The following is a 115343-nucleotide window of genomic DNA, read 5'->3' on the forward strand; positions in this document are numbered from 1 at the left end:
AATCGTACGGACCTATTCGAAGTAATCTATGATCGATATGCACTCAGGATTTATCAAAAATGTCTCAGTTTCACCAGGGATGATTATGAGGCCAAAGATGTAGCGCACGATGTGATCGTGAAGCTTTTTCTCCAGTTGACCAAATTCGGTGGCAAATCGAAGTTTTCAACATGGGTTTACAAGGTGGCATATAATCATTGTGTAGATTATCAGGCCATTAGGAAAAAGAAGCTATCTCTGTCTGAAGAACTGGCGTTGGAAGCAGGCAAATCGGAGCCTTCTGATGTCCCGGAGGATAGCGAATTGATGGAACTTAGTATTGATACGCTGACCGCATTGATGGAGCAGCTCACCCCGGCGGAGAAATCAATAATTTTAATGAAATATCAAGATGGGTTATCCATTAAGGAGATTGCTTCGTTAACACAAGCAGGAGAGAGTTCTGTGAAAATGAAACTCAAGCGAACAAAAGCAAAGCTGATAGCACTTTATGGCAGACGGTAACAAAGAAGAAAACCCCTTTGAAAACCTGAACCAGGTTGAGGAGGTCCCTTCGGAGCTGAAGGAAGAAGTCATGAGTACGATAGAGAACGAATTGACTGACGAAGAGGGGAATATCGTACCCGATGCCGATAAGAAAGTAAACGATAGTCAGCGCAAGCCATTGGATTCAAAATCTGAGGAATAACCAAAATTCCAACGCACAGTGATTTACTAAAACAACTAAGACTCCTTCGAACTGGCTTTCTGGTCATTCGACCTCAAGTCTCAAAAAAATCTTTTTACAAGTGTGACTTTTTGAGAAATCTCAGTCTAATAGAAACCTAAATCTATGTGAAAGAGAAATAGGTGCTGGAGGTAAATAAATTTAGTGGTAGCGGTGAGATTCCCAAATTAAGGCTCCAGCATAGACAAGGTCGCTGTGGTTTGCGGCCCTGTCTCTTTTCATTTTGAAGCCCAAATGACCCAACCTGATGGAAGCCTATTTTAATCAATGGAGTGATCAGCCGGTGGAGTACATCCAACTGCGGTCTAATCTTTTTGCCACTTATGAAGATGGAAAAAAGAAACTGGAATTGATGATTTCGCCATCTACTGGCCATCAACGAATGTATGAAATTGTGCTTTATCTGAACTAGTAATGCGATATGTGTTGTTGAGCATCGTTTTGCTGAACCTCATGGGGTTCAAGGCTAAGGAGCGGGGAATCCTTACGCTTCATCTGGAAAACATTCGTTCAACCAAAGGGAACATTCTTGTAGGGATTTATAAGGACCAGGAAAGTTGGTCCAAAAGAACACCATTTCTGGAGTATACCTTCAGCAAGACAAATATGATCGAAGGCAGACTTACACTGACTTTGACCAACATGGAGCCTGGGCTATATGGCCTGGCCTTGTTGGATGACGCGAATGGCAATGAAATTGTGGACATGGGAATGATCTTTCCGAAAGAAGGATTTGGTTTTTCTGATTACTATCATCGATCATTCCTCCCTCCACGTTTCCGGGATTTCACGTTCATTTATCCAGAGAAACAAAACGTCAACGTAAAGTTTCGCTATCTCAACAAGGACTCCTGAGTCCTATTCCTATCATCCATGGAATGCTCATCAACTATAGTGATCAAACCACACTTTTTAGACCTCTTAAACCTAAATCAATGAAAAAACTGTACCGGGGGTTCAGGCTGCCGAGTGCGGCCTACCCCGTGCCGAGAAAAGCGCTGAAAGGCTATATTGAAATCGACCGACCCCCTCAAATTGGAGACTTGCTCTATGGTCAGGTTGAGACCATTAGTCAGCATGATTCATTAGAAAACAGTTCGGGAAGGATTCACACCATTCATCCTGGAACTAAAGCCGTATTCATCTTTGGGAACAGATATGCACCGGATTTTTATGAAGGGGTGATCCCTACCGATACGGATTTTGAATCAGTGGATTTGTTGGCCAGGTCTGGCGTGGTGGGGCATGTGGTTTCCAAAAGTGGGAAGGCCATTTCTCCCACCGTAATTAAACCTCTGGGATACGTTTGCAATGCAGATGGAGAAGTGATCAATACGCGGCAATTCAACTTGATCAAACCAAAGAACGAAACTAAAAAATTCCCCAGGGCCAAGTTGATCCTTTGTGTAGGTACAGCGATGAATTCAGGGAAAAGCGCCGCAGCGACGGCCTGCGTTTTCGCTCTATCGGTAAATGAAAAAGAAGTAAGAGCTTCGAAAGTCACTGGGACGGCTAGCCTGAAGGATATCTTGTCTATGAATGACGCGGGAGCCACGCACTTTTCTGATTTTTCTTTCCTCGGTTACCCAAGCACCTATATGTTGGAGGAGCATGAGGTCGTTGATGTGTTCAATAAACTGGACTTGAAATATGCCAACAACAAAGACAACTATTGGATCGTGGAGTTTGCAGATGGGATCAACCAAAGAGAAACCGCTATGTTGCTGCAACATCCAGATATCCGGGATCGGATCCATAAGCTCATTTTTTGTGCAGCCGATTCTTTTGGAGCAATCGGGGGATTGGAGGTCTTGAAAAACAAGTTTGGCCTGGTGCCCGATGCTATTTCCGGAGTTTGTTCCAGCTCACCGCTTCATATCAAAGAATTGAGCGAATACACAGACATCCCCGTTTTCAACAGTCTGAATATCAAATCTGCAGAATTGTATAAGATTTTGAGCACTCCGCGAAAACGAAGATCTAAGTGAAGCCATTTGCGATTGCTATCCATGGGGGAGCTGGCACTGTTTCCAAAACGAAAATGACCAAGTGGAAAGCCGAGGCGTATGAACAGATTCTGAAGCGGGCCTATACCGTGGGATATAAAACCCTGGAAAAGAAAGGCTCTTCTCTTGATGCGGTTGTGGAGGCCATTATGATCATGGAGGATTCTTCACTTTTCAATGCTGGGAAGGGATCCGTCTTTGCCCACGATGGAGCCTTTGAAATGGACGCTTCTCTGATGGAAGGCCAGAAGTTAAATGCGGGTGCAGTTGCAAGCGTTTCTCACGTGAGGAACCCTATTCTGCTGGCAGCATGCGTCATGAAGAAATCAAGACATGTGCTGATAAGTGGGGAGCAAGCATTGACCTATGCCAAAGAAAATGATTTAAAGACCGAGCCGACGGAGTACTTCTACGACGAGTTTAGATACAAGCAATGGCAAAGGGCCTTGAAAAAGGATCAGGTGGAGCTGGATCACGATGACGAAAAGTTTGGCACTGTAGGTGCAGTGGCATTAGATAAGAAAGGAAATCTGGCCGCCGGGACCTCCACGGGTGGTATGGTAAACAAGAAATATGGCAGGATAGGTGACAGCCCTTTGATAGGGATCGGCACCTATGCCAACAATGAAAGCTGTGCAATTTCCTGTACCGGACACGGTGAATATTTCATCAGATCGGTAGTTGCTTATGACATCTCTGCGAGAATGTTGTATCGGGATCAAACCCTGGAGGAAGCGACACGCGAGGTGATCATGGAAAAGATGCCAGCCATGGGTGGTCGGGGCGGTCTGATCGGAGTGGATAAGCATGGGAATGTCGTGCTGCCATTCAACACCAAAGGCATGTACCGTGGCTTCAAGAGCTACAATGGAGATGAGTTTGTTGGGATTTTCGAGTGAACTGACCCGAAGAAGTAATGTGATTTATAAAATTGTTTGAATACGTACCATAGTTTAGAGAACTGGTTGTCCTGGGTGGATAAACTTTCTTCAGAAGATTATGTGGTTATTGACCACTTCCTAAGGCCGGACTTACACTTACAGGTTAGGGAATTCTTCCTCTCCAGGCTTGCATTATTTAAACAGGCGGGGATAGGTGCTCTCGACCAAAATTCCATTGACACGACCATTAGAGGTGACCAGACTTTTTGGCTTGACAATGTCAGAGATCAGGAGATCAATGGATTCTGGGATCTGGTGGATGAGATGATTCACGTGTTCAATAGATACTGCTTCCTTAGCCTGTCTGGTTACGAGTTTCACCTTGCGAACTACCCTCCGGGTGGTCATTATGCGAAACACCTGGATCAATTCAATGATCGCAACAATCGGATGATTTCAGTGGTCCTTTACCTGAATGAAGGTTGGCAACCCGGTGATGGTGGTGAGTTAAAACTCTTTCACGATAATGAACAAAGTTCAATTGTCACTCCAACTGCAGGTAAGTGTGTGCTTTTTAAAAGTGCCACCATGCCTCACCAGGTATTGCCTGCTCAAAAAGAACGAAACAGTCTGACTGGTTGGCTTTTGTATCAGCCCACAGCATTGGGTCAGTTTTTAGGGTGAAATGTGACTTCCAAGGCAATTTCAAGTCTCAAAGGAACGAAAATGTTTCAGAGAAGATGAATCGTTCATTAGTCACTACCCTCCTGATCTTGTCCACCTGGGGGTGGGCATTCGGGGCGCAATCTTCGGGATTGCCAAATGGTAAAGTAAAAAAGGCTTTCAAACAAATGTATCCGGTCGCCACCGAAGTGGATTGGAAAGAAAATGAAGAAGGAACTATCGTGGCTTACTTCGAAATGGAAGATGGAAATAAGGAGGCCTATTTTGACTCGCAAGGGAATTGGCTTCATACGGTGACCTACATCATCGACAAGGACCTTCCGAAGGGTGTCATTCGATATGTCAAGGAAAATTATGAAGAGGCTGCTATTTATGATACACGTAAATACCAGGACCCGGATACACCACTTGAGTTCAAGGTGATTTTGACCGTTGAAGACTGGGAGTACGATGAGGAGAAGGAAGAAGACCCGGAAGAGGAAGAAGTTGTGTATGACGAGTTCTCAGATTGGATAAGCTTTCTTGTTTTGTCCTTTTCTGAGGGAGGAAAGCTCTTGTCGGTAGAGAAATTCAAAGAATACTGAGTAGATCCATTTGACCTAAAGAGTCTCTATTCGAAAACTGGTTTAGCTTCCAGTTGTTTGGCCCTGGCGAAAAACGTCAGGGTTTTTTCATTACAATTATTTCATTTCACGTGTGACTTTTACTGATGTCGCCAGTCCAAATAAGACCACTATGAATTGAATGATGAGTGCCTACCTGGAATATGCCAAACTGATCTTATCGAAAGTAGCTTTCGATCAATATCTGTTTTGGAAGGAGTATTCCAAGTCTCAAAAGTATTTGAGTGGAGTAGAGCAAGAAGAATTAAGGACCTGGGTCACTGGCCGTGGTTTTGAGGCTAATTGTATGAAGAATCCATTTGTGAATGTCCGCTTAGACAAGGTCGTGACCATAGGTCCGGCCTTGGTTTATTCCAATGTCAAAAATACTTATTCAATGCCAGGTAACTCAGGGAAAAACAAGCATCTGCCAGTTGAGGAGGTCACCTTGAATACAGACCTTTTTTGTTTTGAACCAAATGGATGTCAACTTCTCTCTTCACAGAAGAAAGCTGAGCAAAGAAAGCGCGGTTATAAAATTTCACTCTGTTTGAATTGACAGGATATATAGCGACCGATATGAAGAATCGATGGGTAGTTTTTTGATCTAAGAGCTTCCACCGAAAACTGGTTTAGGTTCCAGTTGTCTATACCCTGACTCATGTGGTCAGGGTTTTGTTTTTGTATCGGGTGAATCGGGTTGTTGTCAGCTCCATTTAGCGGCGGATTTGTGACTTTTCGCCGGGTTTCAGGTCTTAATTGAAATTTTGAATGAGATGAAAAGGAGACCTCTATATGCTTCGATCCTGGTTGGATTAGTGTTCAGCATGATAATTGGTTGTACTGGCAATGATCAGAAAAGAAATGGCCGGTTATCAGATGCTTTCGGGAAGCTAGAAGAACTTGACTTGTTTTTTGAAAGCACAATAAAGCTCTCTTCTGAACGAAAGCTTTTGGAAGCCTCTAATCATATCGATCAAGCCATTTCATACATATATGGATTGAAAGTGCCAGGTGATACAATTCATAAGGAGCTGATAGAATATTTAACCGAAGACCTGAGGGATCTAAGCGATGGGTTGATCTCCGGAGGCGTTATTTCAGAGAACTCACTAAGGAGAACATTCGAGAGTATCAGCAGGTCCCTGGCGTCTTATCACTTGAGTATTGCAGAGGCCTATTATTTGGAAGGCGGAGAAAATCGTGAGGGATTGGATCACCTGATGTTGGCACTTACAAGGGCAAACAAATCGGCTTTCTATCATGGTTACACAATTCCTGAGGAAGATTTACAGGAAACCCGTGAGTTGTTCAAAGTCCTCAGGAAATCTGATAAGTCAAGCCCCCAGGTATGGAAAAGAACGAACGCAATCATCAAAAAACTGAACAAGTCATTGAAAGCTCATCGCAAGAAAAATACAGAAGCATATTTACTGCCTGTTCCTGGTGTTGATGAATGAGTCATGTTTGTAACTAATTGATAAACACTTACTATCTTCCATCAATGAGGGCGTTTCTGATATTAACTTTCATAGCTATTGGAGTTTCCTGTCAAGGTCAAACACTTAGCAGAAAGGATATAACAACCCTGGCTGATCAGCATCTTATCCCCGGAATTAATACGCTTAGGGACTTTTTGACTATTCCCAATTACGGACTCAATCAAGATCATATCAATCAGAATTTGGATTGGTGCAAAAGGGAATTCGAGCAGCTGGATTTTCAGACCGAAACACTCATTTCAGAGGGCGTCAAACATCTGTTTGCATTCAGGGAATTCAAAAAAGGAGCGCCAACCCTATTGTTTTATTTGCAAATTGATGGTCAACCTGTTGATACCTCCAAGTGGGATCAAGAAAGTCCCTTTCTTCCAGTGTTAAAGGAATGCCAGAAAGAGGGATGTCAGGAAATTAGCTGGGATAAACTAGATGACCGCTGGAATCCGGCCTGGAAAGTATTTGCTCGCTCAGCCTCTGATTCAAAAGAACCTTGCAGTAATCCTAATGCAGTCATTAAAGATCCTGAAGGAACGCAAGCTTGGGCGGCGGCTGTGGATAAGTGTGAGTTATCCGAAAAAGCCCAATAAAGATGCAGGGAAAAAGGGTGGCATCGAGTTGGAGAGGAAAAACGGGGATAAATCCCCTGAAAATCCAGCTCGGGCCGCCACTTCCTTTTACGCAGAAAGGCTTTGGAATCTGGCTAAGAACATGCTTTACAAGGATGTCTATCTCACCGAAAGGCAGGAATTGGCTACAAAAAGGTTACTTCGGCAGTGGTATGAACCTGTGAGTGAGAACCGCCTGACACGAGTCCATGAGATTTACACCGAGCGCATATTTCTGGTCAAGAAGTTTATCCAGAAAGACCCTGAGAATCGATTTGTACAACTACCTGACCGATATTTTGATCCAACGAACCGTCATGGCTTCACAGGAACCAAGAAGTGGTGGGAAGTACAGGAAAAGCGAAAACAAGAGGTGCAGCTCAAGCTGATTCTGAATGCTCAAATCCGGCGATACCTCAACAATGAGAAGAAAGATACGGCCAAAAGAAGACCCTCACTGGAAATGTATCGGGACTGTGAACAGCGAATTGGAAAACTTGGAGATCCGATGTTGTTGAAGCAATTCCATGCTTCGATACTCTCCAGTCATTCAAACCAAGGATAAGACTAATAATCCGACCTACCTACTTTTAAGTCTTGCCTTCATGTTCGTATACGTGTCGAAAAGCAGATTAGCCACTTCTCCTTGTAAGACAGGTATCTCAATAAATCCATTTTCCGACAAAATATTACTCTTCTTGAAAATTGAATCTGTTGTATTATTCGAAATGTTAATATGATAGAAAAAGCGACCAATAAAAAATACGTAATGTGCCCCTTTCGGATTTATTCCTTGTCTACAACGACAATTACCTTCCGAATGGATTGGGTCCGAAGTTCCGTTCGATCAACTTAAAATTGACCTACTGGTTTAATCCGTAAGTGATTGATAGCCTGACTGTTTGATTCTCGTAGGTTTTGGTTTGATTTTCGTTATTTCCATCTGATCTGAAGAATGATTTTTGCGGCGTAATGTCCTGAACTCTCTTTTTTAAATCCCTCTGGAGTCAGGAAGATGAATTTTTCAGCTTTTGTCACCCTGTCAGGACATTCCATTTTACCGACAAATACCTATTAACCTATCGTGATGATGACATTCGTTCAACGCTATCTGAGCATTGGTCAATCCAGCTCTGATATACCCGAATTGAAAGTTCGGAAGAGTTTTCTTGTTTTTCTAGCCACGTTCATGTCTTGTGGAGGCCTGATTTGGGGAAGCATCGCCTGGGTAAATGGCCTGGTCTGGCAATCAATGATCCCCTTTGGCTATGTGATTTTCTCGTTTGTGAATCTGATACTATTTGATGTAGTCAAGCATTTCAATTTTGCCAGGTTCTTTCAAATGCTTCTGAGTTTATTGTTGCCCCTTTCTTTTTCAGTGGTCTTTGGGTGGTTTTTTTGCTTCAGGCCTAATCATGCTTTGGGCCATTCTCGCAGTAACCTCGGCGCCTGCGTTAGGTGGATTCAAGTTTTCTTCCATCTGGATGGGATTGTTTATCGTGGGGGGAATAATCTCTTACTCCTATGATAATTTTTTCATTTCACATAAACCTGAAATTCTACTCGATCATTCCTTGTTGTTCCTGACACTCAATACACTGGTGATCTCCACCATCGTATTTGGATTAGTCATCTTCTATGTGAGCAGAAGTCAGGTTGCGCAAAAAGAAGCTCAACGTATCAATGATGAATTACAAAAGCTTTCGGCTCAATTGAAAAAGAAGAATCAACAGCTTGCTACTACCCAAAATGAATTGAGAGACAGTAATCTGAAACTAGAGGAAGCGAAAGCCAATCTGGAAAGAATCAATGAAAAGCAGCAACACATCAATCACTTACTGATGAAGGAGAAGGGATATTTAGGGCAAGGTGATAAAATGGATAGTGAATGAGGCAAGTATTAATGGTAAGTAGCTTAATCCTGATCGCGGCTTGTTCAGGTAATCCGGAAATAACAAAGTCTGAAAATGACTTGAAAGGGAAAGAAGAGGATGAGGATTTGATTGTACGATTTGCCAAATTGAAAATTGATTCTGCTCAGCTCGATGAATACCTGAATTATCTGAAAGAAGGGATTGAAACATCCATTGCTACAGAACCTGGAGTGCTGACGATGCATGCTGTCCAGGAAGAGAGAGATCCTTCGCAAGTTACTGTTCTGGAGATCTACGCTTCGGATTCAGCTTATCAATCACACCTGAAAACCCCTCATTTCCTGAGATACAAGGAAGGAACCATCAAGATGGTCAGGTCCCTGGAGTTAGTTGACCTGGATCCTATCGTGTTTGGTGTTAGATAGATTTTTGGTGATCGGTCCGTCAATGTGTGCTTTGTGTAAGCATCTGTTTGATTATCGTAAGGAATCCGCCCTCTGATCATTTAAATTGTATGTTCTTAAATTGAATGATATGGCTTCTTTTTCCTTGAAAATAAATGGCAAGAAACATCAAGTTGACGTGGATCCTTCCACGCCCATCTTGTGGGTGCTAAGAGATCACCTGGAATTGACTGGTACAAAGTACGGTTGTGGTATTGCGCAATGCGGTGCCTGTACGATCCATTTGAATGGCAATGCTACTCGCGCTTGTCAATTGCCTATCTCGGCCATTGGGACCAATGAAATCACCACCATTGAAGGCTTATCCGAAAATGCGGATCATCCCTTGCAAGAAGCCTGGATCGAGCATGACGTGCCACAGTGTGGTTACTGTCAGGCAGGCCAGATCATGAGCGCAGCTTCATTACTGAAGCAGAACCCTAACCCGTCAGAGGATGAAATTGCCTCAGCCATGCATGGTAACATTTGCAGATGTGGCACCTATACCAGAATTAAGAAAGCCATCCAAACCGCGGCTCAGGCCTAAATAGCACGTCATGACAGTATTGAAAACAAAGATCGGTCGTCGTTCATTTCTCAAGACCTCTGCTGCAGCTGGTGGTGGTTTGATGATTAGTTTCAGTTGGTTGGCCTCATGCTCAACAAAGCCAGAGAAAGAGGCCTTACAAATGCCCAAGGAATGGTTCGAAATGAACTCATACCTGAAAATTGGTGAAAATGGAATCGTTACAGTGCGGGTACCAAACCCTGAGTTTGGTCAAAACCTGAAGACCTCCATGCCGATGATCGTGGCGGATGAATTGGATACGGATTGGAAAAATGTCATTTCAGAACAAGCACCTTTCGATACCGATAAATACGTTCGACAACTCTCCGGAGGAAGTCAGTCGATCCGTCAGACCTGGAAGAGTTTGCGACTTGCCGGGGCTACAGCCCGACACGTATTAAAGCAAGCGGCAGCCAATGCCTGGCAAGTGCCTTTGAATGAGATCACGACGGCTAATGGACAATTGATGCACCAGGCTTCCGAGCGCTCAGCATCTTATGGAGAAATGGCTGCAGCTGCAGCACAAATCGAAGCACCGGAGGAAGTCACCTTAAAAACACCTCAGGAATACAACATCATTGGCACATCCAAAAAGAATGTGGATGCTGCAAAGATTGTCACCGGCCAACCGATGTTTGGGGTAGACATCAAAACAGAGGGCATGGCCTATGCGATGATCGTGCACCCGCCTGCCTTTGGTATGAAGTTGAAGTCTTTCGATCAATCATCTGTCCAGGATTTGCCTGGTATTCAAGACGTGTTTGCTTTTAAGACGTTTGAGGACGGCTATGAAAGAAACTACTTCGACACCAATACGCATAATGAAATGGTGGCCATCGTCGGGAATAGCACCTGGGAAGTCATGCAAGCCAAAAAGGCATTGAAAGTCGAATGGGAGGCGTTTGGAACACATTCTCATACGATGGACATGTTCGGGAGAAAAGTGGATATCACGATCCCTGGAGGCCTGGAAAGTTCTAATAGTCATCTGGCTGATATGCATGCCAAGGCTTCCAAGCCTGGAACGGAATTAAGAAAAGATGGTAATCCCGGTCAGGCTTTTGAGGAGGCCGAAACTATCATTGAACGTACTTACTCTGCTCCGTATTTGGCCCATAATACCATGGAGCCCATGAATTGCTATGCAGATGTCAAGTCAGACTTTGCGTTGATCAGAGGGCCGATCCAAGCCCCGGAATTCATTGAGAAGTCCATTGCTGCCCGTTTGAGATTACCGCTGGAAAAAGTAGACATTCAAATGGAGCGCATGGGTGGAGGCTTTGGCCGGCGTGCGTATGGCCACTACATGGTAGAGGCCGCAGTGATCTCGCAACAGATGAAAAAGCCAGTCAAGCTCATGTACACCCGTGAGGACGACATGACCTACGGTATTTACCGACCTACTTATACCGCTACCTATCGCGCTGCCCTGGACAAGGATAATAACCTGATCGGCTGGCATGTGAAAGGCGGAGGTATCCCGGAAAGTCCACTGGGAAGAGGAGCAGCCAATCGATTCCCTGCAGGAGCGATTGATAACTACCTGGCTGAAGAGTGGGCCTTGGATTCAAATATCACTATCGGAGCATTCCGAGCACCACGATCTAATTTCCTGGCAGGAGCTGAGCAGTCTTTCATGGATGAAATTGCGGAAGCTGCAGGAAAGGATCCCATTGCCTTTAGACTGGAGCTATTGAATAGAGCCAAGAATGACCCTGTGGGCAAAACCAATGATTATGAAGTAGATCGTTTGATTGATGTACTGGAGTTGGTCAGGGATAAATCAGATTGGGGGAATCCTAAGCCTGGTGTATCGCGTGGCGTCTCTGCTTATTTCTGTCACAATAGCTACGCTGCTCATGTGGTCGATGTGAAGGTAGAGCGTGGACGTCCTGTAGTTGAAAAGGTGACTTGTGCCATGGACTGTGGCATTGTGGTGAATCCTGACGCTGCAGCAAACATGGCCGAAGGTGCCATCATCGATGGGATTGGTAATGCTCTATTTGGAGAGATGAAATTCAATAATGGCGTACCTGAGAAAAGTAACTTTGATCAGTACCGTATGATTAGACATGCAGAAGCGCCCAAGGAAATCGATGTGCATTTTGTGCAGAATGAAATAGATCCGACAGGGATGGGTGAGCCTCCTTTCCCACCAGTCTTTGCGGCCCTGGCCAATGCGATCTACGGAGCTACAAACAAGCGTCTTTATCAACAGCCGTTTTTGGGTGAAGAGGTGAAATTGGGGTAGGCATTTAAAAATAATGAGAAGTCAATTGGGTTGGCTCCTCATTCAATTTCAACCTAGTTAAAAAAAAACTAGTATTTTAAGATACCAAGGCTTTTACAGAATCAATAGAAAAGACAAGGATTAGCCATTGGACCTTTAAGGAAATTGCTAATAGAAGAAACCCCAGGGAGTAGACTGATCTAACAACCAACTTTTATTTTTTTCTGTGTACGACTATAACCATTGAAATTGCTCCTTTTGATTCGGCGTTTAGATATTTTCTTACAGAAGTCGAAAAACTAATTCTTTATCATCGGTCACTTCCCACCTAATAGGGACCATGCATTTTACACCAACAGTTCCACTTCTTGCGGGCTGCCATTTTAACTCTTTAGAAATACGAATAAAGAAAAGTTGATATGAATCAGGCTTGTAGTGGTCCGATATTGAAGAAAGTAATAATTGGTTCTCTTCGGTTACCTCAAAGTTTTTGTCGGTCCTTGAAATAATATCCAAGACTTTTCCCTGATCACTTAATAAAATATTCAAGACACCTACAGGATACCCCTCGAGTTCATCAAAATTGCCTTTCTCTGCATTTATAATCTCTTCAATTTCGATAGGCTCAGCTTTGAATGGTGCGTCTAGCCGAGAATTATCTATCCAATAGTTCTGGAACCCAAATTCTTTCACAATTCGCAACAGGTTAATCTCTTCCGATGCTCGGCAATCATCAACCGCAATAAGACGAGAACAGATATTTATTATCCAAGTATTATCCTCTCGTAAGTTCAGGTAAATCAAATACTCATTTGATACCATTTTATCCATCCATTTCAATTTAAACTGATGATCGAAATATGCTGTAGGATGATCAAAAGTGAAAGTAAGGAGCTGACTTTCAACTCCTTTAATATTCTCTACCACTTCACTTTCTAGGATAAGCGTTTCATCGTCAAAATGATATGAATTGATCCGAACCCGAGCTACCCCGTCTGACATGATATAAGATTCTATTATAGCAGTGTCTTCGCATTCCCATAGGGCAGGTGAGTGATAACCAATTTTGATGCTTGAAGAAAATCCTGATATTGCAACTAGGAAATTGAACAACAGGAAAAAACAAATTCTAATTACACTCATAAGAACTGACTTCTAATCTCAAAAACTCTTGGGCATACCAGATATAATTGGTTTTTGTTGATGGAGGTAAGGAATCAAAACTATCTGTTTTGTCTAATCCTTGCCAAGCTAAAGCTTCATAAAATTCATCCCAATTCCATGAAGAGCCATTTGGAAGACTACTGCCAGTTAAATAGTTTTTTATCTGAGAGGACATTAATTCTGGAGCAAGCTCTTTTAAACCTCTTGCCATTTTATCCACGTAAAAATCAGACATATATTCATGTTGCCACGGTCCTTGAATTCCATAAGTCTCTATGTAACTCAATATAGCAGCAAATTCATTATTATGATTTACAGCATATTCAGCAAACTGATCAAATCCACCGGCTTCAACTACTTTGCTAAAAAGCTCCGCATGGATCATTTCATGCAACAAAGTTCGTGCTATATCGAGCTTTGAACGATTTAATTTTTGATCATTAAGACTAATAGTAATGTTCGCGCCTATCAAATCGTCACCTCGGTACGTGAACTCTGGAGCTGTATTGCCATTTGGGCTTCGGCCATCTTGATTTAAGTTTTTAATGTCCATACATAAATCAGCTATTGGTTGATCTCCCAAGAAGGCAGAAAGCGTTTCAAAGCCGGTATTATTGTTTTTCATAATCTCCCAGATTCCTTGGACACAATCATTATTCTTGAAAGCGGTCTTTTCACAAATATCCTGTTCCCACAAATCTGCAGGGCTTACGCATCGTTCTGAAACTGGATCATAAACAGTACCTCGACCACAACTAGGGAGTCTTGAAGGTGTTGGATCTGATGGAGGATTGCAATCATAGTTACTGTCGTAATTACATTCTCTTGCGTCTGGGTATTGATAAGGGTCAGTATCCGTACTGCCCGTTGACTCATTGATCACTGTAGTCGTACAAGTACTCTCGTATTCAATGTTTGTTACTTCACAAACATCCCCACTGCAGGCAATAGTAATCCACAGAGTAGTACGACAACTTATAATTACATCTTCAGCTCTACCGTTGATGGCCTGTGCTGTACAATCTTCATCGGTTGTGCCGTCTTTCATGCAAGAATAGCCAAATGGATTCCCTTCTAAATCGTAGTAGTAGATGTCACCAGTAAAGTAATTCCACTTTGCATGATCATATCCAATAGAATCATACCAGGCATGATCTGGCTTGTATTGCATTATATAAGCGTAAGATGAATCAGTAGATTCTGACATGATCAGGTTCGTGTATACATAGGGATCATCAGACTCAAATAATGCCGCATATCTGGTGGTTGAATCATTGCTGATTTTAGAGACTTCATCTGTGTTTAAAGATCCGAATTGATTCTCAACTCTTCCCCCGGAAGCACCATCGAAATAATTTGAAATGAGTGATTGAAGTTGTTTATCTTGATCTAAAGAAACAGTAGACCTTTCCCAGTCCTTTTGTTCTGGTAATTGCAGTTCAGGAACAGGTTCACAGCCTATGAATAGGAATGTGAGGACTAATAGATAGAATAAGTTTGAGGTTCTTAATGAGTACATAAAAAGTTGATTTAAAAAAGTTACATAAAATTGTTACGGTATTAGTGAAATAACTAGAGGAACTTCATGAACGTACTGAAATTCTTCATGTAGGTATCGAATTTTACAATGAACGTCATTATTAAGTCTTAGAAAAAACGGAATGAGGAGGGCTGAATACCATTCATCCTGGGAGGATAAATAACATTCGCCCATTTCCTCTGCTTCTGAAACATGCACCGCTTAACCAAGGCGCATTTCGTTTGAAATTCTATCTTTGAGTCGAAATAGTAACGCTTTATCGTAGAACTTAAAGAAAGTCGGGACACACGTCTCGACTTTGCCTTAGAACCAACGTCGGCCTAGTTGGCAACGCCTGACCGGCCGTGTTTACTCCGCCAAAAAGAACATACACCTTTCATTTAGTATAAAACAGTGGAGTGAACACTCCACTGTAAATACAACCAGCATAGACCTGTACCAATTCACAGGTTTATATTCATTCGCCACAGATCAAAAATGTCAGGTCTGAGATTCCCTCACTAAGAACCTGCCACCAGGCCTTTCATTTTTGTGAACAGCTATCGGCTGTAAAAGGATGGTAGTCCTATCTGAAAGCTTGGATTTTAATATTGTTAGTTATAAGGAGTAATAGGGGTAGGCCTAGTTTCCTACCCGCTATGGGTTCAGATAACAACACATGCTACATAGCCGTCACCTGTCTCAAATTAACCTTCTCCTTCATGCTTCAATTCTTCTCTGTCCATCTTGATTTCATAATACCTGTCTCATGAGAACATGTACCAGCTAGCCAAGGTGAATTTTCATTTGATATTCTATCTTCGAATCCAAACATTAACACTTCATTGTAGAACCTAAAGAAAGTCGGGACGTGTGCCCCGACTTTGCCATAGAACCAGCATCGGTATTACTCCGCCAAACAGAGCATACATCTTAATATTTTTCCAGGCGCAGCAGGGTTCTACATCTACTACAAATACAACCAGTATCGCTTCTGTTATGTAAACAGAAGTTTCGTTTGATATTTTATTCTCTGTAAGAAGTGGCGGGCTTACTCACTACAAACCCGCCTATTTTGAACCAGCTATAGGTACTGTCACATGGTTTGCCATCTGAAAACCAAGTCCTTACTGCTTCTATTTTCTAACGTTCCATTCAAGTTGCTTTTCTCAAAGCAATTCATGTCTAGGCACAAAGTTTTATCAACTCATTTCTCCGAATCATCTGGATATGAGTTAGTTTTATTTTCTTAGTACTTAGATGAGTCAAAGATGAATATTATTTATCAAAATAAAAAATATTCATTTAACGGATTCAGGTTTTTATTTTTGAAAGCACGATTTCATTGAACTACTTCCATAAGAACTTAAAAGAGTTACGAAAGTTGAAAGGGCTGAATCAAGAACAGTTTGCGCGGTTGTTCTTCTTGAATAAGGCTAATGTTCAATCCTATGAAATCTCTACCTTCCCTAAGATTGAGAAGTATCACGAGATTGTTGAATACTTCGATCTAGATGCTGTCAAGTTTGTGCAGTGCGATATGACCAAAGTCTCGGTCTTTAAGGAAGATAATACCAAACCAGATGAAGCAGCTACAGCAGATAAAATAGACCGGTGGACAGATCCTCACAATGCTAATAAAGATCAGTTTCAATACGTAAATGACCTTTCATTAGAAGAGTTGAAAAGCATGTATGTCCGTCACAGTATAACTATTAAGGAGTTGATGCACGAAAACCTAACACTGAAGGAGAAATATATCCAGTTGTTGGAGAAAACACAGGAGTCAAAAGAATAAAATCAGGATCGGGCTTGCTCTTCTTTCTCTACCTGGGCGATCATTTTGTCAACATCGATTGAGTATCGAAGCCCAATACGATTAAGTACTTTTACATGCCTTTTCAGATAGATGATGAGATCGTCATCCACTCGTCTTAAGCGTCGGTAGTGCTGCGCCAGCCAGATGATACCAATCAATAATATGAGCCCTGTAAGGCAGATAATAATGAGCCTTTGCCGTTCTATTGCTAATGAGGCTTGTAGCTCTTGATTCTCGTTCAATTGATATACTCTCTCCGCTTGATATTGGGAATGAAGGATTTTGAGGCGTTCGCTTAGCTCAATATAAGGCTTTGTGAAAACAATAATTTTTGATTTGATCTCTGCTATTTTTTCAAAATCTGACTGAGACTCATAATAAGATGAAAGACTTTCAAGTGCTTCAATTATCTTTTTAGTATCGGCATAAGCTGGATCGAGTTGAGAAGCAATCTCAAACATTGGAATGGCTTTTTCTAATTGATTTGAACGCTTGTAGACTTTACCTAAGTTCAAATAACTAGTGATCATAGTTCGTTTATCGTCTGTGGCTTTCTTATATGCAAGACCATTTAATAACAAATTGGTTGCCGTAGAAATATCTCCTTCCAGTAAATGAATATAACCTAGACTATTTAAACTTCGACCGATGAAAATGGAGTCCTTACTACTTTGAGACATATTCAAACTAGCATTGTAATATGTCTTAGAATCATTTAGCTTATTTTGATCGAGAAATAGAAGCCCCATTTCTAACACGGCATTTCTATGCTTCTTTTCAATTTCATGCCTCCTATAGTATTCCAGGCATATTCTCAATGACTCTTCAGCTTTTTGATATTCTTTATTGAGCCTGTAGGTGCTGCCAAGATTGTAGAAGGTCTTTATGATACTTAGGGAATCTAAGCCCTGAACAGACGTGACGATCTCATTAAAGTAATCAATAGCATATTCATAGTGATAAAGTGATTGATAAGATAACGCCAAATAGGTCAAAGAGGCATATTCTTTTTTTGAATCATTGATTTTCCTGAAGTGTTTTAGTGCATTGTAAAAGTTGATGATTGCATTCTCTTTATCGCCCAATTCCGAAAATTGAACTTTCCCTTGCCAATAGAACAATTCCGCTTTTTCTCTTGAAAGAAGGCCTTCATCGACAAGTTGACTTTTGGCCATTTCAAGTGCTAAGAACACATCGTTCTTTTTAGCACTATCTAAACGACTAATAAAATTAGAAGTGCCCCAACTCCAATGAATCAAAATAAGGCAGGGAATAAGAAATAAGAGTGTTCTTTTCTTGGCCATTAAGGTTCTTTTTAAGAATGGTCAGGATCGAGCAATTTCAATCTGAAATGAAAAAGTACAGCCTAATTCCCACTTTGCCAAATACTGGTTTCACAGTACAGGGGGCAGAGTGGTTCTCGGCCCCCAACGTATGTGTTATTCACCATCATCGGGCAACTCTGGATCACCACCATCCCCTCCATTCGATTTTGTGATAACATCTGGATTCAATACTTGAACCTCAGAAAGGTCTTCCTGCAACCCGCTGCAAGAAGCGAATAACAAAGTAGAGAATAGGCAAGCAATAAATGTTCTCGTCAAATTTTTCATGATTGTAATTATTAAATGAAACGTGGCGAGAAAGTTAATCGATGAAACCGTGAATAACGGATATATCAATTGATATTATCTTATGTTGTTTTATATCAACTGATATAATTAATGTCGATAGAAAAGGTTCGATGACAGATTATCCTTGAAGGAAGTCAATCTTTTCTTGATTCCTGTTGCTTGCTGTTCTTTCATTGTCGTTTTCATATTGTTTATGGTTTAAGGGTTTTGAAATATTTCTGTTTGATTTTAATTCAGTTGAAGATTGGAATGACTAGAGAGTATCGAAGCATGGAATTGCTTCAACAACATCGGATCTCCAAGTTTTCCAATTCGCTGCTCACAGTCCCGATACATTTCCAGTGATGGCTTTCTCTTGGCAGTATCTTTCTTTTCATTGTTGAGATATCGCCTAACTTGAGCATTCAGAATCAGTTTAAGCTGAACCTCCTTTTTGCGTTTTTCCTGTACTTCCCACCACTTCTTGGTTCCGGTGAAGCCATGACGGTTCGTCGGATCAAAATATCGGTCAGGTAGTTGTACAAATCGATTCTCAGGGTCTTTCAGGATAAACTTTTTGACCAGAAAGATGCGCTCGGTGTATATCTCATGGACTCGTGTCAGGCGGTCCTCACTCACCGGTTCATACCATTGCCGAAGTAACCTTTTTGCAGCCAATTCCTGCCTTTCGGTGAGATACACATCCTTGTAAAGCACGTTCTTAGCCAGATTCCAAAGCCTTTCTGCGTAAAAGGAAGTGGCGGCCCGAGCTGGATTTTCGGGGGATTTATCCCCGTTTTCCTCTCCAACTCGATGCCGCCCTTTTTCCCCTGCATCTTTGTGGGCTTTTTCGGATAACTCACAGTTATCCACAGCCGCCGCCCGGCCCGCCGCCTTTTCGCCTTGTTTTGCCACTTTTTCCCCTGTGTGTCCCGCAAGGGTGTTGCCAGTGTAGCCTGAAAAGGCTTGAGGACTTGTGAGCGCATGCTCACGCCTTTTTGAAGTGTTGCCAGTTGAGACGTTTCGGCTGTTGATGCCCTCATTCGAAGGTATTTTCATGGAGTTAACCACATCTATTATTATATTATTAGTGTTTCTAGTCCTTATGTTAGCAATGCATAAGTTTCCCCCCTAAGGAATACCTTAAGGGGAAAGCAAAAAAGAAACTTATGCAGAAACAAGGTAATGGATTGGATTTTAATGGTCAAACTATATACGTGGGTATCGATGCTCATTTAAAGAGCTGGAAGGTAAGCCTGATGACAGCAGGAATAATGGAGAAAACATTTTCCCAAGATGCGGATCCAGAGGCTCTGCATAATTACCTAACAAAACGGTATCCAGGCGCGAGTTATGAGTCAGCTTATGAAGCGGGATTTTGTGGTTTCAGTATTCATCGACGATTGTCTTCTTTAGGCATAAAGAATCTGGTGGTTAACCCTGCGGATATACCAGTTACAGACAAAGAGAAAAAGCAAAAGGAAGACCAACGTGATAGTAGAAGAATAGTAAGATCACTTGCCAATGGGACATTGAAAAGTATACACATTCCATCATTAGCTTTTGAGGAACTACGAACTTTTGTGAGGTATAGAAAAACTTTGATCAAAGAAATCAACCGACATAAGTTGAGGGTTAAGTCGCTGCTGTACTACTATGGTATTGCCATACCATTAGCTCATGCTCAAAGTTCAAAGCACTGGTCAAAAGCATTCACTACATGGCTAAAATCGCTTGATGGTCTATCAGAAGGTGTAAAAGCTGTTTTGGATCATCTCATAGATACCGTTACCTCATTAAGAACACAACTATTAGCAGTTAATAGAGATCTCAAAAAAATATCAAGATCGGATATGTTTTCAACTCAGGTGGCTTTGTTACAGAGTGTTCCAGGTATTGGTTTTATCGTGGCGATCACGCTGATTAGTGAATTGGAAGACATCAAACGTTTCGGTAATTTGGACCACTTATGTGCCTATGTTGGTTTGATTCCTACTACTCATTCATCAGGAGAACATGACCGAGTAGGTCATATTACCCCTAGAAGTAATCGTGGACTGAGAAGTATGCTCATCGAAAGTGCCTGGGTAGCTGTTCGCCATGATCCAGCATTGATGCTGTGCTATCAAAAACTTATAGGAAGAATGCCTCCATCAAAAGCCATTATTCGTATTGCCAAAAAGTTATTGAGTAGAATCAAATATGTATTGAAAAATAATGAAACCTACATCATTAGTGTGGTTAAATGAATGGACTATAAAATCCAACCTTTATGTAGTGAGACTGTGAAGGTAACACTGCGGCTTTATTCATACAAAGACCGCTTTTTCTAGTCTGCAGCTCACATCATTATAAAAATTAAAAAAGGAAATGCGGCTCAATAGATAGTCCGTTAATAGAAGGTTGTTTTTATAGTTACATGTTATTTTTGATCGTACCAGAGAATTCCGACGGTGACGATTTATACCGACGGTTATATTAAAACTGAAAGGGGGTATCGAACCCCCAATCAGTTTTACCAGAGAATTCCTCTGACTCTGAATTACCCGATCAGGGGATTAAGAGAAAAGGGAGAATTAGTTCTTATTAATCAATTTTTCACGGAAACTTTGCTTTACTACATAGAAGTGTTACCAGCATCTGTATGTAGACGTTTTGTCGTTTGTTCTTTTTCAAAATGGCCTTTCTGAGCTTCTACGGCCTCTTTTGCTGATTTAACATCTTGCGCCTTTTTTGCCTCATCTGGGCTTATTCTCTCCATTACCAACAGGATATCCGGGTTTATCCACAACTCATAACTAGCATTACTACCATGCCATACTTTCCTGGTGATCACACCTGCTTCCATTAACTTCTGGATATGACGTTGGACCGTACGTGTACTTGAATGACTCAATTTGGCCAGCTGCACATTGTTGGTTCTCAGTGATGGCAAATTGTCCTTATCTACTTTTTCTATTCCATTGGCTTTGATCAGCGCTGAACCATATAGTCTTATCAGTTCCTTAGCTGTTGCTGAAACACTTTGTCTTATCTGTAGCGATAGATCCTCAGTTTTACTGTTGTAGGTTTTGACATATCTATCAAGGGCTTTGAAGGCAGTATGGTAATGGAGAAAGATCATTGTTGCTTTAGTTATGGATTTAATTGTTTGAAAAGAGTTTGAATTGGATGTTGATCAGTTATTGTTCTTTGCTGTTGCTTCGTGATCAGGGTTCATGTTCAACCGGTGAGCCATTGACTGATAGCTTCTCTTCCTGACTGGCTTTGTAAACCTTACACTTTCGTTGATGTCCAAACTTGGAACTCATGTCTTTGAAGCTTTTGCCACAGATACAGATCAACTCCTTTTCAGCTTGCTCTTTGAAATTTCGGAGGTTTTCCAGTTCATCTTGTTGTTCCGTGTTTAGCTGTTCTTGTCGTGTTAGCTTCTCCTCACAACTAGAAAGCTTCTTGTTCAATTCATCATTGTTACCTGTTAATTCTAGTTCCTTTTCCTGATGAGATTTCAGTTGAGTCTGGTATTGGTTAAGTTCTGACCTGAGCTTGTTGATATAGATTCTCAGGTCATTGACCAACTTGTTGAACCTTGATCGCTTCATGATCTGAGCTTTGAACAGTTCACTAAAATGATGGACCGTGAAAGCGAATGTTCCTCCGTAGATTAACATCGTAACTGCTTTTGTGATCAGTTCGAGGTAATTCCTAGTATGAGGATCGATTTGCTGTTCAGGGTTAGAGAAGCGGTAGAAGAGTTCATAGAATACAACAACACCATCCCAGGCCAACTCATTTATGAAGAAGATGGAAATGGCGAAGATGACGGCTTTTGAATCTCCTATCCATATTAAGGCAAAGACAATGAGGTCAAATATGATGACCACTGAATAAGCGTGGTAGAGGCTGACTGAAGTGCTTATCTTCATATATAGATGTGCACTATGGTCAAGGTTATTGATCATTGCTCCACTCACAATCAACATCAGGAAGGTGCGGAAGTTGAAAACAGTCGCTATCCATTTTTCGCGGATTTCGATAGGATTACCAGAGGAGTCAGTTTCTTTATTACTATTCATGTTATTCGATGTTTGAAGCGTTGAAAGAATTGCAGTTTGTTATCAGAGAATCACAAGGAGGTGTGATACTTCGATAAGGAGTGACCTCTATTGAAGCTTCTCACAACCTTGAATTGACTTGATCAATTGTTCCGTTGATTTCTGATAGCTGCAACCAGATCATGGAAAGCCAGAATAGCTCCAGACAAGAATTGCAATACAAAACGGCCTGCTACAAGGCCAACGATCACCCAGACTCCAGTCTTGACAATTTTGATCTGACCCTGACTCAGGATCTGATTTTGATACTCGAATAAATGAGTGACTTTTTGTGATGTTGAATTTCTCATTTGAAATGGATTTTGATTGATATCACACCTCTCTAGCTCACATAGAGAAATTCAGAATAGCGCGGGTATCCGCACCTAGAAAATTCGAAATTGGGACCCTTGGGCCCACTTGAATACCAAGCACTTACGAAATCGTAAGTGCTTTTTTTATGCCTTCCGGCGTGCTTTCGGCGTTCTTTTGATTGGGGAAGGATACAATCATAGGTAAAGCACAAATACAATCAAAAACCTAATTTGCGCATACAATAGAGTTCATATTCTTCGATCAATGGCTGTGTTTTCATTAACTTAACACTTAACTTTTCTTAAAAATACGAATGGCGTGTCAGATTATACTGAAAAAGAAATCGAAGAAATTTGGAAAAAGGCAGAACCAGCAGGGAGCCCTGACCCGATTAATTTGAGAACCGACCCATGCGGTGCTTGGATAAAAAAAGATCAATATGGTGAAAAAACAGAATACGGATGGAGCGTCGATCATGCATTTCCTAAAAAAAACGGTGGCACGGATGACTTAGAAAACCTTCGACCAATGCAACACAAGAATAACTCAAGTAAAGGCTATGATTACCCTGCTTATGTTTGTGCAATCACCTCAAAAGGCAGTAAAAACATTGAGCGGGACAAAAGGCTGAGGATAAGCGATAGCCTACAAAAGACGCTGAAAGACTTAGGAATGAGCTGAAAACGCATGGAAGTCATTTGCTTAGAAGAAGATGCTTTTTTCGCGCTTGTCGAGCGTGTGGTTGATCGTTTGGAAGAAAAGAGAACATTTGCGCCAGATACTTGGATTGATGGTACAGAAGCCATGAGAATGCTTGGAATAAAGGCCCTCTCTACTCTCCAAGGGTTACGAGACGAAGGGAAAATCAGGTTTACAAAACCTAGTAAAAAAATCATTCTTTATGATCGTAATTCGATTAACGAATATTTAGACCAATATGCAAAAGATACATTTTAGAAATGGAGGAGGAATTAAACGTTTCAGCAGAGTATAAGCAATGGTTTAATCGGGGCTATAATCTTCGCAAGTCAATGCCAGAGATATTCAAAGGTATGGACAGGCCAAAGGAAGAACCTAGTAGTAAAATGAGAGCCTTCGACGCAGGGGTAAAAGAATTTGAGCGGGAACAAGCAAGAATAAGCCTCCATCAACATATTAATTCTTCTAGTCGAAATAAAGACATGGGGCGAGACATCTGAAAGGGACCAGTAAGGCACATTTAATTTTTAATAATAAAATAGATGCCTTTCAGGATAAATAATCAAAAAAATTGATCCCTTTAATTAAAGGTTATCACGGTTCAATTTGTATTGAAAAAAGAAGGCTTGTAATCCTTGAATTTTGGTAGAAAACAAGGACTCCTGAGAGATACTCGTATCTCTATAATAAATAGACCGTGATAATGTCTATTAAAGCGGGAAAATCAATTAATACTTTCTAGACAAATCGATTTGTAATATGATTTGCGTATCTGTATCTGGAATGGCCCACCATTTTCGTTCCGAAATACGAACCTCACTATTCTCTCCTTTTTTCATGTTAAGCATAATCTCGGCAAGTACGGGTTTAGATGCTTTGATTAGAATTTTATCTTGTTCAATTTCAATCTCACTTACAATTTCCTGCAGTCTCTGTTTTTTGAATTCCACTGGACCATTTCTTAGAGAGTCCTTAAATTTTCTTGTGAAACGATCAATTTGGGTATTTGAAAAATTATAAACTCGACTCTGCTGTTGTTGTTTAATTTTAATTTGCTGCCTTAAATCCTGAAAACGTAAGTTTTCCTTATCGATAAACTCATTGAAGGTTTCAAAATCCTTAACCTTACCTTCAGCAAGTGTCTCATAAAGGTTATTTAAACGTTTTTCGGTTTCTCGCATTTCTTTTCTTAGAAGTTGCAAATCTGTTTGAATAGAGGGGCAGTGATTTTTTTGAGCTTCAGATAGCTCCTTGATGATTGCTTTTATGAAATCAACATTCAGCATCTTATCAATAACTTGGTCCATAACTAAGTCATCCAAGTACTGCATAGGAATGTTACGACAATCACAGCTGTTATAGCCTGATCGGACCTTATGAGAGGGTTTATAATACCGGTACTGCTTCCCTTTACCAGATGTCATTAGCATATAATTGCATTGACACTTGGCACATTTGGCAATACCGCTCAATAATGTACACGCTGAATGGTTTCGAGTTGGGGTAACATTTGATTGCTTCTGTTTTAAAAGATTTTGGACCTTTTCAAATAGTTCCTTATCCACAATGGCAGGACACTTTATCGTAACCCAATCAGAGCGAGGTTTAAGATTTCCTGTTTTAGCACACTTAGTATTAAACAAATACGTGCCAGAATAAATGGGACTCGTAAGAATAGTATGAACGTTATTGGCGTAGAAAAGCTTTCCATTCTTTTTCCTATAGCCTCGCTCATTAAGCCAAGATGTGATGGCTCTTATTCCCATCGCACCGGAATCAGCTTCGCCCGTTAGGTAAAGTTTATAAATGGTTTTGACGACGTCGGCTTCTTTAGGATTAATTGCTAACTTTTTCTTTTTCGTATCACCTCGAACCTCAGCGACTATAGTTTTGAACCCAAAAGGAGGAACGGCACCGTTCCAAAACCCTTGCTTTGCGTTCTCTATCATGCGGCTAAGCACATTTTTTCCATTTTCCTTACTGGCGTGCTCATCAACTGCGGCAATAATTTGTTTAAGCAGTTCACCATCATGCCCATCACCAAAGTCCTGTGTAATAGAATCAACGCTTACATTATACTTTTCCAGCTTACGGCGATATACACCGGAATCAACTGCATCACGAAAAAACCTTGAATATGAGTAAACTAGAATAACATCAAAAGGGTGGTTATTACTGCACGCTTCTGAAATCATCTTTTGAAATATGGGACGCCTATCGTCCGTAGCGCTTTTACCTGGCTCGATAAATTCTCTTACAATATCCCAGCCTTTTGCATTACAATGGCTTCGTGCTTGATTTCGTTGATCTGGGATTGAAATATCCTGTTTTGCTTGTCTTGGTGTTGATACTCGTAGGTAAATGGCTACTCGTTTCTTCATACTCGCTCCCACCCTCCATTTCAGCTAGGAATTCAACAAATAATGGCTCTAATCCTTTGACAGTTGATTCTAACACAGGTAAGGATTCTGGCAAATCACTAATTACCTCCAAGTTCCATTCATGTTGATTTTGTGAAAAATTTCTTAGAATTTCGTTCATCTATATCTCTTCTTGATTTTTTATGTATCCCAATAGTCATGAGACTGTCTAAAAATCATTTGAGAGCATGGAGTGATACCCATCTCTGGTCATTATTATATGATCGATCATTTGGATACCCAGAAATCGTCCTGCAGATTGTAGGTCTCTTGTTAATCTCATATCCGCATCACTAGGCTTCAACTGACCGCTTGGATGATTGTGGGCTACAATTATTCCACTAGCTCGTCTTTTCAGAGCGATAGCAAATACAATTTTGGGATCAATAATCACACTGGAGGTTCCTCCTTTTGCAAGCTCTGCAATCGACATTAATCGCTTATCTCGGTCAAGGAGCAAGAGCTTCGCTTCCTCTACAAGTTCAATCTGAGATTCATCCCAATGTTGTCTTAATATGACCTGAGCTTCTTTAGGCTGACGAACCATGGGACGGTATTGGGCTTTGATTTTATTCTTATAAACAAGGCGGACTTCTTCGAATTCCTTAGTAAGGTCAAACATGAATATTCTTTCTTTTGGCGAGCAGGGATAGGAAAATTGGGGTTGTGAAGAGATTGAATTCTCCACACAACCCGCTCTAGAATGAGTTTACATAGTCGTCTGAATACTCCGGGAAGCCATTTCCACCATCTGAATTGGCTTTGGTACGTCCCCAACTAATAAATGATCAAGAATCTCGTTAGAGTATTCACCTACAGCATTGATAAGATTAATATCCTCGTCCTCTGCTAACCCCTCAACGTTATCGAATACGTATGCGGCCTCAGAAACAACAGTCCAGATAGTCCCCCCTGGGTCGTGACTATTACTAATTGAGCGATCAATTTGCATCATATGATCTGGGTTTTTACACAAATAGTCTGTGATTTTATCGGCGATTTCGCCGTAGAATAGGCTGTTGCGCATCGGCAAACTCCTTTTTAAGGTTAGGGTTATGATAAATTGAGAGAGGGCTCTCTCGATTTGAGTAAGGGCGAGGTCCTATCGGATCAAGATCCCGAAGTCAACAAAAAAGGATCTATATCGTGCGATAGTATGCATCTGGAATTCACTTACGTAGGACTTACGTGAATTTCCCAATAAATTCCAAAATCTGCTTTCCGAGGTCCGAGTCAAAAACAGCGGTCAATAAAAAAATCAAAGCTAAGAGTATAAAAAATGCTACCTGAGCAGCTAGGCTAGCACTAAATTGTGTGCCGAATGATTTTTTTTGATTTGACAAATCCCTTAATACGATTAAAAGATCCTTTTCATACGAATACAATTCACGTTCAGCAAGTGCGATGGACTTTTCAACAAGCCCGTATTTTTCAATTGCAAATTTTATAACCTCAACACTTGGCATCTCCTGTCGTTGTGAATAATAAACGACTTGAAATTTCTCAACGTGCTCCATGAGAAATTTATAACTTAAACCGGCTTTGTCTTTGTGGTTGGGGTATTTTTCTTTGAAGAACTCGTAATATTCCCCACCGTTGAATATTTGCGACACGGAAGGTGGAATTACAGGTTTTTGGTCAGAGTTTCTCTAAAATTTTGATGTTGTTCATCTGAGACTTTCGATTCTTCGTCCACCTCTTCTAAACCCAATTCAAATTTATCCCAGAATTCATCTTCATTGGGTATCTCATCACTTACACTAAATTGATCAGAAAGTTTAATATCAAAACCGCGTTTATTCAGTTTGTTGACCAGAGATTTTCCATTTGGTAAATCTGAAAAAGTCATATCACTTTTGGGCTTCCGTGTTCTTGTTGCTTGAATTAATCCCATCTCTACTGGAGTAAATCCTTTTTGAGGGTTTAGTAGAGTTTCGGGCCAATCTACAGGTATTGGTTCGAACCAATAACTCATAGAACCATTCTTAAAAACAAGCTCATGTAACTTGTTTCTCTGATTTATCGCATTAGACAACATACGTGTCTCTCCTACGGTATGAAGATTGTAATCCACACTCAGAGTTTTTGCAATATCATTTCTGGTGTAAATTTTAGACGCAACCGACACTGCTTTTTCTATATAGATTTCACTACCTTGTGGAGCATAGAAAATAGCTAAAATTCGAAGACTGTTACCTTCTCGTTTCGTGTAACAACACCATTTTCCACAATACAGACTAAAACCATATTCTTGGTTTTCGGCTAACGTAAAATTCTTGTCAAGAATTCGTTGTGCGTCTACGAAATAATATTGATGATATTTCATAACTCTATCTTAATATACGCTTAACATTGAAAAATAGTGTCATAAAATCGATGAAATGGTAGAAAGGCGTGATGAAATAGGCTTTTTTGCACTTTAATGCAGCATTCATGATATTCAAAATAATACTGTATACAGCGGAAAACAAATTATATGAGAAGATTTATTGAAATTATACCATAGAATATTGTAATAATTAAGAAATACTCATCTATTTCTTTAACTAACCTGACTTGTTTCAGCTCTATTTAATTTTTTCAACACCCAGTCTCATGTAACTTTATGTACTAAAATTCCCAAAATCTTCTAGCGATGTCCCGCTCTTCAACACCAACAATATCAAGATATATTTCAGTCGTTTCTAATCTACTATGGCCGAGCCATTTCTTTACAAGGGTTAATGGGACTGTTGAAACTGCATGAACGGCAAAACCATGTCGTAAGCCCTTGGCAGAACTCCGTACCCCTTTAATATTGGCGGCTTCCATGCAGTCTTTTATTCGTCTAGATGCTGTACGAAGAGAAAACCACCATAAGCTTTCTTCTGGCTTTAATCCATCAATAAAGCATTTCAAATCCTTTAGTAGGTAATCTGGAATTGGAATTTCTCGAAAGATACCTTTCTGGCGTTTTTTAAGGGTTTCAACAACTACAGTGCCATTTGACAGGTCAATACTATCTTTTTTCAAATTGTGAATCTCTGAAATGCGAGCCCCTGTATAAAAGATTAATTGACAGAAAAGTTTGACTTCAATCAATTGCTGTTTGGTAACTTCTAAGAACCTCAGGCGCTCTTTCTGATTGAGATATTTTCGTTGACCAGTCTTGTCGTGTAGTGATAGTGAGTATTTATACATAATTCCCCCTTTCACACTATAACTGTCCGAGTATTAGATATTCTCGGACAAAAAATCAAGAGTGAAATAAGGAATATCAAGAATTACGTTAATTATATATTTTGTTGCTAAACAACCAAAAATCAGCATGCAACGTTATAAATAGCTCTACAATACCTCGCAAAACAAAATTAGAAGTTGGCTTAGTCCAAATAGGAGAATTAAAAGAGTTTTACGCTAACTTTATCAGCTATCCACTACTCAATACAAATGCCCAAAAAGAAAAAAAATGTTCCGTATGGTATAAAAGTATCAAGAGATAAATACCATATGCTAAATGGGAAGCCGAAGGATAGAAAGAGAGCTTTTCATGAATTGAAAGGGACATTGGATTTCACCCAATTGTGCCACTCAATGGATTTTTTGGAGCGCAACTTACCAAAGGCAAATAACCAACTAATCCATGGAAATCCGTTGCCAAGTGATTACTCATTTCTTGGTAGTTTGAAAGAGACGCCGTATTTGGGTGACAATATTCATGCAGAGTTAAATCAATGCCTTATAGGTGTTCGAAAATATCGTAATGAAATAAACCTGTTTCTGTTTTATAAAGAACTTTACGACGAGAATTTAATAATTGGTAATTACACCGAAGCCGAAAAATATCTCTCGAAAATAGAGGAGAACATTTGTTGCTCTCTATGGACACTCGAGAATAGATTCGTACTATTTGAGCTTTCAGGTAAGGCTTCAGAAAATAAGAAGTATTTAAGTTCATTTAATACTGATAATCTAAGCAAAGGAATTACCAAGTCACTAGCGCATTATTTAAGCTTACGAGCTGAACACTCGCTTTCTGTAAATAGATATTTTAACGAATTAGAAATTGGGTTAAATAAACTGAAAAGCCACAAAACCAAAAACGCTTTCAGGAATTACTATCGATTCAAACTCACATTTCTCAGTCATTTAGATTTTTCTGACTATCCCGCAATTCTTTCTTTAGATTTCAAGCATAGTATAACCGACAGATATCTAAATCTCACGAGGGTTTTGACCAGCTTGCTTGCTGTTTCAAGTTATTTGAATGAAGACGACCCAAATCATGAAAGAACGAAGTACTATCTCAGAAACAGGATTAATTATTTACTTCGAAAGGTAAAAGACCCTATTTTATATAAGCTAAAACTATTCTCTGGGGATACAATTTTTCCCGCATTCGATGTAAAACAAAGTAAGGATGAAATACGGGCAATTGATAAATATACTACTGGGCTATACAACGAAGCTGAAAAGGATTTGGCAAAACTACTTTTAAAAAAACCAAACCAATTCGACCTATATCTTCTGTATGTAAAAACGTTGATTTATCAAAAGAAGGAATTCATACCAGTAGGTTCCGTAAAAAGTATCCAGAATGAAATATTGAACGCTTTATTTAAAAGCACTTCCGTAAAAGGAAATCCAGATCAAGCGAGATTAAACCTATTAAGAATAGCCAATAATTTATCCAGTAACTCTATAAGTTATGGAATTACCGATTACGTATTTAATCAAAGTCAAGGAAGTAAAGAACGAAATCTTATAGCAAAGTTTTCATACAATGTTGCGAACCCAATTATTCATGAAATATACACTTCGAAGGAGGAGAAGAAAGAATTTTTGAATTTACTTTCCAGTAGGTTTCCTGACTCAATTACAGTCCAGTTTTTTCTTGAAAAATTAAAAGGTGTAGAGTCTCTGATCAAGTTTGAGCAGAAAATTCCTGAAGGACAATACAAGATTGAAATAGCTCGAAAATTACAGGAGAGTAAAAATTTTATTGGAGCTATTAAGGAATGGGAATTCCTGATTCATCATTACAAAGATACAACGCCAATTTATGAAACAGCATTAATAAACCTATTCAAGTGTTACCTGACCCTTGACAAAGCAGATTCATGCATTGACTTATTTGTATCGAGTTTCTTTCAAAATAATTATATCATCGAAAAAGTTGAAACTAGAGAGTTGTTAGAGAAAATTAGTTCCAACAGATTTAGAAATGTATCAAGGTCAATTAATCTTCCAATATTTTATACTATTGTTAATGCTGACGATGTAGAAACACATATTGCCTACGAACTTTTTAATACTTCTTATGGTGTAGAAAAACCATCGCAACTATTAGAAAAGTTTGATCAGTTTGATAAAACGAAAATTCTTTACTTCCTTGAATTTTGCTGCAGCCCAAAAGTGCTAATGCACTCAACTTTTATAGAAAACTCTAAAGATAGACTTGAAGAAAGATTGGCAATAGCCAATTTCTTAAAAACAAAAGTCATTGAAAACAAGAGTATCGAAGATGAAATAAAAAGCATACAGAACATACTAGTAATACAACAAGGTTTAATAGACCTAGATGAGAGTAAAATTTACGTCAATGAGCAAGGAATCATAGATGAGGGTCTTCAGGATTTCGAAGCCGTTTATGATAGATTCAAAGTTATTTATGGTATAGCTGGAGACAGTAAACTTCTATATCTAAAGGGGGGTGAATTAACAACGTACGCTTCAGGTGAAGATACTGAAGTTGAAAAAATTGAATATTCTGGTAACCCTGTTTTTGATATTTATTCGGAGCTTTTCGAAGCAATAAAAGATAAATTTCTTAACAGCCAATATGGAATAGTCGCATACTTGAGCACAAGAATCAGACATGGCGTACTAATTGGGGAATTAAGGCCAATTTTTGAAACTCATAATCTGATTACTCTTAAGGAAGGAAGCTCGTCCAATTATAGAAGGAACTATCATTGGGACATGATATATGGGGGCTATTCTCACGACGAAAAAGAACAGTTACAAGTATTATTGGCAGACTTCTCAAGCAAAGTCGACGGACTTATTTTTGATCTAATCAAAAAACATCTTCAGGTGTTTAATAAAGATAGCAATAGCGAAGGTTGGTTTAACTACGACTTTGATCCAAATGACCTGTGGTATCACTCTGTTTTTGCCACAGTTGCAAATGATAATTTCGAGGATTTCATCAAAGGTATTTTCGCTGTTCTTTGGAGAAGAACCGATGAAAACTTAGAGATAATACGTACAAGAATTGAAAATGAAATACTCGGCCAGTTCAATTCATATTTTAACGAATTAGAAATTAGCCTCGTAGCTCAATTCGGAAAATCTGCTAATCACCAATTAATCAAATCAATAAAAGATTGCTCGACCGAGACCCAAACTGTAATGCAAAAAATAAGCAGGTGGTTCAAGCGTAGCGAAATTAAGGCTTCTGATTTTAAGCTTAGTGAACTAGCAAATATCATTGTTGAATACACCAATAAAAGTAGCCCATTCAAAAAGTTAATATTTGACTTGGAAAGTAAAAGTGATCCACCGATTAAAGGTGAGTATAAAACGCATTTTGCTGATTTACTTAGAATATTTCTAGAGAATATTATTAAGCACTCAAATGAAGAGGTTCTTGATATTCCTTGCAAGATTGTTACATCAACCCGAGAGAACGGTCTAACTATCCAAATTTCAAATGAAATAACCGATGACGAAAGTATTGAGGCATTGGAGACTGTGTGGAAAGGGAATATACTGGATTTTGATAAGCTACTTAACGAGGGTAAATCTGGCTATCATAAAGCTTACAAAATCATTACATATGACTTAAAAAATGAACATACTAATTGCTTGACTACAAGAATTTCAGATGAAAAAGACTGGTTTTTCGTAAACCTGAATATTGATGCTAGAGACATAGTGGTATGAAAATATTATTCATTGAAGATCATCCTTTAAAACAAGCTCAGATCCACAAGTTTTTGAATAATAAACCTGGTATAACAGCTATTGTCACAAAAAATTCCTACATCAGTGGATTAAAGGAATTGATTAATAATTCGGATGACTATGATGCCCTTCTTTTGGACATCAGTATGCCGAATTATGATATTTCCTCGGAAGATAATGGTGGTTCCTGGATGCCATTGGCCGGGAAAAAAATACTAAAAGAAATGTTCCTTAGAGATATTCCAACAAGGGCGATAGTTGTTACAATGCATGGAAGTTTTGACGACGGCACTAAAATAACCGAGCTTGACAATGAGCTTCGTACGCAATTTTCAGAGAACTATATTGGATATGTTTTTTATTCACAGATCGATGAAGAGTGGAAAGAGAAATTATCACAACTTTTAAATGTTGATTGATGATTAGGATTTTATTAGTTGATGATAACCCAAGTAAACAACAAAGTATTAAAGAAACGATACTAATTACCAATGATATTAACGAAACAGAGATTGATATAGTTAGTAGTACAAAGCAAGCAAGGAAACTTCTATATCATAATTACTTTGACTTGATGATACTGGATCTAGTATTGCCAATTGAAGAAAATGGAGATTGTAACGCTTCAAATGGCGTAAGTTTTTTGAAGGAAATCACCATGAATCCATCTATCAAACCTCCAATTCATATTGTAGGTATCTCGGGTTATCAGGATAAAGTGCACCAAAATCATGAGGAATTTAGAATGAAACTTTGGAATCTGATCACTTACGAAGAGGCCTCAACAGGCTGGAAGGATCAGTTGAATTCAATAATATTTCACTTAGTAAAAACGAGACAGAGGTTTCTTACAGCTTCATTGGATAAACAGATTTCCTTGTTGCTATCTAAATTGGATAGTGAGAACCTTCCTATTACCTTTCTCGGGAGTGACTGGAAGGCTGTTTGTTTTAGCCTTAGCAATATTATTGCGAGAATTTTTGATGTTCCAGAAAAATTCAGGAATGGCCTTAAAGCAAAAAACATTAATGTAGGAACACTAAAAATATCCAGTGAATATGACTTTCAAAACTTGATTCACTTGATTCTAAGACCTTGGATTCCTAGCACTGAGCCTGAAAACATTGCCGTAACTTTTGATGGAAATACCAAAAATGCTGACTTTTCGATAAAAGGAAATTCAATAATTATCGAAGCCAAGTATATTGATAGCACGGGCAAGAAAAACGACACTTTAAAAACACTAGAAGGTCTTAAGGACTTTTATCGAATGAATTCAAATGTGAAGTCCCTATTATTCTTGATTCTTGTTGAGGATACCGTCCAAATTGATTTTTCAAAGATTGAAGATAAATACAGCGACACTCTCTCACAATTCCCTATTCTGATTAAACTGTTCAGAAATTCTCTCAAATAGGATCTATATAGCTCTATAAGGCCGTTTTTTTCACTTTAGGGGCCTCAATTATGGCAGGAGGTCAATCACTCGCCAAATCCGTTTAGACTGGACAACTTCTATGGAAGTAGAATTTTCAATTCAAATTCAATAAACAAATAGGTTGGCACACTATATCTAATTTTCGGCCAGACAGGAACCAGAAAGCCATTTTCTTAGGTCCAATTTCAATAAACCCGAAAATTAAATTCAGAATATGCGATACCTATTTGCTCTCGCGTTGGGTGTTTTATTCTCATCACATCCTGCAGTGGCACAAAATCACGAAAAAGAAGAAACCATCTTCAGGCAAGCAGGTAACTATTCAGAGAAGCACGATGTGCTTACAATAGCTGTATTAAGAGGAACGAGTTTCAGGGATCAATACGATAAGTATCTAAAGTTTCTGGAACAGAAATTTGACTCTCTTGAAGTTCCATTTAAGTTCTTTATTGAGGAGGTTCCTGAAAATTTAGGTACCGCCTTTGTCTACTTCATTGAAAACGATTTGAATGGGCCTGTAGATGGGAATGAACTTTACGCGTTATTGCCTCATATCAAAAGACGTTATTATGCACAATATCCGACTTCTCAGAAGTAAATTTTGACACTTCTCATAGAAAGCTCATATATGAACGATTCCTAGCCCATTCCCGGAATAGATAAACCTGTACTTTCGTTCCTAAACATTTCTGATACATCATTCTTTACAACCTCATCAGCCAATTGACCAGCTTCCTGATCCTGGGTTTCTGTAGCACTGGCATGAAGTGTTTTTGCCCCTGTCTTCCTACGAAGCTGTTGAATTGCTGCGACTTTCTGGTCATCATTTAATTCAGAATTTTTGTTGATAGCCTCTAGTTCCGTTTTGGCATTTAAGACACGTTGCTCTCGTTGACGCTTTTGACCATGCATGTTTTCCATTCCTACAAATCGTTGATCTAAGACCTTATTACCCTCACGCGCTTCCTTGCGCACTTTCTCAAGTAGCAATAATAATTCTGCATCTGAGGTGTTTTCTGAAATTTCTGTTTCAAAGTGATCCGCCATAATCCTGTAAGCTTCGGACCTGTCTAACTTTCCACCATCCTCAACCCCAAGAAGAACATTATCAATATCGTTGAGCCTTTCAATATTCAAATCCCACTGATCCCGGTTTGCCTGCATTTTTGTTTCTAATTCCTGAATTTGAATGCTTAATTCGGTAAGTTCTTTATCAAAACGTTCTAACATCCGGTTGTAGGCTTCACTGACTACATCAACCACCCGCATAAACTCATCTTTTAAGCGTTGTTTCTGCTTAGCTTTTTCGCTGGTGGGGTGGGTTTCCGATTGATCATTGTAACGAACTGGGCCGCCGACATCAGGCAGTTCGCCACGTATCCCATGATTAAAAAGATGCTTCTCTCTTTCCTGTTCCTTTTGATGTACGTCTTCGACGGATGTATCTGTCATTTCCCACCTTCATATACCCCATCATTTTACCCTGGTAGGAGTTAATATTTTGCTAAGAGTGCTAAAGTTCTTTAGTTGTTTTGGAAAAAAAATTTTGACATAAGTACGTGAGAGTGCTAGAACCCTCAAATCAAAATATCAAAATTTATGGGAGACATGATATGTCAAAACTACAATACGATTTTTTAGAGGCTGAACGCCATCTTATAATGATGAAACATCTTGTACGCCATGCTTGGCAAATTGCCGAAGAAGTTGAGGGCAAAGAATTTTACTACGATGAAGCATATATTCGCGTTATTGAGAGCTTAGAGGATATAATGGACAGAGGAAAAACATTTGAAAACTTCCTTGAACTTGCAACTATGCCAGGGGCTTTCGCTCTTTCTGCTAAAGAGGATAAGACAAAGGACCCTGAAAAAGTCAGAAAAATGAAGGAAAAAGCTATAAGAGAATTAGAGGATTATAATACTAGATTATTTGAAGAAAGACGTCCTCTATCATGTTTCAGTTGGTAGTCAGGTAAAGCAGCTCAGGATCTAGGTTTAGAGAGAGAATATAAGCTTTCATCTCTTGGTAAACATTACGTTGGTTTTTCCATTTCTCTACGACTTTACTTGTGGTATGTCTATCTGGATTGTTGATTTTTGAAGTCATCTTTTCTACAAGCTTTTCCAGGTTGTCAAGAACGTTTATCAAATCAAACTTTGGCTTTTCCTTTCCTCTAAGTCTGACAAAATCATCTCTGTAAACCTTTATTCTTTGTTGATGGGCCTTTGAATTCGCTCCCACATGAAGAATATCAGGTTTACAAACTCCGTCAGAATCATAACTGTACTGCTCAAGAAGAAAGTGCTCTGTTCTGTTTAGTAAAGCATAATGGTATATCCTCGTTGGGTAATTGAGCATATAAAATCCATAATCTGTGTAGCTATACCCGATTTTCGGCGCTTGCTTAAAGCAGTTACAAATGTGTTGGAAAAGAGGTAAAGACAAGCAGCTCAATATCTCAAATTTGAGGCTTTCAACGTCTTTTTTACTTGGAATGAACTCATGCTTAAAAGGCAATGCCAAATATCGTTTGTATCGTGCTTTTGGCTCACCGGAAAGATCTAACGGGAAGATCTTTTTTTCAATCTCGTTGTAGCCCTTTTTATGAACTTTCATGTAAGCATCATTACTTATCTGCGAGTCAAAATAATCCTCCAATTCATATCTATGCCTCTCTAAGTAGTCATAAACATGTAATGAATCATCTAGTTTATCCAGATAATCTAAAATTGCCTGTTCATATTTCTGTTGTAAAGTTTCCTTATTCTCATTTCCAAAATCTCTGAGTGACAAGATGGTTGATGTACTTTTCTGACCTCTCACATTCTTCAGTTCAGACAGCAAAGGGTTATCCTCTTTGATGCCAAATTCCTCCGCTTTAATGCCGTATATGTATTCGAAAAATACAACCCATAGATTGTAAGGCTTTAGAGCAGCACTAGATTTTTCAAGAATATCTCCCTTATGCTCATTCTGCGAGCGATCTAACTCTTCCTCCAACTTGTATTTGTCAGAATATCCAGTGAATGGGAGTATCTTCTCAAGTTCTGATTCCAATTCCTTTACGTCACCATTATGTCGATCAAGAAGTTTTTGGAGTATACCGTTCTCCGTATTGATAACCATATATTCTGTATTCAAGTTTTTTAGCCAAATTCTCTTCTCAATTGAAAAGATGAAACCTTAACAATTCTTTAACAAATCCGGCATCTAAGAAATATCCGACGAAAGTAATAGCTCAATCTGGTTATTTCCCCTAACTCAGTAATTTATTTCCCTCAATTGAGAAATTGAACTGCTGGAGAGTTGCGGCTTTAGGAAAATTCAAAAGACCAGTTTCCTCATTTTGGAAGTTATTCTCCCTTATTCAAATCACTAAATAGTGCAATTTTTATTACCTGAGTGTATTAGGCAGATTTGGATTTTTAAGATTTAAAACATTTATATATGAAGAGAATTACACTGTTTGGTTTCACCCTCAAACGCTTATGGCCTAGCGCAGAAAACAGCCGGAAGTTTGTTCGTGCGGGAATGAAGCCCTTTTTAACGATAGTGTTATTAATCGCTATCGTGGCAAGCCTTCGGGCTCAGACGGTCTACGGAATAATTATCGGAGATGATCAGGACAAAAATATCGGCCAAGCAGTAAGGGTTGATATTAAGAACTGGACAGGTTGGGTATACAAAGTAGGTCAAGCAACTGGATACGACGTTGAGATCACAGTTTTCAAGCGTTCGGCTGGAAATGCTGTCTATACTCGAAAGTCCGTTATGGCGAAAATCAATAGTTTGCCATTGGATGATCAGTCGATCATCATTGTAATCTATAATGGTCATGGGCACGCATCACCTCGAAGTAAATTCCCAATGTTCTTGCTTGGAGGATGGAGCGATGCATTGGAACTTGAAGCCATCCAAAAAGCGATTTCAGCGCGCAAACATCACCTATCATTGGTTGTCAGCGATGCTTGTAATAGCTTTTTACCAGGTAGTGGAATGGCAAAAGCGGCTGTTTATCACACATCTCCGGGAAATTTGAACAGCGCTGCTAGTCAGAATCTCAAGGAGCTATTCTTAGGATATAAAGGTGAAATAACAGTAACGTCTTCTGAACGAGGCACAGTTTCGTATGCTTATCCAGTAGGTGCAGTATTTACCAATTCCTTTTTGAATGCCTGCTATTCCGAGGTTTTTAGTTCTAATCAGAATATCACATGGAAGAAGGTCTTGGATAAGACTTCCAAGATTTCGTATAACGCAAAAAGAACTACACCTTACTATGAGATAAAACTTCAAAAGGTAAACTCTGTGGTAACCTCCACTCCATTCGACGGACTAACAGCAATACAAAGATGGCGGGATAGACTATCAGATGATTATAAAAGGCCTGAGGTAAATCATAGTTCTATGTTCGCCAGAAATATTCATATTTCCATTCCCGAAGAAGTATTGACCTGTACGTTTAAAGTAATAATCAGATACCAGGTTAGTCCCAATGTGTGGGCTTTTAAGGAGCTTTATAACTCATGGACATATAGAGTTGGCTGGATAGGAAAGGAATTAAGTGCTTACGGAGATGAGATTTACATCTATTTCATGAATAAATCTGGTAAAACTATCAACATGAATCATAATCAAATCGAGCAACGCTTCTTCCACAAACCCAGTGGTCGGTTCCTGAAAATGTCGAAGATGAGAATCAGTGATATTACAAAATCAAACGGGCTGGTTTTCAATTGTGACGGTTTGGTTTTAAAAGAAGAACTCTAAGAACCTTTTGACTAGGACTTATCGAATGCTCAGCCAAGTCCTAGTCTCTCTTTTCTTCAATTCTAATTATTCTAACACCTTAATTGATTTTACAGATGAAACATTCACTGACGATACGAATGTTGAAAGTGGGATTGATGGCTTTGATCCCTGCATTTTTATGGCTTGGTGTTGCATTTCTAATTACTATGAATCAAGAGACATCAAGCGAGCAAATGGCTGTGGACGCAGTAATTTTAGCTTTTTGGAGTGTCTTATTCCTACATTGCTTACTCTTTCTGAAACAGTGGGCTTTTTCCAGTCGATGGTACCTAAGTGTCATATTATGGCTCATCATCGGCGTTATCGCTTACTCTTTCGCGAGAGAAATTGGCCAGCTGATTTACAATTTGGCTGAAACGCAATTCTGCTACGAGAATTTGACACATACATTAAAGACCTATGCCCTCAATGGGGGCATAGGTTTTTTTATTGCCGTTTTTCCGGTCGCCTACATCTTTCAAATTGATCGAATTAAAGAAAACAAGTTTTTCAGACAGTGGTTTGTTGATGGTAAAGGTGCTGGTGGCGATTATGCAGGTGTTCGCAGTTTTGATAAAAAAGAAATCAAACATCTTAATTGGCTCTCGAAAGAGGGTTTCAGGACAAAATCCATCCTTTTAGGGCGCAACCTTTGGCAAGACGATCCTGGAATGCGCTTAATTGGTGACAGAGAAAACTCTCATCATCTCGTTTGTGCAAGTGCCCGAAGCGGTAAAAGCGTGTCATTTCTCTACAACAATTTATTGATGGTGGACACACCCGCCATCGTTTTTGATTTGCGAGGTGAATTATCAAAGCAAACTTTCTATCGAAGAAGTTCAAAAAATTGGCTTAATCAGTGGGGATTGAAAGGAAAAGCAATAAAGCACTTCGAAAATGGCAGATGCTTTGTTTTCGACCCTTTTCATGAAACAGATTTGCCTTCCTGGAACTACAATTTGTTATCCGAAATCGATATAGAGAGCCCGAGAGTCCGGGAAATGCTTTCTGCAATATCTGAAGGGTGCGTTTTACCAGAAAAGGGTGAGAATGTTCATTTTCAGGAAATCGCGCAGTTTGTAATCGAGGGCGTTATTGCTTTTGTACTGGGTAACGTATCAAAGCAAAATCAAAACCTGGTTTATATAACAGAGTTGCTGAATGGTTTTGATAATGAAATAGGGGTAGCACGGATTGAGCGCTTCAATGAATTGCTGGTCAAGATGTTGATGGACACTGAAAGTGCGGGAGGACTTCCAGCTGAAGCAGCCATCAGGCTCCAAGGTATGGGGGATAAGGAAAAAGGCTCAGTATTAAGTACTGTTGCTCGGAGCTTAAAGTGGATTAGTGATCCTTCAATGAAAAAACACCTTGTAGGAGATAACAGCTTTAGATTTTCTGAAATTGGATCAAATGGCTTCATCGACACGCTCTATGTTGTGTTACCAGAAAATATGATGAGTGAAGCAGGGCAAATGCGGTGGTTCCGAACCATTACAAATTTAGGAATGGCTCTTTTAAGGAGTCGAGCCGTGGTTAAATCGGATACATTGTTTATTCTCGATGAATTCGCGAGGCTCCAAAATATTAAATCGATAAGCGATGGCATCAGTACCCTGATGGGGGATAAGATTAAGCTCATAATGGCTATTCAAAACTTGGGTCAGCTTATCCATAACTATCCGAAAAGATGGAATTCATTCATCGCGAATAGTACACTTGAATTCTTCGGGGTTCATGACTTGGAAACGGCAAATTATATTTCGTCATTACTTGGAAATCGCATTGAAAAAGTAAAAAATAACGGCAAGGATTTTGAGAAAAAATTACCACTTATGACCGCTCAGGAAGTAATGACATATCTGGCAAAAAACAGAAATAGAATGCTCGTTTTTCCTGTTGACGGACTACCGTTGAGACTTGAGCGTGTGGGTTATAAACGAGTGAGGGAACTAAACCCAATAACAGGTCTTATCGGGCATTACGAGTTTTAATTTTTTTCAAACCTAGTCTCTATCAAAGCCGTGATCCCTGTCACGGCTTTTGTCTTTTGAGGTGCTGTTAAATTCATTCAATGTCTTACTAAAGAATGCAGCTCGTTCTTGTTCTTTAGTCTGTTCTGCCGTTGGTTGAGCGCCATCGTTAAATTCGCCGGAAGCTTCACCTGAATTTATCTCATGAGCAGTTGAAAAATGTTTGATTCCGGCTTTATAACTACCGCCGTAATCTTCAAACATTTTGGCTTCTAATCTTTTGGCTTTGTCTTCAATGTTCTTCTCCTGTTTTTTTAGAAGATCCTGATACACTGAAGAGCGATCTTCTTCCAAGGTTGGAGAATCAACAAATTCCATTTTTTTAAAAGCCTCCTTACGTTGATGCTCTTCTCTCTTTCGTATTTTTTGAAGCTCTTCTTTAAACGCCGAATTCAAATCTTCAAGCGCTTCCTTACTTATCGCCATAAATGAAAAATCATGTTACAATGATCTTATTACTTATACGAAACGCAGGCCTAAAAGATGAATGACGATCAACTAAATGACGAACAATTGAAACAACTAAAGCTTTATTTTCAAACGCTTGACGAAATAAGAGGGATAGATCAATCGGGGTTTTGGACAGATGAGGAATTAAGAGAATTGACCAGTATTTATCGGCTTATTGGAAAGCTCGGTGATGGCAATCCGGTGAAGGCCGCTCATATGCATACCAGAACTATAAGAGGGGCAAATAGAGCCATTGAACTTACAAACGGTGATCAAAGCACCGCAATACATTAAAGCTCCAAATCTAAATCTTGGTCTTTATCTTTCTGTTGACCTTCCCGGTTCAGGTCATCCAAAGTTTTCTTATAAAAGTCTTTCCTCAACTTCTTCTTGGTCTCATCGGGTGAAGGCTTCTCTCCTAGCTTGTTTTCAGGTTGTGTTGCGGGTGTCTGTTGATCAAAGCTTGTCATCGGATCATTAGGACTCACTCCTTGTTCAAGCATTCGATTATCAATGTCTGCCAAGGTATTTTGAAGACTATTTAATTCGCTCTGGAGTCGCTGCCTCTCACCTTTTTCTAAAGAGTTTTCGAGTGCTTTTCGAAGTTCCGCAATTTTCGCAGCATATTCCTCGCGCTTGTAATGTTCTCGCAACTCACGTTCTTTCCTGAATTGAGTTTGTTGCGACTTATCCTCTTTTTCGCGTATAGCATCAAGTTCATCAGCGAAATTTTTTCTAGACTGTGAATTTTCCTTCTGTTCTAGTTTTTGCTTTAGTTTATCCAGTCGATTTTGAAAATCCTGATCTTTTTCAAGGCTTTCAATATTGCGATTGGTGACTTCCTTCTTCTTAGGTTCTGTCGTCTCCTGATTTTCCTCTCTCCTATTTACTTCTGCTTCTAACGCGCCATCAACAATCGCTTTTTGACGATCAGTTTCATACTGATCACGATCAAAAACCTGTCGTTGATCAGAGATGGTTTGACCGTTAGGCAAATCCTGCAAGTCTGCTAAACGCTCTTTGATATCTTTTGCGCGCTGCCCCTTCAACTGGCGTGAAAGGCTTGAAATCTTACCTTGTTCATCAACCAGTACAAAACCACGCCTGTCTCCTTTGCATAGAGTAAGTCCTTCTTGCAGCAATGCGGCCTGAAAAGCCTTGCTGCTATCTGCTTGATTATAGAGATTTTGTATAATGAGTGATTGGTCTATTCTGGTTTCGCGGTGCTTGGTTTTTTGACCTTGCTTGCGCTTCTCATTATTAATCACACGCTCTTCGCAGTAAATTTTACCATGACTCTTTTCATACTCCTCAGCCCAAGTGCTAAAGCGCAGTCGATCATTTTGTGGTCGCATTGTTTTACCAGTCTGGGGATGAACAAGATTAGTTATGACATGCACATGAGGATGAGCGGTGTCTTGATGTGCAACCATTACGGCTTCATGATCTTTTAGCCCTAATAAATCCAAGGCATCAAAAGCCAGTTCTTGCATATGATTTGGCTCCGGATTTTGTTCAGGTTGCCAAGCGATTGAAAATGAGTAAACAGGCTTGTTCATGCTTTTACGACCAGACATTGGAACGCCAGCTTGCTGCTTTAGCATATCACTGTTCATTGCCGTATAAGCCATCCATTTCATGGCAAGTTCAGGATCATCGGTCGGAACATTATGGGTTAATGTCCAAGCGACACGTTCATTTGTGTCTTGGCCTTTATCATGGAGGTAATATTGTCCAGCCCCTTTAAAGCTGGCTCCGCGCTGAGCAATCCTTGGTATCATAGGACTCCCATTACCTTTCTTAATAATTGATCATGAGCATCAAGTGCCTTGCGCAATTCCTGCGGTTCGACCCCATTTGTATGAAAGCGTTTGGTAAGCTGGTTTAGATTGTTCCCGCTATACCGAAGCTCTTCTAAAAGGCTAAAGTCAGCACTGCTTTTGCGCACGACAATTTGTCCCGCCAAAGCCATTTGGCGGACATACTCAGTAAGAGACAAACCAGCTTCTTCTGCTCGGGAAATTATGGATTCATAATCCGTTTCTGTGCAGCGAACTGGTGGTAAGCTCTTACTCAATTTTTCTGAAGTATGTTTTTTAGGGCGAGCCATAAATGCTATTTTCGGAAAAATTTTACGGCGTTTATTGCGCCTTTTCTGGGGGATCCAACGGGGGTTCAACCCCCTTGGCAAGATGTTTTCTGCATAGCAAAAACGTATCTTGCTACTCTGGTGTTTTTAACGGCCACTGTACTTAACGGGTTTCACTCTATGAACCGAATTTGACCCTCTCATTGCTAGCCAAAAAAAGATGACCATCAGCATGATCCGCAAGCGGCAGTTCATTCCAAAAGCCCATGACTTTTTTAAAGACCAAACCGTTCCGAAATCTCTGGCATCGATAAGGCTCGATGCATTTCATTTATGTCATTGAAGCCTTTATACTTATGATTTTGTGGCTTGATAGAAATTGAGGCCTTCTGGAACTCGCCGGTCAATTTATCAAGAGCCTGCCGTCCTCCAAGATCATTATCAAACCATGTTTGTACCTTTTGGTAATCGTTGGCTTTCATAAGACGTACGGCTTCGTTGATCATCGTTGCGCCGTTTAAAATAATTGCATCTGATTGGGGTTTTTCCTTTTGATAAATTGCCAGCAAAGACAGAAAATCATAATGGCCTTCAATCATTTGCAGATTGCCATTTGAATTGCTTCCCTTAACGAAGGTGATCCCGCGCTTGCCAATCAAGCCTTTGAAATATTTGTTTCGGATTTCATAGCCATCCTCATCGTTTCGCATGCCGAGTGCATAGCCAGTTGTGAAGGTTTCTTCATGTTTATAATGAACTTGTTTAAGATATTTCTGTGCCAGGCTAAATGGTATCTTTCTTTCATTCAAAAAGTTGTGAAGGGCAGGGAGCTCAATAGACTTTACAAGCTGTAACTTCATGGGGTTACCTTTCTTCTTGATAGATCGATTTCTTGATGACTCTTTTTGAGAGATATTACCTTGAAAAAGAGTTTTTAATTGTTCTAGTGCGCCACTAACATCAGTGTGGTAAAAGCGCATAACGTACGCGATTACATTTCCACCAGCACATTTCTGTTCGGCTCCACCAACCTCTCCAAAGTCACACCAAAGGTTTCGATTAAGGTCAACAGAAAATGAAGGCGTACGTTCCTGACGAAATGGAGAAATATACCAAAACTCCGTTCCACCTTTTTTCACGTCAAGTGGCTCGAATCCTTGCCTTGTAAGTACCTCATCTAATCGAATAGATTTTGCTTGCTCGATATTCACCGAACCCCCGTGAGTTTATTTTCAATTAATGGTTTGTTTGAAAAATTATATGTAACTTATTGATAGAATTAAAGATCTCTCAATTATGGCACGACCAAGACCCGAAAATGGCCCTTCAACAACAGGAAATGAGTCAGGAAAAGGCAGAGGAAACAATCCTACGAGACCTGGAAAAACACCCCCACCGTCGCCAAAGACGAAATAGGCTATTCAGAGATATTCATATTTTCTAAATCTCGGCTTTGATGCCAAAAACGCCTGATGACTATATGATTGTTGTCCGCAATGTCATAGTAAATTGAATAGCGCTTAAAGCTGTGTTTTCGTAAACCCTTTCTAAGAAAATCTTGAGGTCTACCAATCGTAGGCATGTTAGCAATTTTCTGACATACCTCGCTTAAGCTATCGATAAATTTATCCGCGACGTGATCACTGCTTTGCTCAGAAATATAATACCAAACTGAAGCAAGATCATTTCGGGCCTGAATACTTAATTCAACTTTTGGCATCTTGCCATCCTACGATTTGAGAGAACGGCCCATTTCTTTGATTTCTTGGGCACTAAATTCCACGGGTTCGCCTTTATAACCTTTGTCAATTTCTCGACGCAATTCTTGAACCTTCAATTCCTGTTCTTCCAATAATCGAAGACCTGCTCTGATAACCTCACTTGCGTTATTGTACCGACCACCTTCTAGTTGCTTAGAAACAAAGTCTTCAAAATGAGGGTTGAGTGACACATTCATGCTATTCTCCTTGTATTCTACTATTATACATGAAAATAACGATAAATAACAATAGTTGTTATAATTCTCGCCCTCCTGTTATCCATGCGTTCATCTCGTCAAGCAATTTAAATTGCATACTTTGCTCATAGTGTTTCTCAGTAACTTCCACGCGTGAGTGGCCGAGGCCTTTGGATATTTTACGAATATCAATACCCATGGATAAGCCAATGTTTGTCCAGGTGTCGCGTGCTGTATAAGTAGTAATATTCTTATCTATCTCTAACATCGTCGCAATATCCGTGAAGTGTTTATTGAAAAGTTTGGACTTATCCTTCTTCACAAGAAAAATGCGCTCTTCCGGTGTGTCTTCTGGTATTATTGGGAATAAGTAATCGCTACGCTTTTTACCTTGTTGGTAATAGTTGATAATTTCCAAATTCTCTTCATTTTGAAGTATTGAGAAATCATCGCCTTCTTCTTCAGTTTTCTTGCGCCTGTAATTGAAACGCTTGCCGTCGAACCAATCTACTCTAGCCAATGATAAATCCATAAAGTTCATACCCATATTATTGAACATGAACAGAAAATAGTTGATGGCATGAAACTTAAAGCTGTTCTCGTTAAACTCCGACTTTAAGCTGCGGATTTGATTGATTTCTTCAAATGTTAGTACTACTGGCTTATTTTCAACGCTTGTCTTCTTTATTCCCGCAAAAGGCTTATGTCCTTTAAGTTCATCAAAGGAATCCTCAGCGTCGCTTATGATTGATTGTAAAGACCGAAGATGAATATTCACGGAGTTCTTTGCCAGCTTCCCACTCAGATAAGCATGAAGCTTCTTCGCATAGTCTTTTGTCACGGCCTTAATTGGCATGTCGAAAGCTTTGTATTCATCCAATACCTGGTATCCATTTTTATCATCCCAGCTATAAAGAGATTTGATAATGACATTATCCGGCTTCCTGGCATTTTTCATGTTGAACTTAATCAGAACTTTTAAAGCACTCTCATAGGATGCAATTGTTGAATATTTTTTACGTAAGCGAAAGCGGTTGAATAAGTCTGCTCCATGCTCCAACACATGAAGAGCGGATTGTTTCTTAAAGAATTTACGCTCGATCTCATCCTTAAGCTTGCCAATATCCCAAAGCTTTATATCTGCCTTATTCTCATCAAGCCAAAGGTCAATTTCACTGAAAGACTTCTGAACCCGTTTTGAATGACGTACAGCATTTTCAATTCCTATTACTTTTCTAGTCAATGGATCAAAGTCTTTCTCAAAGACATACAAGTCATAAGGAATATCACGAACCTTCCTTTTGTGAGATATACGTAACACAATAGGACATCTTCCATCCTTATGTTTGTGGTCCTCACGTTTATCTAATGTGACTTTTACTTTAGCCATAGACTTCCTTTCAATGATTTTCGGCGTGCTTTCGGCGTGCTTTTTTGAGTTTTATTCAGTTCTATTCAGTCTAATTTAAGCAAGAATCCCCCTAAAAACGGCGTATAGGGCAGTTTAAATTTGAATGAAACTGATTAGGATTGACTGGCAGTCAAGAGGTCGTCGGTTCGAATCCGATCTTCTCCACAGAATCAGAAAGCACTTGCAGCAATGTGAGTGCTTTTTTTTGTTAACGCTTGACTATACCAGTCAAGAGGTTGTCGAACTGGCCGTCTGCGACTAGGCGCCCCCAACTAGGCGTCCCCGATCGAATCCGATCTTCTTCACATTAATAATGAAGCACTTACGAGCATTAACCTTGTAAGTGCTTTTTTATTTAAAAGCTATTTGCCAACAATCCGACTCCATTTCATAAATCAACTTATGAAAAAAGTAGTTTCAAAATAGAATAGTACGACAGTAAAAAATTCATTGTACTATTCTAATATAGATTCGAGAATCGCGTCATGTTCCGATTTCCACATTTTCAGTGACTTTTATGGCGATTATTAGCATGAAATGCGAAATGAGTGACATTTCGTATAGCAAACCATTCAGAAAAAACTAAATTACACTTTTTATCAATTAGTATTTTAAAGGGAAATAGCTATCAATTCACTTTGACTTATTGCTTATTTTGAAATAAGAAACTGATCTTAATTGACTTGGCCACTTGTAGAAAGGTTGATTTGAAACATGGCGAGGCAAGTACTTCTCGGAAACGAACAGCGAACCTGGGAATCAACTTTGAGAGAAGGCCATTATGTTTAAATGAAAAAACACGATTGTGATGAATCGTGTTTATGTGTAGCATCGAATAATCTAATTTCGATTTCTAAAAACAATCATTGGAAAAGGAACTAGCATCTCTCATCATGCCATAAGGCATTCTGACCACTTTGAGACCTGGTCTCTCTCTCAGCATACCAATGATGTCGACAACAGTAAGTCCATAACTTTCCTTGACCTTTCCGTTGAGACCAACAAGTTTATGAATCGTTTCTCATGATATGCAGTATATACCGCATCACCTTCATTCCTCAATAGATCCAGCAAATTCTTGTAGCCAAAATCATCCATTGTAGTACCGATGATCATTATTAAAGTCAAATTTTCCTTGACTAAATCGAATTGACACTCCGAGCACGCCAAAAAACTTAAACTATCCGAGCGGTGAATTGCCAAAAACCGACTGCCGTTCAAAAGAATCCACAAATACCAGGGGTCTTTTCAGGTCTTTCGGAGAGGCCATTTGCATATGTGAGGAGTATCTTACTAATTGATATCCGTCCAATTTCGCGATAATATTCCCAGACTCTGTGTTTAGCCCCTTTAATACCGATATTCGGTCAAATGACAAGTTGAAAGTATTCTTAGTCCTAAGCGGAATTTCTTCTCTCAACAAGGGCCTCAAGGCATCCGGATGAACCAATATCCCTTCACTGATTTCAGATAAGTCTATAAGTTCTTCTAATGATATCTCTAGCAAGGAACTGCTATAATCATACTGCGAGGGATTAGCATTCATGATACCATCCACGTCAGTCCATTTAATAATTTCTGAAGCCTGACACAAAATGCCAATTGTTGTAGCCGTAATGTCTGCAAAATATCTGTGTAGGATACTCTTAATTTATGGCTACCAAACTCTCTCTCCAGTCCCAGGTCTATTGACCCAAAATCCCCCACTTCTGCAATACCAAATATCATTCCCGACTGATACCATCCCGATACTTCAAAATTGATCTTCCAATGCAAATTGAAGCGCTGCGAACCGTTCAGATTAAAGGTGAATAAGGAAGTCTCGAATGTGCCTCAAGAAAATCTGCTTTTGTGACCGTATAGTTTGCTGTAGCACCAAATTGCACATTCCACCATTCCTGAATGGTAAGTGGGACACCATCGGAGAAACTAAAGTTGTCTCGTGAAGTAATGTTTTTAGCGATACACAAAAACTCTGGGGAGTTACTACAGCCTATATTCAAGGTACCAGTCACTTTCTGATGCAGGATGATCCAAGGACATGTGCGATAAGCATTAAGACCTATCTAGACTAGCTAAAATGCAATCACTTAAAGAACCGAATCTATCTATCTAACGGAATTCAGACTTATGTAGTCATCGATGAATTGCTTCACTGACTCGCGACTATTCTGATTGTTCCGTATGGTTTCAAATTCACTCCTTTTAATTAGCCTAAACACGCCAATAGAAGAAAAGAATGACTTTCTGTCTTCAGATATCTCACTCCCTTGGTCAGCAATTTCCTCCAAATATATTTTGTACCAAATTCGCCCAGTATTTTTTATGACGTCATGGATGCCGCTTTCCACTTGACTCCTTAAAGCTGGAAATTTGGCATCTGCATATACCAATAAACCGACTTGAAGCCGGTAGTAAAATTTATTTGTTTCACCCTTGATTTTATTGTAATAATTCTCTTTAAAGATGGTAAGCAGCTCGCCTATGATCCTTTTTTTCGTCTCGAGGGAAGATTTTTCAATTAAAACCTCGACAATGGGCCTCATTATTTCAAATTTATTTGCCTTCGTTTGTTCGCCCTTCCCTTGCAAGGGATCTAAATGAATCTTCACAAGAGATTTATAGGCTTCAAAAATCACCTCATCTTCCAACGAGTAGTCCTCAATCTTCGCAAGGAAATATTTTTTCACATAATTTTCAGCTCCATTCCCCTCGGAATCGAGGGCACGAGTAACCTCATGGAAAATGGTATTAAAATCCCGTAACTGAATCTTAGGTTTTAGCTCGGATGCAACTGTAATGACACTCCCGGAATCATTGATTGTGATGTCACTATGTTTTCCAGTGACATACGCTTTAACACTTTGCACAACAGAATAGTCCAAATCAGGGCGTTTAAAATCAATAGGTTTTAATTCGCTACCCCCTTCATGAATAACATCATAAGTCACATATGCAGGCTTTACGCGGTATTCACGCAGACCCAATTGCGTCAAAAAGTTGCTTTTTAAATTAGGGTTTGTCAGTGAACCAAAACTAAATGACAAGGTATCGATCTCCTTTACATCCAAATCCTTAAATGAAATTTTGACTTTATCCAGATCTGAATTTAGAATTTGAATTTTTTCACGTTGCTCTACAAGATGAAGGTCATCTTTCGTTTGGAAATAATACTGACAATGGCAGGAGTCAGGTAACTTCTCTAATTCATGTGGTGTAAAGTAAGCAGAAAGCAACCATACCGCTCCTGGTAAAACGACCATAAGAATATAGTTGGTCACCTTCTTATTCAATATCGTAAATACACTTGGGGTCAAATAAAGCTGGGGTATTTTCATGAAATTGACCATGTAAGAAGGCTTTGAAAAGATAAGCTTAACCAACGATGGTTGTAGTCCCAACCAGGACACAATCGCCCCAATGGCATAATTGATCTTTTCAGGGTCAATCAACATGAACTGAACGTTCCCAAGCCTCAAAGCCCAATTCGTCAATAAAGCTGCGAAAGTGATGAATAACATGAAGCTAAAGACAGCCTTTCTTCCATTCTGACTTACCGTCAGTGAATCGACGCTCAATAAATCACCCTCTTCATTGGTACTAAACTTGATTTCAAGGTCAACTTTAATTGATCCGGTCAGGTTGTTAAACCATAAAGTAAATCTGGTTGATAGTTGAGAATTTTCAACTGATTTTTGTTTGGTAATAACTGCCAGATAAAGAGGTTTAATCCCCTTTTTCAGTCGAATGCTCTCATTTTTTCCAATTGGAGTTTGCTTCTCATCACACAGGTAGATCTGGCCTTGTTTGTATTTGAAATCCTTATCTAATGTGAGGTTTTTATATTCCTGGAGTACGCACCCATCCAGTGAAATCTCATCCTTCGTCTGTAAATCGAATTTGATTGGAATTAAATAAACTAATTTATCTTCCTCTCTTTGCGTTGTTGCGAAAGTGAACGGTGCTGCACTGATGATCATAACTTTCTGAAATATATGAAAAAATCATCACAGCCATATGCTTTAAGTAACTGCCAAATACCTCTTCATCCCTGTTAACATGTTTCGACTATAATTCAATTGAATTCACTCCGGCACCCACCTCACCTTCTCCTGCGCATTGACTTCTACTTAACTCTCACGGCTGAAATGGACTGGAAGAATTCGTCAGCAGCCTATTTTTCGAAGAGGTTTTTGTAGAAAAGGCTAGTTGGTCTGATCCCTGTCCGGGTTCATTCCTTCACAAAAGCGTCAGTGTCATTTGAACTGAGGTTAAACTTGGAAACTTCATGCTTCAATGAACTAGCAATCGCAGAAAGCTTTTTGGATTTTTGTTTGTAATTATCCATGCCGGCTGCCAATTCTGATGCGGAGCTGGCTACCTCTTCCGTGCCGGCCGCAGTTTGCTCCGAAATAACAACTACACCCTCAGTTATTCCAATCACTTCCTGGATACTACCCAATTGCTTGCTCGTTGCGGCTACAATTTCTTCGCATAGCCCTAACGTATGGGACGAAGAAGACTTGATTTCCTTGAAAATGACGGAAGCTTCTTCAGAAACCGATGTGCCAGATATGACGCGTTCATTCATTTGATCCATGGTGCGAGCGGTTTCCTGCGTATCACTTTGAACATCGGCAATGAGTTGCTCAATCTTCACCGCCGATTTTCTGGAATCCTCCGCCAGCTTACGGATTTCGTCTGCTACTACTGCAAAGCCACGACCCGCATCACCTGCCTGAGCAGCTTCAATAGCTGCATTCAGCGCCAACAGATTGGTTTGGGCGGCAATCTCCGTAATCAAACCGAGCACCTGACTGATCTCACCAGACCTTGCTTGCAACACGTCTATCGATCGATGTGTTTTATCGGCATAAGTCCTGATCTCCAAAATATTATTCATGAGCTCCTGCGTCATTTCCTCACCTTTTTGCCCTTTTTCTGCACCAAGTACGGCGGACTCATTGATGATCTTCGCTTTCTCTTTCATGCTATCTGAGGATCCCAATATTTCTTCAATAAGATGGGACACATCGTCGATGTTACTCACCTGAGATTGAGCACCACTGCTTATCTGTCCAGTAGCTGAGGCAATCTCCGAAGTACTTCTGCTCATTTCATCTCCTGATACCATCATCTCGGTGGCAGATTCCTGTACAGAATCGGCATTGACAATAATCTCCGACAAGAGTACATTGAGCTGATCTAGCGCACTGTTGAAACTATCCATCAGCCCTCTGATATCTCCACGTTCATCACCATCAAATCGCTGAGAAAGATCCCCCGATTTCATCGAAATTACCATACTGTTTACCCGCACCAATGGGTCTGCAATGGACTGAAGCAAGTTATTAATGGATTCACTCAATTCTCGCCATACGCCAAATTTACCTTCCAGTTTAATCCGCGTATCAAGTTTTCCTTCGACACTGGCTTCTTGCAACGCGAAATCAGTTTCTTCCAGAATTAATTTAAGATTATTGCTGAGGGTAATGAATTCATTTCCTATTACATCTTCAGCACCAATGGCACTAAAATCGATATTTAAATTTCCCTGACTGATGTTTTGAGCAAAACGAACATAGTTTGCCGAGCTATCAACCAGAACATTCAATGAGCTGATCATATCCCCAAGTTCGTCCTTGCGTTTGACAGTTTCTTTACTGACAATTTTTCCTGCCGCCATTGACGTCAGTTTGACACCAACCTTATTGATTGCCAATACAATTTGATTACTGAAGTACCAACCCACATATAAACCGATCAGGAGCAATGCTAAAGCAATGCCCATGACTGTATAAAAAATTCCTAAAAGTTGTTCTTCTACTGCTTGTTGCTTTTTTAGTACAGACTCATCAATGGAGTCCGTGTAGATTCCAGAGGAAATTACCCAATCTAGCGGCTCAAATAATTTAGAGTAAGACAGTTTACTATATATTTTATCTTCCTCAGGTTTTACCATCAAGTAATCCACAAAAGCATCACCATGCTTCAATGACCGCTCAACCCGCTCCTGATATAGATTTTTTCCTTCCTTGTCTTTAACCACATTATACTTTTCATCGCTCATGACTTTGCCCTTATTTTCCGGCTTAGCCGCATGCATGATCATTGTAGGAAAAGGTAGTTGGGTATCAGTAATCCAGAAATAGCCTTCCGTTCCGTCAAATCGAATTTGGGAAAGTAAGCTGAGCGCCTCCTCAATTGCCTCCTCTGAGTTCGGCTGTTGATTTGCTTGTTCCACTATTCCATATGCCAAATCCACTACACTTTTTAGTCTGAGTCTCGCCTTTAAAACCTCTTCTTCCCGAAAGGACTTGATATCTTCAGTGCTCTTGGCCTGAATACTGAAGATAGCTACCAGACTAATGCTGAGTACCGCCACTACCAGCAGGCTACCAATTAACAGTGCGATTTTTAATCGTAGATTCATGAATTAGCTTCAAATAGGTTTTTGATACGCCTCCAAACATCGGAAAAATTTACGGAGGAATCAGCTGGATAATCTAAAGATAGAAATTAAGGCGTTTCCCCAATTGGTTATTCGGCTAGAACCGAATTTGTAAGGTCGAAACCAAATAAATTCCTGCTGAAAACCAAACAACAAGCCATTCATCATCGACATACTATTTTTGCGCGACTTGATTTTGAGAAATTCCCCAATCAATCCCTGAATTAACTCAATTACTATGCGCCGAAGCATTTTGCTATTCTCTGTACTTTTTCCACTATTCGCTGCGAAAGCCCAATTCCAAATGGACCTGGAATTCCGGCCCAGATCTGAGTATCGGGATGGTTACACAACATTAAGTGAACAAAATGAACAGGGCGTATTCTTAACCACCCAACGCACAAGACTCAACATATCCTTCAATGACCAGAAAATAACATCGTCTTTCATTTCCTTTCAGGATATCCGAACCTGGGGCCAACAAGGATTAAATACGCGGGAATCGACCATCAATTTGTATCAGGCATGGATAAAATTGAACCTTGCAGATCGACTCACCATTAAGATTGGAAGACAGGAGTTCGAATACGATGACTTAAAGATCCTGAGCAACAGCACCTGGAGATTGCCCGCTAGATCCCATGACGCAGGCCTATTGGAATGGAAAAGTACGGATTCAACCTTGACTGTCCATTTGGCCGGCGCGGTAAATAATGAAAGAGAAGTACTGTTTCAGGACCTTTATGAAGTAAATGGAACCTATAAAAATATGGGAATGCTTTGGTTGAATAAGCACTTTAAGTCCACAGAACTCTCGATGCTTTTTCTAGACCTTGGCCAACAGTTGGCCGACACGTCGATCAATCGCTTCAGGACTATTGGCATATATGGTGTTCAAAAAATTGGCAAAATGAAGCTCACAGGAAGTTACTATATCCAGCGAGGGCGAAACCAATCCGACCTCAAAGTTGCTGCTCACATGGCTTCATTGAATTTAAACATTCCCATTTCCACAGGTTTTAGTATCACCCCAGGCTTTGACCTTTTGTCCGGCACAAGCGCCGAAAACCTACAGGACCCTTCCTATCTTGAAACCAACACCTTCATACCTCTTTATGCCAGACGTCACCGGTACTTTGGCGTACAAGACATGTTTTATGCAGCAGGATTCAACGTACCCGGGGGATTGGAAGACTATTTTGTCAAGTTTTCTTATCAGGCATCAAAAAAGTGGCGCACCAGACTCCAATTACACTCTTTTTCCACACAAGAAAGTATTGGGGACTTAGAGAACGGAACGATTCTTAATGACAAACACTTAGGCTATGAAGCAGATTTTTTTCTTGATTACACACCCTACAAGTCTTTAAATATTGGCCTGGGGTACGCGCATTTCTTTGCTAGTGAGAGTATGCGAGCACTGAAACAACGAGGATCAGCGGATGAAATCGCTCATTTCGCTTATCTACAGCTCAACTACACACCGGTACTATTTAAAAACTAGGGAATCACTCCGGCACCAACCTCACCTTCTGTTGTGCATTGGCCTCTACTTTTTCCCGGCTAAAATGGACTGGGAAGAATTCGTCGGCGGCCCACTTTTTGTAGAGGTTTTTGTAGTAAGGACTATTTGGATCTCCGGACTGTCCAGGAGAATTCATTCCCACTGATGCATCCCAATCATTTACATCCACAATGATCCGGAAGGTAGCGCCATGGGTTTGGTTGAAGTTACTTCCGGTGGCACCAGGTGTGTATTGATTTCCGCCGCGCTCAATGATATCAGTATTTAGTTGCTTTTGCAATGCAGTATTTACTACGGTTCCCAGCGGGTGTCGGATGGTCACATGTTTGAAAGAAGCATCCCCGTATCGCCATTGACGCATATCTTCTCCTTGCTGCTGCATCAACCAGTTTACTGCATGCTCGAAGGTATTGGCTAAATATTCATCTCTCCTGTCAGCGATGAAACTGTTAGGATCAAAAATCCAACTCAGTATCCGTGAAAACTGTATGGCAGGTATGTGCTGTTGAACCTCATCATTGGGAAAATAGTGATAGAAATTCTCTCTCAATTCATTTTCCCAGGCTACATAAATGGCTGCTTCGGCTGATGCAGGATCTAAGCGAAAATCCCAATCGGACAACATTAATTGCGCGTCTTCTACTTCGCCAGGCGCTACTTCCAGATCAAACAAGAGTGGCAGCAACTGACGAGCCGGAAGGGACAAATAATCGGTTTGTAAAGCCTTCATGTCTTCCATGGTGAGTTTTTTCCCGCCTTCCAACACTTCCGCAATACGATCCCCGCGAAAAGGGTCAGCCCATTGGAACCCGATTGCATCCCACTCGTCATAGCTCTCTGGAGTTACATTTTCATTGGCTGTAGCGAAATAGCCGGAAGGAGGATTGTAGACATTGGGTTTCTGAACAATTGGCAAATAGTCGTCCCATTCGTAGCGACCATCACCTGGCACAGGCACCATGCCACTGAAATTTCTTCGGATCGGAGCGATTCCTACGGCTTGCCAGCCAATATTTCCAGACTGATCCGCCCAGATCATGTTCTCACCCGGAATGTGCGAGTAGTTGCAGGCAGTTCGGAATTCTTCCCAGGTTTTCGCCTGATCCATTCGCAAAGAGGCAAGATACGGAGAACCTCCAGGCTCCATCCATGCACACTTCACTGCATAAGCTTTAAAATTGGCAGAATCAATATAGGTCACCGGGCCATGATGGGTGTACCAGAGGTCAACTTCATGATCCCCATCGCCTTTGACTGGAATCCTTTCTGTGATCACAGTCATTTCCTTCCAGGCATCTTGAAACCTGTATTGCTGAAGGTTCTCAGGGTTCAAATCATAAACATAAAGGTCTTCTCCGTCCGTACGGAATACCGTCAACCCCCAGGCGCCATGATCATTGTGCCCGATCGAAATACCGGGAATTTCCGGCTCACCCCCACCAATCACATTCCAACCCGGAGCATTCAAATGTGCCCAATACCTCAAAGAAGGAACAGCTAATCTTCGATGTGGGTCATTCGCCATATAAGCATGCCCATTAGCAGCAAGTTCGGGACGGGTCACCCAATTGTTGCTTCCTATCCAGAGATCCTGTGATTCAAACTCCTGTGGGAAATTCATGCCAATTGATTGCTCGGTTAATTCTGTTCTGTAATCCGGCAAAATATCTTCTGGCTGAAAGTTTACACTGGTTCGATAAGCATTGTACAGTTCCAATATCTCTGGCTTCAGCAGACTACCATCTATCGCTGGATCAAGAGCTAGTTTTGGATCTTTCGGATGGAACCAACTGTATTTTTTTACCTGCTCTGCTCCGAGATTCGCTACAGCAATTCCAGTTGCTAGCTCTGTGCCAATATTCCCTAGAAGTCCCTGATGTCTGGAGATCACCACTTCTGGTGTCCACTTTTGTGGAAGGATGCCTAATGCCTTAAAAGTGACGGGCAGCAATTCCAGGTTTTGTAATACCTCGTCGATGTAGGCATTTACTCCGGCTGTGTATTGGGTAATGATCTCTACGCCATCTTCATGGTAGTAGTTCATTTCTTCGGTCATGTCCCCTCGAAACTTAAACAGTCGAGTACCGATATCTCTTTTCAATTCGCTTTCCCCTAATATTTCTGCTACGGTCCCGGTCGCTTGTCTTCTCCATATCTCAAATTGAAACAAACGATCCTTCGCGGCCAGGTAGCCTTGAGCAAAAAACAGGTCATTCTGGTTTTGCGCATAAATGTGATTGATCCCGGATTCATCACGGATCACTTCCACAGATTCGGTTAAGCCTTGAATCTTAATTTCGACTGCCTGTTCTTTTTGCTGAATACAGGATATCAAAAAGAGCAAAAGAAACACTTGAAATAAATACTTCATGGTTTAGAGCTTTTCAGTTAGAATGGCGATCATGGTTTTAATGCCTTCTCGATAATTCCCCAACCTTAGGTTTTCATTTGGGCTATGTTGATTGTTATCCCTGTTCACCGTCGGAACAGTAACCGCAGGAATATCTAAAGTGGTCACGAAAGGCGAAATCGGAATAGAACCCCCACTCATGCGTATCATGATCGGTTCCTGACCAAATGCATTGTTGAGTGCACTCCTCAGCCATAAACCGACCTCCGAATCAAAGTCAGTACGAAAGGATTGATAAGACACCTCCGACGTAAAGGTCGCGATTTTGGGATACGACATTCGTTCTTGTTTGACCGGCAATCGATCAATGACATGATATCCCTGATCCTCAATATGCTCACGAATTAACCGAATCAATCGATCGGGATCTGATTCCAGCACCAGCCTTACATCAATTTCTGCTCGGGCTGAACCTGGAATGATGGTCCTCACTTTTTCATTGATCCAGCCAGATTGCATGCCTCTGATATTAAGTGATGGGTACTGAATGGACTCCTGATAGTATCCCCCAACCTGATCTGTTTGTGCAATCTGTAACCGCAACTTGATACCACGCTCATCGTCAGGGACTCGTTTCAAGATCCGTTCTACCTCCGGCGTTATTTCGATCCCATCATAAAATCCTGGAATGGTCACCCGACCCTCGTCATCTTTCATTGAAGCCAACAATTTGCTTAAGCGCAAAGCAGGGTTAGGGGCATAATTCCCAAAATGTCCACTATGCTGAGGTACAATCGGACCATAGGTTGTCAGCTGAATCGTGGCAATTCCTCTTGCTCCGAATGTGAGTGTAGGTTGGTTGGTAATGTGTCTGGGCCCATCAAAAATGATCAACATGTCTGCACTCAGTAGATCTGAATTATCGATGACCGCTTGTGGCAACCGAGGCGAACCAAGCTCTTCCTCAAAGTCCATGATCACTTTGATGTTGAAATTCGGTTCTTTTTCAAGATCGCGAACCGCATCTAAAGCCGCTAAAAACATGGCAACTGGTCCCTTGGCATCACTCGCAGACCGAGCAAAAATCCGCCAATCATCATCATACAGGCTGATTGATTGAATGGGTAAGGTCTCCCAATTGCCATCGTCATCTTTGCGTTTCAGCGTGGGTTCATATGGGTTAGACTGATTCCACCATCGCCCATCTACAGGCTGACCGTCAATTTGGAGGTAGATCAATACCGTTTTCTCTGCACCTACATGCCTGCGTTCCGCCAGCAATAATGGAACTGTTTCTGTGTCTATTCTTGTCGTTCCAAAATTCCGCTTACGAAATTCATTTTCACACCAGATCACATTCTTCTCGATGTGTTCGGGATAATTCGCATCGTTGGGAATGCTCAGCAACTCCAGCAAAATAGGAAAGGATCGTCTCGCATAACTCGCACTGATTGAATCCAGTTCAGCATTTTGGCCTTGAACGTCGAATAATAATGCGGTGAAAAGCAGGCAAGACAGGGCGTAAGGTCGCTTCATTAGATCTAGGTTAAGCCGGGGAGTTATAAAGCTAATGATTTATTTCCCGACCTTTGAGAAAAGGACCTGGAATGAAAAAGCTAGAAGGTGATCTGATCAAACTGGGAAAAGCTGGCACATTTGACGTAATTGTGCATGGATGCAATTGTTTTTGCACAATGGGCGCTGGAATTGCCAAAGGAATCAAGGCTGAATTCCCCGAGGCATTTGAAGCAGACAAACAAACCAAATCGGGAGACCATAGCAAACTAGGCACGATCAGCTATGCTAAATCCAACCACCTGATCGTCGTGAATGCATACACACAATTTCACTGGAGGGGAAATGGCCCACTTGCGGATTACGAAGCCATTCGTCGGGCATTTCGCAGCGTCAAAGCTTCCTTCTCAGGAAAGCTCATCGGCTACCCGGCCATTGGAGCAGGGCTGGCCGGAGGTGATTGGGCAGTGATCTCAGCAATAATTGAGGAAGAACTTCAAGGTGAAGATCACACTTACGTTGTTTTTAAACCTTAGCTAATTCCGACTTTTCCAAATGAAGTAGACAATCGGACCGAATATGCTGATGAGAAAAACGGGCAAGAAATAAGCTCCTAAATCTCCTTGTCCCTGCATGGATGAATCAATCACGCGCCACTCCATAAAGGCAAACGAAAGTGTCATGACCATATTCATCCAACGCATGAGCGAAGTACCATTTCGGTATTGCTTTTCTGCATTTTCCTCAGTGATCTCTACCGGGTAATTAAATATATGTGGTGCACGATTAAGCGCGTACAACCCGATGAACATGACCGTCCCTATAATTGGCAACATCAACAAAGTACCCTTGGATCCGTATCCATCTGCCACACCTTTGGCATTGAAATGAATGGGGATTGTATCTGGCAGAGAGGTGTAATGCAAAATGGGCAGTCCGATCAACAACAATACGCCAACAAATGTGGCTATTTCAATTGCCCAATCCTGAGGTCTTTTTTCTAATTGAATTTTAGGTCGTTCCGGATATAGCATACTTATAAATACGAAAGGAATGAACGCTCAGTTTCAGCGTCAGAGGCTTTCGAATTAGTTTTGGCCCAGCGACATGAAAGATCTGAAAATTACTGCACAATCGGTGCTGGAACAAAATTGGCGCGAAGGATATACCGTACCTAGCGCAAAGCTCTACCCTTTTCAATGGAACTGGGATTCTGGCTTCATCGCCTTAGGCTGGATGCATCTTGAAGAGGAAAAAGCCATGCAGGAAATGGAGTCCTTGTTTTCCGGTCAGTGGAGCAATGGCTTCCTCCCTCACATCGTATTCCATCATGCCGATAAGTTTGGTGACCAATATTTCCCTTCCGCAAAATACTGGGATAGCCGAACCTCCGAATTTGCACCGAAAAATGTGGCTACCTCCGGTATTTCACAACCTCCTGTCCACGGATATGTACTGGAGCGTATGGTCGAGAAATTCGGCATGAAAGACCGGCTTAAAGCACTCATTGGAAAAACTCTAAAACTGCACCAATACTATTACGACTACCGTGACACGCTCAAAAACGGGTTGATAAACATCACCCACAATTGGGAAACAGGACTGGATAATGCACCATGGTGGGATGAAGCGCTACAGCGAATCTCACGAGATGAATTAGCCCATGTATTCATAGATCGCAGAGATAAAAAAGTCGTGGAAAACAGTGCCGACACGCGCCCTAGTGATGAAGAATACAAACGGTACATTTGGCAGCTCAACGCGTTGAAAGATGTGCATTACGAATCAATCCCCGCTAACTACCCATATCAGATGGTGGAACTTACCACCAATGCCATTTTCCTCGCTTCTGGAGATTCACTGATCCGACTGGGGCGTCAATGCCGATTGGATGTGTCCTTACTAGAAAAGAAAGTCAAACAAGGAAAGGAAAGTTTTTCAAAAGTACTTTGGAATGAGGAAGGTTACTTTTCGCCCATGGACATTGTAAACGGTCAGTTAATCCCCGGCTGGGGAGCAGCTAGCTTTACGCCGCTCTTTGCACAATTGTTGAATGAGGAGCAACAGTCTATTGTATTTAAACATCTGAAAAACATCTTGAAATATCCGGCTGTTCCTTCATTCGATCCCAAACATAGCCTTTATCATCCCATGAAATATTGGCGTGGACCAATATGGATCAACATGAATTATCTGATCTGGCAAGGACTCAAGGCCTATGGAAAAACCGAATTGGCTAATCAACTCAAAGGTCAGGTCTTAGCACTTGTAGAAAAGTATGGTTTCATGGAATACTTCCCGGTAGATCCAAATGCTCCAACCGCGTATGGCGGTGAAAACTTCTCGTGGACTGCAAGTCTGGTGTTGGATATGCTGGAATCCGATTGATAGTCAGAAACCAACTAACAACCCAAATCGATAGCCAACATAATGGGTCAATGATTTGAATTTACCTGCGTCTAAAGGTGCTGGTGTATCCACCGCATCCATGTCTCGATAGACTGCATTGGAACCGGAGTGGACATTTACACCTGCATCGAAATTGAACTCATTGCGTTCCCCTGTAAATATTTTGCCGATATTCAAAGTAACTCCGCCGCCCAGTCCAGTATTGAAGGCGGTTCCATGAAATTCAAATTCATCTCCGAATTCTGAATTTTCTGTCAATGCGATGGTCGAACTGAAAAAGGTGGTCATTCCGATGCGTCCTTCTCCATAAGTTCTGATGGCTTCATTTTGAAATAAGGTATACTGCACCAGTCCGTGCACCGTCCAAAAGCAATCTTCTTCGTCTACCTCAATCTGGGTGCCTGAAGGTAAGGTTACATCATATTGATCCTGAGAATACATCGCAACACCGATCTCCCCTCCATAAGACCATCTTCCATTATCGGACATCCTAATTCCTCGCAGGCTTAACCCTCCCGCTACGCCATCCACATTCGTATTGAATTCACCTACAGGATCGTAAACCTTAACATCAATACCGAAATTCCATTGAGCAGCAGCTGAAAAACTGACCAAGAACGAGACAATTGTTATTACTAAAGCCTTCATGTCAATAGTGTTTTTATAAATATACGGAATATCGGGTTAATTGATTTTCGTTATAAGCTATAGAGGCAAAAATTTAATAGGTTATAATTCACAACTCAGACCAGTATGAGAAATAATGAAAATAAAATTCGCAACCCATAAACTTAGTAGAGACCTTATAGCGCTGAAATCCAGTAAATTCGCGGTAATAAAACTAAAATTTCAGCACTATGAAAAAGTATTTAATGGCCCTTATCCTTGGTTTTGCAGTATTAACTTTGACAACCTCTTGCGAGGATAGCACAATGGATGAAATTGAAATGGAATCTACCGGTGAATCGAAGGTAAAGCGGCCAGGTTAACCAATATTTGATATAATTAAAGCAGGTAATCCCTGCTTTTTTATATCTTTCCGTTTTTTACGAGAAGAAACCAGACTATAATAGATGATCATTACTTCTGTCTTGCTTTTGCTTGCCAGTATAATGCCTTTCAATTCCAAACAGGATATTGATGAGGCAAAGTATACGATTTATGATCATCTGGATGCAGGAAATATAGATAGCGCTCACTTCTACGTAGATCGTGCAATTTCTTTTTCCAAATCGATTGACTACAACTTCGGTGAAGCAAAATCTATCTTCATCAAATCTTATCTACATAGAGTTAACAACGAGCTTGGTGAAAGCTTCGTGTTAAATCTGGAAGCACTTAGACTTCTCACTGAGTCCAGTGACAAACGAACCCCAAAGACACTGGTAGATATTTATCTAAATACTGGGGAAATACTTATTCGGCATTATCAGTACGACGAAGCAATTAGGTACTTTGATCAGGGATTAGTTATTGCTTTGGAACACAATTTAAAAGTTAGAACTCACGAGTTGACTTACAGTAAAGGGGAAGCAATGATGAGAAAGGAAGCTTACCCAGTAGCTTTTGATTTGTTCAAACAAAGCTTCGAAATGAGCCTGGAAACAAAAGATGAGTGGACGATACTAAATAGCCTGAATTACATGGGCGTCACCGCGATTGAAATGGAGGATTATGCCTTAGCCAGATACTACTTTAAGCAAATTGAGGAATTTTCATTTGAAGTAGAATCAAAGACAAAATTTTTGGGATTTGCTTACCATAATATTGGCGAATCATACTTTCGAGAAGGAGATAACTCACTAGCAGAAAGGTACTTCAAGCTGGCACTCGGTGAAAATCAACAATTATCAGATTCTGTAAGGATTTTTGAAAATCAACTTCGTATTGCTCAGTTGATGTTTGAAAGTAGTCGCTTGAATACCGCAAAGGAACTCGCCACGATAAGTTTAAAATGCTATAACCAATTGGTACTTTTACCAGAAAATTATCAGGTTTATGATCTCCTTACTCAGATAAGTTTCGCCCTTAATGATTCAAAGCAAGCCAGTTTTTATCATAGGAAATATGTCGACGAGAATGAAGCTTTCCTTTTTGCCCAGAAAGAGACTTTGAAGTTAAGTCAGCAACACAAAATGGATTTGCTCACCGCCAGTTTCTTCAAGGATATGGAGAAACAGGAGCAGATGGCACAATTGAATCAAATCATCTATTTATTGCTTGGACTGGGATTACTCTCTTTTATCTTTGTTCGAGCAAAAAAATACCTCCTCAAGAGAAGTCTCGAGCAGGCATTCCGTGAAGTGGCTCAAAAGAAGAACTTGTACTTCTAAGGTTTCGACAAGCTCAACCTGACATCTATCTATTCGACACGAGAAGTCTTCCCTCCTCTTCCGGATTTGGTGAAAGCCCGGAATGTCAAATTATCGGATGTATCAATTGGTCCTTCATATAACGAACTGGTTTCCTTTGGTTCACTACCGTCAGTGGTATACCTGATCTCAAATCCAGGGAAATTAACATTTGCCGTAACTCTTCCTCCTTCTTCCTTAACCCCAGGCACAGGTACGCGGTAGTTCCATCCTCCATACAAGTGATCCAGTCTCGGTAATTCTTTGTTTCCTACTTGAGATGCAAAAGTGGTCCAATCCGCCTCAAATCCCACTTTCTTTCCTTGATCCAGTTTCCAGCCAGGCTCCCCTTTCCAGGCCCGCTCTGCAAAGCCAATCAATTTAGGAAGGATATAGTATTCCAACATGTGCCCATTGAATACGGTCTCACTCCAAAGTTGCGCCTGGATGCCGTAGATATTTCCTCGTCCTTTTTCGGTCAGGATGGTTTGCGTAGCTACTGCGGCTCCATCTTGCTCATAATCAGGAATAGGCAGCTGAAAATTATAGGGCATGAATTCAAACGCCTTTTGGGTGTCTACGTAACCCGCCCAATGCAGTCCTGTTTCCCTTGGATCTCGGTCATAGGAAAGGTCAAAATATAAATTGGTGGCATTGCAAAGAACCACTTCATAGCCTTCATTGGCCAGTCGATATCCCTCGTCGGCACGATACCAGATATAAGGGATCATGGATTTATCCTCATAACCACCCTCATGCTCACTCTCTGCAATCTCCTGCCATCCAGCCATTCGAATGCCTTTGGACTTCAGCAACTCATTGGCACGATAGAAGAAGTATTCCTGCAATCTTGAGACTTCCAGATCAGGATTATCTGCAATTAACGCTTCACAATTAGGAGAAGCTGTCCAAACACCTTTGGGTACTTCGTCTCCACCAATGTGAAGGATAGGCATTTCCTGTCCTGCCTGTTCATATATATTGATCAGGTTATCTACCACCAATCCAATGAAATCGTAGGTAGATTCCTGACAAACATTGATCACATTATCTGGGTAATTCTGAATGGACAGGTATTCACTCTTATCCTGTGGGTCAGCCAGGCGGTATTGGTCATTGCCGGTTGCTTTAAAATGATGCTCCAAAGCAATGATTGCTGCGCGAGCATGACCTGGTAGGTCAATCTCTGGAATCACTGAAATATGATGCTCTGCAGCAAGTTCTAATATTTCAACCATGTCTTTCTGACTGTAGTAGCCACTTCCGTGATTCGTTTCATCATCCGGATCCGGTCCTGAACCATACGCAGGGTGTATGAATCCTTCTTCGCTTTCTGAAAAGCCTCTTCTGGCTCCAACAGTTGTCAGCTCAGGGATTTCCGGAATTTCAAGTCGCCAACCCTCGTCATCGGTCAGGTGCAAATGGAATACGTTCACCTTATAAAATGCCAATAATTTCAAGGTCTTCTTTACCACATCAACAGGAATGAAATTTCGTGAAATATCCAGGTGAAAACCCCGATATGGAAATGCCGGTGAGTCTTGGATAACTACTTGTGGCAGTTCCATGCTTACGGACTCAGAGGCAAATGCATCCACTGGGAACAAAGCGATCAATGACTGCAAACCATAAAAAATACCAGCATTGGATCCTGCAGATAAAGTCACCTTAGTCGCGTCAATCTTTAAAGCATATGCCTCAGGGTTACTGATACTTTTATCTAGTAGTAAATGCAAATTGGCTGAGGTGGCTTCCGTACTAGAAACAGTACTCCCCAATTCAGCTTGCACAAACGCCTGAAACCAGGATACCTCTTGCTGAAATGAGTCGTCTGAATTTACGGTAAAGCCATCTAATTTAAGAACTCCATCAGCATTGGAAACACGTTGAGGAGAAGGCACGATAGCTGACGCAGAAGTCTCATTCGAAAATTCATATAATTCATTTTGTTCAAACCGATCCTGGGAAGTGAATCGAATCGATTCCGGGATCAAGTCATTACTGATCGGCAAGATATCAGCCTGCACCAATTCTGCTTCTAACCCAGAAGCCATTTTTATAAAAGGCGTAAAAGGCAAAAAATTTGCACTGGTCATTACTCCTTGCAGATCCCACTCAAGTAACAATGAAGCTCCTGATTTGATCCCTTCGAAACCAGTACCGGGAGTGATCTTCCAGAAATCTCCCTGGACTCGTTCAAGGTTAAGACCCGCACCGATTTCTTTGGATTCAGGAAGGCCAGCCATTTGATTAAAGTAGAGTACCCATCCTGTTTGTTCCAAATCCACAGCTCCTTGATTCTTTAAGGTCAAGGCAACAGTTGAACTACCTTTTTCCAGGTCCATGGCAATTACCTGGTATTGAAACAGGAGGTCTGTTCCGGAGAAAGCACGCTTCTCTTCTCCACATGAAACAACACTTAACATAAGGGCGATCATCATTCCCACACTAAGCAAGCGGAACGCCAATCGGGGGTTTACAAATCTGGTCTTCATCAGATCAATGGGGTTTAAAAAATTCAATATAACAGGTCTTATTGTCAATCTCCCCAAATCATGGTCGATTGATTCTTACCTCGAAGAGAATGGGTATCTGGGAGGCCCACGTTGGGCCATCGTACTTATAAAGCTGTACGAATGTTCCACTTGAGCAATGGTCTAAACATTTTTCAGTAATCTTATCGAAATAAATTCTCTGGCTGGATTTCATGACCCTTCGACTCTTCTGGTTTGCAATGACCTTTTTTGCTTTGAATATTGTCAAAAGTCAAGCTCCTGCCGACCCAAAAGCCACCCGAAAAACCCGAAACTTATTAACCAATCTGCATGCCTTATCGGAAGCTGGTTTCATGCTTGGGCACGAAGATGCTCAAGCTTATGGCGTGAGCTGGCGAACGGAATCTGAACCTACACTTCCTAATCAATCGGACATAAAGAGGATCACAGGATCTTTCCCAGCTGTTCACGGATGGGACCTTGGCAGAACCCTGGATCAGGAAAAGAACATCGATAGTGTGAGATTTGATCATATGCTGGAATGGGTCAAGGCTACTTTTAAACGTCGGGGCATTAACACCTTTTCCTGGCACCTGGACAACCTCATTTCCGGCGGAGATAGTTGGGACCGAACCAAGGGAGTAGCACAGCTTTTACCCGGAGGCAACCAACACCAAAAGCTTCTGAAACATCTGGACTTGCTGGCTGATTTTTTCAACCTATGCCGGTTAAATGGGACACGGATCCCTGTGATCTTTCGTCCCTGGCACGAGCACAATGGCAACTGGTTCTGGTGGGGCAAAGGCAACATATCGGAAGGGGATTACATCGAGCTTTTTCGGTTTACGGTGGATTACCTGAGAAACATAAGAAAAATCCACCATGTACTGATTTGCTTCTCTCCGGACCGTGGCGCTTTAAAATTAAACAAGAAGGCCACCGAACATTATCTCTATGGATATCCAGGAGATGATTATGTAGACATCATTGGCCTGGACAACTATGTGGACGTGGGCCGGACAAGTAATCCGCTATCCCGAAAAAAACAAAGGGCTCACTTCATCGAAAGCTTGCAGCTGATTACAAAAATCGCACAGGAAAAAGGTAAAGTTGCTGCTTTGTCAGAAACAGGTCTCGAGGGCGTGAAGAAACCCAATTGGTTTACAGAATTGCTACTCAACCCAATAAAAGAGAACTCAGAAAGCATCGCAATTGCCTGGGTATTGCTCTGGCGAAATGCCAATACCATGCACCATTATGCCGCGTATCCAGGGCATGCGAGCGAAGCTGATTTCCTCAATTTCCAGAAGGACGATCAGGTCTTTTTCGAATCTGATCTCGATAATCCGTACCGAAAAGGGATGATACTCCCCATCCTTAAAAATGATCCTGCTCCATGAAGGGTCTGGGCACCATAGCACTATTTGCATTGACCTTGATGAGTGTGGGATGCAACAATCAATCTGAAAAGGAAAAGCCAATGAATGTCATCCTGATTATTACCGATGATCAGGGTTATGGCGACCTGGCTTTTCACGGCAATCCTGAGATTGAAACACCCGTACTGGATCAATTCGAAAAAGAGTCTACGGAATTCACCCGCTTCTATGTATCGCCAGTCTGTGCACCAACCCGGGCCAGCTTATTGACAGGAAGGTATCATTTACGTACTGGCACCTCTTGGGTCACCCACAGAAAAGAAGTCATGCAATCTGAGGAAGTGACACTTGCTGAAGTTTTCAAGGAAAACGGCTATCGTACAGGTTTATTCGGGAAGTGGCACAATGGCAAGCAGTATCCTCACGACCCCATCGGACAAGGGTTTGAGCAATTCATAGGTTTTACAGATGGCCATCTCAACAACTATTTCGATCCGGTATTGACTTCTCAATTTGAAGAACAAAAAATGGAAGGTTACTCCACCGATATTTTCACGGATCATGCCATTGATTTCATGACGGATCAGGAAGCACCTTTTTTTTCGATGATCTCGTACAATACGCCGCACAGTCCGTTTCAGGTCGCGGACAAGTACTACAACAAATACAAAACCCGAGGACTCAACGACAAGGGTGCTACCGTTTATGGCATGGTAGAGAACATAGACGAAAATATCGGCCGGATCAGAAATCATCTTCAGGAAATAGGTCTCGCTAATAACACCATGATCATTTTCATGACCGACAATGGCCCTAACGGATGGCGCTACAACAATGGACTGAAAGGCAGAAAAGCACATGTAGATGAAGGAGGGGTAAGGGTTCCTTTCATCATTCATCATCCACAAAAACCGGACTGGAGCAATCAAAAGATCAACGAAATGGCCGCTCATATCGATGTGCTTCCTACACTCGCTGACTTGCTATCCTTACAAACACCTAAAGATCTTGCCATGGACGGCATTAGTCTGGTGCCTATGTTATCCGGTGAAAAATCAGAAGATCGATTCTTTTTTACCCATCAGGTATCCTGGGATTTTGATACCATTCCAGGGGCTATTCGTAATCATGAATTTGTCTTGACTCGAAAACGTGATGGAGATGAGTTATATCAATTGATTGATGATTCAGTACAGCACCATAACCTGGCACAAGAAAGACCTGAATTGGTCCGTGAATTAGCCGAGAACTATGAAAAGTGGTTATCGGATGTCACTTCAGAAGGATTAATTCCACCACCAATCGAAGTAGGCCATCTGAAGGTCCCCCTTATCGTATTTCCAGCTCCTGATGCCTCATCCTTCATTGACTTAACCTTCAAAGGAGGAAGTGGCTGGGCCAATGACTGGTTCGTTGGATGGCAAAAAGATTCCAAAGCCACCTGGAACATCAAAGTCGTTAGTGAGATGGCGTATGAAGTCCTACTGGAGTTATCGGTTCCTTCTGCAGCTGGTCAGTTTTCACTTCATTGCCATGATAAAACCATTACCTTAGAAATAAACTCACCATATGAAGCTACAACTGTGGTCAATCAAGACCGGGTACCCCGAGGTGAAGTGGAGGAAAAAGTTTGGCCATTGGTTTCCATGGGAAAATTGAAATTACCTATCGGAAATCATGAATTGACTTTAGCTGCCAACACTGAAATGGACAGCTTAATGGAAGTGAAATCTATTAAAATGGTCCCGTCAAATTGATAATAATGAAAACCATCTGATCTAATTGATAATTTTTTGACTTAACCGAAAAGAGATATGATACAATCCCGAAGAAAATCCATCAAGAAAATAGGCACTGGCCTGGTGGCCATTCCAACAATCATGAGCTCCTCAGCTATATTATCTGCATGTGGAAGCAGCGGAGCTAGTGAGCAGGCCTCATCAGCAACAGAAACTCTGGCAGAAGAAACAGCCAGCTTATTTTTCAGCATTTCTTTGGCCCAATGGTCTTTGAACCGTGCCTTTTTCGGCGAACAGAGAAATCAGCCAGACTGGTGGCAGAAATTCGCGCAAGCCCTGGATAACGATCCTGATTCCGTCATTCAAGGAGAATTAGATCCTAAAAATTTCCCAAGTATTGCCAAACAGCAATTTGGTATTTCAGCTATCGAATATGTGAATACCTTCTTTTACGCCCATGCGGAAAACACAGCTTATCTCAACGGACTTAAGCAACAGTGCGATGACAATGGTGTTTCTAGTCAATTGATCATGTGCGATCGATTGGGTAACCTGGGAGATGCAGATGAAGCTGCTCGCATCAAGGCCGTAGAAAATCATTATAAATGGGTAAATGCCGCCAAATACCTCGGTTGCCATTCTATCCGTGTGAATGCTGCGGGGCAGGGTACTGCCGAGGAAGTGAAAGCTGCCGCGGTAGACGGACTGGGACGTCTGAGCGAATACGGCGCTGAAAATGGTATTAATATTATCGTCGAAAACCATGGTGGCTATTCTTCAGACGGGTCGTGGCTAGCGGATGTCATGAAGCAAGTGAATTCTCCCAACTGTGGTACACTACCTGATTTCGGTAATTTCTGTATTACCAGAGGCGCCGATGGATGTGAAGATGAGTACGATCGCTACAAGGGGACCAAGGAATTGATGCCCTACGCAAAGGGCGTAAGTGCTAAAGCACATTCCTTCGATGCGGAAGGAAATGAAAAGTCTACCGATTTCGTGAAAATGTTACAAATCGTAAAGGATGCGGGATTCAAAGGCTTTGTAGGAATTGAATTTGAAGGAGACGAATTATCTGAACCCGATGGCATCAACGCCACCAAGGCCCTGCTAATGAAAGCTGGGGCGCAGGTATCGTAAATCCGAGCGTAATGCCGGGCGCCCGGCAAGGGTTTTTTCGGTCTTATTTTTTTTGACTGAAAAATACCTGTGCCCCGCATAGGGTATCTCTTTGGACGTTTGGTAAAAGAGAAACACACATTTGATTAGAAATCCGGCATCAGGAATGGTGCCGGATTTTTTCACAAAGAACCACCAATCCAACAGTCACGGTGGAACCCATTGCTATTATTCTGAGCATTGAATAACTTGTCTAAAAGCAAATCAATGCTAAAGCATCTCTACCGCCTACTATTCTGTCTGATCACTATTGGATCCGTAACGCAAGTACATGCGCAGGAATACGAAAGAAGTATCTCCATCAGTGAATGGATAGAGGAAATGGCAAATCATAAAGACTCTACCTATATCCTCCAGAACACAGAAATCTACTACAACGAAAATGTAGACTCCCTCTACGCCTGGTGGCAACCCAGAACTCCAGCAGCGGATACGATCCCAAAGGATACCATACACATTCGTTCAAGAGTCATGCTATTCAACTGCAAACTGCCAGAGAATTCTACGGTAGTCATGAGCAACCTGATTTTTCATCGAAATGTGTCCCTTACTGCATGTCAGGGCGGCAGCCAAATGATCTTTTATAATGACATATTCCATGAAGGATTGGACATTCGAAAGTCCGATATGGGTACGCTTCAATTTCAATACAGTTCCATCCTGCACCGGATCATTATCGCCGAACTTCAAATTAACTTATTCTCCTTTAGCAATTGTAAGCTTTCAACCGAAGCCAAATTACCCAGTGTTCCATTTAACTATGGATTCGAAGTAGAAGACCAACCCTTTCAAATTCTCATCTATATCACTCAGAATGAAAACAAGATCAACACCTTCAATTTGAGTAATTGCGAAATATTGGAAACCGACGTTGATCCGGTGATTCAGTTCAACGGTGGTATTTATGACATCATGTACATCGATGGCATCGAATTTAAAGAAACGATCATCGATTTCATCGAAGTTTCAGTCAAAGAAGTACTCGCTGTTCAGGATTGTATCTTCAACAAGCCTTTAGGTACCAATCAATTCAATTTCCCATTGAACAATACCTCTTTTTACTGGGATCAATTAAGCAATGCTGGGCTTGGCTTATACTATGATTATGCTCAACTGCCATTCAACTCCCAGACAGATACACTAAGTGCTCAAATCTATGTTTTTAATGCGCTAAAAAGCATGTACAGTAAGTTTCATTCGATGTACCGGACCCAGGGTGATATCGAATCTGCCAATGCTTCTTACGTGCAAATGAAAGACATGGAGACGCGGAAATATCAATATGGATATCTGCAAAACCCGGACCTTCAATCGCTGTTCAACTGGCGCCTTAATCAATTTCTCAAGTACTTTTCAGCTTATGGCACCAGCCCGGTAAAGTCCCTCATTTTTTCTATGTGGACCATTCTCCTTTTTGCTGCCTTATATTTTTTCTTTCCCAGTGACTGGGATCAAATTGATCGAAAATTCCTGATCGGTCAACATCGAAAACTGATGGAATACTTCAAATCAGAGCAAAAACTAGAAGATTTCTATTCAGATGAACACAAAGAGCTCTTTCAAACCTTCGAGCACTACAAAAAGGAAATTCGTGAAAACAAGGGGCAGTTACCTGCTGTTGTGCTGGCAATGGGAAAGCCATTGTATCTGGCTGCCATGATCAAACATAAATTCCTCACATTTTTCTATCGACGGATTGAAATCTTAAAAGGTCGATGGGTAGATCTAAGCTCAAAACGCAAAACTTATGTTGCTTTGGTGACTTTCTTCTCTCTTGCCGCCTATACGGTCTTTCTGATTGGAGTACGCACCTTGAATTCAGTCACCTTGAGTATCAATGTATTTTCGACGCTGGGCTTTGGCGCGATTCCCGTCCAGGGGATTACAAGATACATTACTATCATAGAAGGGTTTATTGGTTGGTTCTTATTGAGCATATTTAGTGTTTCCCTTATTGGTCAGGTGTTGCAGAGCTAGATCCATCAATTCTGAACCAGATAAAAAGTCCACGAAATTGATCATATTTACATCACTGTAACAATTGAAAGTTGATCACAAACGACTAATAATTTATTGATTATGAGAAGCTTACTTTTTTGCCTGGTAATTATGGCAGCTACTTCAAGCTGTGATCTCTTCTTTAAAATTGAAGACACCACACATAAATTGATTGTCAAAAATGATTCAGACATAAGTTTTGACCTTCAATGGAGTGTTAACGGAGAAGATGACGCGAAGACATTACTTACCAGTGACAGAGGTTCAAGCTCCGGTTCGGTCAGATTCCTTTTTCAGGATGGTCACCATGAACAATTAACCGCTGATGAAATCTATGACTTATTCGATGAATTAGTTTTAGTTGTAGAAAACCGGGATGGAACTAGTCAAGAAATTGAACTGAGGGCTTTACAAATAGAACCTTCCATTCAGTCCGATGGATTTATGATGGGTGAAGAACATTATTACACCTTTACCGTCATCAATGAGCATTTGAACTGATCTTTCAAATACAACTGTTCACTGACTTCAGTTTGAAACTGAAGTCGATCAATAAGGTTTAAGTTTAAAACTTAAACCAATTTCCTTTTTTATCGATGATGAGTGACCTCTTGAGCCATCCTAGATCCAGCTAACATAATTAGAAAGGAATTGACCCGAACTTAATCTTTCTATCGATTTACCACGAAATAGTCTGAATGACGAAATATTCAAGTCGCTTGTTAGTTGCATCGATGGCAATAACTGCTATCACTAGTCTGTTAAGTTTCTTCTCGGGACCCAACTGGATATTGGATTTATTCAGTCATTTCAAATGGCAATACCTTCTGGCTCTGACCTGTGGGACAGTGATCCTTGCCTTTAAGAAAACGAAACTTTCATTGATCTTCCTCCCTTTCATTTTCATTCTTATAATGGAGATAGTTCCATTCTACTTCGGGGGAAATAAAAACATCAGCCTGACTAAAACAACAAAAATCATCTGCATCAACCTATTAAGCTCGAACATGGAATTCAAATTAGTTGAGAATTACATCAATCAAAACAACCCTGATATAATCCTCTTGCAAGAATTCAACACCATCTGGCAATCGCAGCTGGAACCGAAGCTGCAGGAATATCCACATCGATTGACAATACCGAGAAATGACAACTTCGGAATGGCACTTTACAGTAAAGGCAAAATCACAAACCTGAAAACATTAACATTTGGGGATTTAGACATCCCTTCTATTCAAGGAGCGATTGAAATAGGGTCAGCCGTTGTTCAATTGATCGCTACACATCCCTTGCCTCCCGTAGGAGCAGATTATTTCCAACACCGGAATTCCCAATTGGCAGAGCTTGGTCTATATATCGCTGAATTAGATAGTGAAGTTATTTTAATTGGTGACCTGAATACCACTTCTTTTTCAACTCATTTCAAAAAGCTTACTTCAACTGCTAAACTTATTGATACAAGGCGCGGTTTTGGGGAGCTCACCACTTGGCCTACCTGGTTTAGTCCGGCCAGGACCACCCTGGACCATTGCCTTATATCAGCAGGGCTTTCAGTGAAATCTAGAAAAGTTGGAGAAAATATCGGATCGGATCACTTACCGATCTCCGTGGAAATTGGTGTGGAATGAGTTCCCATATGTATTGGCCTCTCGTCGTTTTCGTGTGAAACTTTCACTGACTCAGATCAGGTTGACTTTTCGAGACCTTAACTGCCTTCAAAAATCTCTACATCGGCATTAAATGCTACCCAGGCAAAGTAGAAGCCAATGTAACCAGGAGCAGGCAATAAGGATACTGCAGCATCTGGGCCGGATACTGCTTCGCCAAAGAGGTTCCATTCGTTACCGAACTGATCTCGGGCGACTACACCATTTTCTCCATCGATTGATTCCAGTGTGAGCGTTTCATTATTCAACGCTCTGGCTAAGTACGCATTGGCAAATCCTTGCGTTTGATTCCCAAAGATGATCAGGTCCTGACCATCGAGATTATCCAAGACAATATTCGTTTCTTCAAACAAACTCAACTGATAGACTCGGGTGATGCCCCCAGCCTGTACACCTAAAACACGCTCCTTGGCAAAAATTCGATCATCACTACGATCTACGGGAAACAGGGTATTATTGGTCGACAAATAGCTCCCATAAGGATACAACCCATAAGTTCGATTGAACCCTGTACTTCGGGTCAATACGCGGCCATTGGGAAACGCTTCCTTAAATGCCGCAAAAGTCATTTCGGAAACGGGATATTGTGCGATAGCCTGATTGATTAGTTGGCCACTTACGCTTTCATTGAGCATCTGACTCCAGTAGCTATCGGTCACTCGATCGTAAGGAATCAAATTACTATTATACAGCAAGCCGGACACGCCAAAGGTGGTCACTGTTTCATTAATGGTCCGATCCCACCCAATCGCGGTACCCGTCAAGGGGCAATAGGTCAGCGCAAGTTTCAATCCAGTAGTAAAATCATCATTAACAATTTCATGCCAATCCAGGATGTTATGAGCATAAGCCTTCACCTCATCCCCTACTTTCACCACAACGACGAGATCACCATCCGGAATATTGTTATCCTGACTGGCAATGTCGCCAAAGGAAGGGCTATCAATGGAAGGTATACCATCTTTTCCCGGACCGCCATCAAAAACCGCTGTTGCAGGAATGGCCCATTCTCTGTTAGACTCCACCTCATCCTCGCACGCACTTATTGCCATCAGACCTAAGGCCAACACCATCCCATTTATTCTTCCTGCTTTCTTCATTTTGTCTGGATTTAGCATTTCTACTTTGCCCCTATTTTGAAGTCAAACTGAGGCTCTCGAAGTGTACTTCAGTTCACCTCTATCTCCTCCGGAGAGGAGAATCAAGGTGTCTTTTTAAATCAACTTTTAAAAGTTACTAGTGAAGGAACAGCCAGGGTTGGTTAAGGATGATGGGAACTGAACGAAATGTCAGCGGGATTTCATTTTAATGCCCTCAATAAAAAGAAATGTCAACTGCCTTACTTGGCCGGTAGCCTATTCGATCCGCTATGACCCGAATCTTCATCTCCTGTTGAATGGAAAAAGGTGCGACATAAATCTGCCAGGCAGTAGGCCATTCACCCGCATCATTCGTAATCTGATAGCCAATGGAAGCACCATCAGTAACGCACGCAAGTGACACTTGATCAGCATCTATGCTCCAGGTTGGATCGGCAGTTACAGGTTGTTTTTTCGAAGGCCAGATGCTTTCTAACAAGTCTTCTTCGGGCATCAGCCCTCGATCATTGATCGATGATACAAATTGATCGTTTACTAATCGTAATTCTTCCAACTTTTCCTTATACTCCGGCAATTGTGCCAGATCATTGACTTCATGCGGATCCGCAATCACATCGAATAACTGTTCTTCGGGTCGACTATCAGCAAACCAAAGCTTTTGGAGCTCGGTGAACTGACCTTGATCTCTTAAACGATACAATTCTTGCATGATGTCCATTTGATCCCGATAGGCGACCTGCAGAAACATCGGCTCTTCAGGTTGATAGTGTCGGATGTACTTGTACTGACCATCCCGAACGGCCCTGCTTTGTTCGTATGAAGCATCAAATCGATCGGCAGCCGCAAAAACATGCGTTGGTTCTTCCTCTCGCAAGTATTGCCCAAGGAATGCCTTACCATCGAGATGGTCTGGTGGTGTTACACCAGCTATCGAAAGAGCAGTTGGGCCAAGGTCGATAAAGCTCGTCATTCGAGCATCTCGTGAACCGGCACCAATGGCATTTGGAAACCGGACTATCAAAGGCACTTTAATCCCAGAATCGTGTAGTGATCGCTTTTGCCGGGGTAAGGGTCCTCCATGATCCGTGTACCACATGACGATCGTACTATCCAGCAATCCATCCGCCTCCAATTGATCAAGCACAGCTCCTATCTGGGCATCCATTTCCAGGATGTTGGAATACATCCTCCTCACATCTTGCTGTCCTATTTCTGTGTCTGGCAAATAGGGAGGAACTGGCATATCCAGGTCATTGGTAACCCAAAGTGAATCTTCTTTTTTAGCCCAAATACGTGACTCGTGCGTCACTCCAAAATTGAATACTGCGAAAAAAGGCTGACTTGGCTTCCTATTGCGCCAATGCGCCTGGCGACTACTTTCATCCCATGCAACATGGGTCCGAACGAATTGATAATCTTCCTTCGCATTGTTGGAGGTATAATATCCTGCTGCCCTTAGATACTCAGTAAACATCTTCACATCATCTTGGGGAGTTGCTTCGTATGGAATCAATCCTTTAGGAAGATATTGCCGGTAGGTTGCTATCGCCTCTTCTGACGCCCTTCCCGCATACCAGGGCCCCGTGCGCATGTGATTACTTCCAATATGATTGGGATACATGCCCGTGATGATGGCGGACCTGGCAGGTGCACAAACCGGGGCAGGGGTGAAAAAATGATCATAACAGACACCTTCGGCAGCCAGCCGGTCTAGCGTAGGGGTTACAATAGTGGAGTCTCCAAATGCAGGAATGTTCCCACTCATGTCTTCCGCAACCAGCCACAAGATGTTGGGTTGGAAGTCCAGGGAGGGGTTGATGATTGATTGATTTTCTGCTAATTGCTCTTGTTCATGTCCGCAGCTAAGCAGAAAACAGCAGTAAGAAAGTAATAAAGCTCTTACACTATTTTGAATGATAAAGCCAGTGAGATCGTTGAGGAGATACCCTACGCGGGCCGCCGGCATTATTCTCAGCTTCCTTCGGAATTTAAGCTGAGAAAAACCTGATCGCTGGTCGCCGGCATGACGATCTATTCTATTCATTTCTTATCTCCCTGAGATCTCAAGTATTTCCAAAGGCCCGTTGTTACGAGCGGCGATCACAACTTCCTTCTCGCCAGTAGCAATTACTTCCATGTCTTTGACTTCACCATTGATGTAAAAACCACTTTCCGAATAAGGGATCGCCTTAAAATTTCCAGCGCCATCACCCTCTAGAAAAGCACCGTAACTGGCATCATTTCGAGTAGTCTCTATCTCCGAAGTGTGCATATTTCCTGCAAGGATCATGTCCATGTTACCATCCCCATTAAAGTCCCCAGGAAGGATACTGTTGATGTTAGATATCTGCACCTCATTGGGCAGCTTAGACATCTGGAAGGACTGACCTTGATCATTTTGCAGGTACATACTGGCAAAGGTGTAAGCCTTCAAATGGAGCGACGCATCCAAATCATCTTCTGTGTAAATATCAATCAAAGTGGCCTCCGCAAAGGAATTATAATCTTTGTATTTGTACTTGATTGCAGGGATTTGCTCGGAGGAACATTGACGTCCTCTCAAAGGGTATTGTGTACCATCCTGATAGTATCCAAGGACTATGTCCAGTGATCCGTTTTTATCATAGTCATTGGCATATACATCGAAAGATTGCTCTTCGGTAGCCTGGTATTTATAATTCAGTCCCAGATTTCCGGCAGCCAAGTCCATGTCACCATCTCCATCAAAATCCTCAGCTGCGATCGAGTACCACCAGCCTAACGTCTTTTCCAGACCTAATGATTCTGTCTGATCGATCAACACACCGTTGCCATCATTTTGAAATACGGTGATTGGCATCCATTCTCCCACCACAACTAAATCCAATGCTTGATCGCCATTGTAATCAATCCATTCGGCATCTGTCACCATACCTATGGAATCCAGTGCAGGACACACTGAAGCACCCACATTCGTGAATTTCGCCACTCCTTTTTCCGATTCATTCCTTAGGATCAGGCTTGTAGCAGGTAAAGGATATTTTCGTGGAACGATCCTTCCTCCGACAAAGAGGTCCATGTCTCCGTCTCCATCAAAATCTCCAGGCTTCACTTTCGATCCACTATTGGCTATGGCTGGAAGCGCCTCTCTCGCATAGGTATAGCTTCCTTGACCATCGTTGAGATAAAGCCGATCTTGATATCGTGCCGTTCCCACAGTCTCATTGCCTCCACTAACTACATATAAGTCCAAATCTCCATCTGCATCCGCATCGAATAAGGTTGCATCCAGGTCTTCCATGCTTCTATGCCCTTCCCAAGGACCTGTATTTGTACTAAACCCTCCGGATGACTGCTGAATCAATAAAGCGCCTGACTGGCCCGTGGCCCCTCCGACAAACACATCATCAAGTCCATCTCCATTGACATCTCCCCTGGCCAGACCAGGCCCGTTTCTGGAATACTGATGTGGAAGGAGCACCTCATAATCATAGTCGTTAAAGGTGTTTTCACGGTGAACAAAATCAAGAGGTGTTTCTTTCGTCTTGTTCGTAAATGTCGTTGCAATCATGTCAGTCTTAGAAGAAGCATCCTGGGCATCTGAAATAGTGAGTTTCAAAAGCTGATCTCCCTTTACGGAAGTAAGGGTCTGAGAATTGCCTCCAGGCCAGGTCACTTCCAGTTTTTCAATGTTAGCAGTATTACCCAAACCAAAAGTCATCATAGGTGCTACAGAAGACTGGAATCCTCTCGTCATGGTCAGTTCCTGTACTTGTTTCTGACCGTCAGCAGTAATTTCAACCTTAGCGCCGAGTCCTAAAGGATTGTTTTCTGACCCTTCAAATTCCACCTGTAAGTAATGCTTTCCATTCTCCGTGGAAAGGTTCTTAAATACTGAAACAGGCTCGTCAATGTTATTGACAATCAGTTCCAAATCTCCATCATTATCCAGATCGGCATAACTCGCGCCATTGGAATAACCAACATGGCTCAGCCCCCAATCGGCGGAAACATGCGTAAAGGTCAGGTCTCCATTGTTGCGATAAGCAAAGTTGTCCACTGGCTCTGCTGGGATGTTGACAGCTAATTGCAATTCAGTACTTTCTTGCTTTTCCTGATAAGTCCGCGCATCCAGTCGATTGAAATAATCTTTATTGTTGATGTCTCTTCTGGTGCCATTCGTAATGAATATATCTTTCCAACCGTCATTATCAAGGTCCGTCATTAACGCGGCCCAACTCCAGTCCGTCAGAGCAATTCCTGACAAACGTGATACGTCTCCGAAATGTGGCAGGCCATCATCCGCTACACCTCCATTCAATTGCAAGGCATTTTGCATGTATTGGTAGCCCAAGTCCAATCCTACGATTTCCCAGAACCCCGGAATGTCCATACTCGCCATATTGGCTTTATTTCTTCGATTATCCTCGGGAGTCATATCCAACTGGAGTAAATCGATCAGTCCATCATTGTTGAAATCTGCTGCATCTGTGCCCATCCCAAAAAAGGCGGTATGATTGGTCACTTCCTGACTTCTATCTGTGAAGGTGCCATCTCCATTGTTGAAATAGAAATAATCGGGAGAAGCAAAATCATTGGAAACGTACAGGTCAGGCCAACCATCCTGATTGAAATCTGCAGTTGTCCCGCTAAGTGATAAACCGAAATTCAATAAGCCCGCTTCCTCCGTGACATCTACAAATCCATCTCCTGTATTTTGATACAGTCGGTCAGAGTTTAGCGGGTCTTTCTTATCGATTGCAAATTTGTAGGCGTAGTTAGGTGTTTTGAAATGTGTGAATGGGTAATTGGCCACATACAGATCCACATCTCCATCCAGGTCGTAATCAAAGAAAGTGGCCTGGGTTGAGCTACCTTCATCATCAATCCCATACTTGGCTGCTTCCTCGGAAAATGTGGGAACCCCGGCATCGTTCAAGCCTTGATTGATGTACAATAAATTTTTCTTCGTGGTGAATTTTCCAGATACGCTGACATAAATATCCAACCAGCCATCGGCATTCACGTCGGCCATGGTCACGCCGGTCATCCAGCGGTCGTCCCCGCCTACCCTAGCGGTTTCGGTAATGTCTTCAAAACTCAAATCTCCCTTATTTAGATAGAGTTTGTTCTCCACCATATTTCCGGTGAAGAAAATATCAGCCAGGCCATCATTGTTGATATCGCCAGTAGCCACACCGCCCCCCATATAGATGTACGGGTAAGTAAAATAATTGATGATGGAATCTTCTTTGAGGTCGTTTGAGAACTGGATGTTGCTCGTGGATTTGGCAACTTTCTCAAAGACTTTGGGTCCACTGACCTCTTCCTTCTTTTCTTCTGGTGTGGTACAAGCGGCCATCACAACCAATGCGCACCACCGCATACACTGCTTCAACTTCATCATACTTTCAAAAAATGGTCAACCAGGTGATAGATCCCTGAATATTCCTTTAAAAATAAAGGCTATTCCCTAGTCGGGAATAGCCTTTTATATGAATTAACAATTTGTAATAGCGATTAGTATCCAGGATTCTGAATCAGAATATCTGACCCTAATAAATCAATCTCAGACTGTGGAAGAGGCAAATACTCGTTGGTACCAGCCGTGAAGCTTGCTCCAGTATATGCTCCGCTTAAAAGCGTACTTTCATAAGCCAGGAACGCATTGATCTCAGAAGCAGCAATGCCCCATCTTACCAAATCGTAAAGACGGTGACCTTCACCAGAAAGTTCAAGCTTACGCTCCATTCTTACAGCCGATCGAGCCTCAGCCTGATCTGCAAATGCAGTGTACTGGGCTACGTTATAGGTAGCAGCTGGAGCAGATCCATCGTCAAGCATTACAGGAGAAGCAGCAGCTCTCGCTCTTACCTGGTTGATGTAACCTAGCGCAACATTCAAATCACCTACTTCAATTTCAGCTTCTGCAGCCATCAACAATACATCTGCAAATCGGATGATTGTATAGTTAACTGCCGTGTAACCAGGTGTCCATGAGCTACCATCATTCTCTGTTCCGATACCACCTTGGTAGTAAATGAACTTCTTTGGAGAATATGGTCCACCATTAGATGCCTGACGTACCCAGTCATTACCAGGGTGAGGCCCCCAATCCAGGTAAGGAATACCTCTTCTTCCTACAGAGTGATCCAATCGAGGATCAAGGTTACCGGCATCAGGAGTAAATGCATCCCCACTAGCCAAACCAAAATCATTCACAAGTGCATTACCTGCGTCGTTGTAAGAACCATCCAACAAAGGCAATCCGTCTGCTCCAGTTCTGAATGAGTTCGCTAACTCAAAGCTAGGCTGGAAGAATCCACAACATCCACCTGGTCGAGCAGGTCCTGCACTTCCGTGAGGGAAGTTCAATACCAAACCTGGGTTCGCGTTGTTGATCGTTCCTGTCCCTGCAGCAGCTTGAGAGGCAAATACAGACTCAGCGCTATTATCCGTTAAAGAACGGAATGCATCGGCATAGTTAGCTACAAGTGCGTAAGGCTGACCATTGGCAGTTACACCATTGGCAATTACGTCGTTCAACGTCGTTCTGGCCGCTGCAAAATTGCCTTGGAAAAGTTGTGCTTTACCCAAGTAAGCTCTTGCAGCCCAGCTATTGGCTCTACCCGCTTGTGACTGAGTAGCAGGAAGATTATCTGCAGCAAACTGGAAGTCTGCTTCGATCATTGGCCACAACGACGTGTTGTTAGAGATCGGACTAATTTCATCCCAGGTCTCATCTACATAAGGTACATCGTTGAAGATTTTCTTCAAATCGAAATAATAGTGACCTCTCAAGAAACGTGCTTCAGCTCTTGCCTGAGTGATTGCAGCTGTACTGGCAGAACCAGTTTCTTCAGCAACATTCGCCAAACGAAGCGTTGCATTAGCTCTCGCGATACCCTCGAACACCCGAGCATATTTCGATCTGATAGAAGCATTGGTCGTCTGAGGGTTATATGTCTGGATCTCATTTACCTGAGACTGGTCACCAGGATCAGAACCCTTATTGGCATCTCCACCCAAAACTGAACCCCAAAACCAGTTGGAAGCGTCAGTATAGAATCCGCCTCTTCCCAACAACACACTATACGTTCCAATAACTGAACCGTCTAGTCCCGCAGCAGTGGACAACTCATTTGAACTCAAAGAGTTCGTAGGCGCCACCTCCAAAAACTCATCCTTACAGGCCGTCATCACCACTCCAAACGTGAGTAAAGTGACGACTAGAAACTTATATTTATTCATTTTCAATTGAGTGAATTAAAATGTTGCTTGTACACCAAATGTAAAACTTCTAGTGATAGGGAAGTTACCCAAATCAATACCGAAGTTAACGTCTGCATTCCCGCCGACACTTGGATCAAGTCCATCGTATCCGGTGATAGTCAACAAGTTGTTGACAGATCCAGTCACACGTATTTTAGACAATCCCCAGGTATTTATAAGACTAGCTGGCAGATTGTAACCTAACGTAAGGTTCTGAATACGGAAGTAAGAACCATCCTCTACGTAGAAAGAGTTAGACTGGGTATTTGTACTGAAGTTTGATACGTTTTCAAACAAAGGAATGTCCCCTGAAGGATTATCAAACGTCCATGAATCCTTCACATCAGAGCTGATCGCAGCACCTGGGAACAAAGGATATAGGTGAGTAAAAGTCTTAGAGATATTGTAAATCTCATTTCCTACAGATAAGAATGAATAAATCTCAAGATCGAATCCTTTCCAGTTGAACTTAGCAGTAAGACCGCCAGTGAAATCAGGAACTGGGCTTCCAAGGAATACCCGGTCTTCAGTGGTGATTTCTCCATCACCATCGACATCACGGAATCGGAAACGTCCAGGAGCAGCACCAGCCTGAGTTGCAGCGCTAGCTACCTCAGCATCGTCACGGAAAATACCTTGAACATCATATCCGAAGAATGAAGAGATAGACTGTCCAACAGCATTTCTTGTTGCACGAATTCCTCGATAATCTAAACTACCGTCTTCGATGAAGTCGATACCTGGAGCAAATGCTCTGATCTCATTGGTAAGGAAACCTCCGTTAACAGTTATTTCATACCCGATATCGCCATTGATATTACCCTTGTTGATAATGGTCAAATCAATACCTGTGTTTCTCATTTCACCAACGTTCACAGAAGGTGCACTTGCAAATTCACCCGCTTGAACTGTTACAGGAACTGTGAACAACAAATCTTCTGTGTCTTTTCTCCAGAATTCGATACCGAAATCGAGTTTATCATCGAAGAACAAGGCATCAATACCAAAGTTTGAGGTAACTGCTCTTTCCCATTTCGCGTTAGGGTTACCAATTCTTGATCGGAAGAATCCGGCAGCTGCTCCAGAGTTAGAACCAGCAATATCATAACTTGACGAGCCCAGGTTCGTTCCAAACAGGCTGAACTGGTTATTAGGATCTACGTTGTTGGAGTTACCGATGATTCCGTATCCTCCTCTAAGTTTCAAATCACTTAACCAGGTTACACCTTGCATAAAAGGCTCATCAGAGAGTCTCCAGGCAACTGAAACTGCAGGGAATGTACCGTATCTGTTAGCAGCTCCAAAACGAGAAGAACCATCACGACGTACTACCAGGTCAATGATGTACTTATCCATCAAGTCATACGTCACTTTACCAAAGTAAGAAGAGAAGTTCACTCCTGAAGAGTGGCTACCATTTACTACCGGAGACTGAACGTTTGACAAGGAAACGAAATCCGGGTTCTGAGAGAACGGATTGATACCAGAACCATTGATCTGTCTGAATGTTCCAGCATTCAATGCTTCCTGACCTGCCAATGCCTTGATTCGATGCTCACCGAATTCAATTTCATATTGCAAAGTATTGGTCACTACCCAGTTGGAGAAGATCTGAGCTCCCTGGTTGAAACCAAAAGATGAGTTATTCTCTGAGTTCTCATATTGTCTTCTGGTGTAACCTCTGAATTGAACACCGAAATACTGTCCACCAAAGCTGGTCTTGAACACCAGGTTTTCAACAGGCTCGAACTTCAAGTAAACATTACCAAATGCTTGTGTAGAGAAACCACGGTCGTTTCGGCTTCCGTCTAATTGAGCTACAGGGTTTCTAGGGTTGTTAAAACCTTGCGCCGCTGTACCCGCATATCCACCAAACTCATCAAACACAGGAATGATCGGTGACATTCTTTGTGCTGAAAGAATCACGTTCTCATCATCAGATGAACCTGAACCACCACCAGCACCAAAGATGTTTCGAGTAGATCGATAGGTCATTTGGATGTTTTCTCCAATGCTCAGTTTTCCATCAGGAAGAAGATCGAACTCGGAGTTCACACGGAAATTAGCACGCTGGAATCTCTGGTGTAGTACAATACCTTGCTGATCCTGAAGTCCAATACCAACATAGTAACGGCTACCTTCGCCACCACCCTGGATTCCAATGCTGTGACGGTTGATATTACCCGTACGAGTAATGGCATCATACCAGTCAGTACCCGCTCTGTTGGCTCTAACTACTTGATAAATTCCTCCTGCATCAGGATCGATGTTATAGTTAGCCGCTTCTGCCGCCAGGTTCACTGTTCCGGTAACTCCTGAATTAGGACCTACTAAAAGGTAATCAGGAAGAACAGGAGAATCACCCGTCCCATATTGAGGATGGTTGAAAGAAGGTGTTTCGCCAGCATTTCTCGCAGCGTTTCTGATTGCCGCCCAGGTCCAGTCTGCCTGTTCCTGTGGATTCAACATATCAGGACCATTACCAGGTGTGGTAACACCAGACATGCCATTGTAGGTAACCGTCAATTCCTTCTTACCTTTTTTACCCTGATGAGTCGTGTAAACAATTACCCCACCAGCTGCACGTGCTCCATAGATAGAAGCGGCAGTTGCATCTTTCAATACGGTAGTAGAAGCAATATCGTCAGGAGACAACCAATCGATAGAACCTACTGGCACCCCATCAACAATATAGAGAGGAGCATTTCCACCTAGTGCGCCATAACCACGTACACGAACCTGACTGGTTGTTCCAGGCTGTCCGTTCGTAATTACCGTCACACCAGCAACACGTCCTTGCAATTGCTGCTCCACGTTTCCGGAAGGTTGTGCTCTAAGATCTTCCGCTTTGATAGTAGAAACAGAACCTGGTGTTTTCCTTCTTTGGTCCACAGAGTATCCAGTCACTACTACTTCTTCCAACTCCTCAACGTCTACTTCCAACTGCACATCTACTACGGATCGCGCACCTACGGCAACTTCCTGAGTAGCAAAACCAATCGCACTGATCACCAATGTAGCATTATTGCCATCTATTGCGATGGAATAACCTCCGTTGATATCAGTAACCGAACCTGTTGATGTTCCTTTTAACACCACGTTCACACCGGGGAGCCCTTCACCTGTATCATCGGTGATACTGCCCGTTACTGTTCGATTCTGGCCAAAGGCTGTCGTCGAACACAAGCCAATGAGTAGCACAATCACCGAGTAACGCATGGTGTTCCAAAGATTGGCTGCTCTTAGACCTAAGTACATGTTCTTCATACTTTAGATTTAGATAGTTTGAAATAATCCTGACACTATTTTACAATAATGCCAACCACTCCAGTCGAAGCGGTCTTCAAACTTCGAAAAATACAACTTTCAGCCTCGTGGGGAAAACGTCCAGATTGCAGGGGTAAATGATGCAAACGATTGGAATATGTCCTTTCAGGGCTTTTGATTGGACATTTGAGCGTACTCTGAAGGGTTAGATCCAAATTGTTTTTTGAAACAGTACCGGAAATATTGGAGGTCATTAAAGCCCACATAATAGGTAACTTCGGAGATCGTCATCTCCTGCTGCTTCAGTAATTGGGCTGCTCGCTTCAGTCGGAAAGACCTAATGAATTCGTTGGCTGACTGACCCACGAGACCTTTGAGTTTTCTGTAGAGTTGCGTCCGGCTTAGTCCCAATTCCCTATAGAGATCATCGACCCCAAAATTGGAATTACTGAGATTTTCTTCCAGACACTTGATGGCTTTTTTCAAAAACTCCTGATCCTTGCTGGCGATCTTTAAATCCCGCGGCTCTACATGGGTCTCCTGCAATGCCGTAAGTTGTTGCCGCATCTGATCCCGCGTCTTGAGCATGTTCTTGATTCGCAACTCCAGCAGCTTCGGATTGAAAGGTTTTGTCACGTAATAATCTGCGCCCAGTTCAAATCCTTTTTCCGTACTTTCACCAGAAGCCTTAGCTGTCAACAAGATGATCGGAATGTGTGATGTTTTCTCATCACTCTTGATCTTTTGACAAAGTTCATAGCCATTCATTCGAGGCATGATGATGTCAGACACGATCACATCCGGAATTTTCTCCACCGCTGCTTCATACGCTTCCTCACCATTGGTCGTTTCTATGATGCGATAATCACTTACCAGGTACTCTGAAATGAAAAGGCGCATGTCCTCATTATCTTCGGCAATGAGGACCAAAGGCAGATCTTCTTCAGGTATACTATCCTGCTCAATCTCTTCTTCCAGCGGTCCACTGTTCTTCACCATCTCCAATTCCTTGAAGTCTTCTTCAAAATGGTGACTCGATTCCTCGTCCAAAATCGTGTCTTCTGGCAGGTGGTCCATTCCTTTTAATAAATAGACCGTAAAAGTTGTGCCTTCTCCAGCCTGACTTTCCACCTCGATTTTGCCTTTGTGCAGGTCGATAACCTCCTTGGTAAGAGCCAATCCAATACCTGACCCTTTCTTATCTCCGTTATCGATCTGATAAAATCGGTCGAAAATGTAATCGAGCTGATCCTCCGGAATACCGATACCTGCATCTTTGACCATGATCTTGATGGCATTCGGGGTATCTTGTACATCTACCTCAATCTTTTTGAATTCGGGGGTAAACTTGAATGCATTGGAAAGCAGGTTGATCACAACCTTCTCTATTTTATCCGGCTCAAAATAAATTTCGACGGCTTCCTCCGGGAACGTACACTTGTAATCAATGAATTGTCGCTCAGCGTAACTGGTGAATGCGTGGGCAATAGGTTTCAGGAATTTCACAATATCCAGCTTGCTTGCCTTCAATTTAACAGCTCCTGATTCAAGACGTGAGAGGTCCAGTATCTGATTGATCAGTCGCAGGAGGCGCTCTGCATTTCTGGACATGATCCGGTACTGACTCACTGGATCCCCTTTATAAGTTCCCGCAATCAATGACTTCAACGGTCCCATGATCAAGGTAAGTGGCGTACGAAATTCATGTGAAATGTTAGCAAAGAACCTCGACTTAAGCTTGTTCATGTCTTGCATACGTGTCAATTGGCCATGCTCCGTCTGCAATTGGTTCTTAAGACGTTCCCTATTGATGATCCCTCGTCGGAACAAGAACAGCAAAAACAAAAAGAACAACAGGTATACTAAAACCGCCAAATTGGAAAAGAACCAGGGCCTTCTGACAATCACGGTAATACTGGCACCAGTCTCATTCCATACATCATCATTGTTGGATCCTTTTGCCATAAACGTGTAGGCTCCCGGTAGCACATTGGTGTAAGTGATATTGCGACCGTCCTCCGAAGTGATCCAATCATCGTCATAGCCCTTGAGCATGTAGGCATATTGATTTTTGTTGGGTTGTGAGAAATTGAGCACCGAAAACTGAAAGGAAAAGTCATTCTCATTGTATTTCAATTCAATCTTATTATCCGGAAAGGCATCATCCAGAGAAGCCATTTTGGTGAAGTTCATATCCTCTCTTCCCGTCACCTGAAAGCCAGTCAGTACTACTTCAGGAATGGCTTCATTTCGTTTGATATCCGTAGGATGAAATTTAAAATACCCCTTGTTAGACCCGAAATACAATTCTCCTGTACTGGAAACCAGGCTTGCACTTTTTGTGAATTCGACACTTTTGATCCCATCATCCTGATCGAAACGCATGATATCCAACTCCGGAGAAACCCGGCAAAGGCCATCAGCTGTCCCCAACCAGATGTAACCATTTTCATCTTCTTCAATGGACAACACAATATTACTGGACAACCCATCAGATTTGGTCAGGTTCACAAACTCGGTATCGCCAGCGCGTAGCAGACTCACCCCACCGCCGAAGGTGGCAAACCAAAGATCTCCATTCGGGCTCTGATGGATATGAGCGATCACATCGTGACTAAGATTACCAAAACTTTTGAAGTCGGTAGAGAAATTATCTTTGGAAACGATGTTGTAATTCTCATCTACTTTGATCCGATCCAGACCTGAACCTTCGGTACCCAACCAAATGGTACCGGGCTCGGTTTCCAGCATGCTTCTGATCTTCTGATTGCTAATGCTGACGGGATCATCCTGAGAATAAAAAAGCCGCTTCAGGAGTTGACCCTCCTTATTATAGATATTTATACCATCGCGAAAAATAGAGATCCACATATTGCCACGGCTATCTTCCATCAGGAAAAAAGCATGTGAACCGGATAGTGAGTTTGGATCTTCGGGATCAAACAATATCTTATCAAATTGCTGGGTGTCATTTCTTAAAATAGAAACTCCACCTTCCCAGGAGGCTACCCACAGATCTTCATTACTGTGTTTTAGCAATGACAAAACAGCATCACCAGCTATATTACGTGGGCCTGTCCCTTCTCGAAACAGTTCCATTTTACCTGTGCTGTAATCAAGGAAATTCAACCCTCCTCCATCGGTACCGATCCAAAGCCCTTTATCTCCTTCTTCCACGAAAGAGCTCACGAGATCATATCCGACAGTATTTCTTTGCATCGGATTTTGACGGTATTGCCGGATGACCGTATGCAGTGGATCAATTTTATCCAGTCCATTATTATAAGTCCCAATCCAGATCACCCCACTTTTGTCCTGAAACAACGACCAAATAGAATTACCGGAAATACCATTTTCATTTTCTCTGGCATGCACATAATGCACCAATGAAGTTTGCTGTGCATCCAACAAATAGAGGCCGTCATTTTCAGTACCGATCCATAAATTCCCCTTTTGATCTTCCAAAAGACTCAATACCGTGGCCTGAGCAAGTGAAGCAGTTAATTCAGGCTGACTTGGCACTATTACCGGCTCAATGGTATATCTTCCTTCCACATAAGTAAGTGAATACAATCCCTTGTTTGAACCGATCCACAAGCCATTGGCCTTTGGAAAAAGGGTTCGTGGCGAATTGCCGGCCTGGGATTCGTGCAGCTTGTAGGAGATGAATCTTTTGGAATTCCTGTCATAAAGATTAATTCCTCCTCCACGCACACCAATCCATAAATTCCCCTGATCATCTTCTTCAATGGCATTGATTTGATTACCTGAAATAGAATTGGGATCATCCTGATTATATCTGAACCTGAAAAAAGTGCCCGCTTCTGGATGATAACGCGTAAGACCTTTATCCTCGGAACCAATCCAAATTACCCCTTCGTGATCGACAAAAAGTGATACGACGAAGTTGCTCCCAAGTGAATTCGGATTATCCGGATCATGCATGAACCTGGAAAAAACACCTTCTTTTCGATTATAAAAATTGATCCCTCGATCAGTTCCTAACCAAAAATTACCGCTTTGATCGATGGCTGCATCATTGATCCGGCTATCGCTCAATGAAGAAGAGTCCCGGGTATCGGCAAAATACTGGGTGAAAAAACGACCATCGAATTTGTTGAGGCCATGCCGTGAACCAAACCACATGAAACCATCCTGATCCTGCCAGATCTTGGTGACCGTATTTTGAGACAACTTGGCATCAATATGATGAAATACCAGGGTATCATTGGCCAATAGTGGCTCTGATAAAAAAGCAATCAGAATTAAAAAAATGTAGCTATTAAGCTTTTTGCCGATATCCAACCGCATAACCTTTTCACACAAATTTTGTGAGACACAAAACCATAAGAATCAGTAAAAATAATATGTGGTTCGGTAGATCACATAGCAAAAGATCAGGAAAAGAAAAATATCACCATAGAAACGACTATAGCCATCCTATAATATTGGCATTTAGGGCACCTATGGTGTTGGTAGAAAAAAACTAGCTTTTGTTGAGCAGTGATGATTAAGTTTGCGCCGATAATACGCAGACATAAAACAGTTATTAATCAATTATGCAGCCAACTTTAGTTGTCCTTGCCGCAGGAATGGGTTCTCGATACGGTAGTTTAAAGCAGATAGATGCATTTGGTCCTTCGGGCGAGACAATCATCGATTATTCTGTCTATGACGCAATAAAGGCAGGATTTGGGAAGGTGGTTTTCGTCATTAGAGAGTCTTTACTCGAAGATTTTCAGAAATTATATTTCGACAAATTTTCAGATCAGATCGCCATCGATTATGTGTTTCAGGAGTTACATAATGTACCTGAAGGAATAGCAGTTCCTGAAGACAGGGTTAAGCCCTGGGGTACGGGTCATGCCGTGTTGGTCGCTGCAGACAAAGTCAAAGAGCCATTTGCCGTAATTAACGCTGATGATTTCTATGGTGCAGATTCTTTTCGACTGATCGCTGATCACCTCAAAGGTCTGGATCACCAAAAAGTAGCCGGATGCATGGTTGGTTTTCAGTTGCCCAAGACCATATCTGAGCACGGATACGTCTCCAGAGGCGTGTGTGAAGTGGACGACAGCAACCATCTTTTATCCATAACGGAGCGAACACACATCACCAGGGAAGCAGATGGCAATATCTATTTCAAGGATGAAGACAATCAGGTTCACTTACCGGAGAGCACAATAGTATCCATGAACCTGATGGGTTTTACGCCGGCTGTTTTCAACCTGATGAAGGAAGCATTCAACGCTTTTATTCAGGAGCGTTCACATGAATTAAAATCGGAATTTTATATTCCCACCATCCTGGATCAGGTAGCCAACATGACCGATGTACCGGTCTTGGAATCTGCCGAAAAATGGCTGGGAGTAACTTATAAGGAAGATAAGCCAGTCGTTAAAGATCGATTGATTGAATTGGTTGAAAAAGGAAATTATCCATCGCAATTATTTTAAGGACTCATGAGTAAAATTCTCGTAACCGGAGGCACAGGATACATAGGTTCACACACAGCAGTTGAACTGTTGAATGTTGGATTCGAAGTAGTGATCATAGATGATCTTTCCAATTCCGAACTATCTGTGCTGGATGGCATCGAGGAGATCACAGGAAAAAGGCCATCATTTGCACAGTTTGACCTTATCGATAAATCAGCGCTGGAATCGTTTTTCAGGGAACATCAAAATATTTCAGGCATCATTCACTTTGCTGCTAAAAAAGCAGTTGGCGAATCAGTGCAACAACCGTTGATGTATTATCGAAATAATTTCGATTCATTACTCAATCTGCTGGAGATGATGTCGGTTCATAAGATACCAAACATCGTATTTTCTTCGTCGTGCACCGTATATGGGCAACCCGACAAACTCCCGGTTACTGAAGATACCCCTTTTCAACCTGCCGAGTCTCCTTATGGGTACTCTAAGCAAGTGTGCGAAATCATTTTACGTGATGCTTGCATAGCGGACCAATCATTAAATGCCATTGCTCTTCGATACTTCAATCCTACTGGTGCGCATGAGTCCGCCATCATCGGAGAATTGCCTAAAGGTGTTCCAGCTAATCTTGTACCTTTCATTACCCAGACAGCTGCGGGTATCCGAAAGCAATTGAAGGTATTTGGAAATGACTATGATACACCTGATGGCTCTGCAGTCAGAGATTATATTCACGTCGTGGACCTGGCCAAAGCACATGTCGTGGCCTTAAACCGACAGCTGAAGCAAAATCAGAAGTCAAACTACGAATTTTTCAATATTGGAACAGGCCAGGGGAATTCTGTGCTTGAAGTAGTCAAAACCTTTGAGCGGGTAAATGACTTAAAATTGAATTACCAGATCGTAGAGCGACGTTCCGGCGATATTGAAAATATATATGCAGATACGACGCTAGCCAATGAAGAACTTGGCTGGTCCGCCGAGCTTGGCATAGAAGAAATGCTTACCTCGGCGTGGAAATGGCAACAAAAACTTAGTAATCAATAGAACCCCCTTCCGAATGAGTGGCTTACACCTAGTATCCTGGAACGTAAATGGAATCCGGGCAATCATCAAAAAAGACTTCCCAAAAGATGTCCAGGAAATGGTGCCTGATGTCTTGTGCCTTCAAGAAACCAAAGGACAACCAGAAGATGTAAAAACTGCCCTACAGTTGTTTGATGATTACCACATTTACGTTAATTCGTCCAAAGCCAGAAAAGGATATTCTGGCACAGCGATCCTCTCAAAACAGGAGCCCCTTTCGGTGACCTACGACATGGGGATTGAGGAACACGATCAGGAAGGAAGGGTAATCACGGCAGAATATGAAAAATTTCACCTGGTCACGGTGTATACTCCCAACTCAGGAGAAGGCCTGAAGCGCCTGGATTATCGGGAAACCTGGGATGCCGCCTTCAAGGATCACATGGTGGCCCTTGAAAGCAAAAAGCCTGTGATTGTATGTGGTGACCTTAATGTGGCTCATACGGAAATTGACATTGCCAGGGCTAAGCCGAACTTCAACAAATCGGCAGGTTATACTCAAAGAGAGATCGATGGGCTGGACAATATCCTGGCCGAAGGCTATTTCGATACATTTCGACATTTTTATCCTGAAGAAGTAAAATACTCCTGGTGGAACTACAAATTCCGGGCACGTGAAAGAAACGTAGGCTGGAGAATCGATTATTTCCTGGCCAGTGAAGCTTTAAAAGACTCGGTGACAGCAGCAGAGATCTACAACGAACGCTTTGGGTCGGACCATTGCCCGGTCGGTCTCCGTGTAAACATTTAGTCAATACTTCATTTACCTAATCGTTAAACCCCAATAATGATGACCAAAAAAATTCCTTTGCACGACCTTCATGTGAGCCTGGGCGGCAAAATCGTTCCATTCGCAGGATACGAAATGCCTGTACGATATAGCTCCGACAAAGAGGAACACCTGACCGTTCGTAATGGTGTGGGTGTATTTGATGTTTCGCATATGGGCGAATTTCTGATCAAAGGGCCTGGCGCTTTGGACCTGATCCAAAAAGTGACCAGTAATGATGCCAGTAAGATCGTTGACGGACAGGCACAATACTCATGTTTCCCCAATGACAAAGGCGGTATTGTAGATGACCTGATCGTTTACCGATTCGGAGAAGAAGATTACATGATGGTCGTCAATGCCTCCAACATCGAGAAGGATTGGAATTGGGTAGCTAGCCACAATACGGCAGGGGTGACCATGGAAAACGTATCGGATGACATCTGTTTATTCGCGGTACAAGGCCCTAAAGCCGCTGAGGCACTACAGTCTTTAACTGAAGTTTCTCTTGCGGACATAAAATTCTACCATTTTGTCAAAGGAGAAATCGCAGGGATCCAGGATGTGATCATTTCAGGAACCGGCTACACCGGCGCAGGCGGTTTTGAACTATATGTCGACAAAGATTCAGCAGAAGCACTTTGGAAAGCAGTATTTGAGGCAGGTGCCTCTTATGACATCAAACCCATCGGACTTGGTGCTCGTGACACCCTACGCATGGAAATGGGGTATTGCCTCTATGGTAATGACATCACCGACGAAACTTCCCCACTGGAGGCAGGACTCGGATGGATCACCAAATTCACCAAGGACTTCATCAATAGTGAAGCGTTACAAGCACAAAAAGAAGCAGGTGTTTCTAAAAGGCTCGTTGGTTTCAAAATGATCGATCGGGGAATTCCGCGTCAGGGTTATGAGATTTGTGACGAAAACGAACAAACCATTGGCGAAGTGACTTCAGGCACCATGTCGCCTAGTCTTAATATTGGTGTTGGCCTGGGTTATGTCAACTCTGGCATGCACAAATCTGGCACAGAAGTATTCATTAAGATCCGTAATAAGCTAGTAAAAGCGGAGGTGTCCCGACCTCCATTTGTGACGCAATGAACATTGAAGTCTGCCTAACTCCCGCCCTTATTGAGCAGTTTGACCTGTCAGGAAAGGTCGTGGTAGTTGTTGATATTTTCCGTGCCACCTCTTGCATGGTGGCCGGATTGTCCAACAATGTCAAAGCCATTTATCCGGTAGCCACCGTCGACGAATGCCTGGCACTAGGCAAAAAGGGCATGCTTATGGCTGGGGAAAGAGGCGGCATCAAAATTCCGGAATTCGATTTGGGCAACAGCCCTTTTGATTATTTGCAGGAACATGTGACTAACCGGGAAGTGGGTGTCAGTACCACTAACGGCACGCTGGCACTCAGCAAATCCCGAGCAGCTGATGAGATATTGGTAGGCGCTTTCCTGAATCTAGCCGCAACTACTCAATACCTGGAAACATTGAACAAAGACCTGGTCATTCACTGCGCAGGCTGGAAAGGAACGGTCAACCTGGAAGACACCTTATACGCAGGCGCATTGATCGACCGACTTAGCCAAAAAGAGTTGAAAGACGATGCTACTTTTCTGGCACACTCTCTGTTCCTTCAACACCAAAATGATCTATTAGGTGCAGCAGAGCAATCTGCACATGCCCAAAGACTCGCAGGATTTGGCATCAAAAAGGACATTGCTTTTTCACTGCAGGATAGCATTTATGATACAGTGATCCGATTGGAAGGAGAAAAGTTGGTGAAAGTCCACTTCTAGGCCTCAGAGTACCATAGAAGGCTTCACACTTCAAGAATCTCACATTTCGACAAGCTCAATGTGAGATTAAAAAAGCAAAACCCGAAGTACAAGGTACCTCGGGTTTTTTATTTGTCTGATGCTAGTGTGTACATGACGGTGCTCGTCATCCGTGGAGTCGAGATGGTTAACCCCGCGCACACAAGCCAAAATTGAAAAAAGGGGAGACGATTTCCTTACCCTAAAGCGCGTATATCATGAAATACCACAAATGCGGTATCAGCACCGGAAAAACCCTGCGGTATTTTGGAGACTACTGCAGTTGCGGTACAAAAAAGAGAAAGATTTCTTTGAAGTTTGTAGGAGAACGAATTTTAAAATTAAACACCAATAAAATGCCAACGATATTAAATATGACACTAAATAAGGATTCTACGCTTACTGTTGAACCTTATAATGCTGAATCGGCAACAGATGATACCGTTATCATCAAAGCAAAACTTGCAGACGGGGTTGAAAATTGTGGAGAAGCCTTCTATTTTGCGTTAGATTTTAGGCCATCAGTTGCTGCATCCCCTATTTCCAATGGCTATTCCGGCGTAAATTATGGGACAGGTATCCTGGATCAAGATTCTGTTGTCGGGTACATCACCTACCAAGTGCCTAAGTTCTTTTTCTACATGCCAACCATTACCTATGGCCTTAACCAGTATAAAGGTAAGATGACTTCTAACCTTTATGTCAATGAAAGCCCAAGCACATAGTTAAATTGAAGTAGTCTTCTAGGTCTTCAAAAGTTTGTTTGAATTGCAAGAGATTAAATCAAATTCGAATTTGAAGCCAAGGTGTTCACAAGCCAATCATTTTAACCCTTATCAGACCTGCGGTATTTCAAAGACTACTGCAGTTGCGGTATATCGGTATTAAAAATATTTGGTTAGTTTGAACCATTAAGTTTATTAAACAACCAAATAGTTAAAATCATGTCACAGACTAACGTAAAAAATTATTTCTTACAATTCAATACAGAAAAATTAATCCCCATATTAAGTCTTCCGGACCCTCCCGAAGATGATATTTTAGGTTATATCACTATATATGGACCTGGCGTAAGTCCTGCGACTGGCCCAAGTATAAAAGAGTTTCTGATCGAACTTGTTAAGGGACAAGATGTCAACATCACGCTGATGCCAATCAACTTGACAACCGCAGATCGGATATTTTTCAACTCCAACAACAATGAAGCACCATTCAGAATTAAAAGATCAAATAACAACCCAAATAAGCCTCTGAAGAGTAGTTATTTCAATGGTAATTTTCACAATTATGCTGTGACCATGCATTTAACAGCAACACACAAATTAGAAACCACCTCCAACATTACTTTTGATATTCTACTAATCCCCGCAGGAAAAACAGTCACTGAGGGTTATAACTTTGTCATTGATCCTCAACTGCAAATCAAACAACCTTCAAACCCTTAATGAATTTGAGAAAAATCATATTGCTCCCAATAACACTAAGCTTTTTAGTCTTCAACAGTTTAGGCCAGAATGTTCCACTAATAGATAGTTTGAAGCAGCTCCTCCAGAACTCGAATCTAGAAAGATCTGAACGTCTCAAATTTCTTGAAGAAATAGCCCTTTATTCTTCTGATCCGGAGGAAAAGATAATCTATTCGGAGAAAGTTCTAGAATTGCTTAACGCAGATGATAGACAAGACTTCTACATTAATGCATTACTAAATATCGGAGTTTCTTACCGCTTAACTGGAGAATTAGAAAAATCCTTAGAATATTTATTCAAGAGCTCTGAGGTTGCATTTGCTAATACTGAAAATATCTTATTGGCTGAATCATACGTCGAAATAGCTACCACCTACACCAAAAATAGCGATCAAAAAAATGCACTCATATATTCCAATAAAGCGATCAAAATCTTTAAAGAAACTGGAAACTTCCAAAAATTAGCAATCAACCTTCTCAATACTGGATTCATCTATTTTGAACAAAACAAATTTGATAGTGCCTTATTATATTACAATGAAGCCGGTCCACTTTTTGACTCTGTAAATTTAACAATCGGCAAAGCCTATAACCTAGGAAATCGCGCCCTGGTCTACTGGAAAACTGGGGCATTCGAAGAGGCAGAACAAGATTTACTCCTTGCCATTGATATGTTAGTTCCTTTAGGAGATCAATACGGCATGGCAGACTTCCATAATCAATTAGGAAATCTCTATCTGGAAACAGGACAAACCGAAAAAAGCATAATCCATACCCAAAAATCCTTGGAAATGGCTGAAGCACTAGGACTCAAGGAACAGGCCCGTGATGCCTCATTGGTCTTATCAAAACTCTCAGCCGAAAGAAGAAACTTTGAGGAAGCATATCGCTTACATCAAGAATACCTGGCTTATCGCGATAGTATCCAAAATGAAGAAAACACTAAAGCAATGGCCGATCAGCGGACGGAATTCGAGGTAAGTATCCGTGAAAAAGAAATTGAGGTACTGGAGAAAGACAAGCAATTGCAAAACATCTACATCATCGTTGCACTGGTATTTCTTCTGGTTTTCATCCTGCTCTACTTGTTGAGTCGTCAGCGACTGATCACCAATAAACTGGCCTCGAAAGCGGAACGGGATCAGCATGAAAAAGACGTGCAAAACTTGTTACAAGGTCAAGAGAAGAAGACGCTACAATCCATGATTGAAGGGCGGGAAAAAGAACGTAAACACCTGGCAGGAGAACTCCACAATCACCTTGGAAGCCTGTTGGCGACTGTCAAGATGAACCTCAATGGCTTTGAGCAGGAAGATCAACGCATCAATACACTTCATCAGTTAGTAGATCAGGTCTACAATGACGTAAGAGACATGTCTCATGCCCTGAACATGGGTGTATCGGAAGATTTTGGATTAGTCTCTGCCCTTCAGGAGCTGGTAGATCACTTGTCTCAATCCGGCAAACTCAAAATCGAGTTCAATGCGGCTGTGACCGATTGCTTCATTCCTTTTGAGCAGGAAATTGTCCTCTACCGGGTTGTCCAGGAGCTGGTCAGCAATGTATTGAAGCATGCGCAGGCCACGGAGATGACGTTACTTTTAACCTGTTTCGAAGACGAACAATTATTGAACATCATGGTTGCCGACAATGGTCAGGGCTTTGACACAGAAAACGCCAAAGTCAAGGCAGATGGCATGGGCTTACACTCACTGGATGGCATGGTAAGTAGCCTCCATGGAGAAATGGAAATTGATAGCCAGGCCGGCAAAGGAACAACGATCAACATCGACTTCCCTCTGGATGACGCCATGACTGAAAATCCCCTCACACAATGATCAACATTCTAATCGTAGACGACCACCAACTTTTCGCAGAAGGACTCAAGTCCATGTTCAACCCCAAGGATGAGATCACCGTAGTGGGACAAACCACGAATGGATACGAAGTACCCAAGCTCCTCAATGAACTAGAAGTGGATGTCGTCCTTATGGACATAGACATGCCGCAAATTGATGGCATTGCCACGCTTGAGCTCATGAAAAAGGAAGGGTTCGACTTACCCGTGCTCATGCTTACCATGCACCAAAGCCTGAAGTATATCCGTAAAGCGCTGGAAAAAGGTGCGCAGGGATACATTTTGAAGGCCGCCTCCAAAAAGGAGGTAGTTGATGCGATCGAAACGGTAAACCAACGCAAAAATTATTTTCACGAGAAGGTCAGTGAACAGGTATTCGACTATTTCCGAGGCAAAAGATCCAATGATACCACTGCACAAGAGCTATCAACCCGAGAATTGGAAATCGTGAAGTGTCTTGCGGAAGGCTTGAATAGCAAACAGGTGGGAGAAAAGCTTTTCATCAGTCAGCAAACGGTAAGAACTCACCGTCGAAACATCATGCACAAACTGCACGTGAAAACTACCGGTGAACTGATCCGTCTAAGTATGGAGAAGGGCTGGATTGAAGATTGATCCAAATTGCAGGAATGCTCAACAAATTGCAAACTTAAATCTTTAAGGTCCTTCGATACAATCGAGGACCGTAACGAGGGACCAGAAAAGAGTTACACTATCTCGCTCTAATTACCTCCTGTATGTGTATGTGAAGAAGAGGTCTTAATTAATGGCCCACCCTTCACACTTTGAAGTTGCTTTACATTTAGCTTTTTCATGTTGAAATTGTTTATGTTAAAAATTGAAGTTTCGTAGTTGTTTTTCGATTATACGATATGGTATTACTCGTTGTTTCATGTCACTAGTTCAATAATCAAAAATTGAATTAGTAAAAACTAATTATCTTATTTAGTAATCGGATTACTAAGCCCTACCCCTTAAACTCCATATCGCTCAACTCTACCTCTAACGCATTGGTGGAAAGCTGAACTTCTCTGAGAGAGATACCCAATGAAATCAACAGCAGTAATAATGACGCTCCGAATACCCACTTACCAGCAACTTGCATTTCCTGAAACAGGAAAATCATACTCAACACACAGAAAAAGAAACTGAGCACCCCAAAAGCCTGCATATTGCGAATAAGGAACAGCCGCTTTCTCAAATTCTCGATTTGAGTGGCCAATACGCGATTTTCTTTATTCTCATTGTAGTTGGCGTGAAGCTGTCGGATCAGCGTCGCAATGGCCAGAAACCGATTGGTAAAGGCCAGCAGCAACAGAGATATTGCTGGAAATAATAATGCCGGAGTGGTGAGGTTCATACCGCGAGATTAAACCTTATCCATCACTATTTCAACTTAGGATTATCCTTGTGACGATCCTGATCACGGATATTTTTCTTTTCGAAGTTCTTTACCAGTGCTTCGGTGAGATTGACTCCTGTTTGATTTGCCAGGCAGATCAAGACCCAAAGTACGTCTGCCATTTCATCTCCCAGATCCCGATCCTTATCTGATGCTTTGAATGACTGCTCTCCATAAGTTCGTGCCATCAACCGGGCTAGCTCCCCTACCTCCTCAGTGAGGATGGTCATATTGGTCAACTCATTGAAATAACGCACACCCGTGGTATTTATCCACTGGTCTACCAGCTGTTGCGCTTCTTCTATTGTCATTAGTTCATCAAATGTTCGTTGAGGTGCTTGATCACAAACCCTTCCATGGTCAATTTCTCCATCAGGTATAAAATTCGTTCACGCTCACTGGCAAGTAATGAATCCATTTCGGGCTCAAACTCCTGAAAACTCTCGTGAGGAAACCGCTTGCCTTTTTCGTAGTGGTCTTCCCAATACAATGACTCAACGATCTCATCTCCTTGATAATAGTATTTGTATTCAGCAGCGAGGAGGTCATCCTTATTGTTTACCAGGTGTCCTGAAAAGATCACATGATCATTTTCAAAATAGAAATAATCATCACGAACAAGATGTGGGGTGGTCAAAACAGAGACCAATTTCAGCATTTGACCGTCCATGGAATAGCCCCGGATCTTTAATAAAGAATCTCCGGAAACAATATCATCTTCCATGATCTCAATCCGATGATTCGCATCGATGTGTCCTACTTTCTTGTTGATGGAATTGACCAGGGGGCGCATTTCTTTCCGAACTTCATTTTGACAGGCGGCTAGGAAAAAAATGCTAAAAACGATGTAAAAGGCGGTTGACTTCATCCGGGTTTTTATTGAAAGTTAATTAATTCCTCATTTTTTGATCGTCGATATTTCCATCGGTTGTGTGACCAAAGCCAATCCGAGGGCCTGGCTCGCACAGCGCTTTCTGAAAATCGAATATACTGATCAAGCACCTGATGTTCGCCTTTCTGATAGGGAGGATCGGCCATTTTATGCAGTTCCACCTCATATTTACCACGAGCGACTCGAACAACAGACACGTAATACACCGGAAGCTGAGTAAGATAGGGCAATACAAATATACCCTGATAAAACGGAGTTTCTCTTCCGAGAAAATTTGCCCAGACTTTGCCCTTGTTTTTTCTGGTAGGAGACTGATCAGCAATGATCCCTCCTCCACGAAATTCTTTTTGGTACCGATAAACACGTCCCGCCTGAGCAGCGGGTATTGGGCGATTGCCGAATTTACTGCGGATCTCGGCCATCAACCGGTTGCTACCTGAATTGCGGATTTCCTTGTAAATGGGGTCCAAAGGAGCTAATTGAATCCCAATAGCCGTACCCAGCCATTCCCAGTTGCATTGATGTGATGCGTACAACAAAAATGGAGATTGGTTCCGTTCGATTTCTTCATAGGCCTCATTGCGAATCAACTTCACTCGCTCTTTAAATTCCGATCGGTCCATACGCAGGGTTTTGAATGCCTCTAGCGAAACATCGGTCAGGTTGCGATAAAACTTAGCGCGAATGGTGCGAATCTCCATTGCTGACTTTTCAGGGAAGCAGGCAGTAAGATTAGCTGTCACCATCTTACGTCTGTAAAACAAACTCGCTAACGAGGCAAGTACATCGGATACCAGATATAATAAGGGAAAGGGTAACCAGGCAACGATGTGGGCAAAAACTCTCATCACGAGGTGCGATCACATCACGTTGAGCACCTGTTCTTTGATCTGCTCCAACTCATCTTTCATCTTCACCACGGTACGCTGAATGTCTGCGTCATTGGCCTTGGAACCAATGGTATTGATCTCACGACCAATTTCCTGAGCAATGAAACCCAATTTCTTCCCATTGGAATCCGAACCGTCCAAGATTTCCAGAAAATACTCCAGGTGACTTTTCAGACGCACTTTCTCCTCCGAGATATCCAGCTTCTCCACATAAAAAATCAGCTCTTGTTCAAATCGATTTTCATCAACTTGTGTTTTCTCACGCAGGTCACTGATGGCCTGGTCTAGTCTGGATCGGATATTACTTACCCGCGTCGGGTCCAATTCAGCCACTACGGCTAACCCCTTACTGATTTCTTCAATGTTTTTCCGAAGGGCCTTTTCTAGTTGCTTTCCTTCATCCATTCGGAATTGATCACACTTATCCAGCGCTGCACGAACCACTGTCACCATCTCGTCATAACTGATCAGGTCGCTGAAGTCCTCTTTGGAAACCATCACGTTCGGTGCATGCACCGCCAATTTGAACAGCTCATCACGATTGGTCAGGTTGCTTTTTGCCAAGTCAGCGAACTGATCATAATACAACTGAAACAATTCCTGGTTGATCTCTACCGGAGATTCTCCAAATTGATTGGGCTGAAAATCGATGGTAAAATTGACTTTGCCTCGGATCAGCTGCTTCGAAATGATGGATTTAATGTCCATTTCCCTATCGCTAAACTCACGCGGGAGCTTCAAAATAAGGTCGAGGTACTTGCTATTTAGGGACTTCAGTTCAACTTTGAGGGAATACTTTTCGGTAATTGCCTCGGCGGAGCCATACCCCGTCATCGATTTTATCATAGGGCAAAGTTAGAAATCCAACCCCACACTTACATAAAATCTATAATTACCGAGCTCAAAATCTCGGATTGGGCGTGCAATATCGAATTTGGCGTAGTAACCCATAAGCACCGTGCGCAGCCCTGCCCCTACCCCGGCCAACCAGGGATTTCGGAAGTTCGCAATGCTACCAGAGAAAGGAGAACCATCGGTACGATAGAGCACTTCTGTCGCACTATTTTCACGTGTCAACGGAATAGGTCCGGTCCAGGCAGATCCAATATCATAGAAGCCTACCAGTTGGAAGTTTCTCAGGAAATTCGAAGTGATCGGTCCTCTGGACAAATATTGAAAGACCGGGATCCTGAGTTCCGCATTGAAAACCAGTGATGAGCTCCCATATAATTCCGCATAATCAAATCCCCTGATATTGGTCACATATTCCATGAACAGGAAATTGGTATTATCTACCTGATTATTGATTCGGTTGAAAGGATTATCCGTTCCATCTGTATTGGTATTGTTCAACAGCCAATTGGGAACACCTCCAACCAGGTAGGTTGGCTTGTTCTTGCCGAAGAACTGCCCATAGAAAACCCGGGTAGCAAAGGTGATTTCGCGATGAACACGCTGATAATGTCTGATATCCGCACGAAGATTCCCAAAACTCCTGTTCTGATCCGAAATACTTGAATACTGTATGATGTCAAATTTCGCACGGGTACCTTGTGGGATGTTAAAGCCTTTTTCAATGGTATTATCAAATACGGCACTTCCTTTGATTCCGGCATAAGTAACACGATTGTCCTCTGCCAGTCCCATCACATTATTAACTGTATTAACTGCTTGAAACTGAAGGTTTGTAAAATTCGTGGTTGCGAAAAAAGGATTGATATCGAAACGGAACCAATTGGAAATAGGTAGCGCAGCACCAAACTCTAACTTACTGAATGAATATCGCTGCACCAACTGGGTTTCATTGTCATCCTTCAATACCAGCAATCGTTTGTCAAACCGCACACTAAAATCCACCCATCGCTTCAGGTATTCATATTCAATGAAGAAGTCACCACTACGCAAATCTGTGATCGCCAGGGCTCCTGCATGTACTTTGTGATTTTCCAGCATATCACTGATCTGAGTTTCCAGTAAAATCCCGAATCCTCGAAGTGGATCAATGGTAAATGAAGTCACCAAATTGCTGAAACTAAATCGCGGAAAGTATGGGATCGGTCCTAATACTTCAGAATTCTGCTGAAATTTCCGATAGGTGGAGAAGAACGATTCCGGTCGGTAATTCTCCTTCTGAGTTTCATCCTCCCCTTCGAAAACATAGTTTTCTGTATCTACAAAGCTGTCATCCTCTGGCTGCTCTTCCTCTTCAAAAAGGTAATCGTCCGTATCCAGCAAAGCAGAATCCTCGTCTACACTTGCGGTATCTGCAACGACATCTGCTACACCATCCGGATTGAGCAACTGATTTTCGACATATCGATTTGCCACAAATTTTGCTTGTTCAAAACGCTGCCTGGGGGTCTGACCCGTGAATTGGTTCCCGTGAAAATCTACTTTGTTCGTATAATACACCTTTTCAATTCCTTCATCCAGCATAAGGAACGTAATCCCATCTTCATCGAAATGCAGATCATAGTCCAAGATGTTCTTACTGAAGTTGGTAACCTGGGAATGAATCGAATCATAAAAACTATACTTGTATAAGTTAGAGATCCCACGCTGATCGCTCAGATAAAAGATCTCTGACTCGTTTTTTGCATGTGGTTTGACATCATTTCCTATGGTATTTGTCAATCGATAGAATTCATTTTTCGTTGTATCCAAATCATAGATGAACAAGTTGTAGCGACTATCCATGTCCTCCAGCGGAACATCGGCAATGTTCAGAGAATCTGCCGGGCGATTAGAACTAAATACGATGGCTGCGGTGCCAGGAATAAATGACGGACTTTCGTCATCGTATATATCGGAGGTAATTCTCCGCACAGCACTTCGTCGCATACTCACGAGGAACAGGTCGTTTCTCCCATCTACATCACCACTGATCACAGCCAGTCGACCATTGTCATTGAAAGAAAAGGATTTGATCTGTTTAAATCGCGTCAACGGCTTATTCCTGATCACCTCTGCCTTAGCCACATCAATGGTCGCCAGGTAAAGGAATCCTCTTTTATAATAGACCACCCCTAGTTGGTCATCGTCAATCCAGTCAAGCAACGGCAGATCACCATCTACTTTCTGCCCCGGCACAATGATGCCTCCTTTCAGCACTTTGACGGTTTTTTCCGTTTCCAGGTCTTTTACGTACACATCGTATTTTCCCAGGTCATTGATACTATACGCCACCTTCTGTCCCGCCGGGTTGATCCGGACATTGTTGTGCTCAAAATCGGAATTCTTCCTACTGACGATCTCATCTTCATCATCCGGATCTTTGTAGTCCTTCAGGATTTCTTCTTCCGACACCAAATAGTAATTCTGCCAGTTATTGATAAAGGATCGGTACGGAACACCAATAGTACTGGCTATGCTGTTTTCTTCGTTACGAATGATCCTGGTTAAGTTCAGGATATTGGAAATATTGCTCCTTCCGTGGGTCAAGGCGATATAATTCCAAATACTTTGTCCTATCACCCCAGCCTCTTCGCCATCAATTTTGATCAGCTTTTTGATCTTTTTACGACCGATATAATCACGTATGTAATCATCCATTTCTGAGCTCCAGCCATAGGCAAGGTATTTTGCCGCTCCATCGATGAACCATCGTGGCAATGAAAGCAAATAGGAACTTTGGAGAATCTCCGCAAGACTTCCTCCAAACATCATGTCTTCGATCAGTATTCTGGACAATCGATAGACAAGCTCTTCCCGAAATTTCTCAGCTGAACCCGGATGAGCAACTTCCATTTGAAGTTTGATGAAATCCGTTTGACCGCCAATGGTAAAATTGGCACCGTCAATGCCTTTGTTGCTTTGCTGTAAATCGTGAATGGAGTTGTAAAGAAAGATTTTTGTCTTCGCATAAGGTGCATAGCCGAGGATATCGGTCAGCCGGTTGAATTCTTCATCCAGAAAGTCTACTGCCTGTTTCGCATAATCTCCTCCTCCTGAATAATAATAAATATCGAAGTTGGTAGTGCTGTAGTAGAGCCAGTCAAATTTCTTATACTGGATCCTGTTCTGACCAAATTCGTTGAAATAGTCTTGCTGAGCCTGAGTCAGCAATACTCCACTGGTCAAAAACAGGGCAAGAAGCAAACGAACCTTTATCATTCTTTCAATGATTTCTTTAACTAAACAAATACATCTGGTCAAATCAGACCTCTATTCACATCTACAGTAGGGAGGATTTCTCGTTCCCCTAGCAAAAAATTTGCCATCATTGGAGCAAAATATGGCGCCAGAGAAACTCCTTTTGTACCTAATCCATTAAAGATACCTACACTGGGTTGATTTTTCATCAATCCAAGGAAAGGCCTTCGGTCAAAAGTCGCCGGTCTAACCCCGGCAAAAGCTCTGACTACTTCATAAGCTCCTTCGTACAACTTTCCAAGCTTGTCTTCAATCATACTGATTCCGCTTGTAGTAGGTTGCCAGCTTAAGTCTTGGTTGTTGTAGGTAGACCCTACCCGGATCACACCTTCACGTGGTATCATGAAAACTCCCCGGTTGACGATTTGGTTCGGACGAAATTCGGTTTTGATGTCGATTAGTTCGCCTTTCACAGGTCTCATTTTCAGACCTTTAAAGAAAGGATTATCAGCAACGCCCGTTCCTTCACAGAAAATGACCGCTCGTGCCCTCCAATCACCGTAGTGTACCTGGTCTTTTCCTGATTTTACGTTCTGATACTGAAACACTTCAACCTTGTACATTCCCTTATTCTGTAGGTAGTCTTTTATCGCTTTTAGCGCCTTAGGCAGGTCTACTACACCCGTGTAGTTCAAGGACAAGCCACCAAATGGGTCAACTACCGCAGGGTAACCGATCGATTCGGTGTGGATCTTATGAACATAGGGAGCATACATTTCCGTCCCTGCCTTGCCTTGCCAGTCATTTTGTTCTTCGATGGAAATAAAGGGTCGGTAAATCGGTAAAGACTGATGAAAGGAGGCTTTCAATGCTCGTTCCAGTTGATCATAGTAGGGAGCAATCAATGGAAAAAGCTCATCAGCCATCCAGGTTTTCACCATTTTGCGACCGGTGATAGGATTGTAGAGCCCCGCTGCAGCATAGGAGGAAGACCTATCCGCTCGATCCTGGTCAAATACCATGACCTGCTGACCTCTATGGATCAGTTCATAAGCCAGCAAGCTTCCGGCAATTCCCTGTCCTACAATTAAAAAATCAACCTCTTTCAATCTGTTTGTGGATTTTCCAGCAAATTTGTATCGCTAAATTGAGTTTTCTCTAGCTATCTTATTTCAAATGACCATCAAGGCCTTAGTTTTCTCTCCATTTTACGAAAATACATACATCATAAGCGACGAAGATAATCAGGCGATCATTGTGGATCCCGGTTGTTACGAACCCTATGAGGAAATGCAATTGAAGCAATACATCAAGGAGAATGAACTGCAAGTCAAACTGATACTTAATACCCATTGTCATATCGACCATGTGACCGGGAATTATTTTGCGAAAAATGAATACCAGGTACCCCTTTGGATTCCGAAAGGAGAAAAAGACATTTTTGAAGCAGTCCCCAGCTATTCCGCCAGCTATGGATTTACAAATTATGTACAGGCGGATGTGGACAAATACATTGGGACTGATCCGATCGAGGTGGGAAAATTGAAATTTGAAGTACGGCTGGCTCCCGGACATTCTCCCGGACATTTGGTTTTTTACAATGCCGAAGCTAAAGCATTGATCGGAGGAGATGTCTTGTTCCGCGATAGTATTGGTCGAACAGACCTCCCGGGTGGTAATCATCAGCAATTGCTGGAAAGCATCAGAAGAGAAGTTTTTACCTTGCCTGATGACACGACTGTCCACAGTGGTCACGGCCCGACTACTAATATCGGGTATGAAAAGACGCACAACCCATTCGTGAAAAATCTATAATCATCTTGAAACGTCATATCCCCAATTTGATCACCAGCCTCAACTTGCTCACCGGAGTATTGGGTATCATTTGGGTTTTTCAGGAAAACGTAAATGATGCACTGATTTTCGTGATCATTGCTGGGATCTTCGATTTTTTTGATGGATTTGCAGCGCGATTACTCAAAGTGCAGTCTCCAATAGGCAAAGAATTGGATTCCCTGGCGGACATGATCTCGTTTTCAGCATTTCCAGCGCTTTTTCTATTCATTTATCTACAAAATCAATATTTCGAAATCGCACCGTACGCGGCTTTATTGATTGCTCCATTTTCCGCCATGCGACTGGCGATTTTCAATACGGATGATCAACAAGCTGATAAGTTCATTGGGTTGCCTACTCCTGCCAATGCAATTTTTATTACTTCTTTGCCGCTCATGAATCCGTCCTTGCCCGAATGGGCATGGATCCTGTTGGCCGTAGCCAGCTCACTGATCATGGTGGCTCCTATTGAAATGATCGCACTGAAGTTTAAGAACTACAGCTTGAAGGACAACCTGTTCCGATATGTACTGATTGTCTTCTCAATTACCTTATTACTCGTTTTTGGGGTCAGAGGCTTAGTATTGGTCATTCCAGGGTATATATTGCTTTCCGTATTTTCGAACTTTTTCAGGGTAGAAAATAGTTGATCCATGAGGATTCCAATATTCTAAAGTGCTGAACGTTATGTGGGGGATGATCCGGTCTACCTTTCTGTTGTTATTTTATTTGGTTGGTGTGCAATCCCACGCCCAATTCGATAATTCCGTATTGGCAGATGGACAATGGCATAAGATCGCCATTGCTGAAGATGGTGTCTACAAAATTGATCGTGATTTTTTGACGGGCACTCTCGGACTCGATGTGCAAAATCTGGATGCACGAACATTGAAAGTCTACGGTAATGGCGGTAGAATGCTTCCACAGGCCAACGATGTAGACAGACCTACGGATTTATTACAAAACCCAACCTACGCCGAAGGATTGACTGATGGTTCTTTTGATGCGGGAGATTACTTGTTGTTTTATGGCATAGGGCCACATCAGCTTGAAATACGAAATAATCTCATCCACTACGAAAACAACGTCTACTCGGACTCATCTTTTTATTTCATCACCTACGGTGGAGATCCAGCTGAAAGCATGGAACCACGCATAGACATTTCAGGGGACTTCCCCATCAGAAGTGTTTATCAACATCTACTTGCACACGAAATTGATGAACGGAACATCCTGAAAAGTGGTCTCAGCCGTGGAGGCAGCGGCCGCGAATGGTACGGAGAAGTCTATCAAAGAAACGTCAATACGGATCGGGATTACAACTTTCAAGTCCCCAACTTCACTGGAAAAGGAAAATTACTGTTCGCTTCATTGAGCCAATCGGAAACGGATAACTCTTTTTCATTGGCCATGAATGACGCCAGCCTCGGTGATCAGGAACTCGATTCAATCAAATCCGTCTTCGAAGATCAATATGAAGATCGGGGAGTCAATCACGTCGACACTTTTGCTATTGATGTTCCCGCCGCCGATGAACTTACCTTAAATGTCGTTTTCAATTTTGTCAGCGGTATTTCCTCGATTGCCCGGCTCAATTACTTTGTCATCCAGGCCGAAAGGGAATTGGCCATTTACAATGGAATGACCCATTTTTCAAATGGACAAACGACGGACGGGATTCAGTTTGAGATTAACAATACCGACGAAAACAGCCAGGTTTGGGACATCACCGACCCACATCAACCGAGGTTAGTGGCGTTAGATCAGTCGGGAACTACCGTAAATTTCGATTATGTGGGAACGGCAGATCAGCAATTTGTCGTGTTCCAGCCGGAGGACATGCCTGTCCCCGATTACATCGAACAAGTTGCCAATCAAAACATCAAAGGTGCGGGACCTCAGGAAGGGCTGATCATTGCTCACCCCAGGTTCTGGTCACAGGCACAGCAGTTGGCGGAATTTCACCGCACAACTCAAAACCTGCAGGTAGAAGTATTCAACATCCACGAGATCTACAATGAGTTCGGGTCTGGCAGCAACGACATCACAGCGGTTCGGGACATGATCCGCTATTTCTATCAAAACTCGCCTAATCTGGGCTATGCGCTGCTATTCGGCGACTGCTCTTACGATTACAAGAATAAACTGAGCAACAACACCAATTTGGTGCCCACTTATGAGTCTCGAGATTCAGTACACCCTGTGCTGAGTTATTCTTCAGATGACTATTTCGGATTTATGGAAGAAGACGAGGGAGAATGGCTTGAAACTTCATTCGGCGATCACACGCTTGATATCGGCGTAGGTCGAATTCCAGCCAAAACGACTGCCGAAGCCACGGACATGATCAACAAGATCATTCGTTACAGCACTAGTGAAAGAGTACTTGGCAACTGGAAAAATACCGTAACCTACGTAGCCGATGATGGTGACCGTAACCAGCACTTGAACGATGGGGAAACACTTTCAAGAATTTTGGATGAAGAAGCAACGCAAATTCTGCCCCAAAAAATTTACCTGGATGCCTTTGAACAAGAATTAGGTGCCTCGCAGGAAACCTCGCCAATTCTTAGGGAGCAGATCAACCAGGCCATCGATGAGGGCACTTTCCTGATCAACTACATCGGTCATGGCAATGAATTCCAATGGATGGATGAAAATACCCTGGATACAACAATCGTAAGTAACCTTACGAATCGTTTCCGGTTGCCCATCTTCGTAACAGCAACCTGCCAGTTTGGACGTTATGATGATCCGGATTTCTTTTCGGGGAGTGAGCGCCTGCTGCTTGATCCAAATGGAGGCGCGATCGCCTTATTGACTACTACACGTCCGGTATTTGCTTCGAGTAACCGGCAAGTCAATATCGCCTTTCATAACAATATCTTTAGACGAGAAAACGGTCAATACCTTCGTTTAGGAGACATCATTCTTCGTACCAAAAATGAAAGTCTGAGGGGCCCCCGCAATCGAAACTTTGCGCTTTTGGGTGACCCGATGATGATGTTACAATATCCGGACTTCATTGCCACCATCGACGAGATCAATGAAAAAAGTATCACAACTGAGACGGATACATTGAGCGCCCTCGAAGAAATCACCCTAAGTGGCAGCATCCGCCACCTGGATTCCACACTAAATGCGGATTTCAATGGAGTAGTTGACATTGTGCTACTCGATGCTGCTTCTACTGCACGTACATTGGGTCAGGAAAGCTTCGCAACTTCTTATGACGTACAGGAAAATGCCCTGTTCCGTGGAAAAGCCTCTGTCTCCGGTGGTCGTTTTGAGACTTCCTTTATACTTACCAGAAATATTTCCTACCGATTCTTAGAAGGAAAGATCAGCTTATACGCACTGGATGAAGCAAATGGAACGGATGCCAGCGGCGCGACGGATCAGATCAGACTTGGAGGAACGGCTCTCATAACCCGAACAGATAACAATCCCCCGGAAATCGATCTCTATCTCAATAATGAACAGTTTGTCAACGGCGCTGTTGTTGAGTCCAGTGGCCTCTTGATTGCACGTGTATTTGATGAAAATGGATTAAATATTTCGGAAAACTCGATCAATCAGAACATTACACTTACACTGAATGACGAGGAGCCAATCGTGATCAATGATTTTTATTCAGCCAATGTAGATGACTTCCAAAATGGCTTTGTCACCTATCCGCTCAATGACCTGGTTGCAGGAAGGTACACCGCGACAATAAAACTTTGGGACACTTACAATAATTCCGCCACACAAACAGTTGAATTTATAGTTTCAGACGTTCGCCAGATCGGCATGGAAAATGTGTTTAATTTTCCTAATCCCGCATCTGGAACAACGACGTTTAACTTTGAACACAACCGACCCGGAGAAGAACTTGAAATTACCATTAACATCTATGGGGTAGATGGAGCGCTAAAGGCAACCCTTTACCATGAAATAGATGATAGTCCGACTAGAATTGATTTTCTAAACTGGGATGTAACTACTGCTTCGTTAGAACAAGGATTATATCTCTACAAAATAACGGTGAGAAGTACTTTAGATGGCGCGGTTGGCCAACAGGTGAAACGACTTATTGTGAATTAGATTACTTTTGCTAACCTGAAAAAAGACTAGCTATGAGGAGCTTTTTTAAGATCATGGTACTAACACTCATCCCGGGCTTTGCTTTGGCCCAGGGACCGCAAGTACGTATCAATGAACTTGGCGGCCAATCCAACCCGATTACGGTGGCCGTACCATTCATCAGTTTTGCACCCGACAGCCGCGGTGCAGCCATGGGAGATGCAGGTGTCGCCACCTCTCCTGACGCCTACAGCGTCCACTGGAATAATGCCAAACTGGCGTTTATCGATTACGATATGGGATTTTCCTTTTCGTATTCCCCGTGGTTAGGCAACATCGTGGACGACATGTCCCTGAACTACCTGACTTTCTACAAAAAGATCAACAGGGATCAGACTTTCGGCGCCTCACTGAGGTATTTCGACCTGGGTGAGATCCAACTGACAGACCTGAACGGAGATCCACTGGGCATTGAAAACCCGCGAGAGGCTGCCATTGACGTGACTTACGCAAGAAAATTAAGCGAAAACCTGAGTCTGGGTGCGACCGGTAGATTCATCTGGTCCAACCTATCAGGCAATATCACCAATGCACCGGACGTACGTCCCGGAACCAGCCTGGCCGTAGATGTTGGGTTGTATTATACGCAGCCACTTTCTCTCCCTGGCATTGAATCAGACCTTTCTTTAGGTGCACACATTTCCAATATCGGACAGAAGATCACTTATACCAGTGAAAGCAATGAAGACTTCATTCCGGCCAACCTGAGACTGGGTGCAGCATGGACTGGAAAGCTCGATCCTTACAACTCCATCACTTTCGCATTTGATGTGAACAAATTAATGGTCCCTACCCCACCAACCTATGTCACAAACGATGACGGGGAATTTGAGAGAAATCCGGATGGAAGTTTAAGAATTCTTGAAGGTGAAGACCCTAACCGACCACTGATCAGTGGTACCTTCGGTAGCTTTTCAGACGCTCCAGGTGGATTCAACGAAGAATTAAAAGAATTTAGCCTTTCTTTTGGAGCGGAATATCAATATCAAGAATTGTTCTTTGCCAGAGTTGGATACTTTTCGGAGCATGTAGATAAGGGCGACCGAAAGTATTTCACCGCAGGACTTGGATTCCGCTATCAGGTATTTGGATTGGATTTCTCCTACTTAATTCCTCAAGAACAAAATCACCCGCTAGGGGATACTTTGAGATTATCATTCATCTTCAGCTTCAACAAGGAGGAGGACCAATAAATAGTGCTTGACCGTACGGTAGCGCCACCTGCGCGATCCATTTCAGACATTGATATTCCTTTCCCCCAGACCTCCACACTGGGCAATGGTTATCCCACATTACTGGTACCCGAAAAGAGCTACCCGGTCATTTCTTTTGAACTGATCCTTTCAGGGGGTAAATGGCACGAACAGCATCCGGGCACTTCTTATTATGCAGCAAAAATGATTGCCGAAGGTGCGGCAGGTTTTACTGCAGAAGAAATATCTCTCAAATTTGAGTCAACTGGTAGTTTTTTGGAGATTGTTCCGAGCACCGATTGGGTCATATTCAGACTGCACACCCTCACGAAATTTTTCGAGCCTGCGCTAAGGTTACTTTTCGATCTGATTCGAGAAGCTTCCTTTCCACCTGATCGCTTTGAAAAGCTCAGCCAATTGCGTGAGCAGAATATACGGACGCAACTTGCCAAGAATACGCAGTTTGCCAACCTAACCATGGGTGAGCAACTGTTTGGGAAAGTACATCCCTACGGGCGGAATTTGATGCCAGAAATGGCAACAAAAGTACCTTTGGATCAAGTCAAAGAATTTTATAACAAGCAATTATTCCACGAACCCAAGATCATGCTGGTCGGGGATTTTGAAGCGTATCTACCTCTTGTAAACGAGTTGGCCAGACAAATGCCCGGAAGCAAGGCCGAAACGCTGACATTCTCCCCGGATCCCGGTGATAAAACCTTAGAAATAGAACGAGGTGGCAGTACGCAGGCTTCCATTCGAATCGCCGCTACTTGTATCAACAAGTCGCACGAAGACATCCACGGTTATACGATGGTTCACATGCTTCTTGGTGGTTATTTTGGCAGCCGTCTCATGAAGAACCTTCGTGAAGAAAAAGGGCTCACCTATGGCATCTATTCACAAATTGCACATCAAGGCAATGCGTCTTATTGGGTCATTGGCTCTGAAGTAAAAAAGGATGATGTCCAATTGGCCGTCAGTGAAATTGAGAAGGAAATTGAAGGTCTACATGAAAAAGAACCTTCGATGGAAGAATTGGCCATTGTCAAGAACTACGCAAGAGGAAAACTGCTGTCTTCTTTTGATTCTAGTACCTCGATCGCTGCGATCCACCGCCCCCAGTTCATGGCAGGAATTCCTTTCACTCACCTGAACAACTATCTGCAAGTTTTGAATGAGATAACACCGGCAGACATCAAAAGCCTGGCCATCAAACACCTGCATCCTACCCATAAGGTTATCATTGCCTGATCGGCAATAAATACAGGTACCGCTCACCGGGGATGATCTCCCCATAGTCAAACCCTAACTTGAGCTGTCCCGAATGATCATAAAGGCCTTTTTTACCTTTCCTTTCTGCAATGATTAGGCCATGACCCACATCTTGCATTTCGTCAAAAGAAGGAAATAAAATGAATTCTCCTGCCGAATTGGCCAATCCCTTTCTCCCTTGCTGATCCTCGAGGATATAAGAACCTTCTTCTGTTCTTGTTATTATTTTGAAACTCACTTCCAGCACCTCTTTGCCTTCCTGATCTACTAAACCGTAATGGTCACGATGAACAATCGCCCTGCCGTTTTTGAAATCACCGACCTCCGTAAACTGCGGCTGGATCACTAGACGTTCATTTTTGTTGATAAATCCCCATTTACCAATCAATTTGACCGGGGCCATTTCCTCGCTAAATCGCCGGGCACTGTCATAGCGATTAGCTATCCTAATTCGGCCTTTATCATCCAGAAAGCCATACAGGTCATCTTTTTTTACCAGAAAGAATCCCTCGGAGTAATCTAATACTTGCTGCACGCCATCATCCAGCCGGACGACAAAAGCCCCCAGGCCATCTTTGATCACGGCACCCTCAGGTCGCTGCCCTGCATAGAAATCTCCCAGGTGCCTTACGTTATCATAGATAGGATCAAATATGACCAGCCCTTCCCGTGTGATCAGTCCCCTGCCATCATGGCTCAACATTTCGATCGAAGAATTACCCTCCTTCAATTCAAACCGGGTCGTGAGTAAGTTTTTACCTCGAGAGGTGATTAATGAACGAAAACCGTTTCCTTCTGCAACAAACAGATCACTAAGCTGGTCAATCGAAAAGTAACCCGGTTGCACCAGCCAGTTACCAAATGCATTGATGATACCCCAGCTCCCCACGTACTTCGCAGGAAAGGTAGACTCAGTTCCCACACCAATGCTATCGTATACATTGGGAACAATTTGCTTGCCTGAAAAATCTAATAAACCCCATTGGCCTGTACGCTTCACCGGAATATATTGTGATTGCGAGGGCATCACTGCCTGTAAAGGATACGGGTTTATTTTTCGTCCGTAGAGATTATAAATGTCCCAGCTTTTCCCACTTAAACCAAAGAAATAAGCGCCATCAAAATAAACAGAATCTCCATGCAGGACCTTCTTGCCGGAGTAATCGAAAACCTCGAATTGATCGTCTGTCCTGGCGATGGCAAAGCCCTTTTCCGCCCTGACCAGTTCTAATTGCTTATTGGCAAGAATTTCTATTGAATCTGCAAAGAAACGCTGCCCTCCGTTGATAGAAGCCACGAGTAACTCTCCGTAACTGGATATGCTGTCCGCAGCCAGCTCCACGATCGGATCTAAAGACCAGTCATAGATCTGCCACGTTTTGGCGGCAACTGGCGCTGGCTCCCCATCCAAATTGGAGATTTCTTTGTAAACGGGTTTGTATAGCACAGTCCCAGTTTGGGTATTGATTAAGCCTTCCGCTCCGTTTCTGCGGATCAGGATATAGGAGGATGATACTTCATAAGTGTCTACCTCCTCATCGGAAACAAGAGTGCCATTCTCCCGAAAAAAATACCAGAACCCACCAGCATCCATCGCGGCGAAAACCTGACCAATCCTTTCAATTTTGAGGTACGAA

At 42.0% G+C, this 115343-nt stretch carries 98 protein-coding genes (2 of these 98 cut by a window edge); 53 read left to right on the top strand and 45 right to left on the bottom strand.

The features are described 5' to 3' along the window. The 16 genes from R8G66_25890 to R8G66_25965 form a co-directional block, all read left to right on the top strand. On the top strand, window positions 1–504 hold the 3' portion of the coding sequence (locus R8G66_25890; protein ID MDW3195832.1) for a sigma-70 family RNA polymerase sigma factor. Its footprint begins 75 nt before the window's first position; only the last 504 of its 579 coding nucleotides appear in the window; its start codon lies beyond the left edge, outside the window; the stop codon is at window positions 502–504. Continuing rightward, on the top strand, window positions 491–688 hold the full coding sequence (locus tag R8G66_25895; GenBank protein MDW3195833.1) for a hypothetical protein: 198 nt from the start codon (window positions 491–493) through the stop codon (window positions 686–688). Before R8G66_25890 ends, R8G66_25895 begins: the two co-directional genes overlap by 14 nt. 286 nt (window positions 689–974) lie before the next feature. Then, on the top strand, window positions 975–1139 hold the full coding sequence (locus R8G66_25900; protein MDW3195834.1) for a hypothetical protein: 165 nt from the start codon (window positions 975–977) through the stop codon (window positions 1137–1139). A gap of 2 nt (window positions 1140–1141) precedes the next feature. Continuing rightward, window positions 1142–1582: a DUF2141 domain-containing protein gene (locus tag R8G66_25905; protein MDW3195835.1), complete on the top strand. Its 441-nt coding sequence runs from the start codon at window positions 1142–1144 to the stop codon at window positions 1580–1582. Window positions 1583–1662: 80 nt separating this feature from the next. Continuing rightward, window positions 1663–2715, top strand: a complete 1053-nt coding sequence (locus R8G66_25910; GenBank protein ID MDW3195836.1) for a hypothetical protein — start codon at window positions 1663–1665, stop codon at window positions 2713–2715. Then, window positions 2712–3632, top strand: coding sequence for an isoaspartyl peptidase/L-asparaginase (locus tag R8G66_25915; protein ID MDW3195837.1), 921 nt, complete (start codon window positions 2712–2714; stop codon window positions 3630–3632). Before R8G66_25910 ends, R8G66_25915 begins: the two co-directional genes overlap by 4 nt. Before the next feature lie 36 nt (window positions 3633–3668). Further along, a complete protein-coding gene (locus R8G66_25920; GenBank protein ID MDW3195838.1) occupies window positions 3669–4298 on the top strand; it encodes a 2OG-Fe(II) oxygenase in 630 nt (209 codons plus the stop codon). 56 nt (window positions 4299–4354) lie between these two features. Then, a complete protein-coding gene (locus R8G66_25925) occupies window positions 4355–4882 on the top strand; it encodes a hypothetical protein (protein MDW3195839.1) in 528 nt (175 codons plus the stop codon). 160 nt (window positions 4883–5042) lie between these two features. Further along, complete coding sequence (locus R8G66_25930) at window positions 5043–5459, top strand: hypothetical protein (GenBank protein ID MDW3195840.1); 417 nt, start codon at window positions 5043–5045, stop codon at window positions 5457–5459. Window positions 5460–5676: 217 nt separating this feature from the next. Next, on the top strand, window positions 5677–6360 hold the full coding sequence (locus R8G66_25935; protein ID MDW3195841.1) for a hypothetical protein: 684 nt from the start codon (window positions 5677–5679) through the stop codon (window positions 6358–6360). 44 nt (window positions 6361–6404) lie between these two features. Next, complete coding sequence (locus R8G66_25940; GenBank protein ID MDW3195842.1) at window positions 6405–6986, top strand: hypothetical protein; 582 nt, start codon at window positions 6405–6407, stop codon at window positions 6984–6986. Beyond that, window positions 6961–7569 carry a hypothetical protein gene (locus tag R8G66_25945; protein MDW3195843.1) on the top strand — a complete coding sequence of 203 codons (609 nt, stop codon included), beginning with the start codon at window positions 6961–6963 and terminating at the stop codon, window positions 7567–7569. The genes R8G66_25940 and R8G66_25945 overlap by 26 nt, the downstream gene beginning before the upstream one ends. A gap of 850 nt (window positions 7570–8419) precedes the next feature. Further along, window positions 8420–8896, top strand: coding sequence for a hypothetical protein (locus R8G66_25950; protein ID MDW3195844.1), 477 nt, complete (start codon window positions 8420–8422; stop codon window positions 8894–8896). Next, a complete protein-coding gene (locus R8G66_25955) occupies window positions 8893–9303 on the top strand; it encodes an antibiotic biosynthesis monooxygenase family protein (GenBank protein MDW3195845.1) in 411 nt (136 codons plus the stop codon). Before R8G66_25950 ends, R8G66_25955 begins: the two co-directional genes overlap by 4 nt. Before the next feature lie 109 nt (window positions 9304–9412). Continuing rightward, complete coding sequence (locus R8G66_25960) at window positions 9413–9868, top strand: (2Fe-2S)-binding protein (protein ID MDW3195846.1); 456 nt, start codon at window positions 9413–9415, stop codon at window positions 9866–9868. 10 nt (window positions 9869–9878) lie between these two features. Next, complete coding sequence (locus tag R8G66_25965; protein MDW3195847.1) at window positions 9879–12140, top strand: molybdopterin cofactor-binding domain-containing protein; 2262 nt, start codon at window positions 9879–9881, stop codon at window positions 12138–12140. Between the two features lie 261 nt (window positions 12141–12401). Here the strand turns inward: R8G66_25965 and R8G66_25970 are convergent, their stop codons facing one another. Both R8G66_25970 and R8G66_25975 read right to left on the bottom strand, forming a co-directional pair. Further along, a complete protein-coding gene (locus R8G66_25970) occupies window positions 12402–13262 on the bottom strand; it encodes a hypothetical protein (protein ID MDW3195848.1) in 861 nt (286 codons plus the stop codon). Next, window positions 13249–14802 carry a hypothetical protein gene (locus tag R8G66_25975; GenBank protein ID MDW3195849.1) on the bottom strand — a complete coding sequence of 518 codons (1554 nt, stop codon included), beginning with the start codon at window positions 14800–14802 and terminating at the stop codon, window positions 13249–13251. The genes R8G66_25970 and R8G66_25975 overlap by 14 nt, the downstream gene beginning before the upstream one ends. Before the next feature lie 1345 nt (window positions 14803–16147). Between R8G66_25975 and R8G66_25980 the strand changes: the two genes are divergently transcribed. Then, window positions 16148–16600 carry a helix-turn-helix transcriptional regulator gene (locus R8G66_25980; protein MDW3195850.1) on the top strand — a complete coding sequence of 151 codons (453 nt, stop codon included), beginning with the start codon at window positions 16148–16150 and terminating at the stop codon, window positions 16598–16600. A gap of 2 nt (window positions 16601–16602) precedes the next feature. Here the strand turns inward: R8G66_25980 and R8G66_25985 are convergent, their stop codons facing one another. From R8G66_25985 to R8G66_25995, 3 genes are all read right to left on the bottom strand, one after another. Beyond that, window positions 16603–17925, bottom strand: a complete 1323-nt coding sequence (locus R8G66_25985; GenBank protein ID MDW3195851.1) for a hypothetical protein — start codon at window positions 17923–17925, stop codon at window positions 16603–16605. Between the two features lie 135 nt (window positions 17926–18060). Next, complete coding sequence (locus tag R8G66_25990) at window positions 18061–18234, bottom strand: hypothetical protein (GenBank protein MDW3195852.1); 174 nt, start codon at window positions 18232–18234, stop codon at window positions 18061–18063. A 249-nt stretch (window positions 18235–18483) separates the two neighbouring features. Further along, window positions 18484–19293: a hypothetical protein gene (locus tag R8G66_25995; protein ID MDW3195853.1), complete on the bottom strand. Its 810-nt coding sequence runs from the start codon at window positions 19291–19293 to the stop codon at window positions 18484–18486. Between the two features lie 110 nt (window positions 19294–19403). On the opposite strand from R8G66_25995, the gene R8G66_26000 reads away from it, so the two are divergent. Next, on the top strand, window positions 19404–20483 hold the full coding sequence (locus R8G66_26000) for an IS110 family transposase (GenBank protein ID MDW3195854.1): 1080 nt from the start codon (window positions 19404–19406) through the stop codon (window positions 20481–20483). A gap of 368 nt (window positions 20484–20851) precedes the next feature. On the opposite strand, the gene R8G66_26005 is transcribed toward R8G66_26000, so the two are convergent. From R8G66_26005 to R8G66_26015, 3 genes are all read right to left on the bottom strand, one after another. Next, a complete protein-coding gene (locus tag R8G66_26005; GenBank protein MDW3195855.1) occupies window positions 20852–21358 on the bottom strand; it encodes a winged helix-turn-helix domain-containing protein in 507 nt (168 codons plus the stop codon). 85 nt (window positions 21359–21443) lie between these two features. Continuing rightward, on the bottom strand, window positions 21444–22310 hold the full coding sequence (locus R8G66_26010) for a hypothetical protein (GenBank protein MDW3195856.1): 867 nt from the start codon (window positions 22308–22310) through the stop codon (window positions 21444–21446). A 122-nt stretch (window positions 22311–22432) separates the two neighbouring features. Next, a complete protein-coding gene (locus R8G66_26015) occupies window positions 22433–22639 on the bottom strand; it encodes a hypothetical protein (GenBank protein ID MDW3195857.1) in 207 nt (68 codons plus the stop codon). 322 nt (window positions 22640–22961) lie between these two features. On the opposite strand from R8G66_26015, the gene R8G66_26020 reads away from it, so the two are divergent. Genes R8G66_26020 through R8G66_26030 form a run of 3 tightly spaced genes read left to right on the top strand, consistent with a single transcriptional unit; the run spans window position 22962 to window position 23842 of the window. After that, window positions 22962–23324, top strand: a complete 363-nt coding sequence (locus tag R8G66_26020) for an HNH endonuclease signature motif containing protein (protein MDW3195858.1) — start codon at window positions 22962–22964, stop codon at window positions 23322–23324. Window positions 23325–23330: 6 nt separating this feature from the next. Next, window positions 23331–23600 carry a helix-turn-helix domain-containing protein gene (locus R8G66_26025; protein MDW3195859.1) on the top strand — a complete coding sequence of 90 codons (270 nt, stop codon included), beginning with the start codon at window positions 23331–23333 and terminating at the stop codon, window positions 23598–23600. 2 nt (window positions 23601–23602) lie between these two features. Further along, complete coding sequence (locus R8G66_26030; GenBank protein ID MDW3195860.1) at window positions 23603–23842, top strand: hypothetical protein; 240 nt, start codon at window positions 23603–23605, stop codon at window positions 23840–23842. Between the two features lie 228 nt (window positions 23843–24070). On the opposite strand, the gene R8G66_26035 is transcribed toward R8G66_26030, so the two are convergent. The 6 genes from R8G66_26035 to R8G66_26060 form a co-directional block, all read right to left on the bottom strand. Further along, window positions 24071–25723 (bottom strand): recombinase family protein, encoded by a 1653-nt coding sequence (locus R8G66_26035; GenBank protein MDW3195861.1) that lies wholly within the window; start codon window positions 25721–25723, stop codon window positions 24071–24073. Window positions 25724–25931: 208 nt separating this feature from the next. Beyond that, the gene (locus tag R8G66_26040) at window positions 25932–26384 is read right to left on the bottom strand and encodes a JAB domain-containing protein (GenBank protein MDW3195862.1); all 453 of its coding nucleotides are present in this window, start codon (window positions 26382–26384) and stop codon (window positions 25932–25934) included. 87 nt (window positions 26385–26471) lie between these two features. Continuing rightward, window positions 26472–26789: a hypothetical protein gene (locus R8G66_26045; protein ID MDW3195863.1), complete on the bottom strand. Its 318-nt coding sequence runs from the start codon at window positions 26787–26789 to the stop codon at window positions 26472–26474. Window positions 26790–26946: 157 nt separating this feature from the next. Next, window positions 26947–27375: a hypothetical protein gene (locus R8G66_26050; protein ID MDW3195864.1), complete on the bottom strand. Its 429-nt coding sequence runs from the start codon at window positions 27373–27375 to the stop codon at window positions 26947–26949. An 11-nt stretch (window positions 27376–27386) separates the two neighbouring features. Further along, complete coding sequence (locus tag R8G66_26055; protein MDW3195865.1) at window positions 27387–28088, bottom strand: hypothetical protein; 702 nt, start codon at window positions 28086–28088, stop codon at window positions 27387–27389. A gap of 284 nt (window positions 28089–28372) precedes the next feature. After that, the gene (locus R8G66_26060) at window positions 28373–28942 is read right to left on the bottom strand and encodes a site-specific integrase (GenBank protein ID MDW3195866.1); all 570 of its coding nucleotides are present in this window, start codon (window positions 28940–28942) and stop codon (window positions 28373–28375) included. 249 nt (window positions 28943–29191) lie between these two features. Between R8G66_26060 and R8G66_26065 the strand changes: the two genes are divergently transcribed. The 4 genes from R8G66_26065 to R8G66_26080 all read left to right on the top strand — a co-directional run bounded on the left by R8G66_26065 (window position 29192) and on the right by R8G66_26080 (window position 34746). Then, a complete protein-coding gene (locus tag R8G66_26065; protein ID MDW3195867.1) occupies window positions 29192–32689 on the top strand; it encodes a hypothetical protein in 3498 nt (1165 codons plus the stop codon). Further along, complete coding sequence (locus R8G66_26070; protein ID MDW3195868.1) at window positions 32686–33129, top strand: hypothetical protein; 444 nt, start codon at window positions 32686–32688, stop codon at window positions 33127–33129. Before R8G66_26065 ends, R8G66_26070 begins: the two co-directional genes overlap by 4 nt. Continuing rightward, entirely contained in the window at window positions 33129–34127 is a 999-nt protein-coding gene (locus tag R8G66_26075; protein ID MDW3195869.1) for a hypothetical protein, read from the top strand. The genes R8G66_26070 and R8G66_26075 overlap by 1 nt, the downstream gene beginning before the upstream one ends. 235 nt (window positions 34128–34362) lie before the next feature. Then, a complete protein-coding gene (locus R8G66_26080) occupies window positions 34363–34746 on the top strand; it encodes a hypothetical protein (protein ID MDW3195870.1) in 384 nt (127 codons plus the stop codon). Window positions 34747–34787: 41 nt separating this feature from the next. Here R8G66_26080 and R8G66_26085 read toward each other — a convergent pair whose 3' ends face one another. Next, window positions 34788–35600 (bottom strand): hypothetical protein, encoded by an 813-nt coding sequence (locus R8G66_26085; protein ID MDW3195871.1) that lies wholly within the window; start codon window positions 35598–35600, stop codon window positions 34788–34790. A gap of 107 nt (window positions 35601–35707) precedes the next feature. Here R8G66_26085 and R8G66_26090 point away from each other — a divergent pair, with 107 nt between their 5' ends. Next, window positions 35708–36118 (top strand): hypothetical protein, encoded by a 411-nt coding sequence (locus tag R8G66_26090; GenBank protein ID MDW3195872.1) that lies wholly within the window; start codon window positions 35708–35710, stop codon window positions 36116–36118. Here R8G66_26090 and R8G66_26095 read toward each other — a convergent pair. Further along, window positions 36108–37292 (bottom strand): hypothetical protein, encoded by a 1185-nt coding sequence (locus R8G66_26095; protein ID MDW3195873.1) that lies wholly within the window; start codon window positions 37290–37292, stop codon window positions 36108–36110. The genes R8G66_26090 and R8G66_26095 overlap by 11 nt on opposite strands. A gap of 306 nt (window positions 37293–37598) precedes the next feature. Here R8G66_26095 and R8G66_26100 point away from each other — a divergent pair, with 306 nt between their 5' ends. Together R8G66_26100 and R8G66_26105 are read left to right on the top strand one after the other, a co-directional pair. Next, complete coding sequence (locus R8G66_26100; GenBank protein ID MDW3195874.1) at window positions 37599–38921, top strand: hypothetical protein; 1323 nt, start codon at window positions 37599–37601, stop codon at window positions 38919–38921. Between the two features lie 95 nt (window positions 38922–39016). Next, window positions 39017–40936, top strand: a complete 1920-nt coding sequence (locus R8G66_26105; protein ID MDW3195875.1) for a type IV secretory system conjugative DNA transfer family protein — start codon at window positions 39017–39019, stop codon at window positions 40934–40936. Between the two features lie 12 nt (window positions 40937–40948). Here R8G66_26105 and R8G66_26110 read toward each other — a convergent pair whose 3' ends face one another. Continuing rightward, entirely contained in the window at window positions 40949–41401 is a 453-nt protein-coding gene (locus R8G66_26110; GenBank protein MDW3195876.1) for a hypothetical protein, read from the bottom strand. A gap of 57 nt (window positions 41402–41458) precedes the next feature. Here R8G66_26110 and R8G66_26115 point away from each other — a divergent pair, with 57 nt between their 5' ends. After that, on the top strand, window positions 41459–41719 hold the full coding sequence (locus R8G66_26115) for a hypothetical protein (protein MDW3195877.1): 261 nt from the start codon (window positions 41459–41461) through the stop codon (window positions 41717–41719). Here the strand turns inward: R8G66_26115 and R8G66_26120 are convergent. The 9 genes from R8G66_26120 to R8G66_26160 all read right to left on the bottom strand — a co-directional run bounded on the left by R8G66_26120 (window position 41716) and on the right by R8G66_26160 (window position 53315). Next, window positions 41716–43206, bottom strand: a complete 1491-nt coding sequence (locus tag R8G66_26120) for a relaxase/mobilization nuclease domain-containing protein (protein ID MDW3195878.1) — start codon at window positions 43204–43206, stop codon at window positions 41716–41718. The genes R8G66_26115 and R8G66_26120 overlap by 4 nt on opposite strands. Next, complete coding sequence (locus R8G66_26125; protein ID MDW3195879.1) at window positions 43203–43535, bottom strand: plasmid mobilization relaxosome protein MobC; 333 nt, start codon at window positions 43533–43535, stop codon at window positions 43203–43205. The genes R8G66_26120 and R8G66_26125 overlap by 4 nt, the downstream gene beginning before the upstream one ends. 254 nt (window positions 43536–43789) lie before the next feature. Continuing rightward, on the bottom strand, window positions 43790–44725 hold the full coding sequence (locus R8G66_26130; protein MDW3195880.1) for a toprim domain-containing protein: 936 nt from the start codon (window positions 44723–44725) through the stop codon (window positions 43790–43792). A gap of 206 nt (window positions 44726–44931) precedes the next feature. Then, window positions 44932–45234 (bottom strand): type II toxin-antitoxin system RelE/ParE family toxin, encoded by a 303-nt coding sequence (locus R8G66_26135; protein MDW3195881.1) that lies wholly within the window; start codon window positions 45232–45234, stop codon window positions 44932–44934. Between the two features lie 9 nt (window positions 45235–45243). After that, complete coding sequence (locus R8G66_26140) at window positions 45244–45471, bottom strand: type II toxin-antitoxin system ParD family antitoxin (protein ID MDW3195882.1); 228 nt, start codon at window positions 45469–45471, stop codon at window positions 45244–45246. A 58-nt stretch (window positions 45472–45529) separates the two neighbouring features. After that, window positions 45530–46861 (bottom strand): hypothetical protein, encoded by a 1332-nt coding sequence (locus R8G66_26145; protein MDW3195883.1) that lies wholly within the window; start codon window positions 46859–46861, stop codon window positions 45530–45532. 1201 nt (window positions 46862–48062) lie between these two features. Next, window positions 48063–48533: a hypothetical protein gene (locus R8G66_26150; GenBank protein ID MDW3195884.1), complete on the bottom strand. Its 471-nt coding sequence runs from the start codon at window positions 48531–48533 to the stop codon at window positions 48063–48065. A 457-nt stretch (window positions 48534–48990) separates the two neighbouring features. Beyond that, window positions 48991–50220 (bottom strand): hypothetical protein, encoded by a 1230-nt coding sequence (locus R8G66_26155; GenBank protein MDW3195885.1) that lies wholly within the window; start codon window positions 50218–50220, stop codon window positions 48991–48993. An 893-nt stretch (window positions 50221–51113) separates the two neighbouring features. Continuing rightward, a complete protein-coding gene (locus R8G66_26160; GenBank protein MDW3195886.1) occupies window positions 51114–53315 on the bottom strand; it encodes a methyl-accepting chemotaxis protein in 2202 nt (733 codons plus the stop codon). Window positions 53316–53571: 256 nt separating this feature from the next. On the opposite strand from R8G66_26160, the gene R8G66_26165 reads away from it, so the two are divergent. Then, window positions 53572–54837, top strand: coding sequence for an alginate export family protein (locus R8G66_26165; GenBank protein MDW3195887.1), 1266 nt, complete (start codon window positions 53572–53574; stop codon window positions 54835–54837). A 4-nt stretch (window positions 54838–54841) separates the two neighbouring features. Here the strand turns inward: R8G66_26165 and R8G66_26170 are convergent, their stop codons facing one another. Both R8G66_26170 and R8G66_26175 read right to left on the bottom strand, forming a co-directional pair. Further along, window positions 54842–57229, bottom strand: coding sequence for a penicillin acylase family protein (locus R8G66_26170; protein MDW3195888.1), 2388 nt, complete (start codon window positions 57227–57229; stop codon window positions 54842–54844). Window positions 57230–57232: 3 nt separating this feature from the next. Next, entirely contained in the window at window positions 57233–58744 is a 1512-nt protein-coding gene (locus tag R8G66_26175) for a M20/M25/M40 family metallo-hydrolase (protein MDW3195889.1), read from the bottom strand. Between the two features lie 71 nt (window positions 58745–58815). Here R8G66_26175 and R8G66_26180 point away from each other — a divergent pair, with 71 nt between their 5' ends. Continuing rightward, window positions 58816–59259 carry a macro domain-containing protein gene (locus R8G66_26180; protein ID MDW3195890.1) on the top strand — a complete coding sequence of 148 codons (444 nt, stop codon included), beginning with the start codon at window positions 58816–58818 and terminating at the stop codon, window positions 59257–59259. Here R8G66_26180 and R8G66_26185 read toward each other — a convergent pair whose 3' ends face one another. Next, complete coding sequence (locus R8G66_26185) at window positions 59260–59757, bottom strand: DUF1648 domain-containing protein (GenBank protein MDW3195891.1); 498 nt, start codon at window positions 59755–59757, stop codon at window positions 59260–59262. A gap of 73 nt (window positions 59758–59830) precedes the next feature. Here R8G66_26185 and R8G66_26190 point away from each other — a divergent pair, with 73 nt between their 5' ends. Beyond that, complete coding sequence (locus R8G66_26190) at window positions 59831–61111, top strand: trehalase family glycosidase (GenBank protein MDW3195892.1); 1281 nt, start codon at window positions 59831–59833, stop codon at window positions 61109–61111. A gap of 3 nt (window positions 61112–61114) precedes the next feature. On the opposite strand, the gene R8G66_26195 is transcribed toward R8G66_26190, so the two are convergent. After that, the gene (locus R8G66_26195) at window positions 61115–61780 is read right to left on the bottom strand and encodes a hypothetical protein (protein ID MDW3195893.1); all 666 of its coding nucleotides are present in this window, start codon (window positions 61778–61780) and stop codon (window positions 61115–61117) included. A 425-nt stretch (window positions 61781–62205) separates the two neighbouring features. Between R8G66_26195 and R8G66_26200 the strand changes: the two genes are divergently transcribed. Further along, on the top strand, window positions 62206–63465 hold the full coding sequence (locus R8G66_26200) for a hypothetical protein (GenBank protein MDW3195894.1): 1260 nt from the start codon (window positions 62206–62208) through the stop codon (window positions 63463–63465). Window positions 63466–63494: 29 nt separating this feature from the next. Here R8G66_26200 and R8G66_26205 read toward each other — a convergent pair whose 3' ends face one another. Then, window positions 63495–65978: a family 20 glycosylhydrolase gene (locus R8G66_26205; GenBank protein ID MDW3195895.1), complete on the bottom strand. Its 2484-nt coding sequence runs from the start codon at window positions 65976–65978 to the stop codon at window positions 63495–63497. Between the two features lie 212 nt (window positions 65979–66190). Between R8G66_26205 and R8G66_26210 the strand changes: the two genes are divergently transcribed. From R8G66_26210 to R8G66_26235, 6 genes are all read left to right on the top strand, one after another. Next, on the top strand, window positions 66191–67378 hold the full coding sequence (locus R8G66_26210; protein ID MDW3195896.1) for a glycosyl hydrolase: 1188 nt from the start codon (window positions 66191–66193) through the stop codon (window positions 67376–67378). Further along, window positions 67375–69114 (top strand): arylsulfatase, encoded by a 1740-nt coding sequence (locus R8G66_26215; GenBank protein MDW3195897.1) that lies wholly within the window; start codon window positions 67375–67377, stop codon window positions 69112–69114. The genes R8G66_26210 and R8G66_26215 overlap by 4 nt, the downstream gene beginning before the upstream one ends. A gap of 57 nt (window positions 69115–69171) precedes the next feature. Next, window positions 69172–70236 carry a sugar phosphate isomerase/epimerase family protein gene (locus R8G66_26220; GenBank protein ID MDW3195898.1) on the top strand — a complete coding sequence of 355 codons (1065 nt, stop codon included), beginning with the start codon at window positions 69172–69174 and terminating at the stop codon, window positions 70234–70236. A gap of 246 nt (window positions 70237–70482) precedes the next feature. Beyond that, window positions 70483–72252 carry a hypothetical protein gene (locus R8G66_26225; protein MDW3195899.1) on the top strand — a complete coding sequence of 590 codons (1770 nt, stop codon included), beginning with the start codon at window positions 70483–70485 and terminating at the stop codon, window positions 72250–72252. A 102-nt stretch (window positions 72253–72354) separates the two neighbouring features. Beyond that, on the top strand, window positions 72355–72774 hold the full coding sequence (locus R8G66_26230) for a hypothetical protein (protein MDW3195900.1): 420 nt from the start codon (window positions 72355–72357) through the stop codon (window positions 72772–72774). Between the two features lie 197 nt (window positions 72775–72971). Further along, window positions 72972–73901: an endonuclease/exonuclease/phosphatase family protein gene (locus R8G66_26235; GenBank protein ID MDW3195901.1), complete on the top strand. Its 930-nt coding sequence runs from the start codon at window positions 72972–72974 to the stop codon at window positions 73899–73901. 77 nt (window positions 73902–73978) lie between these two features. Here R8G66_26235 and R8G66_26240 read toward each other — a convergent pair whose 3' ends face one another. The 6 genes from R8G66_26240 to R8G66_26265 all read right to left on the bottom strand — a co-directional run bounded on the left by R8G66_26240 (window position 73979) and on the right by R8G66_26265 (window position 89869). Beyond that, complete coding sequence (locus R8G66_26240) at window positions 73979–75040, bottom strand: DUF3179 domain-containing protein (protein MDW3195902.1); 1062 nt, start codon at window positions 75038–75040, stop codon at window positions 73979–73981. A gap of 214 nt (window positions 75041–75254) precedes the next feature. Beyond that, a complete protein-coding gene (locus R8G66_26245) occupies window positions 75255–77084 on the bottom strand; it encodes a sulfatase-like hydrolase/transferase (protein MDW3195903.1) in 1830 nt (609 codons plus the stop codon). A gap of 3 nt (window positions 77085–77087) precedes the next feature. Next, complete coding sequence (locus tag R8G66_26250) at window positions 77088–80426, bottom strand: VCBS repeat-containing protein (GenBank protein ID MDW3195904.1); 3339 nt, start codon at window positions 80424–80426, stop codon at window positions 77088–77090. A 113-nt stretch (window positions 80427–80539) separates the two neighbouring features. Further along, window positions 80540–82270, bottom strand: coding sequence for a RagB/SusD family nutrient uptake outer membrane protein (locus R8G66_26255; GenBank protein ID MDW3195905.1), 1731 nt, complete (start codon window positions 82268–82270; stop codon window positions 80540–80542). 15 nt (window positions 82271–82285) lie between these two features. Next, window positions 82286–85558 carry a SusC/RagA family TonB-linked outer membrane protein gene (locus tag R8G66_26260; GenBank protein MDW3195906.1) on the bottom strand — a complete coding sequence of 1091 codons (3273 nt, stop codon included), beginning with the start codon at window positions 85556–85558 and terminating at the stop codon, window positions 82286–82288. 165 nt (window positions 85559–85723) lie between these two features. Next, window positions 85724–89869, bottom strand: coding sequence for a two-component regulator propeller domain-containing protein (locus R8G66_26265; protein ID MDW3195907.1), 4146 nt, complete (start codon window positions 89867–89869; stop codon window positions 85724–85726). 248 nt (window positions 89870–90117) lie between these two features. Here R8G66_26265 and R8G66_26270 point away from each other — a divergent pair, with 248 nt between their 5' ends. From R8G66_26270 to R8G66_26310, 9 genes are all read left to right on the top strand, one after another. Continuing rightward, window positions 90118–91014, top strand: coding sequence for a sugar phosphate nucleotidyltransferase (locus R8G66_26270; GenBank protein MDW3195908.1), 897 nt, complete (start codon window positions 90118–90120; stop codon window positions 91012–91014). 6 nt (window positions 91015–91020) lie between these two features. Continuing rightward, window positions 91021–92043 (top strand): UDP-glucose 4-epimerase GalE, encoded by a 1023-nt coding sequence (gene galE, locus R8G66_26275; GenBank protein MDW3195909.1) that lies wholly within the window; start codon window positions 91021–91023, stop codon window positions 92041–92043. Window positions 92044–92056: 13 nt separating this feature from the next. After that, the gene (locus tag R8G66_26280; GenBank protein ID MDW3195910.1) at window positions 92057–92833 is read left to right on the top strand and encodes an exodeoxyribonuclease III; all 777 of its coding nucleotides are present in this window, start codon (window positions 92057–92059) and stop codon (window positions 92831–92833) included. A gap of 39 nt (window positions 92834–92872) precedes the next feature. Beyond that, entirely contained in the window at window positions 92873–93958 is a 1086-nt protein-coding gene (gcvT, locus tag R8G66_26285) for a glycine cleavage system aminomethyltransferase GcvT (GenBank protein ID MDW3195911.1), read from the top strand. Beyond that, window positions 93955–94659, top strand: a complete 705-nt coding sequence (locus tag R8G66_26290; protein MDW3195912.1) for a 2-phosphosulfolactate phosphatase — start codon at window positions 93955–93957, stop codon at window positions 94657–94659. Before gcvT ends, R8G66_26290 begins: the two co-directional genes overlap by 4 nt. A gap of 236 nt (window positions 94660–94895) precedes the next feature. Next, window positions 94896–95402, top strand: coding sequence for a hypothetical protein (locus R8G66_26295; protein MDW3195913.1), 507 nt, complete (start codon window positions 94896–94898; stop codon window positions 95400–95402). A gap of 219 nt (window positions 95403–95621) precedes the next feature. Further along, window positions 95622–96122, top strand: a complete 501-nt coding sequence (locus tag R8G66_26300; protein ID MDW3195914.1) for a hypothetical protein — start codon at window positions 95622–95624, stop codon at window positions 96120–96122. Window positions 96123–96211: 89 nt separating this feature from the next. After that, entirely contained in the window at window positions 96212–97981 is a 1770-nt protein-coding gene (locus R8G66_26305) for a tetratricopeptide repeat protein (GenBank protein ID MDW3195915.1), read from the top strand. Further along, entirely contained in the window at window positions 97978–98616 is a 639-nt protein-coding gene (locus tag R8G66_26310) for a response regulator transcription factor (GenBank protein ID MDW3195916.1), read from the top strand. Before R8G66_26305 ends, R8G66_26310 begins: the two co-directional genes overlap by 4 nt. Before the next feature lie 352 nt (window positions 98617–98968). On the opposite strand, the gene R8G66_26315 is transcribed toward R8G66_26310, so the two are convergent. The 7 genes from R8G66_26315 to R8G66_26345 are packed head-to-tail and all read right to left on the bottom strand — an operon-like array spanning window position 98969 to window position 106386. Further along, window positions 98969–99361 (bottom strand): DUF2721 domain-containing protein, encoded by a 393-nt coding sequence (locus R8G66_26315; GenBank protein ID MDW3195917.1) that lies wholly within the window; start codon window positions 99359–99361, stop codon window positions 98969–98971. 26 nt (window positions 99362–99387) lie between these two features. After that, window positions 99388–99714 carry a nucleotide pyrophosphohydrolase gene (locus R8G66_26320; GenBank protein ID MDW3195918.1) on the bottom strand — a complete coding sequence of 109 codons (327 nt, stop codon included), beginning with the start codon at window positions 99712–99714 and terminating at the stop codon, window positions 99388–99390. After that, window positions 99714–100271 carry a hypothetical protein gene (locus R8G66_26325; GenBank protein ID MDW3195919.1) on the bottom strand — a complete coding sequence of 186 codons (558 nt, stop codon included), beginning with the start codon at window positions 100269–100271 and terminating at the stop codon, window positions 99714–99716. Before R8G66_26325 ends, R8G66_26320 begins: the two co-directional genes overlap by 1 nt. 8 nt (window positions 100272–100279) lie before the next feature. Further along, window positions 100280–101143, bottom strand: a complete 864-nt coding sequence (locus R8G66_26330; GenBank protein MDW3195920.1) for a lysophospholipid acyltransferase family protein — start codon at window positions 101141–101143, stop codon at window positions 100280–100282. Between the two features lie 12 nt (window positions 101144–101155). Further along, a complete protein-coding gene (locus tag R8G66_26335; protein ID MDW3195921.1) occupies window positions 101156–102031 on the bottom strand; it encodes a YicC/YloC family endoribonuclease in 876 nt (291 codons plus the stop codon). A 9-nt stretch (window positions 102032–102040) separates the two neighbouring features. Beyond that, window positions 102041–105298, bottom strand: coding sequence for a translocation protein TolB (locus R8G66_26340; GenBank protein MDW3195922.1), 3258 nt, complete (start codon window positions 105296–105298; stop codon window positions 102041–102043). Window positions 105299–105336: 38 nt separating this feature from the next. After that, entirely contained in the window at window positions 105337–106386 is a 1050-nt protein-coding gene (locus tag R8G66_26345) for an FAD-dependent oxidoreductase (protein ID MDW3195923.1), read from the bottom strand. Window positions 106387–106453: 67 nt separating this feature from the next. Here R8G66_26345 and R8G66_26350 point away from each other — a divergent pair, with 67 nt between their 5' ends. From R8G66_26350 to R8G66_26370, 5 genes are read left to right on the top strand one after another with little or no spacing between them, the layout of a single operon-like run. After that, complete coding sequence (locus R8G66_26350) at window positions 106454–107092, top strand: MBL fold metallo-hydrolase (protein MDW3195924.1); 639 nt, start codon at window positions 106454–106456, stop codon at window positions 107090–107092. 5 nt (window positions 107093–107097) lie between these two features. Next, entirely contained in the window at window positions 107098–107763 is a 666-nt protein-coding gene (gene pssA / locus R8G66_26355) for a CDP-diacylglycerol--serine O-phosphatidyltransferase (GenBank protein ID MDW3195925.1), read from the top strand. A 25-nt stretch (window positions 107764–107788) separates the two neighbouring features. Next, on the top strand, window positions 107789–111199 hold the full coding sequence (porU, locus tag R8G66_26360; GenBank protein MDW3195926.1) for a type IX secretion system sortase PorU: 3411 nt from the start codon (window positions 107789–107791) through the stop codon (window positions 111197–111199). A gap of 32 nt (window positions 111200–111231) precedes the next feature. After that, window positions 111232–112431, top strand: a complete 1200-nt coding sequence (gene porV / locus R8G66_26365) for a type IX secretion system outer membrane channel protein PorV (protein ID MDW3195927.1) — start codon at window positions 111232–111234, stop codon at window positions 112429–112431. Between the two features lie 3 nt (window positions 112432–112434). Continuing rightward, window positions 112435–113685 carry a pitrilysin family protein gene (locus R8G66_26370; GenBank protein MDW3195928.1) on the top strand — a complete coding sequence of 417 codons (1251 nt, stop codon included), beginning with the start codon at window positions 112435–112437 and terminating at the stop codon, window positions 113683–113685. Here the strand turns inward: R8G66_26370 and R8G66_26375 are convergent. Beyond that, window positions 113675–115343: the 3' portion of a WG repeat-containing protein gene (locus R8G66_26375; protein MDW3195929.1), read on the bottom strand. It continues 515 nt past the right edge of the window; the window shows 1669 of its 2184 coding nt (coding positions 516–2184); its start codon lies beyond the right edge, outside the window — the gene reads right to left on this strand; it ends in the stop codon at window positions 113675–113677. The genes R8G66_26370 and R8G66_26375 overlap by 11 nt on opposite strands.

Source organism: Cytophagales bacterium (genome assembly GCA_033344775.1).
In the GTDB taxonomy this organism is placed as follows: Bacteria; Bacteroidota; Bacteroidia; order Cytophagales; family Cyclobacteriaceae; genus JAWPMT01.

Bases quoted from the DNA above. Each gene is read 5' to 3' on its own strand.
- R8G66_25895 (MDW3195833.1), top strand. From the start codon at position 491: ATGGCAGACGGTAACAAAGAAGAAAACCCCTTTGAAAACCTGAACCAG.
- R8G66_25900 (MDW3195834.1), top strand. From the start codon at position 975: ATGGAAGCCTATTTTAATCAATGGAGTGATCAGCCGGTGGAGTACATC.
- R8G66_25905 (MDW3195835.1), top strand. From the start codon at position 1,142: ATGCGATATGTGTTGTTGAGCATCGTTTTGCTGAACCTCATGGGGTTC.
- R8G66_25910 (MDW3195836.1), top strand. From the start codon at position 1,663: ATGAAAAAACTGTACCGGGGGTTCAGGCTGCCGAGTGCGGCCTACCCC.
- R8G66_25925 (MDW3195839.1), top strand. From the start codon at position 4,355: ATGAATCGTTCATTAGTCACTACCCTCCTGATCTTGTCCACCTGGGGG.
- R8G66_25930 (MDW3195840.1), top strand. From the start codon at position 5,043: ATGATGAGTGCCTACCTGGAATATGCCAAACTGATCTTATCGAAAGTA.
- R8G66_25935 (MDW3195841.1), top strand. From the start codon at position 5,677: ATGAAAAGGAGACCTCTATATGCTTCGATCCTGGTTGGATTAGTGTTC.
- R8G66_25940 (MDW3195842.1), top strand. From the start codon at position 6,405: ATGAGGGCGTTTCTGATATTAACTTTCATAGCTATTGGAGTTTCCTGT.
- R8G66_25950 (MDW3195844.1), top strand. From the start codon at position 8,420: ATGCTTTGGGCCATTCTCGCAGTAACCTCGGCGCCTGCGTTAGGTGGA.
- R8G66_25955 (MDW3195845.1), top strand. From the start codon at position 8,893: ATGAGGCAAGTATTAATGGTAAGTAGCTTAATCCTGATCGCGGCTTGT.
- R8G66_25960 (MDW3195846.1), top strand. From the start codon at position 9,413: ATGGCTTCTTTTTCCTTGAAAATAAATGGCAAGAAACATCAAGTTGAC.
- R8G66_25965 (MDW3195847.1), top strand. From the start codon at position 9,879: ATGACAGTATTGAAAACAAAGATCGGTCGTCGTTCATTTCTCAAGACC.
- R8G66_25970 (MDW3195848.1), bottom strand. From the start codon at position 13,262: ATGAGTGTAATTAGAATTTGTTTTTTCCTGTTGTTCAATTTCCTAGTT.
- R8G66_25975 (MDW3195849.1), bottom strand. From the start codon at position 14,802: ATGTACTCATTAAGAACCTCAAACTTATTCTATCTATTAGTCCTCACA.
- R8G66_25985 (MDW3195851.1), bottom strand. From the start codon at position 17,925: ATGGCCAAGAAAAGAACACTCTTATTTCTTATTCCCTGCCTTATTTTG.
- R8G66_25990 (MDW3195852.1), bottom strand. From the start codon at position 18,234: ATGAAAAATTTGACGAGAACATTTATTGCTTGCCTATTCTCTACTTTG.
- R8G66_25995 (MDW3195853.1), bottom strand. From the start codon at position 19,293: ATGAAAATACCTTCGAATGAGGGCATCAACAGCCGAAACGTCTCAACT.
- R8G66_26000 (MDW3195854.1), top strand. From the start codon at position 19,404: ATGCAGAAACAAGGTAATGGATTGGATTTTAATGGTCAAACTATATAC.
- R8G66_26005 (MDW3195855.1), bottom strand. From the start codon at position 21,358: ATGATCTTTCTCCATTACCATACTGCCTTCAAAGCCCTTGATAGATAT.
- R8G66_26010 (MDW3195856.1), bottom strand. From the start codon at position 22,310: ATGAATAGTAATAAAGAAACTGACTCCTCTGGTAATCCTATCGAAATC.
- R8G66_26015 (MDW3195857.1), bottom strand. From the start codon at position 22,639: ATGAGAAATTCAACATCACAAAAAGTCACTCATTTATTCGAGTATCAA.
- R8G66_26025 (MDW3195859.1), top strand. From the start codon at position 23,331: ATGGAAGTCATTTGCTTAGAAGAAGATGCTTTTTTCGCGCTTGTCGAG.
- R8G66_26030 (MDW3195860.1), top strand. From the start codon at position 23,603: ATGGAGGAGGAATTAAACGTTTCAGCAGAGTATAAGCAATGGTTTAAT.
- R8G66_26035 (MDW3195861.1), bottom strand. From the start codon at position 25,723: ATGAAGAAACGAGTAGCCATTTACCTACGAGTATCAACACCAAGACAA.
- R8G66_26040 (MDW3195862.1), bottom strand. From the start codon at position 26,384: ATGTTTGACCTTACTAAGGAATTCGAAGAAGTCCGCCTTGTTTATAAG.
- R8G66_26045 (MDW3195863.1), bottom strand. From the start codon at position 26,789: ATGCGCAACAGCCTATTCTACGGCGAAATCGCCGATAAAATCACAGAC.
- R8G66_26055 (MDW3195865.1), bottom strand. From the start codon at position 28,088: ATGAAATATCATCAATATTATTTCGTAGACGCACAACGAATTCTTGAC.
- R8G66_26060 (MDW3195866.1), bottom strand. From the start codon at position 28,942: ATGTATAAATACTCACTATCACTACACGACAAGACTGGTCAACGAAAA.
- R8G66_26065 (MDW3195867.1), top strand. From the start codon at position 29,192: ATGCCCAAAAAGAAAAAAAATGTTCCGTATGGTATAAAAGTATCAAGA.
- R8G66_26070 (MDW3195868.1), top strand. From the start codon at position 32,686: ATGAAAATATTATTCATTGAAGATCATCCTTTAAAACAAGCTCAGATC.
- R8G66_26075 (MDW3195869.1), top strand. From the start codon at position 33,129: ATGATTAGGATTTTATTAGTTGATGATAACCCAAGTAAACAACAAAGT.
- R8G66_26080 (MDW3195870.1), top strand. From the start codon at position 34,363: ATGCGATACCTATTTGCTCTCGCGTTGGGTGTTTTATTCTCATCACAT.
- R8G66_26085 (MDW3195871.1), bottom strand. From the start codon at position 35,600: ATGACAGATACATCCGTCGAAGACGTACATCAAAAGGAACAGGAAAGA.
- R8G66_26100 (MDW3195874.1), top strand. From the start codon at position 37,599: ATGAAGAGAATTACACTGTTTGGTTTCACCCTCAAACGCTTATGGCCT.
- R8G66_26105 (MDW3195875.1), top strand. From the start codon at position 39,017: ATGAAACATTCACTGACGATACGAATGTTGAAAGTGGGATTGATGGCT.
- R8G66_26110 (MDW3195876.1), bottom strand. From the start codon at position 41,401: ATGGCGATAAGTAAGGAAGCGCTTGAAGATTTGAATTCGGCGTTTAAA.
- R8G66_26115 (MDW3195877.1), top strand. From the start codon at position 41,459: ATGAATGACGATCAACTAAATGACGAACAATTGAAACAACTAAAGCTT.
- R8G66_26120 (MDW3195878.1), bottom strand. From the start codon at position 43,206: ATGATACCAAGGATTGCTCAGCGCGGAGCCAGCTTTAAAGGGGCTGGA.
- R8G66_26125 (MDW3195879.1), bottom strand. From the start codon at position 43,535: ATGGCTCGCCCTAAAAAACATACTTCAGAAAAATTGAGTAAGAGCTTA.
- R8G66_26135 (MDW3195881.1), bottom strand. From the start codon at position 45,234: ATGCCAAAAGTTGAATTAAGTATTCAGGCCCGAAATGATCTTGCTTCA.
- R8G66_26140 (MDW3195882.1), bottom strand. From the start codon at position 45,471: ATGAATGTGTCACTCAACCCTCATTTTGAAGACTTTGTTTCTAAGCAA.
- R8G66_26145 (MDW3195883.1), bottom strand. From the start codon at position 46,861: ATGGCTAAAGTAAAAGTCACATTAGATAAACGTGAGGACCACAAACAT.
- R8G66_26155 (MDW3195885.1), bottom strand. From the start codon at position 50,220: ATGAAAATACCCCAGCTTTATTTGACCCCAAGTGTATTTACGATATTG.
- R8G66_26160 (MDW3195886.1), bottom strand. From the start codon at position 53,315: ATGAATCTACGATTAAAAATCGCACTGTTAATTGGTAGCCTGCTGGTA.
- R8G66_26165 (MDW3195887.1), top strand. From the start codon at position 53,572: ATGCGCCGAAGCATTTTGCTATTCTCTGTACTTTTTCCACTATTCGCT.
- R8G66_26170 (MDW3195888.1), bottom strand. From the start codon at position 57,229: ATGAAGTATTTATTTCAAGTGTTTCTTTTGCTCTTTTTGATATCCTGT.
- R8G66_26175 (MDW3195889.1), bottom strand. From the start codon at position 58,744: ATGAAGCGACCTTACGCCCTGTCTTGCCTGCTTTTCACCGCATTATTA.
- R8G66_26180 (MDW3195890.1), top strand. From the start codon at position 58,816: ATGAAAAAGCTAGAAGGTGATCTGATCAAACTGGGAAAAGCTGGCACA.
- R8G66_26185 (MDW3195891.1), bottom strand. From the start codon at position 59,757: ATGCTATATCCGGAACGACCTAAAATTCAATTAGAAAAAAGACCTCAG.
- R8G66_26190 (MDW3195892.1), top strand. From the start codon at position 59,831: ATGAAAGATCTGAAAATTACTGCACAATCGGTGCTGGAACAAAATTGG.
- R8G66_26195 (MDW3195893.1), bottom strand. From the start codon at position 61,780: ATGAAGGCTTTAGTAATAACAATTGTCTCGTTCTTGGTCAGTTTTTCA.
- R8G66_26200 (MDW3195894.1), top strand. From the start codon at position 62,206: ATGATCATTACTTCTGTCTTGCTTTTGCTTGCCAGTATAATGCCTTTC.
- R8G66_26205 (MDW3195895.1), bottom strand. From the start codon at position 65,978: ATGAAGACCAGATTTGTAAACCCCCGATTGGCGTTCCGCTTGCTTAGT.
- R8G66_26210 (MDW3195896.1), top strand. From the start codon at position 66,191: ATGACCCTTCGACTCTTCTGGTTTGCAATGACCTTTTTTGCTTTGAAT.
- R8G66_26215 (MDW3195897.1), top strand. From the start codon at position 67,375: ATGAAGGGTCTGGGCACCATAGCACTATTTGCATTGACCTTGATGAGT.
- R8G66_26220 (MDW3195898.1), top strand. From the start codon at position 69,172: ATGATACAATCCCGAAGAAAATCCATCAAGAAAATAGGCACTGGCCTG.
- R8G66_26225 (MDW3195899.1), top strand. From the start codon at position 70,483: ATGCTAAAGCATCTCTACCGCCTACTATTCTGTCTGATCACTATTGGA.
- R8G66_26230 (MDW3195900.1), top strand. From the start codon at position 72,355: ATGAGAAGCTTACTTTTTTGCCTGGTAATTATGGCAGCTACTTCAAGC.
- R8G66_26235 (MDW3195901.1), top strand. From the start codon at position 72,972: ATGACGAAATATTCAAGTCGCTTGTTAGTTGCATCGATGGCAATAACT.
- R8G66_26240 (MDW3195902.1), bottom strand. From the start codon at position 75,040: ATGAAGAAAGCAGGAAGAATAAATGGGATGGTGTTGGCCTTAGGTCTG.
- R8G66_26245 (MDW3195903.1), bottom strand. From the start codon at position 77,084: ATGAATAGAATAGATCGTCATGCCGGCGACCAGCGATCAGGTTTTTCT.
- R8G66_26250 (MDW3195904.1), bottom strand. From the start codon at position 80,426: ATGATGAAGTTGAAGCAGTGTATGCGGTGGTGCGCATTGGTTGTGATG.
- R8G66_26255 (MDW3195905.1), bottom strand. From the start codon at position 82,270: ATGAATAAATATAAGTTTCTAGTCGTCACTTTACTCACGTTTGGAGTG.
- R8G66_26260 (MDW3195906.1), bottom strand. From the start codon at position 85,558: ATGAAGAACATGTACTTAGGTCTAAGAGCAGCCAATCTTTGGAACACC.
- R8G66_26265 (MDW3195907.1), bottom strand. From the start codon at position 89,869: ATGCGGTTGGATATCGGCAAAAAGCTTAATAGCTACATTTTTTTAATT.
- R8G66_26270 (MDW3195908.1), top strand. From the start codon at position 90,118: ATGCAGCCAACTTTAGTTGTCCTTGCCGCAGGAATGGGTTCTCGATAC.
- galE (MDW3195909.1), top strand. From the start codon at position 91,021: ATGAGTAAAATTCTCGTAACCGGAGGCACAGGATACATAGGTTCACAC.
- R8G66_26280 (MDW3195910.1), top strand. From the start codon at position 92,057: ATGAGTGGCTTACACCTAGTATCCTGGAACGTAAATGGAATCCGGGCA.
- gcvT (MDW3195911.1), top strand. From the start codon at position 92,873: ATGACCAAAAAAATTCCTTTGCACGACCTTCATGTGAGCCTGGGCGGC.
- R8G66_26290 (MDW3195912.1), top strand. From the start codon at position 93,955: ATGAACATTGAAGTCTGCCTAACTCCCGCCCTTATTGAGCAGTTTGAC.
- R8G66_26295 (MDW3195913.1), top strand. From the start codon at position 94,896: ATGAAATACCACAAATGCGGTATCAGCACCGGAAAAACCCTGCGGTAT.
- R8G66_26300 (MDW3195914.1), top strand. From the start codon at position 95,622: ATGTCACAGACTAACGTAAAAAATTATTTCTTACAATTCAATACAGAA.
- R8G66_26310 (MDW3195916.1), top strand. From the start codon at position 97,978: ATGATCAACATTCTAATCGTAGACGACCACCAACTTTTCGCAGAAGGA.
- R8G66_26315 (MDW3195917.1), bottom strand. From the start codon at position 99,361: ATGAACCTCACCACTCCGGCATTATTATTTCCAGCAATATCTCTGTTG.
- R8G66_26320 (MDW3195918.1), bottom strand. From the start codon at position 99,714: ATGACAATAGAAGAAGCGCAACAGCTGGTAGACCAGTGGATAAATACC.
- R8G66_26325 (MDW3195919.1), bottom strand. From the start codon at position 100,271: ATGAAGTCAACCGCCTTTTACATCGTTTTTAGCATTTTTTTCCTAGCC.
- R8G66_26330 (MDW3195920.1), bottom strand. From the start codon at position 101,143: ATGAGAGTTTTTGCCCACATCGTTGCCTGGTTACCCTTTCCCTTATTA.
- R8G66_26335 (MDW3195921.1), bottom strand. From the start codon at position 102,031: ATGATAAAATCGATGACGGGGTATGGCTCCGCCGAGGCAATTACCGAA.
- R8G66_26340 (MDW3195922.1), bottom strand. From the start codon at position 105,298: ATGATAAAGGTTCGTTTGCTTCTTGCCCTGTTTTTGACCAGTGGAGTA.
- R8G66_26350 (MDW3195924.1), top strand. From the start codon at position 106,454: ATGACCATCAAGGCCTTAGTTTTCTCTCCATTTTACGAAAATACATAC.
- porV (MDW3195927.1), top strand. From the start codon at position 111,232: ATGAGGAGCTTTTTTAAGATCATGGTACTAACACTCATCCCGGGCTTT.